Source organism: Sphingobacterium lumbrici (genome assembly GCF_006476045.1).
Taxonomy (GTDB): domain Bacteria; phylum Bacteroidota; class Bacteroidia; order Sphingobacteriales; family Sphingobacteriaceae; genus Sphingobacterium; species Sphingobacterium lumbrici.
The window spans coordinates 1-115343 of sequence record NZ_SRZY01000028.1; the positions used below are offsets into that span (position 1 = coordinate 1).

Genomic DNA, 115343 nt, shown 5'->3' on the forward strand with positions numbered 1-115343 from the left:
TGACCACTCTGGCGCCATTGGGCGACTAAGGACAACATTTTATCGCGCTTGCTTTCTATCAAATTCATGCAAGCAAAGGTAATCCCAATAAAAAACTATTTAAATATGTACTTGATAGGCCGGATACAAAACAGCTACGATTATTAATGTAGTTTTATAAATTAGGGACAATGAAAAAAAGCAAATTCAGCGAGTCACAGATCATCAGTATCCTCCCTACGAACTACATATTTGATTGCTGAATAATATTTATAGTTCTGCGGGAATAGGTTCTTTATATTTTTGATGATTGATTAACAGTAAATAAAAGCAATCGATTGCTTTTATTTTTTTGTTCTTTTATATTCTCAAAATATCTACTTTAGTCTAACAATCAAATCAACACTAATTTAAAACTTATAATTCATCAAAATGAAAAATTTAACCTTATCAGACTATATATCTATATCTTTTATAATAGTAAGTGTACTTATATTTTTTATGTCAGATAATAAACCCATATATTTATTATCTATAGCGTTTATAAATATACCTATTTTTATAAACAAGAAAGTAAATGAAAATTTATATAAAGTAATTCAAATAGTATGTTCAATTATTGCTGTTGTAATAATAGGATATGGGCTTTATATTACGAATAATTAAAAATTGGTGGTACATGAAAATTGTGCCACCTCTTATTAAACAGTTGTATGCTGGTATCCGCCCGATGAAGTACAGGTCTGTTATTTTCTCTGTGATTTATTGAAATTCTGTGGGTTGAAGATTTTTCAGATCTTTGTGGTTTATGGACGCTATCTTCTGTAACGTATGCTTGAGCCCATAGCTTACCATACAACCAAAAGATGGATTGTCGTGCCTGTTATGATTATTGTACAAGCCATAATGGGCAATGGGATACAAGGTGTAATGTAAATGGTTGGTTATAAATGTTGTTTATGAAAGGGTTCGAAATTACAATTAATGATACGTTAATTAACGTTGGGGTAGATAAAGGTATGATTTTAGTTATTCTACATAATGATCTAAAAGGAGGTATTTCGGTGTCAGGAATAGATGACAGCTCTGGTAGAAACTTAGATTGGGGGAGAATTCAGTTAAAAGTTGGAGATAAGATAAAGATTACAACTTGTGATATCGATTCGAGAGCTAAAATAGAAAAGGAAGAAATCAGATCGAAAAGCGCCTTACTGATGGAATATAATGGTATAAAAGAATATTTGGTTAAGGAGGGATTACTAGATGACAGCATTTGAAATAACTTTTCGAGACAAAACTATTTTTGTTGATTCGCCGTTTATGGCAACAATTTTCATATATCAAAGTTATGGACACTACTTTATCGAAGTGGGCGGATCTGAAACGAAATCAGATGAGCTTACATTATCACACAAATGGATAGATAGCAAAATGAAGATCGGAGAGAGTGTAGAAATAAGTATTATAGAAGAAAACACTTGTATACCATCCAAACCGATTGAAACTAAAAGAGCATTTTCAGAATCCGAACCAACTTTTAAAGAAGAAATTAGTGAATTTCATGCTCGTATGCTTGATAAATTTTATACCCTTCAAAATTTCCTTAAAAATGAAGGAATGATCACGTAAATTTATTTAAAAAATATTCTCGGCGTCTGAATATATTATGATATGAAAGGTTTTGAAATCACTGTCAATAGTAGTAAGAAAACAGCAGCTGCTGTTCATGGCGGCTTTGTTTTAATTACGTTATCCTGCCAATATGGTATTGATATTACGGGAGGAGATGATAAATTGGGAATTTCCTTACAATGGGAGAAGTCGACTCTCCATATCGGAGACAAGGTTAAAATAGCAACAGCCGATATGGAGGCAATTACTCCCGCCATAAATATAGAAGATATGGATAGACAAAAGCTCCTCGCTGAATATCAGAATTTAAAGGAATTTTTGATGAAAGAAGGGAGGTTAAAATGAAAGGGTTTGAAATAAGATGTAACGAAAGAACTTTTATCGTTCCTGCAGAGCCGGTTACACCTATTCTGATCTATCAAAGATATGGCTATTATTATGTTGATTTGGAGGGATGGGAATTAAAACCTGATGAGAATATTCTTCCCAAACAGCGTTTTAATCTGATCTTAGCATTGGATGGAGTTGTAAATCTGGAAATGAGGATAATAGAGGAGGCGATTGTTGCAAAACTAATTAACGATAAGGTAGAAGATGCTAATTCTTCTCCGTTAATAGAGGAAGATATTCAACAAATGATAGCTAAATTTAATACGTTAGAAAAATTGCTTAAACAGGAAGGCATCATTTAATAATTTGTTTTACGATGAAAATATGTTCTATATGTTAGTATTGGTTTGTATTGTGCGGATTCTAATTTGGCTTCTTTAAGTTATTTGATTAGTCCAGTTATAACATTCCAATTTTAGTAAGAGATCGTGCAAACAAGCTTACATACAATTTAATTTTTGTTGGGTGTGTAGTAATAGCATTAATACTCTTTGGAATCTCATGGGGTTTTATAAACATTGCCTAATTCTGCCATCGGCATTAACGATAAACGTCAATATTTATATCGTAGGCGAGTATCATAGTCTCCGGTGTAACTCGAGCGCAACACTCTTATTCCTCCCTCTTTTTATGGGGGTAAGGAAGATACTTTGGAGGTCTGTCTGCCGACAGGTAGAGATCTAAATCAGGCCATCCCCAGGGAAGCAAACCGCAGAAGTTTTTTTCTTTTTTCGGACGTGTAAGAATTGAGTAAGAATTGAGTTGTTTGAAAAGTTGTATTAATTGCATAATTTAGAGTTATAGTTTTTAACATAGAGAACAATCTAAGGATGCGAGCTTTTGATTGGACTAACGAACAATGCAAAAAGTGTGTAGAAGCAGGTAAAAATATTATTAATATGAAATTATAACCTATGAAAGCTAAACTTTATATTTATTCGGGACTCCTTTTTTTAGCTGGCCCTCTCGGCATGGTGTTTAGTAAAAATTTAACTATTAAATCTATTGGTTTTTTGATAGCAATAGTGGTGTGTATAATGATTTATTGTGATAAAGAATATCGTAATAAATATTTGCCTACATTACCGGGGTGGAGTATTATAGCAATAATTTTGATCATTTTATTTCTTTTTGTGTATATTCTTTGGTTGAGGTCTCAATATTAAACAAGTACTAAATCCATACGTAACTGATGTTTGTAAAAAATATTCAGGTATGATTAAAATCAATTTATCAAGAAATTAGCGATTAGTATCACTTATTTCTTGATAAATTATTATGAAATATCTCTAAAGAAAATTATACTATTGATGTTTGTTGTACTAGTATCGTCATGTCACTCATCAAAAAAGCACCCTAAACTAGAATTATCGATATATAGCATTATGAATCTGTTTAAACTTTTTCCATTTTTATTATTACTTTTTACGAAATCGTATTCTCAAGAGTTCGACAAGATAAGAATCGATATAGACCGGGCTTATGGAGGTAATTTTTCAGATTATCTCTATGATATCGAATATATACCTCTCGAAACTAAAAAAGAATATCTAAATGTCCGAAGGGAAATACTGAAGTAGATAGTTTACTTAAACAGCCCCAACAGAAAATCCGGAAAAATCCCTATACCGAGCACCAGTGCCGTTAACACAATGCCTATTGCGATAATAAGACGAATGGGCATATTGCTGTTTTGGTCAGATTGGCTATCCCGCAGAAAGGCGTAGAGGGGGATTTTAAAATAGTAGAATAAGGAGATCACAGAAGTCAAAGCCCCTGTAATGAGTAACAGTAAATATGGCAGATCGCCGCTGGATTGATATCCTTCGAATACCGATGTAAACACGAGCAATTTACCGACAAAGCCTGCCGTAGGGGGGAGACCAATTAAGGATATGCCGATGAAGGTGAAACAGGTAAAGACGATCGGCATTCTTTTTCCCAAACCGGAATAAGATTCCAGTGTCGTTGCACCTGTTTTCTGTTCTAAGCTATCGATAAAGGCAAAGGCAGCCAGATTCATGAGTACATATCCGCTCAGATAGAACAGCAGTATGCTCGGGTTTCCGCTTGGAGCTACTAATACCGCCATTAGTAAGAATCCGGTATGTCCTATGGAAGAGTAAGCCATCATACGCTTCACATTCTGTTGGCGCAAGGCGATAAGGTTACCGGCCAGCATAGTCACGATAGCGACTACGGTCAAAAATAGAATGGTCAACTCGCCGAAATAGAAAAGGGAGGATGCCCAAGCCTGCGTAATACGGGCCAATAATACGATCGCGCCAACTTTAGGAACAGTGGATAAGAATGCAGTGACCGGAGTCGGTGCACCTTCGTACACATCCGGTGCCCAGGCGTGAAAGGGTACAAAGCTTAATTTAAATCCGATGCCCGTAAATACGAATAACAGCGCAATGCTCGTCATCACCTGGGGTGCGGCAGTTAATCCCTGTAGGTGGGCTGCGCTAACAAAATCTAGATTTCCCGTGAAACCGTATAACAAGGATAGACCATAGAGCATTACTGCAGCACAGACAGAACCGAAGAGCACATATTTCATGGCGGCCTCGGATTGTTTTTTGTGCTCGGAGAAATAGCCTACCAAGATATATGAACTTATCGAAACGGTCTCGATAGCAATGAAAGCAAGCAACCAATTGGTCGTAATGGTCAATAGGTTAAGTCCTAGTCCGGCTGTGAGCAATACCGTATATACGTCACCAAGATTCTTTTGGAAGATCTTACCCTTAAAATGCTGCTGGATGAATATTGTGGAAATAAGCAGTGCGAATAGGATAATCCCTCTGGCAAATACAGAAAAGTCATCGATGAGCAGCATGCCGAAGAATGCCGATGCGGGCTGATGCAATTGGGGCAACAGACTGACAAAGGAAATGATATAACCGATGATAGCAATAAAGAAAGAAGACTGCTTCCATAGTCTATCGGTGAACAGGGTAGCACCTATGGACAATAGAAATGCCGCAATCAGTGCAAACTCGGGCTGAAATAGCGGGATAGATGCAAGGATATGATCTAAAGTGTCGGATAGGTGAAGGGCTACGTCTCTCATGTCCTGATCTTAAATATATTGTGCGACCAAAGCTACTAAATTCAATACCGAGCTATTTAAGTTGTCAAAAATCAGCGATGGCATGATACCGAGAAGCAAAGCTAAAGCAAGCGTCGGAAATAAAATAAGCTGTTCCCGTTTAGTCAGATCTACTAACGAAGAGGCCCATTCTTCACCTCCTTTTAGTCTGGTTTGACCAAAAAACATACGTTGCAGCGTCCACAGAAAATAGGCAGCACTTAATAATATGCCCAATGAACCCGCAATAGCCATCCAGCGCGGGATACCTGTGCCTACGGACTCCGCATTAAAAGTTCCGATGATGACAAAGGCTTCGCCTATGAATGCGGAAAATCCGGGTAATCCCAAGGAAGCAAAAAATGCGATAGCTACGTAGCCGGTATATTTCGGCATGAGCGAGGCTAGACCTCTGAAATTATAGATATAGCGGTCGTGAACACGATCATAGATGACCCCTACCAGGAAGAATAGGGCGGCGGATAGGAAACCGTGACTGATCATCTGGAACATAGCTCCGGAGATCCCCTCGGCTGTCAGCGAAGCAATACCCAGCAGCACAAAGCCCATGTGTGATACCGACGAATAGGCGATTAACCGTTTTAAATCCTTTTGTGCGAGTGCATTCAACGCACCATAAATAATAGAGACGATGCCGATAAGTCCCAGCCACCAATTGGCATCTACAGCCGCATCCGGAAAGATGCTTAAACAGATACGAATGATACCGTATCCACCTACTTTTAATAATATACCTGCAAGGATAATGGACACCGGTGTCGGAGCTTCTACGTGTGCATCGGGTAACCAGGTGTGCAGCGGAACGATAGGTACTTTGATCGCGAAGGCAAAGAAGAGCACGATGAAACCGATCATGCGCGCAGGAATGCCAAATACTTCATTATAGTTGTTGATGTATCCGAAGAACGAGTTTTCTACGTAGTTTGCCGGATTCATCATGTGCAGCATGTTAAAGGTATGTGCGCCGGTATCGGGATTGATAACCGAGAAATAAAGTCCGACGATAACGAGCAGCATGAATACAGAACCAAAAAGGGTATAGATAAAAAACTTGATGGCTGCATATTCCCGGCGTGCCCCGCCCCAAATTCCGATTAGGAAGTAAAGAGGAAGCAGCATCACTTCATAGAATACATAAAACAGGAAAAAATCCAGCGCACAGAATATGCCCATTACGGCTAGATTCAGCACCATTAACAGTGAAAAATATCCTTTGAGACTTTTTGTGATATTCCATGATGCGCCAATGGCCATCAGCATCACAAATGCACTCAATGCAAGGAGGGGCAGGGAGAATCCATCTACACCCAAGAAATAGTCAATTTCTAATGTGCCCAGCGTACCCAGATCCATCCGTATCCAGGATAGGTGTTCGACGAACTGATAACCGTCTGCCGTATTCACTCCGGTTGCAGCCGCATCAAACTGACTATATAGAAACCCGGCCAAAGCAAATTGCGCTACCGTAAAGCCAAGTGTTATATACTTGTAGCTATGACGTAATGAGGTCGGTAGCAACAGGATAATTGCTGTTGCTGCCAATGGTAAAAATATGAGTAGAGAGAGTAATCCCATCTTATCGTATGATCAAATAAATTATTCCTATTAAAACTACAGTAAACGCAAATCCTAAATAATTCTGGAGTCTGCCATTTTGTATCCAGCGTAGCAGGTGTCCGATATAATATGTCGTTCCGGCTACGGTATTAACGAAACCATCGACGATATATCGATCAATCCAGCTGCTGAAGGTTGATAATGAGCGAACGGCTGTTGCCGAGAAATTCACTAGTCCGTCTATAACATACCGGTCAAACCAATAACTGATCTGCGCTAATGCCAGCGTAGACTCGACGAAGGTTTTATGGTATAGTTCATTTAAATACCCTTGATTGAGCGATGCCTGAATCCACCTGCTGTGTGGATTAAGCGGATAGCTGCCTTTGCTGTACCATCGCCAGCCTATCCACCATGCGATTAGCGAACCACAGGTCAGGATGATGGGTATAATAACATGCAGTGCATGAATTTCAGCGAAAGGGTAAGCAACAGATAGCCCCTGTAAGATGCCGGCATCGGCATAGGATAGGGGATTCCAGGAGAAGATGAAGAATAGGGCACCTATACCTAATAATAGCATCGGGATCAGCATGGCATGGGGTGCCTCATGCAGATGTGTTACATTCAGGTCTTTAAGACGAAATTCGCCAAAGAAGGCTTTGAATATCAACCTGCCGATATAAAATGCGGTAAGAATACTGACCACAACTAAAAGAACGGGGATAATAAGATACAATCCACCATGGTGCAACGCCCATTCCCATGCGGTAATCACGATCGCGTCTTTTGATAGGTAGCCCGATGTCAGCGGAAATCCGGCAAGCGCTAAGGAGGCAATGGCCATTAAGGTAAAGGTCTTGGGCATATATCGGCGTAGTCCGCCCATATTCCGTAAGTCCTGCGGATCAAATTCCTGATTTTCGTGTGCCTTGAGATGTGCCATCTCATGGATAACAGCCCCGGCACAGAGAAACAGTAAACATTTGAAGAAGGCATGCGTAGTAAGGTGAAACATGGCGGCATCCCAGGCGCCTATGCCAACGCCTACCATCATATAACCCAGCTGGGAAATGGTGGAAAAGGCTAATATTTTCTTGATATCATATTGCCCCAGGGCGAAAAAAGCGGATGAAAGCGCCGTGATGGTTCCGATGATGGCGATGATGAGCAATACCGTTTCATTGAATAACGGAAATATGCTGGACAGCAAAAACACGCCTGCAGCAACCATCGTGGCCGCGTGGATCAAGGAGGAAACGGATGTGGGACCTTCCATGGCATCGGGAAGCCATACATGCAGCGGAAACTGTGCTGACTTTGCCATGGCACCTAGGAAGAATGCAATACCCGCGACGGTCATCCAAGTGGTGTTTTTATCAATTCCCTGCGCAAAGAAACCGTCTGTGCCAAATAAGTCGACCAGATCTAGGGTGCCGAAGGTGGAAAAGATAATGGCAATACCGATCAGAAAACCTAAATCCCCGATGCGGTTTACGAGGAATGCTTTTTTGTTTGCCTGTACGGCTGCTTCTTTGGTAAACCAAAATCCGATCAACAAATAAGATGCAAATCCCACCAGCTCCCAAAAGATATACATCATGAACAGGTTTTTGGAAATGGTAAGTCCAAGCATGGCAAAGCAGAAGAGGCTGAGGTACATCCAATAGCGATGTATGCCAGGATCTCCTTTCATATATGATCTGGAATAGATATGTACCGGAAGGGCAATAATACAGACAATAAACTGCATCAGTACACTGAGGTTATTCAATAAGATGCCTATGGTAAATGTTTTATCCCCGATGGTGAACCAATTGTATGTGGTAGATATAGTTGGGTTATCCCATACGGCCGTGAACACAAATCCACCACTGATGAGGGTGCTTGCCGCGATGGCGATCAACGATATCATGCCTGACGTTGATTTCTTTCCTAGAATGGCCTGTATCACAAATGCGAGAAGGGGCAATAACACCACAAGGATGCTCATTGAAACAGGTGATATCGTTAGCAAATCTCTCATTAATCGCGCAAGTCAGTAATGTTATCGGGATTGATGGTTTTATATTTTCGATATACGTTGAGGATAATCGCCAGACCAACGGCAACAGCCGCCGCAGCCAGGACGATGGCAAATAGCGCAAACACCTGGCCTCCATAATTCACTTTATCGTACCTGCCGAATGCGACGAGGTTGAGAACGGCTGCATTAATCATAAGCTCTATGCCCACTAATATCATGATAGCATTGCGTTTGGAGAGTACGGCATACAATCCGATACAAAATATGCAGGCACTCACGACCAGAAAATGTGTTAAGGTAATCATCTGTCTTCCTCCTTCCGTGACAAGTGGGCGGCACCAATAAGTGCCATCAGTAAGAATATAGATACCACCTCAAAGGGCAGGACGTACTGTGTCATGAACTTTACGCCCAATTGATTGATATTATTGTCTGTCGGTTGTATGATGTTGCCCCGACGAATATTTTCGGTAATCCAATAGGGTGTATTCTCCTGCCATTCCGCAATGCCGTACAGCATGACGCCCAGGAACCCCAGTACAAGCAGGAGGGATTGGGCATTAGGCAGCGACAAAAATCGAGCAGATGTATGTTGCAGGTCGGCCAGCAGCTCTTTGTTGGAAAGCATGAATGCAAATATCATAAGGATCAGCACACCGCCGACATAGATCAGGATTTGGGTGATAGCAACGAAATCGGCCAAGGCAAAAAGAAACAATCCGGCCATGGCAAATAAGACAATGAAGAATAAAAACAGGGCACGGGCTGTATTTTTTAAACCGACTACGAGAAGTGCCGATCCGATCGCTAAGGCTGCAAAAGCATAAAATATGACCTCTTCCATTTATTTCTTTTTGGCTGCCTCCTTGTCAGCTTGGAATCTCGTCCATTCTTCTTTACGTTGCGCAATTTCTTCGTCACTCATTTCCGCAAAGCCATAGATTAAATCGGTCAATTTTGTCGTGCTGCGGTCGTATTGATCGGTCATGGTAATACATTCGGTGGGACATACTACGGTGCAGAGACCACAGTACATACACTTCGCCATATCGATATCAAATTGAGCGGCATATAGTCTTTTTACGCTGCCGTCCGACGTCTTTCCAATAGCTTCGGGAGATTTTACCGCTTCGATGGCGATGCAATCTACCGGACAGGCTTTGGCACATAGATCACAGACGATGCAATCGTCTATTTCTACATCCAGTTGATAGCGTGCTACTTCGGGAATGGGCATGGACTCCTTCGGAAACTGTACGGTGGTTATACCTTGTTGTTTATCGAAGTACTGCGGATCTCGGATATCCAGCGAGGTACGTGCTTTACGCGCACGCAATAAGTGTCTTACAGTTAAAAGTAAACCTTTTACTGCCGTTGTAAATCCTTGTATAGTTGTTTTTATGACCACGTTATACCATGACTAAGATTCGCCAAATACCCGAAATAGCCATACATAGGAATGCGAGCGGGATCATTACTTTCCAGCAGAGATTCATTAATTGATCTGCACGGAAACGCGGTAATGTCCAACGTATCCACATTTGTATGCCTACAATAAAAAGGGATTTTGTTAAGGTCCAGAAGATCCCCCAATACAATCCTGTCGTCCACTCTGCTAGTTTCAATGCGCCTATGTTGGGAAGTGGGGTATTCCACCCGCCTAAGAATAGCACAACACCCAACATCGCGACTAAGAACATCATCGCGTACTCCGCAAGGAATACGAAAGCGAACCGTATCCCGCCATATTCGGTATGAAAGCCGCCAATCAGTTCCGATTCCGCTTCAGGAATATCAAAAGGCGCACGGTTGCATTCTGCCAGGGATGCGATGAAAAATATGATATATACAACGATAAGATGTGGAGCCTGTAAGATATTCCAGGCAAATAATCCACCTACTTCTGTTACATCCCATACACCGAAAAAATAAATATGCTCTGTGGCTAATATGCCTTGATTGAATACGATATCATTCAGGTTAAGCGTCTGCGTAATCATGACGGCTGCAATAAGGGAAAGGCCTATGGGAATTTCATAGGAAACCATTTGAGCAATGGCTCTTATTGCACCTAACAGGGAGTATTTGTTATTTGAACCCCATCCGGCCATCAGAATCCCTATAGCATCGATAGACACAACGGCCATAATAAAGAAAAGACCGGTATGGGTATCTGCAGGGATAAAATTTGGTGCCCATGGCATTACACTGAACCCGATGAATACCGCAGTGAAAATAACGACAGGTGCCAGGGCAAATAACACCTTATCGGCAGCACTCGGCGTAATGAATTCTTTTTGAAGTAGTTTGAGTATATCGGCAATGGTTTGTAGCATGCCATACTTTCCTGTTTCCATCGGGCCTAATCGATCTTGTACAAAACCCGCAATTTTACGCTCCGCATAGACTGCAAAAAGAGTGAACACTGCAATAAAACTAAATATTGCAAGCGGTATGATAATATGGATTACTAGATCAATCAAGACTTTCTTTAGAACAATTCTTAACTACGTGCAAACATACGGAAAACACAGCAAATGAAGTCCATTTTTTTATAAAATATAGTAAGTTAATAGATTTTTCTTTGGAAAGGAGAACGCAAAATGTAGCAAAAAGATTAAACCTTCCGTTAGGTTGATTGTATATATCATATAACAATAAATAAAATGGATAGAAAATTTTTAAGTGCAGCAATCATTCTTGTATTATTAATAATGGGTTGTGGAACACAGATGGTGCCAACTTTGGCTGATCAGTCTGCTGATATTCTGGATAAGAAATGGCAACTCATCGAATTAAATGGAAATCCGGTTGCGGAAGAAATAAACGGGAAGACACCTGGCCTTGAGCTTCTGGGTAAAGATAAACGATATATTGCCGTTACGGGGTGTAATGGAGTGGGAGGTGAATTTGAATTGGCCGGCAATAATGGGATACGGTTTTCTGCCGGGGTGTCAACGATGATGGCCTGCGAAGATATGTCTGTAGAATATGGGTTGAGAGATGTATTTGGTAAAGCGGATAATTTTACGATCAGTGAGGGTGTTCTAAGTCTCAACAAAGCTAAGATGGCTCCTTTGGCAAGGTTTAAATTGATGGAGAAATAAATATAGTCACGCAAAAAGAAAGGCGGTAATGTTAAAAATTACCGCCTTTCTTTTTGTGAAAACTTATCTTTTGTCAAAGTCTATGTAGTCACGTGTTGTTTCGCCAACATACACCTGTCTCGGACGACCGATAGGTTCTTTGTTGTCTCGCATTTCTTTCCATTGTGCTATCCAACCCGGAAGGCGACCCAGAGCAAATAATACCGTAAACATATCTGAATTAAAACCTAATGCGCGGTAGATAATACCGGAATAGAAATCAACGTTAGGATATAATTTTCTATCTACGAAGTATTGATCTTTTAATGCAGCTTCTTCCAAACGTTTTGCGATATCTAAAACAGGGTCGTTAACGCCTAATTTTTCTAAGATATCGTCGCACGCTTTTTTGATGATTTTTGCACGTGGATCAAAGTTCTTATATACGCGGTGACCAAAACCCATTAAGCGGAAAGGATCATTTTTGTCTTTGGCTTTAGCTAAGTATTTATCGGCATCGCCCCCATCGTTCTTGATATCTTCAAGCATCTCAATTACGGCTTGATTGGCGCCACCGTGAAGAGGCCCCCAAAGTGCATTGATACCAGCCGAGATAGATGCGTATAAATTTGCATTTGACGAACCTACGATACGTACAGTAGACGTGGAACAGTTTTGCTCATGATCCGCATGTAAGATCAATAATTTATGCATAGCATCAATTACCACAGGATCGAATGTTTTTTCGCTATTTACCTCCCCAAAGATCATGTTTAGGAAATTCTCAATATATCCCAAATTGTTTTTTGGATAGACAACGGGATGTCCCAGTGATTTCTTTTGAATCCAAGATACAATTGTTGGCATTTTAGCCAATAAATTAATAATTGTCTTGTCTTCCTCTTCTTCGGTTTGATTTGGGTTTAATGACTCAGGGTAGAACGCTGAAAGTGCACCAACTAAGCAGGACAATTGTCCCATTGGATGCGACTTGGACGGGAATCCGGAGAAGAAGTTTTTCATATCCTCATGGATCATCATTTGTGCCCTAATATCTGCTCTGAATTTTTCCAATACTTCTTTCGTTGGAAGTTTGCCATAGATTAATAAATACGCAACTTCTATAAAAGTCGATTTCTCGGCTAATTGTTCAATAGGATAACCGCGGTATCTTAATATTCCTTTTTCTCCATCCAAAAAAGTAATGGCACTTTTTGTTGATCCTGTGTTTTTGTATCCAGGGTCTAATGTAATAAATCCGGTTTGGTCTCTTAATTTTGAAATGTCAACTGCTTGTTCGTTTTCTGTGCCTGTAACTACAGGAAATTCAAAAGACGTGCCATTCAGTGTAATAGATGCTGTTTCCGACATAAGTATATATGTGTATTATAAACTTGTTGTGTAATAACTAATTCTGTTGTTAACAATTTGGAGAGGTAAGCCTGCCCAAATTTAATCTCGCTAACTTAATTAAAATCCATATAATTACCAATTTTTTTAATGCAATCGATGTCATCATGACTTTTATATGAAATATTTTAGTGACTCTTGATTCATGACTGGTGGTCTGGGATCGGATAACGAAAAATAGGTGATAGATCGCAGAAAATAGATGTCGCTATGTATGGCTTTAGATCCTTCGATGAATCTCAGGATGACAGTATTATTAAGTTAGCACCCTTAATAAGGCAATAACAAAAGATACGTGTACAGGGTAGCTGCCGCAGGCAGGCAATGACGTGTTTTTGAATTGATATGCTTAATAAAAGCTGTGCTTCAAAATCTACTATCTACCTAACTCCTAATCCCTAACTATCTTACTTCGTATTCAGATTCGTCATCGTTAGTTCAATGCCGATATTGATAAAGCTGTGGCACATCTTTACGGCGTGTTCGATTAAAGCGGGTAGATCTTTTTGTTCGTCTTTATCGAATGGGCCTAATACATAGTCGACCTGACGGCCTTTTGGGTAATTGTCTCCGATCCCGAAGCGAAGGCGTGGGTAGACTGGTCCGCCACATAGCGCCTCGATGGATTTCAATCCATTGTGTCCTGCAGCACTCCCTTTCGGTTTAATACGTAGGGAGCCAAAAGGAATCGCCAGATCATCTACAATAACCAATACATTTTGGATAGGTACTTTTAATTGTTGCATCCAATAGTTTACCGCTTTTCCGCTCAGATTCATATAGGTGGTGGGTTTAATCACATACACATTATGTCCGCGCTGTTTGAACTCGGTATAAAATGCCAGTTTAAGGGTAGACCAAGTCGAACCTGCCTGTTTCGCCAGTTCGTCTGCTACCATAAACCCGATATTGTGACGCGTATCTGCGTATTCTCTTCCAATATTGCCCAGTCCGACGATTAAAAAGTTCATGTGTGCAAAAGTAAAAAATAGATATTAGAAGTTAGAGAAAAGATCAACGAAAAAAGGCATCGGATATCCGATGCCTTTTGAGATAGCCGAAAAGCTAACTTATTTTTTACCGCCTTTGGCTGCTTTAGCTGCTTCTTGCTCTGCTTGACGTAAAGCACGAGACATGATTACAGATACGATAGTATCGTCACCATTGTTCAATACTTTAGCGTTTTCTACTGTTACTTGATCTACACGGAAAGATTTACCAACTTCTAATGATTCCAAAGGAACTTCAATTTCCTGAGGCAAGTTGTTAGGTAATGCTTTAACACGAAGTTTACGTAATTTTTGAACTAATTTACCCCCTAATTTAACACCTGGAGATGTACCTGTTAATTTTACAGGGATGTTGATAGAAACTTCTTTGTCATCCGACAACTCTAAAAAGTCAACGTGATTAACTAAGTCCGTTAATGGGTGGAATTGTGCGTCTTGAACGATAGCTCTTGTTTTAGTTCCGTTGATGTCTAATTCTATGAATACAACCTCTGGAGTGTAAAGAACTGCTTTCAAATCAGCTGCGGATACTGAAAAGTGAGTTTGTTCTTTCCCACCATAAAGAACTGCAGGCACCTGACCTTGGTAACGCAATTCCTTTGCATCTCTTTTCCCTACGTTCTGTCTTGCAGAACCGCTAATAGCAATTGATTTCATCTTTATGATTTTGTTTGTAAATTGTTGATGAGATTGCGTAAAACGTATTGATAACGTTCATTTTACAACCTATCTATTTTATTATAATAATTTGAGGTGCAAAGATAATGATAAAAATTAAATAATCAATGTATTATGATTAAATCACTTTTGCAGTTTATTCAAATGTCTCGATCAGCTTGTCGAAGTGCCTGTTTATCGTGTACAGTACAATTCCTTTCGTAAATCCATTTTCTCCAAGTGTGGAGACCTGCAACTTGCAATTATTCTTCAGCGCATTCATGGTATAGGTCTGGATTCCCTGTTGTATCGGTAAGGTGATGAGAGAACCGGCGGCAGCAAACTTGCCGCTCATAACAATTAGCTGCGGATTAAACAATTGTATCAGATAAGAGATCGCCTTCCCCAGATTCTTCCCTAAATTATAAATCAAATCGATCGCATACTGATCGCCTAGATGTGCTGCTTCAATAATGTCTTGCGGCAACAGCGTTTCAATGTCATAATTCGTGCTCAATAAAGTTGGTGTAAGCTGATCGATATCTTCACGAGCCCGGCTAACTAAAGCTACTCCCGAAGCAACGGTTTCTAAACAGCCACGCTTGCCGCAATAGCAAAGTTGTCCATCCTCCACGAATACCATGTGCCCTACTTCTCCGGAAAAACCTTCGGTGCCCATATAAACCTCACCATTGATGATAATGCCTAAGCCTATTCCCCAATCCATTTGGATAATTAAGACATTTTGTAATCCTTGTGCGGCTCCATAATTTAGTTCGCTGAGTGCGGCAGACTTGACGTCATTCAGAATAAATACAGGCTTGTTAAATACATGTTCAAGATGCGATTGCAGATTAAATTCAGGAGCTGTATAAAATGTACGGTTTTCTCCGGTAGATGAATTGATCAGCCCGGGCATTAATATTCCTATGCTTGTTATCTTATTCCAGCTTATGCTTTCTTCTTTAATGTAATCCTGGATGATATTGGTGAGCTGAATGATGTCAGCTGAATTTTTGGATAAAAGATTTGGATATGATCGAGAGGTATATACAATATTGTGGTTGTTGTCTAAAACAATCAGCCGGATGGTGAAGCGCTCGATTTCTACCGATAGGATATTAAAAACTTCATTGCTCAGCTGGTAGAGATTGGGTTTGCGTCCGCCGATGGATTCACCTTTTTCTTTTTGCTCGATTAATCCTTCTTGTGTAAGCTCTGAAATAATTCCATTTAAGGTAGGGAAGCTGAGGTTGATCTTCGTCGCGATATCACCGATAGTTATCGTGCGGTTTTCAAAAATTGTCTTTAAGATGCGTAATCGTAAAGCATTTGATTTTCGTTCTTTTGATGAATGGTGTTCGTGCTTTAAATAGATTTGATCAATTGGACTCATACATAATATTAATAAGTAGATCGCGTAAGCTATCATCGAAGTAGCAAAAATTGATCTTACCTTCGAAAGTAGTGAAAATTCTCTTAATGCAGGGAACTTTGTTAAATTTTTTAATAAAGTCTTTTGATTTATAAAAAATTACGTTATTTTAGAGGGAGCTTATGAAGTAGGCATCTGGATTTGTTCCTGGAAATTACTAACAACGTATAAATTATGATTAAAATCAGGTCGGGTCTAACTATGAAATATCCGTTTTTTTGGAAATACAGATCTCATTTGTGGATATTCCTGTCGATCGGTACATCTATATGTGCAAGATCATCGGTGAAGCACGCTTGTACTTAAATGTAGGGACACAGATGAATAATACCTTATGAAGATAAACACATGATCAGTAAAAATAATAATATAGATATGAAAGAAAAAAATACTTCAAGACGTGATTTTATCAAGAAATCGCTGATTGGAGCTGCAGCATTTACTATTGTGCCGCGCTTTGTATTAGGTAGAGGTTATTTGGCGCCCAGCGATCACTTGACTAAAGGAATCATCGGAGTAGGAGCAATGGGGAGAGGGCATTTTAATTATGCCGGAACGAAAACGGTTGCGATCTGTGATGTAGATACACGGCATTTAGCAATTGCCCAAAAGGCACTTGGAGGTGGAGTCAAAGAGTCTCGGGATTTTAGGGAATTAATTCAAAATCCGGAAGTTGACATTGTTCATATTGCTACTCCTCCGCATTGGCACGGACTGATGGCGGTAGAAGCAGCGCGTTCAGGAAAGGATATTTGGTGTGAAAAGCCAATGACCAGAACAATAGGTGAAGGTAAGAAGGTAAAAGAAGCTATAGCGCAGCACGGGAATATTTTCAGATTGAACACCTGGTTCAGATTTGACTCCAATTTTTATGGTATGAATGTTCCGGTCAAAAAAATCAAAAAAGTAGTAGATACGGGTATGCTGGGATGGCCATTGAAAGTAACGATTAGTAAGCACACGGGTTTTGATTGGAAATTTTATTGGGTTGGAAAAGAGAATCTTCCTGTTGAACAGGTGCCTAATGAGCTGGATTATGAAATGTGGTTAGGACCTGCGCCTTATAAGCCGTATAGCACACATCGTGTTCATACGACATTTAGGGGATATTGGGATTATGATGGAGGTGGATTAGGAGATATGGGGCAACATTATTTGGATCCGGTTCAGTATTTTTTAGGAAAGGATAACGAAAGTCCGGTTAAAATTGAGGTAGATGCGCCACAACAGCATTCCGACGCGGTAGGAACCTGGCGCAAGATTGTCTATACCTATGCTGATGGATGTCAGATTATATTGGATGGGGCAGGAACAGAAGAAGGTAAAGCATATATAGAGGGGCCTGATGGTAAGTTGTTTAGAGGTTTTGTTTCGGATATTCCAGACCTGGAGCGTAAGCTGTCTCAATATCCTGACCCCGCTCCACAAATGACAGACTTTGTAGAAGCGGTACGCACCCGCCAAAAATTTGCACTGAACGAAGAGAACGGCTATTATTCCTGTACGTTGGTTAATTTGGGACTGGCTGCTTTACGCTTAAACCGTACGTTGCATTTTGATTCACACAAGCAGGAGTTTGTGAATGATGAAGCTGCTAATCGATTGATTCATCAACCTATGCGTGGTCCTTGGACTATTTAATCTAACTATTTGATATGAAGAAAGTATTTAATACCCTATCCGTTTTATTATTATTTCAAGTAGCAGCTTATGCGCAGCAACCGGCAGGCCGAAGCTCCGATACAAAGATTGCCGATGTGTTAGCACAACAACCGGCAGAAGAACAGGCTAAATTCATGATGGCAATGAAGGAGCTGGAAAACTTTTCGGCCGAAGATATTGCCAACTTATTGACAGGACTTAAACCTCAGGGTGGAAATAATGCAGCGATAGAATATGCCTCCAATTCATACGCATTTTATGTTATGCAGGCCGGATTTGAAAACAAGAGAACCGTTTACGTAAATGGTCTGCTTTTGGCTTTAGACAGAATTGAAGATAAAGACAATAAGGGCTTTGTGCTGGAGCTGTTAAAACAATGTGCTAAAAACGAGGCAATCCAACAGGTGTCTGCCTACTTAACTGATGACTATTTGGCCGAAAAGGCGGCTCGCGTGTTGAATGGAATCCGTACACAGGAAGCTGCTTCTGCACTGAATACGGCTTTAAATGTAGCCAAATCCGAAAAAGCTACTGTAGCGATCATAGCGGCATTGGGAGATCTAAAAGATGAAAATTCCGAAGCGCGGATTCTTGAACTCACTAAGCAATTTGAATCTCCGAATTTTCAACGTAATGCGCTTACTGCATTAAGCAAAATTGGAGGAGTTGCGAGTTATGATACCTTTCTAAATAATGCCCGTGCGGTTAACTATGGATTTGATAAGTCCAATGTCTCGGGATTAACGCTAGATTATGCCCATACATTGGCTACGAAGGATCCGGTGCTGGCAGGGAAGTTGGCTTCAGTACTTTATCAAGAGGCAACGAAAGCACAGGTCGCAACGATAAGGGTTGGCGCATTGGCATTATTGACCAGCATTAACCCGACGAAGCAAAAGAAAGAATTATTGAAATTGGCATCTGCAGACGATGCTGTTGTCCGTAATGTTGCACTCGATTTGCTATCGCAAAATACGTCAGCATCGGATTTGGTGAAATTAGCCTCCTCTTTGAAGAAGCTGAATGCGGATGCACAAGAAAGCGTGTTGAATTTCTTAGGTACAAAAGAAGTTGGGCAGGCTATTCCGGTTATTGAGAAAAATCTAACTGTTTTAAAAGATTCGGAAGCTAAAATTGCAGCATACAATACTTTGTCGATTCTTTCCAAAGGTGAAAATGCGACGTTTTTAATAAAGCAGATTTCCGCTGCTAACGAAGCGGAATTGAAATCGTTAAAAACGCTGTTATTGACAGCGAAAGGTAGCCGTACTATGGATGATGTAAACGGTGCTTTGACATCAAGTGATACCAAGACACAATTGGCGCTATTGGATGTTTTGAAGCAACGCGCTAATTCCAATTCGTCAGGTGCTGTGTTTGCACTTACAAAAAGTGTCGATGAAGCTGTTCGGTTAGCCGCTTTCAACGCGTTGCCAAATGTTGTGAATGATGCAGATTTTGATGCCATCATCACTTTATTGGGCGAGGCTTCTGACAAGGAGGTCAATCCTGTTCAGCAGGCAGCCATACTTGCATTACGGAACAATACGGATAAAGAAGCTAAAATTAAACGTTTGTCAGCTAATATCTCCCGTTCGGCCGCACCTTCAGCCGCAAAATATTTCCCTGTTTTTGGTGGGGTGGGTGGCAATGAAGCCTTGGAATCTGTCAAAAACTACCTTAATGAAGGTAACGTTAATAAAGCTCAGGCCATTTCTGCACTGGCGAATTGGACTACTCCGGAATCTTTAGATGCACTTACGTCACTGCTGCGCACAGAAAAGGATCCGGCAAACTTTAATGAGGTGTTTAAGGGGTTTGTAAAACAATTAAATGCGAGTGCCCTTCCGGCAGATCAAAAAACGTTGTTGTTGAGAGATGCCTTTGAATTGGCACAGACTCCGGAGCAAAAGAAGAACGCATTATCTGCTCTTCAATCTACAGGGACATATCAAGCATTGATTTTTGCGGGTAGATATCTGTCTGACCCCATTTTAAAAGATGCTGCCACGAATGTGGTGATGAATATTGCGATGGATAATCGAGACTTTGTAGGAAATGATGTGCGTTCTTTGTTGACTACTGCAAAGGATAATTTGTCTGGCAGTGAGAGTTCTTATCTGCGGGAGGCGATTGTACGTCATTTAGCCGAAATGCCACAGCAGGAGGGATATGTGTCCATTTTTAATGGGAGAGATCTCTCCGGATGGAAAGGATTGGTCGAAAACCCGATCAAAAGAGCACAGATGTCTGCACAGGAGTTAGCTCAGAAACAGGCTGACGCAGATAAAAAAATGAGGGAAAGCTGGTCCGTTATCAATGGGGATTTGGTTTTTAATGGTCATGGTGATAATATTGCGACAGCAAAGCAATATGCTGATTTCGAGATGTTGGTGGACTGGAAATTGGATAAAAATGGTAAAGAGCCGGATGCGGGTATTTATTTGAGAGGTACACCTCAGGTTCAGATCTGGGACATTTCACGTACAAACGTAGGAGCAGAAGTGGGATCGGGCGGTCTGTACAATAATAAATCCAATTCAAAGCCACTTAAAGTTGCGGATAATCCATTGGGAGAATGGAATACATTTAAGATCCGGATGATTGGTGAGCAGGTGTGGGTATGGTTGAACGGAGAGCTGGTGGTTGATAACGTAGCGTTGGAAAATTATTGGGACCGTAATCAATCGATTTTTCCAAAAGAGCAGATTGAGTTGCAAGCACATGGTTCTCAGGTATGGTATAGGGATGTGTTTGTAAAGGAAATACCTCGTAAGGAAATCTATTCGCTAAGCGATCAGGAGCGTAACGAAGGATTTGATATGTTGTTTGACGGTGCTAACCTTAATAAATGAACGGTCTCAACTGCGTATGAAGTAACGGAAGAGGGATATATACGTTCTAATCCTGATGCCAAATCTGGAAAAAATATATATACAAAAGAGGAATATGCTGACTTCGTGTATCGCTTCGAATTTAAGTTAACTCATGGAGCTAATAATGGGGTAGGAATTCGTGCTCCATTGGAGGGAGATGCTGCATATCAGGGCATGGAAATTCAGATATTGGATGACGATGCCGATGTGTACAAAAAGCTGGCACCTTATCAATACCACGGCTCGGTATATGGCGTGATCGCTGCAAAACGGGGCGCGCTGAAACCGCTGGGTGAGTGGAATGAAGAAGAGATTAGTGTGAAAGGGGATAAGATCAAGATAACCTTGAATGGTGTGGTGATCGTGGATGGAGATTTAAGCGACGCTTCTAAAAATGGTACATTGGATAACAAGGATCACCCTGGACTGAAACGTACTTCAGGTCATATCGGCTTTCTAGGTCATGGTACGGAAGTATTCTTAAGAAATATCCGGGTAAAACGGATATAAAGTAGTATCATAGTAAAAGGGGCGATCTTTTTTTAAGATCGCCCCTTTTTGTTAGATGTTAGTCAACCCGAAATAAATCTGAGATAGAACTATGTTCATTTATATTTTTAATAGCGCTGGCAAATAAATCCGCAGTGGATAGTAATTTGATTTTGCTGCATTGTTTTGATTTTTCAGGATCCAATTGAATGGTATCCGTTACGATCATTTCTGTCAACACGGAGTTTTCGATCGTCTCGTATGCTTTTCCGGATAATACAGCATGTGTACATACTGCTCTTACCGAGTTGGCTCCGTTTTCTATGATTAAAGCAGCCGCTTTTGATAAAGTGCCTGCTGTGTCACAGATGTCATCGATTAATACAACGTCTTGCCCCGTTACATCACCGATGATTGACATAGACTCAATTTCATTGGCGCGTTTACGGCGTTTATCACAGATAATTACCTCTGCATTAAAGAATTTGGCAAAGGTACGTGCGCGGTATGAGCCACCCATATCCGGAGATGCAATTGTCAGATTCGGTAATTTAAGTGACTTAATATAAGGTACGAAAATAATTGAGCCGTCTAAGTGATCTACAGGAATATCGAAGAAGCCTTGAATTTGAGCAGCATGAAGATCCATCGTCATAATGCGGTGTGCACCGGCTGCAGTGATGAGGTTAGCCATTAATTTGGCGCCAATCGCTACGCGGGGCTTGTCTTTACGATCTTGGCGGGCGAAGCCAAAATAAGGGACTACAACAGTAATGTAATGTGCAGATGCCCTTTTTGCAGCATCGATCATCAAAAGTAGTTCGAAAAGATTGTCTGTAGGCTGATTTGTTGATTGAATCAAGAATACATCGCTACCACGAACTGATTCATTGTAATGCGGTTGAATTTCGCCGTCACTGAATTTGGAGAGCGTCTTATCGCCGAGCGGTTTTCCGTAGGATTTTGAAATTTTTTCTGCTAATTCCAAAGTGCCCGAACCAGCGAATAGTTTAACCGTGTTAAATTGCAAAGGCATGCTGTGTCTATTTTATGTATGAGATTTTATAAAAGAAATTATATTCACCATCAAGTCATTTAAATAGAATATCAGTATAGGTTTGACTATCTGGTATCTCTAAATGTTTTGCAAATTTATAGAAATGAAATTGAAATATAAAAAAAAGATGAATGGGGATGAAATTGTCTGAAAATAAAAAAGAGAACTACTTGCGTAATCCTCTTTTTTATGTTGCCCGACCTGGATTCGAACCAAGACAAACAGTACCAAAAACTGTCGTACTACCCTTATACTATCGGGCAAGCAACTGTCAACCCGTGTTTGATTGTTTTGACGATGCAAATATACACCCGTTTTTTATTTCTCCAAAACTTTTTTGGTTATTTTTTGGATAGGGGCTGATTCTCAATAAAATATTTTTATTTCTATCGTCAGGATGGATTTAAAAGGGATAGGAATGTGTGGCTTTTGTGTTAAAATATTTCAATATTGTTCTTTTCTTAGGATGTAATCCTTATTTTCGGGGCGGGATTATTTAAGAATAACCGAAATATTATATATGAACTACAACAAAATAAACAATCTACTTGGTTGGTTATGTGCCATTATCGCGACTTTAACGTATGTTATTACAGCAGAAAGAACTACCAGTTGGTGGGACTGTGGTGAATTTATCGCCTCGGCTTACAAGATGCAGATCGTACACCAGCCCGGTGCGCCTCTTTTCTTAATGGTCGAAAACTTGTTTTCAAATTTTGCTATGGGAGACCGGACGCGGATTGCGTTTTGGATGAATATAGGCTCTGCCGTTTCCAGCGGCTTAACGATTATGTTCCTTTTCTGGACGATTACAGCTCTTGCCCGAAAGGTTTTTGCAGGGAAGGCATCGCTCGCTGAAAGGCTTTCGGATACCGTCGTTGTCCAAATTATGGGAGCCGGACTGGTTGGTGCATTGGCGTATGCTTTTTCCGATACCTTTTGGTATTCTGCTGTGGAAGCTGAAGTATATGCGATGTCATCTTTATGTACGGCAGTCGTATTTTGGGCTATTTTAAAATGGGAAGTACGCGCCGATGAACCCGGAGCAGACAGGTGGCTGATCCTTATTGCTTACGTAATGGGCTTATCCATTGGTGTCCATCTGTTGAATTTGCTCGTAATACCTGCTATCGCCTTGGTGATCTATTTTAGAAGATCCAAAAACGTAACCATAAGCGGAGCGATAAAAGCGCTATTGATCGGAGTGGTGGTGTTGGCATTGATTCTTTGGGGAGTTATTCAATATCTGATCAAGTTTGCGGCATTTACCGATCTGTTCTTTGTGAATACACTTGGACTGGGATTTGGAACGGGAGTCACTTTCTTTGCACTCTTAGTAGCAGGAGGCTTGGTATATGGTATATGGTATTCGATCAAAAAGATCAAACCTGTACTTAATATTGCATTGATTTCATTGGGCTTCATTATTTTGGGGTACAGTTCATTTGCGATGATCCTTATTCGTGCAAAAGCAAATCCGACATTAAACAATAGTGACCCGGATAATGTTTTTACTTTTTTAAGCTACCTTAACCGTGAACAATATGGTGACGAACCTTTGTTTAAAGGACGGTTTTTCGATGCTAGACCAATAGATCTGGTGGAATCAGGTAAAGTGTATCGCAAGGATAAAGATAAATATGTCGTTGCCAAAAAGAAAACAGGATATAAATACGATAAAGAGACTGTTTTTCCGAGAATCTATAGTGAAAAGGGAGGACATCCTAGTTTTTACCGCGAATACTTGGGTTTGGGAGAAAATCAATCTCCAACTTTTTCCGACAATTTAAAATTCTTCTTTGGGTACCAAATCGGACACATGTATGGACGGTATTTTATGTGGAATTTCGTAGGTCGGCAAAATGATATTCAGGGACACGGTTCCTTGACGGAAGGTAACTGGATTAGCGGTATTAAGCCTATTGATAATATGCTAGTAGGCGGGCAAAGTGTTTTACCGACTTCTGAAAAGGAAAATCCGACTCGAAATACTTATTTCTTTTTGCCATTGCTCATTGGTTTATTCGGTGCTTTCTGGCATTTTGGGAAGAATCAGCGTGATGCAGGTGTAGTCGGGTTATTGTTTTTCTTTACCGGCTTAGCGATTGTACTGTATCTAAATCAAACACCACTGCAACCCCGTGAACGAGACTATGCCTATGCCGGATCATTCTATGCCTTCTCGATCTGGATCGGGTTAGGGGTATTGGCTATTGCAGACGCATTAAGTAAGAAAATAAATGCCAAGACAGCAGCATATACTGCGATAGGAATAGGAGTGCTTGCTGCTCCGGTATTAATGGCTTCACAGAATTGGGGTGACCATAATCGTTCGGAAAAGTTCCTTGCTCGCGATATGGCCCGCAACTACCTGGAGTCATGTGCACCTAATGCAATTTTGTTTAGCTATGGCGACAATGATACCTATCCATTATGGTACGTACAAGAAGTAGAAGGCTTCCGTACGGATGTGCGTGTAGTTAACCTAAGCTTACTGAGTTCGGACTGGTATATGCGTCAGATGATGCAAAAAGTAAATGATGCAGATGCGTTACCCATCCATATTGACCCTGAAAAGGTGAAAGACGGAGTACGTGATGTAATCTACTACCAGGATATGAAGATTCAGGGATATATTGATGTGCAGGATCTGTTGAATGTGATGCTTTCTGACAATCAGAAGAATAAAGCGCCGTTGCAAAGCGGTGAATATGTAAACTTACTGCCTACAAAAAATATGCAGCTTGTAGTAGATCGAAATGCGGTGATTTCCAATAAGGTTGTTCCTCAGGAATGGGAAGAATCGATTGTCGATACCTTGCAATGGAATTATTCTATGAATTATGTGAGTCGTGCCGAACTTTCTATCATGGCAATTTTGGTAAATAACAATTGGAAGAGACCAATCTATTTTACATCAACTACACCGGAGGAAAATTACATAGGGTTAGATCGATTTTTGGTGTCTGAGGGGTTTGCATTGCGTTTAATGCCGATTAATACTGGTTTGAAACAAGGTGATCCAAGCTCGATCGTAAACACGGATGTGGTATACGATCATATTGTTAATAAATACCAATGGGGCAATCTGGCAAATTCTGCCTTCCTGGATCCGGATTCTTATCGTTATATCAGTTTGTATGTAAGTTCGATATTTGGAGAAACAGCACAGAGTTTAATTGCACAGAATAGAACAGAAGAAGCACGTAACGTGGTCTTGAAGGCGTATGAAAGTATGCCGAAGAAAACTTACCAGATGTCTGAAGCGATGAGTTATACGCCATTGGTTGATGCGATGTATAAAGTGGGTGAATCTGCTAAAGCGAAGGAAATAGTCGCCCGCAATCTGAAATACATTGGTGAGAATTTGAAATATTATATGAACATCTCGGAAACCAAAAATAATTTTGAATACCGTAATATCCGTTTTGGATTGGCGGCTATACAACGTTACCAACAGGTTTTGGAAACTAGTGGGGATAAGGAAATGAAAGCGGAAGTTGATAAGCTTTTCAAGGAATATACCTATTTATTCCAACAATAGTAAAATTAAAAAAGGCAGCTTATTCTACTAAGCTGCCTTTTTTATGTCGAAAGATATCCTTTCCGTGATTCTATTTTTCGATAAAAAGTGTATTTTTGTTTAAATATTCCCAGATGAAATATCCATATAGCACAAGCTGTACAAATATGAATAATATGGTTAGGATATTCCTTATGGGCATTAAAAGTTAGGTTATTCCAATATGAAACAATCTATTTTATTAGACGGTCCTAAGTTTCAGATTACAATCAAACGACTATGTCAGCAATTGATTGAAAATCATGGTGATTTTAGTAATGCAGCTTTAATTGGTATACAACCGCGAGGTACATACTTAGCACGACGCTTGGCTAAAGAATTGAAAGAGATGACCGGGAAAGATGTTAGTACAGGCATTTTGGATATTACATTCTATAGGGATGATTTCCGAATGAAAGGTAGCTCTCCCTTGCTGGCTAATAGTACACAGATTGACTTTATTGTCGAAGGTAAGGATGTGATTTTTGTGGATGATGTATTATGGACAGGACGGACTATTCGCTCTGCGATGGATGCGGTGCAAGCGTTTGGTCGTTCCGGAAAAATTGAACTTCTCGTATTGGTTGATCGACGTTTTTCACGCCAGATTCCCATTCAGCCCGACTATATCGGTATTCAAGTCGATTCTATTGACTCTCAAAAAGTGATTGTCAGCTGGGAAGAGGTGGATCAAGAGGATAGCATAGTACTCATTACGGAGAAGAAATAAAGCTTTAAACAGATAAATTTTTCTGATACGATGTCAACAACAACAGAACAGTTAAGTACACGCCATTTATTGGGTATCAAAGACCTAACTGAAAAAGATATTCAGCTTATTTTGGATACAGCCGAAAATTTTAAAGATGTCTTAAATCGTCCGATTAAAAAAGTACCATCTTTAAGAGATATTACCATCGCGAATGTTTTTTTTGAAAATTCAACCCGTACGCGATTGTCCTTTGAATTAGCGGAAAAAAGACTTTCTGCAGATACCATAAATTTTGCAGCTTCATCCTCATCTGTGAGTAAAGGAGAAACGCTGATCGATACGGTTAATAACATTTTAGCGATGAAAGTCGATATGATTGTTATGCGTCATCCCTATGCCGGGGCAGGTGTATTTCTGAGCAGACATGTAGATGCACAAATTGTAAACGCCGGTGATGGTGCACACGAACACCCTACGCAGGCCTTGTTGGATTCTTTTTCAATTCGTGAACGTTATGGCGATGTTGCCGGACGAAAGGTGGCTATTATTGGTGATATTTTGCATTCCAGAGTAGCACTGTCGAATATACTCTGTCTTCAAAAGCAAGGAGCAGAGGTGATGGTCTGCGGGCCAACGACCTTGATCCCTAAATACATTACCTCTTTAGGAGTGAAAGTAGAGCATGATTTGATGAAAGCATTGAACTGGTGCGATGTGGCAAATATGCTCCGCATACAGTTAGAGCGTCAGGATATTGCCTATTTTCCATCGCTTCGTGAATATTCTATGCTTTATGGATTGAACAAGGAAATATTAGATTCGCTAAATAAGGAGATCACCATCATGCACCCGGGTCCTATTAATAGAGGTGTGGAGATTACATCGGATGTTGCCGATAGCAAACACGCTATTATCTTAGATCAGGTAGAAAATGGTGTAGCCGTACGTATGGCCGTTTTGTATCTTCTAGCCGGTAAGAGAGGGTAGAAGTACCTTCATGTCTGTCGGAAAGTATAGAAACAAAAAAGGTGTTCAATTTGCATTGAACACCTCTTCTGAATCGTTAGCATACACTATTGCATGCTAACTGCCCGAATTATCTTCGGCTTAGCTTGAAGGTAGTTTTGAAATCCTTTTTCGTATTCTCCAATTTCAATTTTCAATACTTCTAGATATTTTTTCTTTGCTTCCCGATCTCCTTCCATAATTATTTTCCAGTTGATCTCTGTCAGCTGATCTTCTTTTTCCTTGGTAAAGATGGCTATCTGCACCGACTTTATACCCTGAGGCAAGGAGCTGTCATTGATTTTGAATACCAGAAAGCGATGTTGTTCTTCCAATTGGGATAGTAGCTCTTCACGTTTTGTCCCGTCTTTGAAAGTGGTTTCGCGAAGAATAGGCATTACATTATCCTTATTCACTATAGATTGTGTATACTCATTAGATAATTTAGATACTAAGCTATGGTCTTTCAGTAAACTCCAGACTGAATCTCGAGCGATTGGTAATTCCACACTGTGGCTTATATCCCATCCCACAGAGGCAGCTGCTGCCATCTGTGCCTGACTTTTGTCTGGCATAAGCAAGACAAATAAACAGGTCATCATTAAAATACGCTTCATTCCTGTTATTTATTTAAAAGCTTCGCAATTTCTTTCTCCAGATTATCTCCTCTTAAATTCTTCGCTACAATAATGCCATTTTCGTCCAATAAATAATTCATCGGGATGGCTGTAATATTATAGTACTGTGCAGCCTCATTTTTCCACCCTTTCAAATCAGAAACCTGTCCCCAAGGCATTTTATCATCTTTTACTGCTTTGATCCATCTGTCTTTATTGTCGTCTAATGAGATGGCAAATACATCAAATCCTTTGCTCTTGTACTGATCATATACCTTTAAGATATGTGGATTTTCCGCACGGCAAGGGCCGCACCATGATGCCCAAAAATCTACCAAGACATATTTCTTACCTTTTAGGTAATCGTATAGATTAATGTTTTTGCCATTCGGATCTGCTTGTGTAATATTGATAAATTTAGCACCATCTTCGGTTTTCTTTGCAGCAGCTAGCGCTTTGTCAATATTTTCTTTTACTTCTTTCGCCTCTTTCAACCAAGGGTATTTGGCAATCAAAGGGTTGACATATTCTAAAATAAACTCCTGCTCTCTACGTGGGCTCACATAACCTAAAGCATAAACAACCTGCGGATCATTTTTGAATGTTTTTACATACCATTTAGCACGGGTAGCCATATTGTCGTACTGTTCCATCATCATATCTGTCAATGATTTAGTCATGGCTGTGTCCTTACTCTGCATCGCCATATATTGTCTTTTGCCGATAGCGATCGTGTTTTGATAGTTTTGGTATGTCTCCCAGTTCAGCATATTGATCAACTGGTTATCCTTACCCTCGGATTCAATAAAGATATACGGAGGATTCTTAATCTTTACCTTAGCAGTGTCCTCTCCACGGAAATCGATTTTCAAATCATCATTCCCTGCCCAAAATGTGATTCTATCCCATCCAAATACGTCCATAGAATACATACGGGGTGTTTTTGCAGGAACTTTGATCTCATAAGTACTATCTTCTTTTAATTGAATAGTTTGATAAACCTCCGCATCTTTCATCGCTTTATCTTTAAGGACAAAAGGATATTTCTCTTGAAATTCCTTGGCCGGAGGAAAACTAACTTTTCCTTTTACCGTGATATAATCACGTGTCTGTGCAAATACCCCGGTAACCATCATTAGTCCCGAAACTACACCTAAAATTACTCTCTTCATCTTATTATCTATATTAAAATTTAACCTTAAATATCTCTTCTAGTTTCTCTTCCATTGCTCCTCCTCCTTTTGGATCAAAACCAATCTCTTTCATAATGATCTTGCCATCAGGATCGATCAGATACGATGTAGGTACCGCACTGATATTAAAAAACTCGTAGGCGACTTTACAGTCATCATATAGCTGTGGCCAGGGGTTTGCTTCTTCGCCTACCGCCTTTAACCACGCCTGTTTATTCTGATCTATCGAAATATTGACGATCTCAAAGTCCTTTCCGTTTAATTTGCTGTACACCTCTCTGATACGCGGAAACGATGCACGGCAGGGTGAGCACCAGGATGCCCAAAAGTCCAATAATACATATTTTCCCTTGTATTGATCAAAAGACTGTGTTTTACCATGTTGATCGGGCAATTGGAAGTTCTTAACGGATGCTCCGATATAAGCATTTTTTAAGCCTTGGATTTTGGCGTACAGGGTTTTTCCTGCATCTGTGGCTTTCGCTTTATCGGATAGACGGTTGTAATACTCCTCCGCTCTTGCGGTAGGCAAGCTAGCCAACGTATTCAACACCAGCATCGGGGCAACTAACTTACTGCCGTCAAAGTATTTGTTCAGCACGGCATCATATCCCTTGCTTAATAGACCGTCTTGATAGGTAGAAGCGGCTTCAAATTGTGCATTCCCGCGCTTGAGTGCTTCTTCTCCAAATTTTGCAACTGCTTCTTTCCGTGCTTCTACGAAGGCTTTAGGTCTTTCCGCATTGTAGTTAAAATAGGTAACTGCCGAAGGCATACCCGCTACCGTAGCTGAAGATAACCCTTTAACCATATCAAAAGTAACATCTATTGTGCCCGATTGATCGTAAAACAACACTAAGGGGGAGTACATCCGTCTTTTTTTTTGATCATACTCAATAGAAATAGCACGTGAGCCCACGACAGCCTCATTGACATTGATTTCAAATTTCCCGTTGTTAATCTCTGCAGAATCTTTGGCTGTCTGACTATAGAAATAAACCTTATTGTACCCTTCGGTATCACCGGTTACCGTGCCGACCACTTTTACTTTTAGTTGGCCCATTACCATTTGGCTGCAGATCAATGCAAGCCCGGTGTATAGTACTTTTCTCATATTATCTTTTATTGTAATGACCAAGCTTTACGTACAGGAGATCTTTCCATCACCAGTCTGATGCGGTCTACCTGTCCCTGGGTCAAACTATTTCTCAACGATGCATAACGGATATCGTCCATCGCATTATTGGCTAAAAACTTTTCTCCGTCAATACCTACTTTTAAAAGACCTCCGATCACATTTGCCGTTTGAGTCGTACCTGTCAAGTATTTTCTTGTATCTGTGACATAGTCATTAACACTAGTTCCCGTAGAATTCGTTGAATATAAACCATAATATCTTGCAAAATAAGAAGCTATCTCGATCTTACGGCTCGGATCCGGGAAGAATACACTACGATGAATACCCAGACCGTAGTTTGTATAAAAATCGGTTGTAGGAACCTCCGTCTCTGAAGTAACAATCTTATCAATACCTGCTATGGCAGTTTGTCCTACCGGGACAATTTGATAAGCTGCCCGGTGCTCCCCTATGCTATTATTGGGCGAGCTAGGAATCACGTAAATATTCAAAAACCTACTTTTATCCCATTGATACGCTACTGTTGCATTTATTCTATTGGTAAAATGAGTCAGGTTATAGGGTAGCGTTGCCGCAGTTGCTGCCGAGGAGTTTTTCCAGGTCATGTCATAGATAATCTTGTTATATCCCGGAATCGCCAATGTTGCTCCTGATACATTTTTTGTAGCTAACCTAAATTCAATATTTGCAGAACCTCCATTCGGATCTTTCCCTACTTTGTTGCTGAAGATTGTATTGGCATAGCTGACCGCATCATTCAGTTGTTTCGGTGTCACTTCCTGATAAGTCAAGGGGTCATACAACTGATCTGTCGGACTTAGTTCCAACACATGAAACACCACGTCTACATAACGCTTAGCCCCTACGTCTTTCGGTTGACGGATAGCAACTTCCTTTACTTCCGATTTTATATTACCAATCTGCGCATAACAGGATATGCTTGTCTTTGACACATCAGTAGTACTATATTCCATACCTGAGATACGCTGTTCATCCACGTATATCTGCACAGCAGACTCAGGCAATGCCCGGTAATCCATAAACATACTGGTATCTTTGAGCTGTCCTGCAGCATCTTTGATCTGTATTGTTCGATATGTCTCCAATACAAATTGTAAAGAAGCCTTTCCATCAGCAATTAAAGTAGGACTACCCGTAGAGAAATAAAGGGAGCTTACATCTTCTGCCTGCGGCTGATAGATCGCATAATCAAATCCTTCTTTCTCACAGCCTTGCAGCCCAATTAACAAAGCAAGTATATATAATATTCTTTTCATCACTTTCTTTTTTAAAGTTAAAAAACAATTGTTGTCCATCCTTGATTAGGCACCATGTTAGGATTCTCCTGTAATTCTGCTAGTGGAATTGGCAATGCATAGTGGTAATCCCCTGGTTCTACCTTAATCGTATAACCGGTATTGAAGAATTGTAGATTTCGCTCGATGTTACCGATTCTATAGCGCTTTAAATCTAACCATCTTTTGTCTGTATCACAGAAAAACTCTTTGCGGCGCTCATTGATAATCTCTTCCAGCAAGGCTGTCCCTGTAAGTCCGGACTTTTCGACTGCCCCTCTAAACCCTTTGAATTTATTAAGTGTAGTCAATGCCAATCCCGGCTCATTATTACGATAATAGCTTTCTGCCAAGATTAGATAGGCCTCTTCTGGTGTAAACAAGTGTATACGCACATATTTCTGTCCATTAGCCATACCATCAGGCCAGCTGCTTGACATCACCGTGCCATTGAAATAGGCTGCTTTACGAAGATCATTGGCATCAAAAAGATTAAAGAAATCCGCGGATACTTCGAGATTATTTGGAGAATAACCTATATAATCTAAATTAGAGCCAAAAATCGGTGCCACCGTACCGAACGATATACTCTGCATATAAACGGCCGGATATTCCGTATTTAAGTTTCGCTGTACATTCTGAAACTCCAAATGGGTTTTTGGAATATAATTATCTGTGCCTTCTATTGCTGCTAAAGCATACTTTTGTGCTTCAACATAATCACTACTTTGCTTAGCGGATGACTCTGCTTTGAACCAATAGACCTGTGCCAGCAAATTCTGAATATAACGATTGTTAAAAAAGTGGTTAAACCCTTGATTTGGACCTACTTCATTGAAGAAGGCAAGTGCCTGTTTCAGATCAGCAGTCAGCACACTATAAATCTCGGAAGACTGCTTACGTTTCATTTCCATACCGACCTCTTCAGTTCCGGTATGTAAAAACAAAGGTATGCCCAGATCTTCCTGATCCATAGGTGCAAAGTATTGTTGCAGCTTAAAGATAAAGTAGGCTCTGTGCACGAGCATTTCTCCTTTTACTCTTTTTAACTCCTCTTCATCGGCACCTTTCAATTGATCACATTGATCGATTAAAGCATTAAAGAAACCGATTGCTGCATAATAGTTGTTCCAAATGTAATCCGTAGTCTCTACATCGTTAAACAACAATTTGTTGGCATAGAACTTCTCCTGTGCATGTATATTCATTGAATTGATATACTGTCCCATGTTCGCTTCAAAATCAAAATTATCAGCATAGGCTTCAAACATCATATTCTGCGCTTCTGTTACGATAGGGCTTGGACCAACGATTGGCCTGGTATTGGATCGTGCAAATGCATCCAAATATCCGGCTAAAGCCGATTTCACATCATTCAGCGAATTTACAGCACGCTGATTTTTTGGAGGGAGATCTAAGAAATCCGTACAACTGTTCATAAACAGTCCTCCAATTAATATATAGAATAAAAATAACTTCTTCATGTCAATTAAAATCCAATGTTTAAGGAAAATGTATAACTAGGTGTTGTTGGATAACCAAAAGCCATCTGTGTCTCAGGATCTATCCCCGAATATGGAGTTATCGTAAACAAATTGTTTGCAAATACCCCTACTTGCAATTGCTTAACAAGCTTCTTAAATAGAGCAGGATTTGCTCTCCAATTTAAACCAAGTTCTGTACACTTGATGTATGCACCAGACTCAATATCTCTGTCTGTAAGATAGAATGTGTAGTTTGAAGTGCTCTGTGCGTAAAAAGGTATGTCTGTAACATCTCCATGCTGCCTCCAATGGTACTGTTGGTTTTTCAATCGATTGGTGCGACTTGCCGTTATATCATCTGTCTGACCGCTCGGTCCTTCGCGGCGATCCTGAAACCCTTTGATCATATTACCGTCAGCAAAAACAAAATTGCTCGATAAGGTGAAGTTTTTATAACGGACACGGGTATTGAACCCACCATAAGTTTTGGGATCTTGCTGACCGAGGTAGTAGGTGCGATATTTTGTCTGTAGATCAGCAGAAGTAATTTTTGATAAGTCGATGACTTCATCACCTACAATATTACCTACAGGGTCTACTTTCTGCGCAAAGACCATTAGATGGCCATTTGTCGGGTCGATATGACTATATTTATAACCAAACCAAGAACGAACCGCATAGTTTTCTACATTCTGCGGACTTAGTGAAGAAATGTTCGGAGTCTTTTTATAATAGACTTTATCGAGATTGTTGTTTACAGTGGTCAGGTTAGCGCCAATCTCCCAGAGCCAATCGGTATTTTTCACTGCTTCTACACGTACCGAAAGCTCCCAGCCTTTGTTAGATAGGATACCCGCATTTACCACGGACGAGGTCCGTCCAATCGATGCCGGCAGGCTTACATTATCCAATAGATCCGAAACTTTATTATCGTAGTAATTGGCCTCAATATTTAGTCGGCTATTTAAAACAGATAATTGTGCACCATAGTTGATATCCCGCTTGTTTTCCCACTTCAGCACAGGATTACCGTAATTAAATGCAGATGCTTTTACGATGTCATCATACACCAATGCGCTTAGGGTGTACGTATGGAAAGGGTACACTGTTCTGTTTATACTGCCGGTATATCCGTAGCCATAAGAAAACACCAATCTGTTCAGCCAGGTCGCATTCTCTTTTACAAACTGCTCCTCATGTGCATTCCATTTTGCACCGGCGGACCATAGTGGCGTAAACTGATTTTTGGAACCAATGATATCTACCCCATCCGAGCGGAAATTGGCATTCAATACATAACGGTTATCATAAGAATATGCAAAGGAGCTGATAAAAGATACGGACCGATCTTTCTCATAGTAGGTGCCTCCCAATTGGGTAAAATCTAACCTTTTATAGGTAGATGCAGGAATATCATCCCATGATGGGTATCCGGCCATACGGTACTCTTGCAAATAAATGGGGTTATAGTGAAAGAATCTGTTATTAGTCCTTTCTGAAACCTCATTGGCCACGAATGCCTGTACAAAATGCTTCTGTACAAAAGTCTTATTATATTCTACGGTATTGCGAACGGTATAATCAATGGTTTTACCGGAGTTTTCTTCTAAAAAGCCATAGTTAAACTTTTCCAATGTTCCCGAACCCGCGGTTACAGCCTTATTCAACCAGTTGTTATTATATGAGCGGAATGTGCCTTGACGTGCTTCATCCATAGTCTGTACATTGGTGTAATTCAACACACCGGTACCCCGATATTGGAAACCATCCAAAAACTTCCATTCCACGCCAAACTGACTACGGATATTGCCATAGTCTGTGGTCAGGGTGTTTTCCCGCAATTCGCGAACCATATTAAAGGTCTGATAATTTAAAAATGACCTTTCACCGATATTGGTACTTAAACTTCTATAGGTTTCATCCCAGGCATACGATCCATCGGTATTATATGGTCTTTCGTATGGGTTTGCAAACATCGCGTAACGGAATGGGTCGAGTGCAGATTGCCCCTCTTTATTTTTTTTGATGGTAGACAATAAACTAAAGTCGATCAGTAATTTATCACTGAAGTTACGTGTCAACTTAATATTCATTCCCCCCTGCTTGAACTTATTTTCCATCAAGGTTCCGTTGGCATCCTGATAGTTAACAGATGCATTATATTGTAGTTTGGTGCTACCACCTGACATAGCCACATTATGTGTTTGTTGATAAGCGGGGTTATACAACACATCGATCCAGTCCGTATTGATATTGCTCAGATTTGCAATCTGGGCTTCGGCCTCTTGAGCTGTAAGAGCACCGTTGTCTACTTGCATCAGCAGTTGATTAATCCGACCACCATATACGGGGTGAAAATCTTGATACAGCTGTCTTTCAAATGCAATCTTTTCTTGAGAATCCATGAAATTAAACCCATTTTTTGGACGCATTGTCAAACCGTGTTTCGTGGTGTAATTGATATAATCTTTACCTGCCTCGCCACGCTTGGTCGTGATGACAATTACCCCATTGGCTGCACGTGCTCCAAAGATAGAAGCTGCTGTTGCATCACGAAGGATATCAATACTGGCAATATCTTCAGGAGGGATATTGCCGATACCATTCGTCAAGAGATTATTGATATTCGAACTGCTCTTGTTCGTTCCTGCGATCTCTCCATTTTGCAATGGCATACCATCCAAAATAATTAAGGGCTCTGCGCTTCCTGTCAGCGTATTACTTCCGCGGATAATAATAGACCCTGTTTCACCAGGTCTGCCAGAGTTCGAACGAACATACACACCGGTCAATTTTCCTCTTAAGGCTTTGTCTATAGTGGTTATTCCGGCACTTTCCAAATCTTCACCCTTGATGGAGGATACATTACCTACGAGTTTGTTACGCTCACGCTTTTGAAGTCCCGTAGAAATAATAACATCTTCGATTTCTTGCGCATTTATACGTAGTGCTACCATGACCATTTTTTGAGCACCGACTTGTACCTCTGCAGGGTGATAACCAATACTGTTTGCTATAAGGGCTTGTGTCGGTGCAATACGTTGCATTTTGAAATTTCCGTCCATATCTGTAGAAGTCCCGATTTTTGTCCCCTTTATCAAAAGAGTAGCTCCTACAATTGGTTGGCCTTGTTCATCGACAACCTTTCCCCGAATGGTATCTTTTTGAGCGGCCTGTAGGCTAGCTGCAGGTATAGAAGAGACGGTGGCACCGTCTGCTTTCAACTTTACCAAAATTTGCTGCCCCGAAATCTTAAACTCCAATTTCGTTTGCTTTTCCAAAAGTTGGATCACATGCTCAATAGAGCAGTCATTGCAGTCAATAGAAAGTGCAGGTGTATTGGCAATCGCCTTGTCGTACAAAAATACGTACTCGCTCTGCTTTTCAATCTGATTAAAAATAACGGTTAGAGATTTTTGCTTGGCTACAATATTGATTTGCGCCAAAGCTATCTTAAACTGAAAAAAAGAAAGAAGCAACAGGATCGTCTGTAGTGGATATGCTCTCATGCGCCTGTACTTCATGAAAAAATGTTTCATAATGATTTGAGGTTTAAAAAAATATAATTGACTGATTGTTAGTTTAATTTTGCTTTTCGACCTGTATTTCAATATCAAAGAAGCGCAGCATATCCGCTACTTCTTTCATCGAATCTGTCCGTTTGATTCGTCCTGATATTTTCTTTGTCGTATCTTGTTGCTTTATGCCGATTGAAACCGGATACCATCGTTCCAGTTCTCTGACAATGGTCTCGGCTCCTGCATCTTCGAAATAAAAATCGCCATCTTTCCAGGCAATAACAGCTTCGGGATTGCTCAATGTTTGGACAAGGGATTTGTTTTGATGCGCTATGTGTACAAATTGCTCAGCTGGTTTTAGTATCACGGGTTTATTATTTTGATCCTGCCCACTTACCTCAACGGATCCGGCTAATAATGTTACCGATTTTATGTCCTCTTCTTTATATCTCCGCATATTAAAATGAGTTCCAAGCACCTTTACTTGTTGTCCGTCAGCCTTTACGATAAATGGCGACTTTTGATCGTGTGCTACTTCAAAATAGACCTCACCATCTATTGATACTTCACGTTCGATACCCATAAAACGAGCGGGGAATATAATTTTAGACGAAGCATTAAGCCATACCGCTGTCCCATCCGACAGAATAATATGCAATTGCTTTCCTCTTCCTGTTTCGATAATCTGCTGCTCTTCCAGAAGATCTTTTTGTTCAAATTTTCTAAAATCAAGAGCCTGATTTTCATTGGATAGATACGCAATATTACTATCCAATCCATTCTTGTCGTCTAATAAAATAGTATCTCCGTTAGACAATACCAATTTAGAAACAGATCCCACATCAGCAAATACTTCTTGTAGATCCTTCTCGCCCAAAAACCGATGATCCGTCGCGTTTTGATACATCCATATAGATGCTAACAAAAATAACGTTATGACCGCAGCAACGGCTACCCATCTGTTTTTATAAATAGGTACTACCTTTGTCTCGACAATACTGTCAAGGCTATTGTCTCCATCCTGCCGGGCCTTGTTAACAATACCACGCCAGATTTCGTTCTTTTTTTCGCCTTTTCGTTTATTGGATAGCAATCGCATAATCATATTTTTGATTTCTACATATATAGTCTCCCTTTTTTTAAAAACATACTATATGAAAATGAAAAAATAAATTTTTGTTTCGGCTGAGATATTACCGAAGAACTTTTAGCTACGTTGAGCTTCACTTTGTTCTGGTTTGGCAATAGCCAAGAGATGTATTAATCTTAGTGTCACAAAGGAGTCAAGCGTCGAATTTATCTTCGATGAGCTCCATTTAGTGATAGTTTTGGTTCTTTTTGACTTTCAGACAGAGGGGGTGGTCAGGATCTGCGTAAGCTAAAACTATGGAATAGAACCTTTCTGTCGCGTTAACTTTAAAACTTAATGAAAAATAAAAACAGTAACCAGGTTGCTTTATCTCCAAATCGTGCCTTGAAGCGTTTTAACGCCGATGAAATCTGGTTACGTACCGTCTGTACGGAAATACCTAATTTGTCTGCAATCTGTTGGGCAGAAAGATTTTCAAATCGACTTAGCATAAATACTTCTCGCATTTTATCAGGCATAGCTTCAAGTTCTTTTTTTACCAATTGATTCTCCGCAGTGAAGTCATCTTGTTCACCTTCTTGAAAGCTATGATCCCAATATTCCTCTTGTTTATCAAGAGGAACAAAAATAGGAAGCCTATCTCTCTTCGCATAAAAATCATAGATCTTATGTCGTACCATGGATACAAGATAACCCTCTATATTATTTTTTACATGCCAGTATCCTCTATTCTTCCAAATAATATAAAACACATCTTGTGTAATATCCGAGGCATCCTCTTCCCGGGGCAATTTCTGAAGAGCTATGCGGTACACTTTTTTCCAATACGTATCGAATAGCTTCTTAAAAGCTATGGGATCAGCATCGTTGATCGCCTGTATCATCTCAAGATCTTCTTTTTTCACAATGCTATTCGTTGATTTCTAATCAGAAAAGATGGTTATTAAATTCAGACGTCAAGTATAAGAAAAAACAAGGGGAAAGGAAAAAAATGTTTAAGTTAAGATTGACGCTAAAATAAAAACTGTTGAAGAAATAAATCAACAGCGATTTTTCAAAGACTATATAATATATGGTAAATACCATGCACAGAATACAATTTCTGTTAAATCTTCGTTAAATAGTATGGTTATTAACAGATGTTAACAACTTTTAAGGAAAACTTGTTTTTGAACGATTATTTTCGTATTATGAAGCTAAGTCTATTGCTGAAGCTTATTTATGTTTTGATGAAGGAAGATTTAGTAGTAAGTTTTTTAAAGAATTTTATAATACATAATAGATTACACACCACTATGTACAACAAAATTTACGGTTTAGGTGTCGCCTTAAGTTTATTATCAACTCCTATTTTTGCGCAGCAAACGGCATGGCAAGATATTAACAAGGCATATAAATCCGGGATAGAATTATTTGAAAGAGGGAAGTATAGCTCAGCTGCTAAGCAGTTTAGCCAAGTTGATGCGTTACGTACCAAATCTACGCTCCAATTGGATGAAACAGAGGAATTGACATTAATCAAAGAAAATGTTCGTTTTTATCAAGCTATATGTGCATTGGAGTTGGATGAATCTGATGCTGAGGCACAGTTTTTAAAATATATCAGGGATTTCCCCGCTAGTGCTAATGCTAAAGCGGCTTATTTCCAAATAGGACGTTCGTATTATGCAAAGAAAGATTATCCAAAGGCAATCGAATGGTTTTTGAAAATAGACTCTAAAAATCTTGCAGGTGCAGAGAATACAGAGTATCGGTTTAAGTTGGCGTATGCACAATTTATGACAGATGAGTACACTGCAGCTAAACCGGCCTTTGAAAGGTTAAAAGATGAAAAAAGCCAGTATCAGGAAGCATCCATCTACTACTATGCTTACCTATCTTATTTGGATGCAGAATATAAGACGGCATTAAACGAGTTTGAACGGCTGAATGGATCTAAAACTTATGAAACAAGTTATCCGTACTATATCACTGCGCTTTACTTTTTGGACAAGCGTTACGATGATGTGCTGAGTTATGCGTTACCGATCTTGCAGACTACGAAGCAGGAAAACGAAACAGAAATGTTCCGTATTATCGGAGCAACTTATTTTATAAAAGGTGATTTGAAACAATCAAAAGCCTACTACGATAAGTTTCAAGCACAAGATCAGGGAAAAACGCAAAATAACCAGGATAGCTATCAGATCGGATATATTGCGTATAAATTAGGTGATTATGAAAAAACTATCACTGAATTAGAGAAAATGAATGAACCTGATGCGTACTATCAATCAGCAATGATTACATTGGGTGACGCATTTTTGAAAACGGATAATAAGCAGAGTGCACGTAATGCTTTTTTTAGAGCGTCGAAACTGGAATTTGATCCTCAGTTGAAAGAGGAAGGATTGTTTAATTATGCCAAGCTTTCTTATGAATTGGATTTTCATCAGGTTGCGCTAGATGCGACACAGGAATATTTGGAGACCTATCCCAGATCTGTACGTACCGAAGAGGCCAAAACGTTGCTGGCGGAGGTACTCTTGAGTACAAAAAGTTACCGTGCAGCGGTAGATGTATTGGAGTCTATCGACCGGACGACCAGAGAATCTAAGGCAGCCTATCAAAAGGTGACGTATTATCGTGGATTGGAGTATTACAATGAGCGTGCTTTTGAAAATGGAATTTCAATGTTCATGCGGTCAGAAGCAAATCGTTATGATGAGGAAATTTATGCTTTATCAACCTATTGGAAGGCAGAGGCGATGTATGAAGTCCGTAAGTATCGTGAAGCAGTAGCTAATTTCAATAAATTCCTGCAACTACCTGTTGCCAGGAACACGGACGTGTACAGCTACGCCAATTATGCACTTGCATACGCGGCTTTCCGGAATGATAATTATACAACTGCAGCCAATTATTTCGAACGTTTTCTGTCAACCGGTGGGAAAGATGGTATTGAGTTAAATACACGCAATGATGCCATTGCACGTTTGGCCGACTCTTATTTCGGAGCTAAAAATTATGGTAAAGCCATGACGTATTACGATCGTTTGATCAGTTCAAATGCACAAAGCCAGGATTATGCGTTGTTTCAACGGGGAATCATTCAGGGGCTACAGGGAAATAATCAAGAAAAAATTGCGACATTGAATTCGGTCATAGCGAAATATCCGAACTCCAATTATGCCGATGATGTGGCTTTTGAAGTTCCATATACCTATTTCTTGATGGGACAACATGACCAGGCTATTGCCGGGCTCCAATCCATGGTCGAGAAATATCCGCGCAGCTCTTACGTTCCACGTGCGCTGGTAACCATCGGCCTGGTACAGTATAATCAGGACAACAACGATGCTGCTTTGGCAACTTTCCAACGTGTCGTAAACCAATACGCGACCACGGATGAGGCAAAACAGGCTATCCGCTCTATTGAAAACATCTATTTGGACAATAATGATGCTACCGGTTATATCCGATATGCAACGAGTACCAATATCGGCGATTTAAGCAAGGCAGAGCAGGATGCACACACATTCGGTATAGCACGTAATTTATTTGATAGAGGAAGTTGGCAAGGCGCTGTTGAAGCTATAAATGCTTATTTTGACAAGTTTCCTAAACCTATCCAAGAAAAATATGCACGATTTATCCGCGCAGAAAGCTATGCAGCTCTAGGTAAGGACAAAGAGGCGCTCCACGATTATAATATTATTATGAACGACTGGACAAGTGCATATACGGAACGGACATTAGTCAGCGTATCTAAATTGCATTTGCGTAATAAGGCATATAATGAAGCGGTGCAGGTGTTGAAGAAACTGGAGTTAACATCGGAATACAAAGAGAATTATGGCTTTGCAATCCAAAATCTATTGGTGAGTTATTTCAATATTGGCGATTATATTGAGACGCTAAATTATGCTAATCTGGTTAGAAATTACGAAAAATCTTCTCAAGAAGATATTGGTTTAGCACATCTATATGCAGCAAAGGCCTATTTAGCGACCAATAAATCTGTAGAGGCGACTAAGGAGCTGAATCTGGCGGCATTGAAGAGTAAAACGGCTACAGGTGCTGAGGCGCGATATTTAGTCGCCGAGCAACAATTGAAAGCGAAGCAGTTTGACAAAGCTATTGAATCTGCTTTTGATATTTCGAACACATTCTCTTCTTACGATTATTGGGTTGGTAGAGGGTTTATCTTGATGTCGGATGCGTACAAAGGGAAAGGCGACAACTTTCAGGCAAAAGCAACTTTAGAGAGTGTCATTGAGAACTACGAAAATCAAGAAGATGGTGTAATCAGGGATGCAAAAGATCGCTTAGGAAAACTTAAATAACAAGAAATAGGAAATAATGATGAAACCGAGTCCGATACCGTCTGGTGAGTTTTCATCAGCCATAAAGAAAAATAGTTAGATGAAATTGCATAAAACAAGGTTTAAGAATTATGCTATAGTAGCGTTGTTAGTAGGTTTTGGTTCACAGGGATTAGCGCAAGAGAATCCGGACAAACCGGTTACTATAGATTCTTTTAATGTCGTTCGTGATTATAAGCCTATTCTTGCCGATGCGGTCAAGATCCGTCGTAGTCCGGATATGACCAATAAGCGCAGCTATATGCCAAAATTGTCATACGGCAATGTAGTGGATAAAAAATTGGATATCAATACGGGTCTGAAGCAATTGGATGTGCAGGAAATGCCATTCACGCGAATAGAAGATATCACGAGCAATTATGTGAAATTAGGGATCGGTAACTTAGGTACGATACTTGGCGAAGCTTACATCGCAGTCGAAGACTATGAAGATATTCGTTTTGGAGGCTTTGTAAAACACCTCAATCAAAAAGGAAGTTTGGAAGATCAAAAGTTTTCGAGGCAGGAAGTAGGTGTCTTCGGTAGAAGAGTACTTCCGGCGTTTACCGTGGATGGATTGATTGGTTACAATAGATATGGCACACGCTTTTACGGTATACCGGAAGCAGTGAGTGGGGAATCGTTAAACCGTGAACGTGAGGCACAGCGTTTCAATGACATCTATTTTACAGGCGAATTAACCAGTAATTTCGATCCGCTGAATGAAGATGCACTCTCGTATTCAGCCAAAGTAGATGCATATACGTACAAGGATAAGTTTGATGCGAATGAAAACTCCGTAGCGCTCTCTGCTTATCTGAATAAACGCGTGCGGGCCTTTAATATAGGTGCTAATGTAGCTGTAGATGTCAATTCTATTGGTGGAACGGCCAACATGGTAAACGATGGCAAGATTAATAATTCATTAGCAAATATTAATCCATACATCAGCTTCAAGGGGGATAACTATGCAATTACACTAGGCGCCAATTTAGTTTCTGAGTTTGGAGATAGTAGCAGATTTAACATTTTTCCTTCTGCTGAAGTTGATTTTTCTTTGGTACCTACTTATATTCATTTATTCGGTGGGATCAATGGAGGAGTACAACGTGCTTCTTATAAATCATTTACCCAACAAAATCCTTACCTAGCTCCTCAACAAGATTTTAGAAATGTCGTGGAACGCCTTAGTTTCTTTGGAGGGATCAAAGGAAATGCAGGTGCTACCTTTGGATATAAGGCTAAAGTAATGTACAAGACTTTGGAAGGGCTGCCTTTATTTGTGAATAACCTGAATAACCCTTTTCAGTTTGATTTGATTTATGATGGCAATGAAGACAATACTGTCAAATACATTGGCTTGGAAGGAGAAATTAATATTAGGCTTTCAGAATTGATTAACCTAGGCGGAAAGCTGAACATTGATCAATATACTACAGCTACTGAAGAGGAAGCATGGTTTACACCAAAGATGCGTCTGGCGGCTAATGCACGGTTTAACATATCAGAGAAATTGTATATTGATGCAGAGGCTTTATTCCATGGGATATCGTATGCAAAATCCTACGATTACGATGGTCCGGGTTTTGTGCCTGATCCAGGTTCATACCGTAAAGAAAGTATTCCTGCATTTTTTGACTTGAGTGCAGGTGCAGAGTATAAAGCAACGAAGAATTTAGGTGTGTTTGTAAAAGCAAATAATATCTTCAATAATGAATACCAGCGTTACTTATATTATCCTAAACTGGGATTTGGAATGATCGGTGGACTTAATTTTTCGTTTTAACGAAATAAGGTTATAAATTTGCAGGTCAAAAGCAATAGTAAATGAATTTAGGTAAACTTATACATACATTATTAAAGCGTCAGACAGAAGTATATGTCAAAGGCTTGGGGGTATTCAAAAGGATACATACCCCGGCGACCTATGATGCAAAAAAAAATGTATTCCTGCCACCTATTACATTTATTGAGTTTGACTCGAGATCTGTTGACGGTTATGACTTTGTGTCGTACTTACAGCAGATGAAACAAAATGACCGTCTGGATGCCGAACAAGAGGTAGAGGTGGCTGTACGTACCATTGTTGAGCAACTAAACCAAAAAGGCCAGGCTAAACTGGATGATTTAGGGTATTTAGTAAGTTACGGCGATAGTTACGTATTCAAGGCGATTGACTTGAGCGGATTCAATTATGAATCCATGGAGGATAAATTTTATTCACCGGCTGTAGAAGAGCCCGAACCAATTATTGAAGAGCTTTCGCATGATGAGATTGTAATTGCCAATCCACCTGTTGAGGATCCTATAGTTGTACAGGGGGGAAATGAAGTTAGCGAGGAGGAAATTCTTCCAATTGAAGCTACCCCGACCGAACCAGAGATAGAAGATGAAGTTCAACGTTCCAACAACGCGATGTGGTATGGTTTGGTGGCTATCGTGGCACTGGTACTAATAGGTGGACTTTATTATTACAATATATTGAATTGGGGAGAGGAAAAGAAAACTGTTACCGTTGTTATCCCGGACAGGTTCGACACCTTGAGTGCTACGACTTCGGTAGATACGAATACAATACTATTGAATCAGGATACGTCGACATCAGTAGACACAACGGTGACGGAGATCCCCGCTGAGGTGAATGAAGTACCAACGGTGAAACATCAGTATCAAATTGTGATTGGCTCGCATCGTACCTTAGCGCAAGCTTATGAGCAGGCAGAAGCTTTTCATAAAGATGGGCATAAAAGTGTGAAAGTAGTATCTCCTAATCTTGCCCATAACCGTAAGAAAGTAGTTTGGGATACTTACGCAACGAAAAAGGAAATGGATTCAGCATTGCACTATGTGCAAAAGCATATTATTGCAGATGCCTGGCCTGATAAAATTAAATAGAATAGAAAATAAAAACCATTACAATAAATATTATAGATTACTATGTCATTATTACAAGACAATCTAACACTGGACACTTTGAACCAAGTTCAACAACAGTCTGTACAATTAGCTACACAAGAAGAAAATCTGAACTTGATTCAATTATTGATGAAGGGCGGGTGGATCATGATCCCTATTTTGTTACTCTTCTTTCTCGGATTGGTAATCTTTATTGAGCGATATATTACGATTAGGAATGCTTCAAGATTGGATGGTGGATTGATGGCGCAGGTAAAAAGCAATGTGTTGTCGGGTAAACTGGATGCTGCTATCGCAGTGTGTCGCTCGAGTAATTCAGCGTTAGCACGTATGTTGCAAAAAGGTTTAACACGTGTCGGACGCCCCATCAAAGATATTGAAGGTGCTATTGAAAACGTTGGTAAATTAGAGGTATCCAAACTGGAGAAGAATATTAATATTTTGGGCATTATTGCCGGTATTGCACCGATGTTGGGTTTCGTAGGAACGATCTTTGGCGTTATCCAAATTTTCCGTGAGGTTGAAATTGCCGGAGGTATCGATATCGGTACGGTATCTGGTGGGTTATATGTGAAGATGATCGCTTCAGCCTCCGGGTTGACGATAGGTATCTTAGCATATATCGGGTACCATATTTTGAATATGATGGTAGAGCGTCTGATCTTACGTATGGAAACAGAGGCTGTGGAGTTTATTGATTTATTAGACGAGCCAGGATCATAATATGAATATACGAAATAGACGAAATAGACCTGTTGCTGAGGTACATACAGCAGCATTGAATGACATCATGTTTTTTTTGATGTTATTCTTTCTGTTGGCGTCGGCGGTTGCCAACCCACAGGTCGTAAAGTTATTATTACCACGATCAAGCGCGGGAGAGCAGTCTGTAGCGAAAAAAACGGTTACGGTTTCTGTAACAAGTGATCTGGTGTATCATGTGGATAAGCAGGTGGTACCCTATGAGGCATTGGAGCAAGTATTACAATCCCAGATGAATACAGGAGAAGAAGTAACTATCATGTTGTATGCGGATAGTACCGTGCCGATTCAAAATGTGATCTCGGTAATGGATGTTGCGAATAGATTGAAAATAAAACTGGTGCTGGCGACAGAGCCTAAAAGAGATTAATAAATAAGGTAGACCTGTATTAAACTTAATAAAGAATTACAGGTCATACTCAAAAATAGAAGTGTATGTATTATCATCTTAAAGAAGAAAATAATATGCCAAAGGCGTTGGGCTATTCGTCCCTCGTCATGGTTATATTAGTCGTTATTGGCTTCTTTATTGTGTTTGGTCAAAACAATTTGCCTGAATATGGTATGGGAGGTATTATTGTGAACTATGGTACTGCCGAAGAGGGAATGGGAGATGACTACATGTCGATCGAAGAGCCATCTATGGACGAGAATGCAAACAATGTGAAACCGGATAAAATAAATCCGGCAGAAACACCTATTCCTACACCTACGCAGCAAACAGCAGATAAAGTGGTGGCCACTCAAGATATGGATGATGCCCCGGCTGTTACAAAAGCTGAAAAACCAGTAAAAACAACCGCTGTCGAGACCACGGTCGAAAAGAAAAATAGTACCCCGGCCGTGAATACGAATGCGTTGTATAAAGGTAAAAAAAATAACGCTTCAGGATCCGGAGATGGTACAGGAACGACACCCGGAAATCAAGGTTCCGAATTAGGCGACCCGTTGGCTAGTAACTATGGTGAAGGTGGTTCCGGTTTTGGAAATGAGCCACTTTCATTAAATAGTAGACACTGGGCCGTACGACCGAATATAAAAGATGAAGGACAGTTTAGTGGTGTTGTTGTATCCGAGTTGACGATCGATAAGAACGGAAACGTTATCAGTGTACGATCAGGGTTAAAAGGGACGACGTATGCGTCTTCAACGGTCAATGAAATGTTGAACAGAGAGTTGCGGAAGGGAAAGTTTAATGCTATCCCGAATGCACCGGATCGACGAACCGTTCAGATCCGGATAGAATTCAAACTTAGATAGTTACTTATGAATACCTATACAGAAGCAATCGAGTACTTATATAGTCGATTGCCTGTGTTTACGCGTGATGGTGCTTCCGCTTATAAAAAAGATTTGGATCGTACACTGGAATTGTGTGCCGCTTTGGATAATCCGCAACATAAATTTAAAACCATTCACGTAGGAGGAACGAATGGAAAAGGCTCTTCTTCTCACATGCTAGCCGCTATTTTGTCATCTGCGGGATACAAAACGGGATTATATACTTCCCCCCATTTAGTTGATTTCCGGGAACGCGTGCGGATTAACGGCGAAATGATATCTGAACAATTTGTCGTTGATTACGTAAATACGCAGAGAGATCTGATAGAGGCTGTAAAGCCTTCTTTTTTTGAAGCGACAGTTGCTATGGCATTCGACTATTTTGCCCAAGAAAGAGTCGATATCGCTATTATTGAAGTGGGATTGGGAGGTAGATTGGATAGTACAAATATTATCTCTCCCGAAGTTGCCTTAATTACCAATATCGGAATGGATCACATGAACCTACTTGGTGATACCATTCAGGAGATTGCGCATGAGAAGGCTGGTATCATCAAAGCAAATACACCTATTGTTATTTCCGAATTTGATCCGTTGACAGCTCCGGTATTTGAAGCTAAAGCAGAGGAACTCGAGGCTCCACTAATATTTGCAGATCAGGTTTACAAGGCTGAAAGAACATCCAAAGAGTATAATTATCAGTCTATACACATCACTGGTCCTGCCATGAGCAATACAATAAAGCTAGACTTAACCGGCTCTTATCAATTGAAGAATATTGTTGGGGTATTGGCCATTGTAGACCAAATCCGTAAAATCGGATTCGATGTTGCTATAGATGCCATAGAAACAGGATTAGCGAATGTACAGCGGCTTACCGGATTTCAAGGCCGTTGGCAAACCATTTCGATAGATCCCTTAATAATCTGTGATACCGGGCATAATGAAGATGGTATCCGAGAGGTTGTTAAAAATTTGCAGGAAGTCTCTTACAGAAAATTACATGTCGTAATTGGTGCAATGAAAGACAAGGATTTGGATCATATGCTTCCTTTTTTACCCAAAGATGCTATCTATTATTTTTCGAATCCAGATATGCCCCGTGCAATGACAGCTGAGGAATTGCAGGAAAAGGCCGCGAATTACGGATTATTGGGTAAATCGTTAGGTTCTGTACATCATGCATTGGAAGTGGCGAAGGGCGCCTTTCAACGCGGTGATCTTATATTCGTAGGAGGGAGTAATTTTGTTGTTGCTGAGGTGTTGCAATCATTAACGTAATTTGGCTTTGTTGCGTATTCGCTGATTTGCGTATTCGCGCATCAGCAAATTAGTTAATCATTTACGGTTAATTCTCCTCTGATGTCTTTTTGCATCCAATAAGCTACTTCTTGTTGGTCGGCGAGTTCCCCCTGTAGGTACATTAGTTTGGTTACCGCGGCTTCAAAAGTCATATCGTAGCCATTCAGTACGCCTATTGCTTTAAGTCCTTGGGATGTCTCGTACCTACCTAATTCCACAGATCCTACTTTACATTGTGAGATGTCTACAATGTTTTTACCTTGTTTGATACATCCCTCTAATAAATCTAAAAACCAAGTGTCCGTCATCGTGTTTCCGGAGCCAAAAGTCTCCATCACGATCCCTCTTACATCTGAATTCAAAACGGCTTCAACAGTGATTTTACTGATTCCCGGGAATAGTTTAAGGACTGCTACACGATTGTCGAGCTGGGTATGTAAGATAAATTCTTTGTTACTGTTATTTAACAAGGCATCCTCGTTATATTTCAGGTGAATGCCGGCTTCTACAAGTACCGGATAGTTGGGTGACCGGAAAGCCTCAAATTTTGCCGAATTATACTTGAAGGAGCGATTACCCCGATACAATTTATTGTCAAATAAAATACATACTTCCTGGATAATGGATCGGCCGTCTCTTTTTGCGGAAGCAATTTCTAAAGCCGCCATCAAATTTTCCCGTGCATCTGTACGGATCTCACCAATAGGTAATTGTGAACCGGAAAATACCACAGGCTTTTGCAACCCTTCCAGCATAAAACTCAACATAGATGCTGAAAATGCCATAGTATCCGAGCCATGGAGTATGACAAATCCATCATAACTGTCGTAATTATCCTTGATTAATTGTGCCATTTCCAACCAAATGGATGGATTCATATTCGATGAATCGATGATAGGATTAAAGGGGTGTACAGTGAGTTTATAGTTAAGACGGCTTAGGTCAGGTAGGTTGTTGGCTATGAGCTCAAAATCAAAGGGAACAAAAGAGCCGGTTTTTGGATCTTGTACCATTCCGATAGTTCCTCCGGTGTATATTATAAAAATGTTGTTCATCTGTTAGATTCCAAAAATTTTTTTTGAATTGTTAGTCGTAATTTCTGCTAATTTTTCAATGCTTATTTGATGTAGATCAGCGACTTTTTCGGCTATATAATATAAATATGCGCTTTCATTTTCTTTTCCTCTGAACGGAACAGGAGCGAGATAGGGTGTGTCTGTTTCTAAGACAATATGCTTGAGATCGATTTCTTTTACAATATGGTCCAGCCCTGCTTTTTTATATGTAACCACGCCTCCGATACCTAATGTAAAACCCAGATCAATAGCACGATGAGCTTGTTCCAGATTTCCTGTGAAACAGTGAAAAATTCCGAACAGCTTATCGTCCTTTAGCTCATCCAGCAGTTCAAATATTTCATCAAAAGCCTCCCTGCAGTGAATATCAATCGGCAGCCCAAGTTCTTTAGCCCATTTTACCTGTGTACGAAAGGCATCCTTCTGTATATCTAGCGTGCTCTTATCCCAATAAAGATCTAACCCAATTTCACCAATAGCGTATATCTTATGATTACCGATTGCGTTCTCGATAACATTTAATTCGGCCTTATAGTTAGCCTTTACGCTACATGGGTGTAGGCCTAACATGGCAAAACAATTTTCGGGATAAGCTGATACCGTATCAAATACCGGTTGAATAGATTTACTGTCTACATTGGGAAGAAAAAGGCGGGTAATGTTTTTATCAAAGCAGTTCTTCAATTGTACATCCAAATGCGCCGAATTTGCATGATAGTAAATATGGGTATGGGTATCGGTAAGTTGGTATATAGGTGTCATTATATTTTGTTTGCGCCCTTCAAAAATAGTGTTTTGCATTATAACGACCTAATTCGGTACAAAAAAAGCGATTCCACTAACGGAATCATTTTTTTATTTGAATATTGTTAAATCAAATTGATTATCAGTATAAATCCATTAATGTAATTTAGCAACTCATGGCGGATATCCTTGACCGCGACCTGCTCAGTCTTTTAGACCAGCCCTTGCTTCTCAAACTCCAGGTAATAGCTAAATTAAGTATCGCTGAATCGACCCATCGTGCCTATGTGGACGAAGGAAAGCTGCAACCCATCTGGCTTGGTAAGATCGAATATTATTTTCCACGGGATCTGAACAAAATACCGTTGGCCTCAACGGGCAAACGTAGGAGCTAGTGCAACAAACGACATGTAGTACGTCCCGGACTACATGTCGTTTATGAAGAACTGCCCTTAGTTTTTTTCATACTGCCAGGAGTTTATTGCGTACTACCGTTAGTTTATTACTTACTACCGTTAGTTTATTACTTACTACTATGCGTATCCTGCATACTACAGGTAGTGTATTGGCTACTACATGTCGTTTATGAAATACTACCCTGAGTTTATTGCGTACTACCGTTAGTTTATTACCTACTACTATGCGTATCCTGCATACTGCAGGTAGTGTATTGGCTACTACATGTCGTTTATGAAATACTACCCTGAGTTTATTGCGTACTACCGTCAGTCTGTCACGAACTGTATGTCGTTTTTGGAGAATATGCCAGTAGCGATGTACAGCAGCTGCTGGATGATTTTGGTACAAAACATACTTTACCAACGAATTAAAGCCGAACCCCAGGTAAATCCAGCTCCAAAAGCCGCTAAACACACGAGATCACCTTTTTTGATGCGCCCCTGTTCCCATGCTTCGCACAAGGCAATAGGAACGGAGGCTGCGGTGGTGTTACCATACTTTTGGATATTGTTGAAGACTTTGTCGTCACTTAATTTTAATGTTTTTTGTACAAATTGAGAAATCCGCAAGTTCGCCTGATGCGGTATGAGCATATCAATATCTTCTGTACTTAAGTTGTTCTTGGCGAGGGCTTCGGCGATAACCTCAGGAAATTTGACCACAGCTTTCTTGAATACCGCTTGTCCGTCCATATAGGGAAAGGTGGTGCCATCGTCTAGCATTTCCTTGGTCATTAGCATTCCTCCTAATTCCTGATCCGGCCAATCGGGCTGGTTTTCTAACCATATACCACCAGATGCTCCGGGGTAATACATGGCTAATTTTTCCGCATCTGCACCATCGGAGTGGAGGTGTGTGCTCAATATTCCTCGACCTTCTTCAGTAGTCGGTTGAACCACGGCTGCACCTGCTCCGTCTCCAAATATCACAGATACATTGCGCCCGCGTGTGGAATAATCTAAAGCGAAGGAATGTTTTTCAGATCCTACTACAAGTACATTCTTATACATACCTGTTTTGACAAATTGATCGGCTATGGATAGTGCATAAATAAAGCCCGAACATTGATTACGAATGTCCAGCGCACCGACTTCTTTCATACCCATCTCGCGTTGCAATAATACGCCACAGCCTGGAAAATAGTAATCAGGAGAGAGTGTCGCGAATATAATGAAATCGATATCTTGGGCTGTAATATCGGCACGCTCAATAGCGATCTTTGCGGCTTCAATCCCCATTGTTGTCGTTGTTTCTCCGATACGGTCGGCATAACGTCGCTCCTGTATGCCTGTACGTTCTTGGATCCACTCGTCGCTTGTTTCCATAAAGCGGGTTAGATCGGTATTGGTATAGATGTTTTTGGGTACATAATACCCTACACCTGCTATTTGGGACTGAAACATAAGTTTATCTCGTAATTCGTAATCAATTGTAGGTAAAATTACGCTTTTTTTGAAAAATAAGTTATTTTTGCAGTATGAGTGTCGAAACCGTACAGGAAACCTTTACATTGGAAGAGATCTTAGCCTCTTTTAAAGAGTCCAATAGATTGATCTTATGGAATGATGAAACCAATACATTTGACCATGTTATTTATTGCCTTATGCACCATCTGCAATATACGGAAACAGAATCCGAACGTATTGCCTGGAAAGTACACAATGAAGGGAAATGTGCGATATTGGAGGGGTCGTTTACAGAGATGGAGATTTACCGAAAAATCCTCAAAGCAGAAGGCCTTACTGTTTCCGTAGAGTAGATATCGCTTTTTTTCTTACGCGTAATATTGCAGTTACGTTATCTGTTCCTATTACAAAAATGATCACATTTGTAATAGGAGGAGCTAGTATATAATATGCGAAATAGACTTTTATTTATTTTATTAATTGTTATTCCGACAATTTCATTTGCACAAAAGAGACAACTTAAAGCGGTAGTTATAAATGCTGAAACTAACGAACCTATTGTAGGTGCCAGTGTAGCTCTCTTGAGTCAATCCTCAAAAGCTTATATTCGAGGTCAACAGACTCGCGTCGGTGGTAAATTGAACTTTGATGATATAGGTTCTGGTATATATGCGTTACACATTACGTATGTTGGATTAAAAGACTATATGTATGAAAATATAGTAATCACAAATGCTTCAGCCTCCATTGATCTGGGAACATTGAATATGCTGGCTGAAGGAGAAAGGCTGGAAGAGGTGATCGTGCAGGGCAGGATACCAGAATTGCGGTTGGATATCGATAAAAAAGTATTTGATGCTACACAGAGTATGGTCAGTACCGGAGGCTCAGCGTCGGATTTACTGGCAAATGTACCCACATTACAAGTTGATATGGACGGCTCTGTCTCGTTAAGAGGATCGGGTTCAGTACGTATCTTAATCGATGGTAAAGAGTCTGCGATGGCGGGAAGTGATGTAGGCAAACTTTTGCAATCTCTGCCAGCTGATGCGGTTTCGAAAGTAGAGATTATTACAAATCCTTCGGCCAAGTACGATGCCGAGGGACAAGCGGGGATTATAAATATTGTCCTCAAAAAGAATATACGTGCCGGATTAAATGGTGCTGTTAACGCCTCTGTCGGTAATTATGAGAATTACAGTGCCGGCGTTATATTAAATTATAGAGATGATAAATTTAATTATTTTGGTAGCTATAATTTTAGACACGGTAAAAATGTGGGGGAAGGATTTGTTCGCAATGTGCAGTTAATCGATGGTACGCAATTGGGTACGAGTGAAGTGACAAATACCGAGATGGAGAGTTTTAGAAAAAGCATAAATAACTCCTTCCGCCTAGGAGCGGATTATTATCCTACTGAAAAAGCGACACTAAGTTTGGGCGCGAATATAAGTGTTCGTGATAATAGTAGGGGAGAAGATATGCAATATAGGTATATTAACCAACCTGATTGGGGAACGCGTAGTGACCGGACATCGCGGCAATACGAACAAGATTTTGGTTACGATATTACTTTTGATTTCAAACAGCGTCTGAAGCGCGAAGGAGAGGAGATCACAGCTAATGTGACTTCCGGAAATGACGAAGAAGAGGGTACGAATAGCTTTTTTCAAACCTTTGATAATGGGCGTACACCGAGAGAGCGGAAAAATATTGCCGGAGAAACAGGTCAAAATTGGAATTTTCGGTTGGATTATCTGTTGCCGTTAGGAGAAAATCATAAGTTTGAAGCAGGGTATCGGACGATTTTGCGTAATTCTAGCGAAAGCCAATATTCTGATACATTAATATCTGACAATGTTTTTGGTCCTGATTATAACGTTAGCAATGATTTTGAAATGAAGAGTGGGGTTCATTCTCTATACGCAAATTACCAACGCATGTTGACAAATCGCATAGGCATGCAAGTCGGGTTACGTGCCGAAGATGCGTATTTAAATACAACTATCGTTAGTATGAATGAGGATCTTTCTGAAAGTGATCGTATTGGAAGGGGTAAGCTGGATTATTTTAGGTTATATCCTAGTGCCTTTCTTACGTATGATGTAAACGGTGACGGGGATAAGGTACAGGTAAGTTATACAAGACGTGTACAGCGTCCGAGAGGGTGGCAAGTTAATCCCTTTGTAAATTTATCTGATGAAATGAATTACAGACAAGGGAATCCTAATCTGATGCCTGAAGATATTCATTCGTTCGAGTTAAGCTTTGCAAAGGTTTATGAGAAATGGAATTTTATTAGTTCTGCATATTTTCGCCGCATAAATGATATGACGCAACCTTTTCAGTTTGGGGAAGATGATCTTGTCGCTAAAGAATACCTGGCAACGAACAGAAATGCAACATTTAGTCGATGGGAAAATGTGGGCAGCCGTAATAGTAGTGGTGTAGAGTTAATTGCAAAAGTAAATTTATTAAAATGGTGGGATGCTACCGGAAATGTGAATATGTTTTACAGTAAGGTAACTCCTTATAGCGCTTTTAGTGTTTCATCCGTTGACGCACTTGGTTTGAATGGCAATTTGATGACAAATGTGAAGTTTGCGTCTGCAACATCTATGCAGATAAAAGGTGATTATCGTGCGCCAATGAATACATTGCAAGGGAAAATGAAATCGATGTCGAGTTTAGATCTGGCATTAAGTCAGGATGTGCTTAAAGGAAAAGGTACTGTTATGTTTAACGTAAGGGATGTTTTCGATACAAGAAGATTTGGAAGCGAAAGTTATTTGCCAACAAGAACTATAGATCAGATCATGCGTTGGTCAAAACGGACTTTTAATCTCTCATTTTCGTATCGATTTGGCATTCAGGATTTAAATAGAAATAAGAAAAATGATTATGAGATGCCGGGAGATGATATGGGAGGAGAATATTAACTTTAGTTTGTTAATGTAATATTAATCCAAATTTCATTTGAAATTTGGATTTTCTTTTTGCTATCTTTATTTTATATCTAAAAACATGATAAAACAACTCACGAAAGATCCATTGCCATTAAACTTAACAAAGCGATCTCATGGATGTCGCTAAATAAGAAAAAAAACAGATCAATAACACAAATTATACGAATGAAAAAAACTTCTATTTTAACCTGTGTATTAGTGGGGGCTCTTTCGATTGGAGCCTGTAAAGCACAAAAAAAAGCGGATGCCGTGGAAAATAAAATAAGCTACGAATTACTGGATCTTCCAAACGTAAATATTAAAGATTTTAAAAAAAATGCAGACGGTGCGTATGTGATATTCGATGGATCTTCGCTAGAGGGGTGGAGGGGATACGGCAAAGACCATATTCCCAATAAATGGAGCTTGGATAATGGTACATTAAAATTTTCAAAAGCACCTAGTATCAGTTCTCCTGAGGGAGGTGATTTGATTTTTGCACATGATTTCAAAGATTTCGAATTGGAATTTGAGTGGAAAATATCTGAAGGCGGTAATTCAGGTGTATTCTTTTTGGCAAAAGAAATAAAAGGCCAACCGATTTATATTTCGAGTCCTGAATTTCAGTTGCTGGATAATGAAAGACATCCTGACGCAAAGTTAGGTGTGGATAACAATCGAAAATCAGCATCGCTTTATGATATGATCCCTGCAAAACCGCAAAATGCAAATCCTGCCGGCGAATGGAATAGTTCGAAAATAGTTGTGAAGAAAGGTAAGGTTTCTCACTACCAAAATGGTGTAAATGTGGTAGAATACGAGCTTTGGACACCAGCTTGGACAGCATTGTTGCAAGCAAGTAAATTTAGTAAAGAAAAATGGCCATTAGCCTTTGAATTGTTAAATAACGTGGGTGGCAAATCGAAGTCTGGTGTAATTGGGTTTCAAGATCACGGAGATGATGTGTGGTTAAGAAATATCACCGTAAAGGTTTTCTGATTTTATCTTCCTCATTCATGGAAAGAATTGCAGACTTTTTAAAAAATTGTCTGCAATTCTTTAAGACTATGTACCATCAATGGGATGTCATCCGGTTTGTTAGCACGGACAGGGTTAAAGAAAATGGCATCCATTCCGTAATTAAGTGCTCCCCTTACATCGGCATCAAGACTGTCTCCAATCATAATAGCATCTTCTTTTCGTGTTTGGCCATTGCTGATGGCATATTCGAAAATGCGCGGATCTGGCTTATTGATTCCGAAGATTTCCGAAATAACTATAGTTTTAAAATAGGAGCTTAGTTTGCTGTGCACCAGCTTTTTCTCGCAGGCTTCTTTAAATCCATTGGATATAAGGTGTAAGTTGTATTTGCTTTGCAAATACGTTAAGGTTTCGTGTGCGTGGGGAAATAGGTTGGTTTTCGTCGGACATATTTCCAGGTATTCATTTTCAAAATCCTTAGGGAACAACTCGGGTGCTACTCCCAATTGGGAAAAAGTATCTGCGAAACGTGATTTGCGTAAAGTAGATTTATCAATTTTACCATGGTGATACAATGCCCATAGCCTGTGGTTATTCTCCGTATATATTTCAATAAAAAAATCCGGATTTTGCTGATTGAACAGATTTGGGAATTGGTATTTAAAATATAAATCGTGCAACGTTTCCTTCGCATTCTTGTCAAAATCCCAAATGGTATGATCTAAATCAAAGAAGATATCTTTTTTTGCTTTAAACATATACAAACTTAAGTAATTGCTTTAAATGTGAAGATGATTTTCTTATTAGTGTCATAAAATGCGAGCTATTTTAGAATGAGATGGTATTTAAGTATTTTTGTCTATGTTGATAATCAGGATGAAAAAGGCGTTGTTTTTATTTTATTTTCTTGTTTTTTACGCGTCTGCCCAGCTAATATGGTGGGGGTATATGTTGATTAATTTTGAGCCTGAACGCAAGGGGATGATTTTTGGAGAAGGGATGATCTTTATGTTTATTTTCATCTGGGGAGCTTTGCGCTTAAAAAGGCAGTTTAAAGAGGAATATAGAACGCATCAGCAGCAGCAAAATTTTTTATTAGCGGTGACACATGAATTGAAATCACCTCTGGCATCTGTTAAATTGTATTTGCAGACGATACAGAAGCGGGATTTAGATCGAGAACAGCAACGGATGTTTCTTTCCAATTCGCTCAAAGATATTGAACGACTGGATTATCTGGTAGAGAATGTATTGTTGGCTACGAAATTGGAAAGCAGGAGCTTTTCTTTTCCCAAAGAAGATTTTAATATGTCCGAACTCGTGGCAGATGTGGTGGACAGGTTACAGAAGAATGCGTGTAAAACAGAGATTATCAAGCCGCATGTCGAACAAGATGTCATCTTGTATGCCGATAAGTTTGCGATAACAAATGTGGTTACTAACCTAATCGAAAATGCCATCAAATATTCGCCACCATGTGCCCATATTGAAGTTAACTTATTTCCGACAGAAAATTCGTTGATCTTTTCTGTATCGGATCACGGAATAGGTGTCTCTGATGAAGAGAAAAAGCTTATATTTAATAAATTTTATCGTGTTGGTAATGAATCGACACGTAAAACTAAAGGTACTGGTTTAGGGTTATACATAGTGAAAACAGTATTGCAAAAACATAATGCGTCCATTAAGGTCAAAGATAATCATCCTTCAGGAAGCATTTTTGAAGTAACATTTTACAATTATGCAAAGTAAGCAAAGAATATTATTAGTCGAAGATGAAGAGCACTTGCTGGAGGCTATCAAGTTAAATCTCGAATTGGAAGGTTATCGTGTTACGACTGCTACCGATGGAAAGAAGGCACTTAAGGTCTTTAAGGAAGAACGTTTCAACCTCGTTATTCTAGATGTGATGATTCCTGAAATTGATGGATTTCAAGTTGCGGAAACTATTCGTCTTCAGAATACGGAAGTTCCTATTATGTTTTTAACGGCGAAGAACAGTAGTGAGGATCGTATTACCGGTTTGAAAAAAGGGGCTGATGATTATCTTGTAAAACCGTTTAATCTGGAAGAACTCATCTTACGTGTAGGGAACTTGGTGCGCAGAGGTATGAAAGGTGATGATCTCAAAGAATTGAATTCCTATGCAATTGGAGATAAAACGATCTATTTTAACTCGTATGAATTGCATCAGGCAGATGGTGGTATTACTTCGTTGACGAAGAAAGAGACCATGTTGCTGAAGTTGTTAATTGAGCGACGTAATGAAGCGGTATCCCGGGAACAAATTTTAGAAACTGTATGGAACTATGATGTGTATCCGTCGACACGTACGATAGATAACTTTATTCTTACTTTTCGTAAATATTTTGAGCCCGATCAAAAGCATCCCATATATTTTCATTCTATTCGCGGTGTAGGTTATAAATTTACGGATAATCCAGAAGGACAGTCTCAGCAATAAGATGAATACAAGGTTTCGTTTTATACTGATTGCGATAGCCGTAATCTTACTGGCGTATGTTGTGGTGTCCGGGCATTATTACCTTTGTATATATCTATGCGGTTTTATTGGCTTTGTCATCTGGACACAATATCGAGACGGTACTGTTTTCTTGGCTACGCAAGCTTTCCACAGACAAGATTATGAAAAGACCAAGCGACTGTTGGAGGAAATAAAAAATCCGGATCATTTACGTAAAGGCCGCCGAAATTTTTACGAATTTATGTTGGGTAATATTGCGATGCACGAGGGGCGTATTGATGATGCAGAATATCATTTTCAACTCGCATCCCGATTGCCCTGGCGTAAGGATAACGAGAAAGGAATGGTATTAATCAACCTGGCTAATATCAATTTACATAAAAAAGAATATGAACGGGTGAATACATATTTGGACTTAACGGATAAATTGACATTGACCACCCGTCAGAAAGGTATAGTGGATAAAATTAGAAACGAAATAAATAAACATAGTTAGTGAGTACAACTTTACAAAACGATTTGTTAATTAGGGCTGCTTTATCGCAGCAAACAGAGCGACCTCCTGTATGGATGATGCGTCAGGCGGGAAGATTCATGCCGGAATATTGGGAAATTAAGAACAAGTATTCGTTCTTAGAAATGTGTAAGACACCCGAAATTGCGGCAGATGTAACGATGTTGCCTGTTGATCTTTTGGGTATTGATGCTGCCATTCTTTTTTCAGACATCTTAGTAACCGCTGAAGCAATGGGTGGAGACCTATCTTTCGAACAAGGTATAGGCCCGCGTTTTTCTAATCCTGTTCGATCTGCTGCAGACGTTGAAAGATTGTCTACGGATTGTTTGGATAAGTTACAATATGTTGCAGATGCCATCAAAGTGATTCAGCAACGTCTCAATGGGACTATTCCGCTGATCGGTTTTGCAGGTGCACCGTTTACGATCTTGAGCTATCTGGTAGAAGGTGGTTCGTCCAAAGATTTTAAGCTGACGAAACTGTTACTAAACAATGAACCTCAGTTAGCACATAAAATTCTGCAAAAAATTGCTGATGTGACTGTCGACTATCTGAATATGCAAATAACGGCCGGTGTAAACGCCGTTCAATTATTTGACAGTTGGGCGCTTGCTCTTTCATGGAATGATTATCAGGAATTTTCACATCAGTATAACAAATACATCCTTTCTAAAATTAACAGAACCGTTCCTGTCATATCATTTTGTAAAGGTTCTTCTGTCTTTGCACCTATCATGGCGGAAGCTAATCCGGATGTGATTTCGGTAGATTGGAATGCCGACTTGAAAAACATCAAAAAGGCACTCCCTGAAGGAATAGCTGTACAGGGTAATTTGGATCCGTTTGTATTGTATGCAGAAAAAAAGGTGATTAAGGATAAAATATTGCAACTTTTTGAACGCATGCGTGGCGAAAATGGGTTTATATTCAATTTGGGGCATGGTATCATGCCGGATATTCCATTTGATAACGTAAAATATGCGATAGAGGTGGTTAAAGAGTTCAGATACTAACATATAATATAACAAGGAAGGATTTAAGGAACAAGGATGAATTTTCTTGTTCCTTTTTAGTTTTTAATTTTTACTTTTAGCAATGCTTTATCTCTATGCCAAGGCCATACATATTATTTTCGTCATCTGTTGGATGGCAGGATTGTTTTATATGCCCAGGCTATTCGTCTATCATACAGAAGCAAAAGACCGACCGGGTAGTGAATATCAGGTCCTGCATAAGCAATTTAGCATAATGGAAAATAGACTGTGGTGGGTGATTACTACGCCGTCTATGTATATTACAGTGGTGTCGGCTTTATTGATGCTGTACATTAATCCGGGGCTATTGTCGATGGGTTGGATGCAAATGAAATTGTTGTTTGTCGGTGGGATGGTGTTTTATCATTTTAAAACCCAGCACATCATGTTTCAATTGCGGGACGAACGCTCGATCTGGACTTCGGCTAAGTTGAGAATGTGGAATGAAGTTTCTACCATACTTCTCTTTGCGATTGTTTTCGTTGTCGTCTTAAAATCGGCGTTGAATTGGATTTTTGGTGTACTGGGGCTATTAGGGTTGACGATCGTATTGATGCTGTTGGTGAAAGCCTATAAAATATATCGGAAAAACAAAGGGGAGAAAGTAGACTAAATTTTTCGCCTAATTATTTAGTGTTGGGTGGTTAGTTCTCCAAAACATAAATACTTTATCTCTAAATACTCATCTAGCCCATACTTAGCCCCTTCGCGACCTATTCCAGACTGCTTAATTCCTCCAAATGGTGCACTAGCGTTGGAAATGAGACCTACATTAATTCCAATCATGCCGGCTTCAATCTGTTCTGCTACACGGTGACAGCGGTGAATATTATCACTGTAGAAATAAGCTGCTAATCCAAAAGGGGTGTCATTTGCTAATCTGACGGCTTCCTCTTCTGTCTTGAATCTGAAAAGTGCGCATATAGGGCCGAATGTTTCTTCATCGGCTATTAAGCTATGATGTGCTACTTCAGAAAGTACTGTGGGTTCGAAGAAATTGCCCCCGATCTGTTTGCCTCCGGTTAATACTTTGGCACCCTTTTGTAGAGCGTCTTCTACGTGTTCTTTCACTTTATCCAATCCTTTTCTATTGATTAAAGGACCAACCTGCACCTCCTTGTCCAGCCCATTGCCCACCTTGAGGTTTGATACTGCAGATGCTAGTTTATTAGCGAAGGTTTCGTAAACTGTATCCTGAACATAGAATCGATTAACGGAGACACAGGTCTGTCCGGCATTTCTAAATTTACCGGCGATAGCGCCTTTTACTGCGTGGTCAATATCGGCATCATCAAATACGATAAAAGGAGCATTGCCGCCCAGCTCAAAAGAAACCCTTTTAATAGTGCTTGCTGCTTGTTCCATCAATGTCTGACCGACTTTGGTAGATCCTGTAAATGTTATTTTTCTTACCAGTGGATTCGTAGCCAATTCTTTTCCTATGTCACTACTGTTTTTTGATGTAATAATGTTGAAAACACCATCTGGTACGCCAGCATCGGCTGCTAGTTTTGCAAGTGCAATAGCGGTAAAGGGTGTCTGTGATGCCGGCTTTAGTACGATAGTGCATCCAGCCACGAGCGCCGGTGCAACTTTTCTGGTAATCATCGCTAATGGGAAGTTCCACGGTGTTATCGCTGCGACCACGCCAACCCCCTGTTTGATGGTACTCAAGCGTAATCCGTTTTTCAATGAAGGTATGGTTTCCCCATACGATCTTTTTCCTTCTTCAGCAAACCACTCGACAAAGGAGTTGCCGTAATCTACTTCGCCTAGAGATTCATTTAGTGGTTTTCCGCTTTCTAGTGTCATAATCTCTGCAAGCTCATTTTTATTTGCTCGTATCGCTTCATATAGCTTTCTTACGATTGCCGTCCGATCGCCAATTGACGTTTTTCTCCAGCTTTTCCATGCCTGATCTGCGGCATGTATGGCTGTTCGGCAATCAGCAGCGGACAAATTTGGAAGTTGGCCAACTAATTTATTGGTCGATGGATTAATAACATCAAACTTATGTGTAGCAGTGATAAATTTCCCATTTATATATGCTTTTTCAATAAGTAATGTGTTTTTCATAACTTTTTATTTTTGAAAACAGGAAAATCAAACGAGTATTTTCATAAAGTAAAAAGAGGATATGATTCATCCTCTTTTTACTTCTATATATTTTTTAATATGGTGTGACCCATACGGTCTCTTTTGGTTTTTAGATAAGTTTCGTTGAAAGAATTAGGCTCAATTTCAATTGGAACGCTTTCTACAATTTCCAATCCGTAGCCGATTAATCCGGCACGTTTTGTAGGATTGTTAGACATGAGGCGCATTTTGCTGACCTTCATGTAACGGAGTATCTGCGCGCCAATTCCGTAATCCCTAAGGTCGGCTTTGAAGCCTAATTGGAGGTTGGCATCTACTGTATCTACTCCTTCTTCTTGCAGTTTATAGGCATGTAGTTTGTTGATAAGCCCGATGCCACGTCCTTCCTGGTTCATGTAGACAATCACACCTTTGCCTTCTTGCTGAATCATCTCCATCGATTTGTGCAGCTGTGGTCCACAGTCGCAACGACAAGATCCAAATATATCACCAGTTAAACAAGAACTATGTACACGTACCAATATAGGTTCATCTTCTTTCCATTCGCCTTTATACAACGCGATGTGTTGCTCTCCCGTATTTTTTTGGGTAAAAGCTTTTAAGTGAAACTCTCCCCATTCTGTAGGCATTTTGACATTCACTTCTTCGTGGATTAAAGAATCATGCTTTAAACGATATTCGATGAGGTCTTCGATGCTTATTATTTTGAGATTAAAACGTTTTGCAACTTCCATTAAATCGGGAAGGCGAGCCATTTCACCATCATCTTTTAATATTTCAACCAATACTCCTGCCGGTTCAAAACCAGCCAGACGGGCTAAATCTACAGAAGCCTCGGTATGCCCCGTACGTCTTAATACACCGCCGTCTTTTGCAATTAGAGGGAAAATATGTCCCGGGCGGCCTAATTCCACGGGATCAATATTGGGGTCAATCAATGCTTTAATCGTTTTGGAACGATCAGAGGCAGATATACCCGTGGTACATCCATATCCCTGTAAATCTACAGATACGGTAAAATTGGTTTCATAAACAGCTGTGTTTTGTCCTACCATAGGGGACAAATTAAGGTCCCTACAGCGTTGTTCTGTTAATGGGGCACATACTAACCCTCTACCATGAGTTGCCATAAAATTGACGACTTCCGGTGTCGCATTTCGCGCTGCGGTAACAAAATCACCTTCATTTTCGCGGTCTTCATCGTCAACTACAATAATCACTTTACCGGCTTTGATATCTTCTATCGCTTCCTCAATCGTATTCAATCTAATATCCATTGATATCTGTATTTTATTCTTTTACAAAAGTAAATTAGTTTTTAATTTTTTCTATAATTAAGAAGTCATAAAAGGTCAAAAGCGCTGTTTTAAGGATAAAAATCGCTCTTTTATCCAATTTAAAAAAGATAGGGCCTTTATTTTATATTGATCTACATCAAACAAAGCGGAGTCTGTCGTAGATTTGTAGGTCAAGAAAGCAGCTAAGGGGCTCAATACAACTATGGCCATCCACATACCCCAAAACGGGTCTATTCCTCCGTCTCTCGCCGATTTTTCAGCTACTGTAGCAATGATATGGTATATCAAAAAGAAAATTATAGCCATAACTACTGGAGCACCTAATCCGCCTTTACGAATAATAGCACCAAGCGGGGCACCAATTGCAAATAATAGTAAACAGGAAACAGCGAGTGTAAACTTACGGTGATATTCAATTTTGTACCGGACATCTTTATCTTTTAATATTTTGAAGTCGGATAATTTGTTCATATTGATATCTGTGATCTGTTGCACTTGACCTATGGCGTTGTTAATGATATTTCGCTTTGTTTCTTCTGAGGTGTACGTCAAAATATTGCCGTTAAAATCCACTTGTGCTACTTCGATATCAGCTGGTCTATAATAGGGGGTATTATAATAAATGTAGTGAATGTATTCGCTGACCAGCGAGTTATGCATACTATCTATCTCCATTTTGTTTGAATCCGTTTTAAGTTTTAATTGACGGAGATTCATCATTTGATGATGGGATTTGAAAAGACTTTCATCGGTACGTTTAAAATTAAAGGCTTCCATGTCAAATTTTTGTTCGGTTTCCTTAAAATAAAAACGAGTAAATTGTTGACGTGGGTCATATCGTTTGGCATTTTTTGCCCTAGCATCTTCATAGCGTACCCCGTCTATCAATTTGATAATCATGTATTTTTGGTCACGCGAATTGTATATAAATCCTTCTTTGGCTATCATGACGTTGCTGGATGCATTTCCACTTTGATGGTTGTAAATAGTAAGATCGTATAATGTTTTTCCATCTTCACTCTTACTTTTAGCACGTATGGCATACCCTGGGATAGTATTGTTAAATACCCCGGGTTTAATTAGAAAGTCTGCTTGCTTCTGACGCACGTCATATAACAGAGAACCCATTTTTAAATTGACGATGGGAAGGATATAGTCGGAAAAAAGGAACGAAGAGATACTAAATAATCCTACTAAGACAAAGAGGGGGGTCATTGCTTTACGTAATGATACACCTGCTGCTTTTATAGCCACCAATTCGTAGCTTTCTCCGAGATTTCCAAACGTCATAATAGACGATAAAAGCATAGACAGAGGTAATGCCATCGACAACTGGACAGCGCATTGATAACCTATAAGTTCTAAAATTACATACCATTCAAATCCCTTGCCGATTAAATCGTCAATGTATTTAAATAGAAAAAGCATTAAAAGCACAAACATCACAATACAGAATGTGACTAAAAAGGGCTTTATAAATGCTTGTAAAATTAATAAGTGAACCTTCTTCATATCAGCGAGAATCCATTCCTATAACGTCAAAAACGAGAGGTATGATAATACGCAACAAAGATAAGATTTTTTAGGCACCAATTACGCTTTGTAAATAGCTTATCGAATTATCCCATATTTTTTTACGGTCTTCGACATTTTCATCTTTTGCGTAATCCGTGATAGCTAAAGCTACATCATTAGTTAGTTCATCTTGGATAATCTCCATTTCGAAAAAGTTTGGTTCATCGTCAATCCATTTAAATTTAACTGATTTATTTTCTTTAGAAGTAGCGACACGTGCTTTAAATGATTCACCATCCCAAATAAACTCGTAAACACCGTCATGGTAATTCACGTCGTCAGCAAACCACTGCGCCAGTTCGTTGGGCTCTACCAAATATGGATACAGAATGCGGGGTGATGAGTTTATAATGTATTCTAAGGATATTTTCGTTTTTTCTGCCATATCTAAGTATGTATTTATAATCGATAAAAGTTTATAATTAACTGATGTTGTACTTTTGTAATAATACATATTTATTGTGTTATTGTAAAGCCTCTATATATTTTTTTATTCACAATAGTGATGTTTTTCACATCTATGGCCTTCATTTTTAGTAATTTGTAGCCTAGGGTTCATTTGAAGGCTATTTTTAGAATAAATTCTAAAAAAAATTACTTTGAAAATGATTCCTTATTACTATATTTGCATACCGAAAACGGCGGGGTAGCTCAGATGGTTAGAGCGCAGGATTCATAACCCTGAGGTCGGCAGTTCGATCCTGCTCCCCGCTACCAAAGTTGCGAAAGAGGCAAAATCCAGTTCTAATTCTGGTATGCCTCTTTTTTCATTACTTATAACTTGTTGAAAATAAGCTATATATGCAAAGAACTTATTTATTCTTGGGGTTCGACATTTATCTGTTTTCTTGCTGTATGTAATGCCCTCGGGGAAGAGTAAAAACTGTATCCGTTTCTTGGTGTTATAGTCTGCGGAAACCCACTTTAAAGGTAATTAAAAGGCGATTTTGATAGCAAAACCCACACTCTCATCAAGGTTCGACACCTGTTTGGAGAGTTTCATGAGATTCTTCTCGATTTCAGCCTTTTCTTCATTGTACTTGTCACGGTACTTGTTGTACAATTCTCCACCTATTTCTTCTTCAACGTAGCGTTCTTCCAGCCTGTCGATTTTCTTTATTATCTCTGCATGTTGATCCTGTAGGTTCCTGTATTCGTCCTGATCTCCAGCTGTCAATTGGTTGAATGTAGCAACAGCCTGCTTGGTGATCGCTTTAACCATATCTTTGGCTTTATCGACCTTAAATGTGTGAAGCAGTTTTTCGAATAGGCTATTTAAGGCGTTTGCACTCTTGTTGTTGTTGCATGCTTTTGTATTGCATTTGTAATAGTATAGATTTTTTTTCTTTACAATATAGCCCCGCATCGGCTTTCCACAATGATCGCAGGCCATGAAGCGTTTCAATGGGATTTCTGAGTTTTCCTCAATGATCCGGTATCCCTGTGCATTTTCTTTTAGCAGTCCGTTTACCTTAAGGAAGACTTCTTTGGAAATCATCTGCTCTTGGTTGCCCTCTACAACTTTTCCCTCCAGCATGTTGTGTGCCATCATACCACAATAAAAAGGATTGCGGAATATCGAGGATAGATGCTGATGGCATACTTTTAAACCTTTTTCATTTAGTCTTTTTTTTATCTCTTCAATTGACAAGTTGTCAAAAGCTTTCCAATGGAACGCCTGTCGCAATAACCTGCCTTTAGAATTGATTACAATTTTTCGCTTGCCATTTTGACGGACAGCATTGAAACCCATCGGTGGCTGTGTTGGCCAGTCTCCTCGCAAAAGCATTTCCTTGATACCGGCCATACATTTCTGTCTGCGTAGCTGATTGTCAAATTCGCCAAAAAGAAAAAGCATTTTCTGTTGCATTTGTCCAGAGGCATTAGATGTATCGATTGGCTGCGTTACTGATATGATTTCAATTCCAAGTTTCCTAAGCTCATTGGTAAGCCAAATGGAGTTGTCGTTACGCGAAAAACGTTCAAGACTGTATACAAGGATATATGAAATTTTGCCTTTGAACCTTTTCACAAAAGAGATCATAGCAGTGAATTGCTTCCGCTCGTTGGTTTCGGCGCTTTCGTAGGTTCCTCCAAAAGTGGCGGCGATGTTGTATTGCATCCTTTCGGCATAGAGCGTACAGGCTTTTAATTGGGTGGCAAGGCTTAAATTGTCAGCCTGCTGTTGACTGCTCACCCGTGTATAGATCACGCAGTCCTTGACCGAATTGTCCACCACTCAGTAAGGGTCGAATTGTTTGGAGAATCACTAAGGAGAAAAAAAACTAATCCAGAAAATGTATTTTTGTAGAAATAATAGTTGTTAAACCGGACAAAAAATATCCGTCTAAGGAACCGATCTGCACAACAACTTTTTGTTCTTTTCAAACCTCAACTCTGAGGGGACACTTTGAAGTGGTGAAGGGGGGACAGTTTAAATGGTATATCCAGACAAGGTCCTTTGCGGATAATATCGCTTCATAACCCTCTGCGGGGTTAGGCTTTCCGCAAATGGGCCTACTTAAGGAGTCATTTTTTTAAAGTTTGAATTCTCCATAGAAATTCGGTATCTTGATGTTTCTCAGGTTTGTCGTAATTTTCTGTTGTAAGATACAGAAAATCTAATATAGCGACAGCTCGGGAATCTTCAACATAGTTGTCATTTTGTGCCAACTCTAGAATTGCTTGCTCGGCCAAAGCATTTTATTAATAATTATGTTGTATAGCTTTCTCTGAAATTGTACATTTGAAGTATTCAATGAAAAGAACAGCAAAAATATCATCCCAAGTTACTCCGCCTTGATTCTAGGCTAAACTGTTATCTTTCCCAATTTCTATTTATTGGTCACTTTGTTGTACCCAAGTGTTTTTGAGCTGGGGAAACAACTTAATTTGTACAATTAAAACTCCACATTTATATGCAGAAAATTTTGAACCTATTTGATTTCAAACAGAAAATCAATTACAAAAATGAAGTTTTAGCAGGTTTAACCGTTGCTATGACGATGATTCCTGAATCTCTATCCTTCGCTATTTTAGCAGGATTGTCCCCTTTAACGGGTCTTTACGCAGCATTCTTAATGGGCCTTGTTACAGCTATTCTGGGCGGAAGACCGGGAATGGTCTCTGGAGGTGCCGGTGCTACGGTTGTCGTTCTTATTGCATTGGCCTCCTCCCATGGTGTCGAATATCTTTTTGCAGCGGTAGTTTTAGCAGGAATTTTACAGTTATTGGTTGGTCTTTTTAAACTTGGAAAATTCGTTCGATTGATCCCTCAACCGGTCATGTTTGGCTTTCTGAACGGACTTGCTGTGATTATTTTTATGGCGCAGGTTGCACAATTCAAAGTTGTAGAGTACGGCACTGATGCTTGGATGCATGGATCCGCACTGTACCTAATGGTTGCACTTACCATCTTAACCATTGGGATTGTTGTTCTCTTACCAAAGATTACAAAGGCTGTTCCCGCGTCATTGGTAGCTATATTGATCGTATTTGGTATTGTATATTTTTTCAACATAGACACAAAAAAAGTAATCGATATTGCTTCTGTAAGTGGGACGTTTCCTTCATTTCATATACCTGAAATACCATTTAATCTGGATACATTAAAAATCATTTTTCCTTATGCGCTCGTTATGGCAGGTGTAGGATTAATTGAAAGTCTGTTGACATTAAACATGGTCGACGAAATTACCAATACCAAAGGGCAGTCCAATCGCGAAGCGGCTGCGCAAGGTATCGCTAATATCACTAATGGTTTCTTTGGAGGAATGGGCGGATGCGCTATGGTGGCGCAAACTCTGGTTAACATCGGTGCAGGTGCTCGAACGAGACTTTCAGCGATTGTAGGAGCTGTTACAATCTTGGTAATAATTTTGGTTGGAGGCCCCATTATCGAACAAATACCAATGGCAGCTTTAGTTGGTGTGATGATGATGGTTGCTATCGGAACTTTTGAGTGGGTGAGTTTCAGGATTATTAATAAAATGCCCCGACACGATATTTTTATCGGAATGCTTGTAGCGATTATAACGGTGTTGCTGCACAATCTAGCTTTGGCGGTCTTGGTAGGAGTCATTATTTCTGCTTTAGTTTTTGCATGGGAAAGTGCAAAACGAATCCGAGCAAGGAAATTCATAGATGAGCAAGGAATAAAACATTATGAAATATACGGTCCGCTCTTCTTTGGATCGACTACAGCGTTTATCGAAAAATTTGATGTCGCCAATGACCCAAATGAAGTAATCATAGATTTCCAGGAAAGTAAAGTGGTAGATATGTCCGCGATTGAAGCATTGAACAAGATTACAGGTAAGTATCACAAAGAAGGCAAGAAAATCCATTTACGCTATTTAAGTCAAGATTGTAGGCTATTGCTGAAAAATGCGGAGGCAGTAATCGATGTAAATATCATTGATGACCCGACTTATAAAGTTATGACAAATAAATAGTCATGAGTATATCCCTAAATTAACATCGGGACGACTTAAATGTTGGAACTTAGGGGCCTTGATGTAATATACGCTCCTTGAAGATGCCTGCATGACTTCCTCGGGGGTTTAAGAAATCCAAGCAATATTTCGTCACTTGGATTTTTATAACAGGGTAAATAATCTTAACAAAACAGACGCTATATATGGGTACAACTCAATATTAAGACAATCCATTTATAGTTTAATCCGAAAGATCTTTCGAATCTAATATAGCTTGGTAATCATCCAAAAGGTTCGACTTTCCGCAACTCGACCTACTTAAGGAGACACCATATATGGGTTGTCTCCTTTTTTATGCCAATAAAAATCTGTAACCCAAACTGTTAGTGTCCGGTCATTTATAGTTCGATATTTGCGGCCAAGATTTTTAGCTCGTTGTGTAGTATCGTCTGAAAAACCTACTCCTTGATATTGTTATGGCCTTTTTTACAAAGTTCGATTTCTCCTTAGGGATTCGGCTTCTTGATCCTCGTTCGGTTTGTTGTAGTTCTTTGCGACAAGATAGAGAAAATCCAGTATAATATCAGCTTCCTCCTCGTTCACTTGGATACCATTTTTTGCTAATATTGCGATTGCTCGTTTATCCGAAACCTTTTTATCAGTAGTATCCATGTCTGAAAAAAGGAGCTTTACCAGCCAGCAAAGACAGCTATAGGTTCGTATCCTAACTATGGTCTTTTATTTTTTGGTAATTCAGCAATCGTTTTACCCTTTAGGCTTTCTTCTACCAAGTAACCGATAAATTTTGTGAAAGGCTCGATGTTTTGTTCAACACTGGCCTGTTCGAGTGCTTGCATATATTCATCTCGTCTTTCCACCGGAATGACCGACCATCTATATCCGCCCGATGCAAGCATGACATTCATTAAAAAACGACCCATCCTTCCGTTGCCGTCCATGTAAGGGTGAATGAATACAAATATGAAATGCCCTAAAACAGCTCTAACAGATGCTTCTGTTTCTTCTTCCAACAATTCAAACAATACAGGCATCGCATCACGCATGGCGTCAACATTTAAGGGTACGTGCTTGGAGTTGCTGATATAAACCTGATTGTTGCGATATCCAGCCAGATCAGCGGCTTTCAACAAACCTGCTGTCACGCTCGGATCGAAAAGTTGCCGATACCATTTCGAATGGTCTTTGTCTACCTGCGTTCCCGCATTTGCTCCGCCCAATATGGCGTTTATACTTTCCTTGACGGACTGGAATGCCTGATAATAGCCTCTCGCTGCCATTGCATCGCACTGTTTGCGATCCTCTTCACTCTCTTTGGTATCCCATTTTCCAGAACTTACCTTCTCAATCATTTCGGGCGTTACACGATAGCGCTCTATGGAGAGAGAATGGTAGGCATCAGTGACGTAGATATCGTCGATCTCTTTTAGGAAAGCTTCCTTATTTTCTGGTAGTCCCGGCGAAGTAGGGAAGTTCTGTATGATCACTTCTCGCATCTGCTCCCACATCAACCGGATACGGGTGGCATATGGGGATCGTTCGCGGGCAGGTAATTTCAGATCGATTTTATTTTCGAATGGATCTTCTTCGCGGATATCATAATCCGCCTGCTTAAAGGTATTTATGATCTGGTCGGCAATTCTTCCCCTGTTGATATTTCGGAAGGCTCCTGCCAGTCGCCCTGCCAGTGTAGTATGACCGTTTTCGAGTAGTATGGGCAGGAGTTCGGATGCGTCCCTTATTAATGACAACGCAGTACGGGCATCTATAGCATTTCTCGTGTAGATGGTTGCGGCGCTGTAAATGAGAGCGGACTGTAGATTGTACATTCGTATCCCATTATCGGTCACGACGAGCTGATCCGCTGGCGGTAGTTCTCCCCGTAGATTGAAAAGAGATGTGTTGTGCGGCAATGCAGTTGGATGGTTATTTCCGTGGGGAGAACGAATAAGTAACTGCTGCGGTACAGATTGATTGCCCGCATGGAGCAATAAGGACTGGTCGGCTGAGAGGCACCAGTCGTCCCCATATCTGTGATTTAGGAATACCGCAATAAAATCCCAATACGAACTATACCAGGCTGTGGTTTCGCCATCCTTCGCTTCCGGATTGGTAGCGATATACCAACCCTTGGCGACTTCCCTGATAAATCCATTCTTGGTCAGGATTTCACGGTATTTACGATTAGGAATGTCATCCGTATGGATGCCTATTGTCCCTTTTTCTTGCAATTGCTGTAGAAACTTTAGGGCTTCTACAAATCTTTCTCGCGGTGTTGCCATATCGTTATTCGTTTATCAAACACTGATGTGCTTTTGTTATCAAACGTTGATGTGGTAAATTTAGTAAATATTGTTGTTGTATTTTTATTAAATTATGATGTGTTAGTTTTATTAAACCGTGTTCAATATTGCAATCGCAGGTATTATGTTGGAATAGACTTTGCGAAAAAATATATCAATTGATTCCTTGTTCAAGATCTATTTCTCTATTATAAGTTATTTAGTCGAAGAGATCTTTTGCGTCCAAAATAGCCTCATAGTCTTCCATAAAGTTCGACTTTCCGCAACTCGACCCTACTAAAAAGCTTCTCTGAAAACGAGGAGCTTTTTTTGTTTGTTGTGTTGATAAGTAAGATTTTACGAGCTATATGCTCCGTTGCTTAACTAAATCAATTATTTAAAACATACTCTTACGAATGGACAGAATTTGTTAGCGAGACAAATTTTGATTTATGTATACAGATCCAGTGATTGTTACAATTTAATGACTAAAATGTAATCTGATTTTTTTGCTTGTAAAGTCGAAAAGTTTAGATTTGCATCAGTTTAATTTAAAACAATAAAAATATGAAAAAATTATTACTTACTTTAACTGCTGTAGCAGGATTGACATTTGCGTCTAATGCGCAAGAATTTGGTTTCCAAAAATCTGACTTTATTGTCGAAGGGTTTATTCGTTCTTCTAATACGAATGATAAGGGAGCTGAAGCAAAATTCTCAGGTTTCAACTTTAACCCTAAGTTTGGTTATTTTGTATCTGACAAAATCGCTGTAGGTTTGGAATTGGGTGCTGGTACTGAAAAGGTAACTGATTACTCTGGAGATAACGATGCGTATACTAAAAACAATAATTTTGGTATAGGTGCTTTTGGTCGTTATTATTTTCTAGAAGTTGGTTCACGTTTTAAAACTTATGCTGAGTTAGGTGCTGGTTACAACCAAATAGGTGGTGAGGAAAATAATGGTACAGATACTGATAAATTTGACAACACTAAAGGTTTTGGTGTCAATGCGGGTGTAGGTGCTAACTTTTTCTTAACAAATAATATTGCAGTTAGTTTTGCTTTTGGAAATGTAGTAGCTTTCAATTCTTCTAAAGTAGATGTTGATGGTGCTAAATCAGAAACAGAATTCAATACAAATATCAACGTATTTGATAACTTCTTTAATACTGCTAAATTTGGATTGACGTTCAAATTCTAAGGGTATTTCCTTAAAAAAGTAAGGGGAGCAAAATTTTGCTCCCCTTACTTTTTTTGATTGAAATCCTATCACACTTTGATTTCAACTTCAACACCAGATGGTAATTCAAGTTTCATCAATGCGTCAACAGTTTTAGAGTTAGATGAATAAATATCTAACAATCTTTTGTACGCGCACAATTGGAATTGCTCACGTGCTTTTTTGTTAACGTGTGGTGAACGTAAAACCGTGTAGATTTTTTTCTCTGTAGGCAATGGAATAGGACCACTCACTACTGCACCTGTAGGTTTTACTGTTTTTACGATTTTCTCAGCTGACTTGTCAACTAAATTGTAATCGTACGATTTCAATTTGATTCGGATTCTTTGGCTCATTTTTATTTGTTTAAGATGACCGTTGATTAGAGCTATTCGCAACCGACGGTCGGTTTACTTTTATGATTAAGGATAAGGATTAAAGAACAAAGATAAAAGACTCTATGTCCTTCATCTTTGCTCCTTGATCTTTAATCAATATTATTCTACTGATCCTTTAACTCTGCCTTTTGATTTTGCAATCACTTCTTCAGCAACGTTACGAGGTGCTTCAGCAAAGTGATCGAATTCCATGGTAGAGGTAGCACGTCCTGAAGTAATTGTACGTAATTGTGTTACGTAACCAAACATCTCAGAAAGAGGTACTAATGCTTTGATAACTTGAGCACCATTACGTGAGTCCAAACCTTGCATTTGACCACGACGACGGTTTAAGTCACCCATTACATCACCCATATTTTCTTCCGGTGTTAAAACCTCTATTTTCATAATTGGTTCCATTAACACAGGAGAACATTTTGGTAATGCTTCACGGTATGCTGAGCGAGCCGCTAATTCGAAAGATAGTGAATCTGAATCGACTGCGTGGAATGAACCATCAATCAAACGAACTTTCATGCCTGATAACGGATATCCAGCTAATACACCGTTTTTCATTGATGTTTCAAATCCTTTCTGAACGGAAGGGATAAATTCTTTTGGAATTTTACCACCAACGATTTCGTTTACGAATTGAAGAGGTGATTTAGTCAAATCGTAATCTTCATCGGCTGGAGAAATAACAACTTTAATGTCCGCGAATTTACCACGACCACCTGATTGTTTTTTGAACACCTCACGGTGCTCTGAAGTACCGTTAATAGACTCTTTGTATGATACTTGAGGAGCACCTTGGTTAACCTCAACTTTGAATTCACGTTTCAAACGATCGATCAAGATCTCTAAGTGAAGCTCACCCATGCCCGAGATAACTGTTTGACCAGTTTCTTCGTCAGTTTTTACGACGAATGTAGGATCTTCTTCGGCTAATTTGCCAAGACCAATACCTAATTTATCAATGTCAGCTTGAGTTTTTGGCTCAATAGCCAAACCAATTACCGGCTCAGGAAAGTTCATTGTTTCTAAGACGATAGGGTGTTTTTCATCACACAATGTATCACCAGTCTTAATATCCTTGAAACCAACAACCGCGCCGATATCACCAGCTTCGATGAAAGGGATAGGGTTTTGTTTGTTTGCGTGCATTTGGAAGATACGCGAAATACGCTCTTTATTTCCTGAACGTGTGTTCAATACATAAGAACCCGCATCTAACTTACCTGAATAGGCACGAATGAAACACAAACGGCCTACAAAAGGGTCGGTTGCAATTTTGAAACCTAATGCTGCGAAAGGCTCGTTAACATCTGGCTTGCGTAATAATTCTGCACCTGTATCGGGATGAGTACCTTTAACACCTTCTGAATCCATTGGTGACGGCAATAATTCCATTACTAGATCCAACATGGTCTGTACACCTTTATTCTTGAAAGATGAACCACACACCATAGGAACGATAGAGTTATCCAATACTGCCGCACGTAAAGCGTTTAAGATTTCACGTTCAGTCAACGAATTCGGATCCTCGAAGAATTTCTCCATCAAAGTCTCATCATAACCAGCTACTGCTTCTAATAATTTTTCACGGTATTCTGCAACTTCTTGAAGCATATCTTCTGGGATAGGCACTTCTGTAAAGGTCATACCTTTATCATGCTCATTCCATACGATACCACGGTTGTTAATTAAATCAACTACACCTGTAAAAGAATCTTCAGCACCGATAGGCAATTGCAACGCTACGGCATCAGAACCCAACATTGATTTTACTTGACCAACTACTTTTAAAAAGTCGGCTCCTGAGCGGTCCATTTTATTAACGAAACCGATACGAGGAACTTTGTAATTGTCGGCTAAACGCCAGTTCGTCTCAGACTGAGGTTCTACACCATCAACTGCTGAGAATAGGAATACTAATCCGTCTAATACACGTAATGAACGATTTACCTCAACGGTGAAATCCACGTGTCCAGGAGTATCGATTACGTTGACTTGGTATTTGTTACCACGGTATTGCCAGAATACAGTTGTTGCAGCAGAGGTAATCGTGATACCGCGTTCCGCTTCCTGCTCCATCCAGTCCATTGTAGAAGCACCTTCGTGAACTTCACCAATTTTATGGTTTACACCTGAATAGTAAAGAATACGTTCAGTTGTAGTAGTTTTACCAGCATCAATGTGCGCAGCGATACCGATATTTCTAGTGAATTTTAAATCTCTTGCCATAATATTTTTATGCACTTAGCCTTTTAAAGCTTTCTTTAATTGCAATGTTTGTAAAAATAAGTACACCGATTCCGATAATCGAAAGAGTTCTATTATCTGGAATCGGTGTAATCATATTTGATTCTTTGTTTTCAAAATTAGAATCTGAAGTGTGAGAACGCCTTGTTAGCTTCCGCCATTTTGTGCGTATCTTCTTTCTTCTTAACAGCAGCACCTTCACCTTTAGAAGCTGAAATGATTTCTCCTGCTAATTTTTCGAACATTGTTTTTTCACCACGTTTACGTGAGTAAGAAATTAACCATTTCATACCCAAAGCGATTTTACGATCAGGACGTACTTCCATAGGAACTTGGAAGTTAGCACCACCAACACGACGAGATTTAACCTCTACTGCAGGCATAACATTGTTTAAAGCTTTTTTCCAAGTCTCTAAACCGTTCTCTTGTGTTTTTTGTTCTACTAATTCTACTGCGTTGTAAAAAATTGAATATGCGATAGATTTTTTACCATCGTACATCATGTTGTTTACAAAACGTGTTACCTGAGTGTCGTTAAACTTTGGATCAGGTAAAATGATTCTCTTTTTTGGTTTTGATTTTCTCATTTTCTTTCCCTCCGTTTAATTATTTCTTTTTACCTTTTGCTGGAGCTGCAGCTGCTTGTCCTGGTTTAGGACGCTTAGTTCCATATTTTGAACGACGTTGGTTACGACCTGCTACACCTGATGTATCCAATGCACCACGGATGATGTGGTAACGTACACCTGGTAAATCTTTTACACGACCACCACGGATTAATACGATAGAGTGTTCTTGTAAATTGTGACCTTCTCCAGGGATGTAAGCGTTGACCTCTTTACCGTTTGTTAAACGTACACGAGCTACTTTACGCATTGCTGAGTTTGGTTTTTTAGGGGTAGTAGTATATACACGTGTACATACACCTCTTCGCTGTGGACAGCTGTCCAACGCTGGAGACTTACTCTTGTCTACCAGAGCTACTCTACCTTTTCTAACTAATTGTTGAATAGTAGGCATTTACCTGTTCTGTTTTTAATTTATGTAAATTAATTTTTAAAAGTCTGCAAAGATATGTATAATGTTTTTAAATATAAAGACTTATGTGTAAAATGTTTTTCAAACCTAGCTGATTAATATAAAGTCAATTTGTCTTTTTTCCAGGTCTACTTTCTTTACTTTGATTTGAACTTCGTCGCCTAATTGATATACCTTCTTTTTCCGTTGACCGATAATAGCGTAGTTCTTTTCGTCTAAGGTGTAAAAGTCGTCTGTAATATCACGAAGACGTACCATTCCTTCACATTTATTCTCCGCTATTTCTACATACATACCCCATTCGGTTACACCGGACACTAAGCCCTTATATTCCACACCGATCTGATCTTGTAAAAATTCAGCTTGCTTGTATTTTATCGATGCGCGCTCGGCCTCAGCTGCCTTTTTCTCCATCTGCGAGGAGTGCTCTGCCATTTTCTCGTAATGTTCGGCATTAACTTTACCGCCGCCATCTAAGTAGAATTGTAACAGGCGATGGACCATGACATCAGGATATCTCCGGATAGGAGAGGTGAAGTGGGTGTAATAATCGAACGCAAGACCGTAGTGGGATGTGTTTTTGGTTGTATAGATGGCTTTCGCCATAGATCGTACGGCAAGGGAAGTTAAAAGGTTCTGCTCTTTTGAACCTTCGATTTTTGTCATCAGTGCGTTAAGGGACTTAGCTGTCTCCTTGTCGGATTTGATATTCAGCTTATGTCCGAAGCGGAGGGCAAACTGGGAGAAGTTCGTTAAAGTGTCCGGTTTAGGTACATCGTGAAAACGATAAACAAAGGTAAGCTTGTTTTTCCCGCGACCCTGTTTTCCAATATACTCGGCCACCTTGCGGTTGGCTAACAGCATGAAATCTTCGATCAGTTTGTGAGCGTCTTTTCTGACCTTTGTATATACGCCCAGTGGTTTGCCGTTTTCATCCAGATGGAATTTTACTTCTTCGCTTTCGAAACTAATAGCTCCGTTTTTGAATTTGCGTTCTCGGAGGATATAAGCGAGTTCGTTTAGCTTCAGGAGTTCGGATGAAAATTGCCCTTCTTTGTTCTCTATGATTTCTTGTGCCTCTTCGTAGCTGAATCGGCGGTCAGAATGTATGATCGTGCGCCCAAACCATTGGTCGAGGATATTTGCTTTTTCATCTATTTCAAATACTGCAGAAAAACATAACTTGTCTTCATGTGGGCGTAACGAGCATAGATCATTCGATAACCGCTCGGGTAACATCGGGATCACGCGGTCGACCAAGTATACCGACGTGGCGCGCTCGAAAGCTTCCTTATCCAGTGCGCTATCCGGCGTGACATAATGCGAGACATCCGCGATATGGACGCCGATTTCGTAATTTCCGTTTTCTAATGTCTGGAAAGAAATCGCATCATCAAAGTCTTTCGCATCGGCAGGGTCTATGGTAAAGGTAAGGGTGTTCCTGAAATCGCGTCGTTTGGCGATTTCTTCTTTTGTGATTTCACCGGAGATGTTGTTCGCTGCTTCGTCTACTTCTTTCGGGAAGTTTAGTGGAAAGCCAAAGTCTGCCAAAATCGCGTTCATCTCGGTGTTGTTCTCTCCTTTCTTGCCTAGGATATCTTTTACTTTTCCGATCGGATTTTTTGCATTCTTTGGCCATTCGATGATCGATACCACGACCTTCTCACCATCTTGTGCTCCATTGAGGTTGTCTAACGGAATAAAAATGTCATGATTCATTTTTCGGTCATCGGCTAGGAAGAAGGCATAGCTTTGGGAGACGTCGATCGTACCGGTGAAATCACTTTTGGCGCGTTGGATAATTTCGACTACTTCGCCTTCTCTTTTCTTGCCTTTGCCGCGTTCGTAAACATGCACTTTTACGATGTCATTATGTAATGCTTGGCGGAGTTTTCTGGGGGCTACAAAGATGTCGTTTTCGAGTTCGTCATTCGGTACAATGTAGGCCGATCCGTCGGCAGTCATGTCGACCTTCCCGGTTACATAGACATTGAGCTGTTTCAGCTTAAATTTTCCTCTTTCGGGCTGAGTAAATAACCCGGATTTGGAAGCGTCGTTGAGGATGTCTGCAATAGCAACTTTTGAATCCGAATCGGATATGTTGAGTTTTGCGGCGACTTGTTTATAGTTGAGTTTTTGATTGTCGGACTTTTCGAAAACATCCACGATCATCCGTGTCAAAACTTCTTTATAAGGATTCTCTTTTTTTGATTTCATTCGTTTATTTTTTTATCTCACTTTGTTTTTCTTGAAGTAGGGGAGAACAGACTACTTGTATCAACATAACATACGGGTGGTATGCTTGTTTTGTACAATATACAAAAAAATAGTTTCTGAATCGGTTTTTTTTGGAATGGATTCACTGCTTATTGTATTTGTGTTTATTTATATTTACTTTTTGTTTCTTTTAGTTGTTTTAATGTTTTGTTTATTAGTTTATTATGTTTGTTTTTGCTAAATTTATGGTGACATCGGGTGCTTTTGGGTCAATTGGACTAGGGGCATGCCTTTGCTGTGTTTGTTTTTGGTATTTTGCTAAATATTTTATTTAAACTATTTGTTTTATTTTTTTATTTAAATACCACTTATTAAGTAGTTTGTGTTTGTTTTGATAAAATTTTAGCTTTTATTGTTTTGTTGTAATTTAGCACACCATTTACATCACGAATTGCTTTTGTAACCTCTTTAAGGGACGTTGTAAATAGAACTAAAAGGGATTGTGTTTTTAGGCCTTTGACTGGCAACTTTCACAAAGCCCTACCGCATTTATTGCAATAGAATGTAAGGAAAATTTGGGTGGAAGATTAATTTTAGGTATAGAAATTTCATTGAGACAATACACGCTATTGCACACTGAGCATATAAAATGTACATGCTGATCATGGTGATGGTGTTCGCTGCATTTTGTAGAACAGATGGCGTAAGTTGCTGTACCGTTTAGGTCAAAAATTTTGTGTAAAATTCCTTTTTCTTCAAAGCTGGCGAGAATGCGGTAAAGTGTAACACGGTCAATATCCGCACCTAGTAATTTCTCTAACTCAGGTTGTGAAATTGCTGCGGTTTTCGTTGAAATAGTGTCTAAAACTCGAATACGAGGTTGCGTTACTTTAAGGTTGTTTGATCTTAAAAGACGTGTGAAATCTTCGGCAGTTTTCTGAATGTTTTCTTCGCTATCCATACGTGTAAAATTACATAAAATTTAGGGTATAAAAAAACCTCTCTGCATTGATACAGAGAGGTTCGGTATTAAAAAAAATGGTTTTTATTTACCTGCAGCTTTTGCGTGGTCTGCTAAAAATTGAGCTAGGCCACTATCTGTTAACGGGTGTTTTAATAAAGAGGTAAACACCGATAATGGACCGGTCATTACGTCTGCACCGATCTTAGCACAGCCTAATAAATGTGCACTGTGACGTACGGATGCCGCTAAGATTTGGGTAGCAAAACCATAGTTGTCATAGATCAACCGAATCTCTTCGATCAGCCCTAATCCATCTACTGAGATGTCGTCAAGACGGCCAATAAAAGGAGAAACATACGTTGCACCGGCCTTTGCCGCTAATAAAGCCTGTCCAGCAGAGAATACCAATGTGCAGTTAGTTTTGATACCCTTGTTGCTAAAATATTTGATCGCTTTGACACCGTCCTTGATCATAGGGACCTTAACCACGATCTTGTTATCTAAAGCAGCTAAAGCTTCACCTTCTTTGATCATATCATCGTAGTTGGTAGAGATAACTTCTGCACTCACATCTCCATCAACAATCGCACAGATCGCTTTATAGTGATTAATCACGTTCTCCTCACCGCTGATACCCTCTTTTGCCATTAGGCTTGGATTTGTAGTAACTCCATCAAGGACACCTAGATCTTGCGCTTCTTTGATTTGAGCCAAATTGGCTGTATCAATAAAAAATTTCATACGTATATATTTTGTTTTTTTTTAAGGTTATATGGAATATCCAAATTGCATTCATCGGTGTTTTGTAAGGCCTGTGCTACATGGATATTTCATGTGTAAAATAAATTGTTTTTAATATTCTTAAAGAAGTATGAGCTCGTAAATTGCTGAAAAACAGTTTTATGAAAGTTTTGAAAACTTTATATTTTTATAAGCTGTTACAAAGGTAGTTATATTCTTTACAACTATAAAGATTTTAACACGAAATCAGCTTACTTTAAATTAAGGAAGCTTTTTTCGTGTCTATTTATCATCTCTTATACGTCGTTATTGCCTACCGTAGCAAAAGATTTGAGTTAATCTTAAAAAGTAGGGTAATAAAAGCCTTCCTTTACGATTAAGTATCCCTCTCCTGAAAATTTGCTTCACTCGGAACTAAAAGTGCTGTTATATTTTATGGGATCAATAGGCGGCTTATTCAAGGTGAGAAGCTCGGGATCGCAACTTCAACGTGCATTTTTTATAGTCAATTACCGCACCGTATTGCAATAGGATATCGCCACCTAGCACACCGATGACGGGAGTAAAATTCATTTGCCGATAGGCGTAGTTGATAGATGAGAGATCCAGTACAGCGACCTGAATTTTTTTTGTTGACCAGTCATTGATTTTAAGGAGAGGAAGATCTAAGATAAAACTCTCCATGTTGGTAATACCCAAGCCAGTTGACAGTATATTTGTATTTTGAAGTTTATGTTCTTCGATTCCGGCATTTAAAAGCGTTGTCTTGTCTAAAACTGTTTTTGAAGCTCCTGTATCTACAACCATTTTAAATGGTTTATCAAAAATCTCTGCGTCTACAATAATGTGAACGCCGTCTCCTTCCAGACTAAGAATTTCTAAGGGTATGATATACATTAAAAAAGTAAAAGCTGTTCGTGTTTGGTGTATATTCGATGTGTTTATGTTATATTAGATTACTTTCTTTTAGCACATTATTCATGTTTCGGACAGCATCAGTACTGGCTTTGAAAAGTTCTTTTTCAGAATCACTTAGTTGAATAGGAACGATTCTTTCCCAGCCATTCTTATTAAGGATAACGGGGACACCGATATTGATATCTTCCTCCCCAAACTCACCCTCCAGATATACAGAAGCCGTAAATAATCGATTTTGGTTTAATACAATGCTCTCTACCATAGCGGCTGCAGCTGCTCCGGGAGCATACCAGGCGGATGTACCGATCAGTGCGGTAAGGGTTGCTCCGCCTACCATCGTTTTCTTAACTATTTCCTCTTGTTCTACTGGATCCAGAAAATGAGTGACGGGAATGCTGTTCCACGTGGCATGATTAATTAAAGGGATCATTGTTGTATCACCATGACCACCGATTACAAGGGCATTTAAATCATTAGGAGAAGCGTTGAGTTTAGTGGCTAACTGGTATTTAAAACGTGCGGAATCCAGTGCGCCTCCCATTCCAATTATTCTGTTTTTTGGTAATCCACTCGATTTAAGTGCTAAATAGGTCATCGTATCCATAGGGTTTGATACGATCAGAATGATGATGTCCGGAGAATATTTCACTAAATTTTCAACAACAGACTTGACGATATTTGCATTGGTGCCTATTAGCTCTTCACGGGTCATGCCTGGTTTCCGCGGAAGACCGGAAGTGACAACAGCAACAGAAGATCCTGCTGTCTGCAGATAGTCATTTGTTACACCCTTTATTTTGGAATCAAATCCCAATAAAGCGGCAGTTTGCATCATATCTTGTGCTTTCCCTTCGGCTACGCCTTCTTTAATATCCAAAAGAATAATTTCTTCGGCAATGTTTCTTCTGACCAGATTATCTGCTGTTGTAGCTCCTACAGCACCAGCACCAATAACGGTTAACTTCATAGCATCTATTTTGAGTTGTTGTCTTTTTAAACTTACGAAATATTGCTTGAAAAACCGAATCTTTTTAAAGACAAATCTGAAGAAATTTCTTCGGATTTGTCTTTAAAAAGGGTAACCTATCGCCAAATTGAAAATCAGATTATTTTCCCGCCATTTTCCACTGCCGAAATCGATATCCTGGAATACCCATCGATCTGACTTGGTATTGTGGGGAATTCGAAACGGAATGGCAAAATCTGTTCTTAAAATCAAAAAATCAAAATCGAATCGCAGACCGGCACCACCGCCTACAGCTAGCTCAGATAGAAACTCTTTTGAAAATCTGCCGCCGGGTTTATTATCATCCCTATTTTGCAACCAGATGTTTCCGGCATCTACAAATGCTGCCCAATGTAAGAATCCTGCTATTTTAGCACGGTACTCCGTATTGAGTTCGAGCTTGTAATCGCCAGTCTGATCGGCAAAAAAATTGTCCCGACCTAGATTTTCCGGGAGAGAAGATCCGGGGCCTACAGACCGCGCTTGAAATGCACGAAGTCCATTTGGGCCACCTGTAAAATATTGTTTCAAATAAGGAAGGGAACGCGAATTTCCATAAGAATAACTCGTTCCGATCATAATCCGGGAAGCTAGTTGTGAATTGGGCGATAATTTCATGTAATATCTGAAATCACCCTCTACCTTGATAAATTGACTATATACTGTATTGAAAAGGGTTTTGGTGTTCCCCTTTTGTATATTAGCAGCTTGGATAAGACCTAAAACGTTTCCGGAAAGATTGATTCCTCCCTTAAAATAAAACGTGTGCTTTTTTTCCTGTTGCATAGTATTGGTATACGTAAAGTTGTAATTCGGACCAAACGAAAACTGAGGCTCGATAATGTGTCTCAATGTAGGTACAGTATCCATTTGTGCTTCGTATTCGGGGGTCACATTACGGGGCTGCACGTATATAATTTCGGCAAGTGCCAAGTCATGTTGTTTTCTGTCATCTTCTTTCCAATTGTATCCATAATTAAGACTGGTAGAATTTAGTGTATAAGCTGTACGTCTGTTTAAAAATTCATAGCCCAGTTTTAAATAGGTTCGCGGAATATACCTCCTTGACGGAGCCCATTTGTACGGTGATAATAAGCGAGGCCAGGTAATGGCAACTTCTGCACCGTATCTGTAATAGGATGAGTTTAGATTAACATTACCACCGGTCTGTGTTTCATATCCTCCAAAAGCATTCAAAGTCAATGTCTCAAAACCCCGGAATGCATTCCGTAATGTCCAAGTAACATTTGCTTCAGACCCGTTGTAGACCGTAGCGGTCTTGCCTAATACTTCAAATCGTAAGGATTTTTTAGGTAGTGGTGTTAAATAATAATATACATCTAATGTATTTGTCGAGTCCGGATTATCTTCGAAATTGTTTTTGACAAATTTAAATGTATTTAGATTAACCAAGTGGTTAATGGTCTGGTTATGATTCCAGCGATTATACAACTCTCCTCGTCTAAAAAAGATATGATTGGTGAGTACTTTTCTGCGGTAGGTCTTATTACGATCGACAATGTAATAATTATTGTCGAACAATTCCAGATTTCGTGGACGGCTCTGCCGCTGATATCCTTGGGTGTTCAGTGTATAGTCGGGATAAATAAATATGTTGCCAATTTTTTGCGGCTGTATGGATTTTTCTGAAGTTTCAGGTTTCAAATTAACATACATATTCACCTTATGATCTCCAATGGTACTATCCACTTCAACCAAGAGGTTGTCCGGACTGAAATAGTAATAACCTTGATTTTTAAGATCATCGTCTATCCGCTCCCGTTCATTAATGATAACATCCAGATTGTAGTTTTTGCCATTTCGCAATAAGGATTTGTCTCGGGTTTCTGAGATGTCTTTTCCGATTTGACGGGTACTGTCGATGTCAAATTTGACAACATTGATTCGATAGATGCGCCTCGGAATACCGTAGTATGTGACTGTTGCCAGCTTTCCGTTGATAGAGGTATCCGAGGAAAAAGACGCGTTAAAAAAGCCGCGATTTTCTAAACGATTCCGAAGTAAGTTTTCATTATACTCGCGGTTCACATCACTTAATAATACAGGTTTTTCTCCTTGACGTCTAAGCCATCTTCGAATAAAGTTTGTCGTTGTATCGGGGCCACCCCCCATATTCCAAAGAGATAGTTTCCATCGCCATCCCAAAATTTTAGCATTCGGTTCCGGGCGTAGCATAGATCCCAGACTTTCTTCGAAAGCTACTTTGCGATCGTTGGCTACACCGGTATCCACCTTTAATTCCACTTTACCCCCATCATACAGCCTCTCATTTTCCGCTAGATATTTGGTAGAGTTGCATGAGCTGATGAAGAGGCTAAAAACAGCTAACAATGTTACTATCTTTTGGTTAATCATTTTCATTCCTTTCCTCATCTTCATTCCTTATTACAGTATTTGACGTGTCTTTTATTGCTTTTGTTGAATTGGTGTCGGTACTGTTGTTCGTTGAATCCGGTTGTCGATTCAATTCCTCCTGATCTCTTTCCTGTACTCGTTTTCGAAATTCCGGACTATGTTTCATCAAACTGTCGCGCAAGACCAGCCGCACGCTGTCACGATATACAGAGTCGGAATCCATTCGTTCCACATCAAATCTTCTTCTGAAACTTCGAGTATCCGTATTATAATATTCTTCCAGAGCCTTTGAATTCATAAACAATTCTTTAAACTTATTATAATCCATCGTGGTGATAAAGCCAATTCCCGTTTCAACAAACTGCCCCTGCAATGTAGCTTGATACTGATTTTTGCGGTACACCCGCGCAAAATACCTGCCATCCTTGGATAATTGGTAGTCCAGTGAAATATCACCGGCAATATTGCTGGGCTTTTCTCCGGGGCGTGTATTACCCTCGACTTCAAAATTGGAACCAATTGTAACTTTAAGCCTGTCGTCAAAAAGCATTTTTGAAACACCTACATTTAAGTCAGTCCTGTTTTGTCCCGACCCGGTTAGGTAATCCTGTTCTGATTGCAAATTGAAATCTAGTTCTACACCTTTGATCAAATCGGAGGCGAGATTGTTTAATTGCGCTGTGAGTAGTGAACTGACGGAATTCCGAGCCATACCCTCAACTCCACCGCCCCCCGATAGACTTTCGAACGGATTGGCAGACATAAATCTCCCAAGGATAATTAAAGAAAATACCTGTTTGTTCAATTCTGCCGGATCATCACGAAGTGTGGATAGGCCTATATTGACTTTGCTCACAACATCTTGGGAGACAATAGCATTATTCTCATCTAGATCAATATTGAAATTGATATTAGGCTTAAATAATTCACCCGTTAAGATTAATTTGACATCAAATGGAATACGTTGTTTATAGAGATTCTGATTTTCGGCACCGATTTGGTTACTCACCAATTCCAGCGTGGGAAATTTTCCTTTGTATAGTGCCGTGATATCCATCCGGGCATCTAATGGATCACCATTCCATGTGATAGTACTCCCTTTTTGGAAATTAAATTGTCTGCTTACCGGACCAAAGTTGAAGGAATAGTTTCCGTCTTCGACAGTATATGTACCCGACATCGTAATGTTACTGTTGGCATCTATAGTGGTATTTAGTTCGGCTACCCCCTGTATATTAAGTGCATCTTGCGACCCCTCATCGATAATGACTTTGAATTTTGCTTCTCTGTCTGTGGATAGATTGAGTGCCAGATCAAACCCCGATAATGAGGATGCTGTTGTCAGGGAATCTAGCTTGGCAAAGACATTTGTACGTGCGGTATCACTTTTGTTGACAAATTTTACTACGCCATCACGCTCGGCTACTCCGGGGTTGTCATTAGGTACGATCAGTACAAAGTCAGTGTTTTCATTTGCTTTGATATTTCCATCTATTTTTGGCTTATTGAGGTCTCCTGTAATACGAATGTTCGACGTAACGAACAGTTTTCCAAAGAAGAGATCATTATCCTCACGAGTTGAATTTACGACTGCAAAATCATCGGTGGTTAAATTTAGATTGAAAACAAAATCGCGGTACGTAGTGCTCCGTATAGTTCCATTGAGTCTTGCTCTATTGCCTTTCAGATCTTTTATTTCAAATTGTCTAAATTGTATACCTTGATTATTAAATGTGACTTTTTGATTGTCCATTAAAAAATCGGCATTTAGCACCGTTACATTTAATTTACCTTGCTGAAAGATTAAATCACCATTGATCTTAGGTACTTGAGGCGTACCTGAGATTTTGAGTGAACCGGTGAGGTCCCCGGCTGTACCTTGCAAATAACCCAAACTAAACGCTTCTACCGTTTTCAATTTCATTGGCTTTAGGTCTAGTGTAGCATTGAAGCTTGATTCGCCGATAGGAGGAGTGTAATATTCACCTATTAACTGAACATTATTTCCATTTTCGGTAATGCGAACATCGGCCGCAAATGTATTTTCGGTTTCATTATTCACTTTTACGAGTACATTACCTATGGTATCTTTTCCAAAATAGAATTTTTGTATTTCTAGATCAGAAACGAAGACAGGACTGCTTTCTAATCTGGATATTGTAGCAGATCCATTGATGCCGCCACCAAGGTTTAACGTTTCGGATTCGAGCATTTTACTGAAGGTCTCAATCCTGAAATTATTGAATGTTATATCTATTGGAGCATTTAATGCAGAGTCTTGTGACTGGATCAACAGTTCCTGCCCGTTGTTGGAGAGTCTAAAGTCATGAGCACGAATGCCATCTGTACCGAAGGTAATTTGATTGGCAGGCGAAATATTCCACTTACCGTAGTTCAGCATAAGACCGTCTTCAAATAGGCTTAACATATAATTATTTTCGTTAACGGCCATTTTTGCTCCTAGATGATAACGGTCTTTCTCTTGTTTATCCTTAATCCACAGGCCAAAATCAAGATTATTTTCAATGACTTTTCCGCTCAATACGGTGTTGATTAATTCGATATTGCTGATTTTAATCCGGTTGATGAGTGCCGAATAATAGAGTGTGCTATCTAGTGTATTAATGTCTATACCGACATCTTCAACTTCCATGCCGTCATATATCACCTTTGGCGCAATTAGTTTAGCCATAATACTTTTGTTCTTGCTGTTAAAAGTACCATCCAGTGTTACATCCTGCATCTCTTCAAGCTGTGGAAAGAAGTCACGGATAAATCTGGAATTGTTTATGGAAGCTGAAAATTCAAAGTTTTGATCCTCGTATCGGGTAGTATCTGGAGACACATTTTTAGGATTGTAGTATACTTGGGCTATATCTTGTATAGCACTTCCGAGTTCAGTAAGTTTATATTTTCCAACCAAATGCGCATGTAAAAATTCTGAATTTAACACCAGTGTGTGTCTACTGGTGTCTGCGATCGCTATCAGTGATATGGTGTCCAACGTAAATCGATTCTCGTTATAGGCGATAGAAGACTGCTTAACGTCAATTCTTCCATTCAGATAATTTAAATCTGCAGTTTCAAAATCTGCAGTTATTTTCCCATGATAACGGATATGATCGGTCGTTAGATTCAGATTCTTTAGATTAACACTATCGATCATCAGTTCCATATTCACTTTAGGATATTGCGGCCTCATATCCGCGGCGAGATCAAGATTGAATTTAATATTTGGATCGGGACTAACAATTTTTCCGGCAATATCTCCATCATTCGCAGTGAGATCAAGTACAATTCCTTGATAACTGTAGCCCATTGCATCTAGTCTGTTAACTGTTCCATTGACTTCGGCTATCATGGTCTGTGGATTTAGCCCGCGCCCTTTTATGTTGGCTTCCATAGCAATGATTCCCAATACAGAATCCTGATTTAAGATATGACCTATATTAAAGTCATCGATCGATACGTATGCATCGTAAGTGGTATCTCTTTGCCCCATACTCAATGAACCATTTACTGTAGCATTTCCTTTATCGGTTATCAAACTCATATTGACATCTCCGCCGGACATCCCTCCTTTTAACGTGCCAGATAATGAAATGGAGGTAGGTAGTTGTATACTGTCGGGCAGTAGGGATGTATCGACCAGTTGTTCGATATCACGTCTGCTGGTTGTTAGCTTTTTAAGGTCAATATTGACATTCATACGATCTATATCCGGCAACCCTTTAATAGCTGCGCTGGCAATGATATGCGTATTGTCAAGGGTCTTAAATTCCAGTTTTGGAATATGGAGGTCATTTAATCGGCCTTGTACGCGGCCGTCTACGTAAAACCGTTTGGTCATTAATGATTTCATGGCATCCATATTTTCCAGGTCAGGTACAAAATACCGTATATCTGACATATCAATTTGGCTTTTACTGATGCGGGCATCGATAGTCATGGCACTTGGATTACTGCTGATGGCTTCCAGGGAAGGATATGTTACTTTGATATAATCACGAATAATGGTTTTATTAGTTTCCGCTAGTAAATTTTCAATCGTTGCTCCAGTACGTGAATACACAAAATCAGCTTTTAGCTGTTTGAGATAAAAGCCGGAATGATCTTTTACAGAAAGATTAGAGAGGGAACCCGAAATGGAATCTGCAGAGTAGTAGAGGTCGTCCAATCCCCCGGCAAGATCGGTTATCTTAATATTCGAATAGTCGAATCCTTTTGTACGGGCTTGATTATCGTCTTTAAACCAAAAATTAGTTTTCTCTATCGAAAGCTTGTCTGCTGAGACAATCCAATTCATTGATGAACTGGTATCTGTCGGTGTGCTGTCTGCCTTAACGTTATTCTGCTTTCCAAAAAATACATACGAATCTGAACCTTTCAACACGATTTCGTTTAGTCTAACGACTTCCTTATTAAGGTCGATTTCTGCCACATTTGCCGATAGGTTTTTAATGTCGAATTTGGTATTCATCGCCGAAGAACTATCAGTGTACCGCACTAAAATATCTTTGAGAATGACTGACTTGGTGGCCAAATTGGGTAATAGTGAAGAGTTTTCTACAGATTGGTCTGTAATGCCAAAATCTTCCGCAGTAGGACTAGGAGCCGTCGTGGACGGAGACCATTGCTTGATATCTGCATTCAACCCCATGATATGAATGACCGGCATGTCAAAAGACATATTGTTGGTTAAGTCAAAATTCTTTACACGGGTATCAAAATGCGTTAAACGAATATCTGCAGAAGTGCCGATCATGTCGTCTTTGTAAGAAAAACGGATGTGATCGAAATTGACCTTATCAATGTCAAATACCAATGCCGAAGTAGTATCGGCTTTATCGGTACTTTCTTTTTCTGTGGTAAAAGCTCTTAATATATAATCAAAATTGAATACCCCATCTGGTGTTGTACGTGTTATTTTGGCAGTAATACCTGCGAGATCAAGTTCTTGAATTTCGACTGTATTTTTAAATAACTTGAACATATTGATGTCTACGGACAACTTTTCTCCCGCTAAGAGCGTGTCTTGACTCTGATCCTCAAAATAGATGTTTTCCAAAACCAGCTTCTTAGGGAAAGTGATATTGATATAGCCAATAGTTACCGGTGTGCCAATTTTGGTTTCTAAATAATTAGTTACTTTTCCGACTACGTAGTTTTGGACGGAGGGTAATCTTATTAAGAAAATAGCTAATAGAAGCAAGGCTATTACAGAGCCTACGACCCACAGAATGGTTTTTAGAAAAATACGGCTGAGTCTGTTCAATTTATGTGAGTATATTAAGTTATCCTGTTTTATGACTTACTTGTTAATAACGTAAAAGTAATTTAATTGTTTATGTTTTGAATGTTTTTTGGTGCTGATTTACAACAAAAACACGAAAAATAGTTTGCATGAACCTAAAACTTTTAATGCTTGTTAGTTCAATTCCTAAATTTTTCCTATTTCTGTAATTAAGATTGTATTTTTAAACAGAAAAACTTATCGACCACTTATCAATAATTGCACCGAACTCGCCTAAAACGAGAGAGGACACAAAGTAACGATACACGAATGAAAATATTAATCATAGAAGACGAAGTAGAATTGTTGCATAGTGTACAGGAATTTTTAGAACAGGAAAACTACCTGATAGAATCTGCGACGGATTATGACGCAGCTGTGGAGAAAGTTCTTTCCTATCCATACGATTGTGTATTATTGGATATTATGCTGCCCGGAGGAAATGGCTTGGATATTCTTCGCGTGCTTAAGAAGGAAAAAAAAGACCAGCCCGTACTGATATTATCTGCTAAGGATTCGGTTGAAGATAAAGTGTTGGGTTTAGAAATTGGAGCAGATGATTATTTGGCAAAACCATTTCATCTTTCAGAATTGTTAGCGCGGATTAAATCCATTATTCGTCGTCACATGCACCATGGAGATCCAGTTATTTCTTACAAAGATGTTAAATTGAACCCAGATTTAAGACAAGTACAGATAGGTAATAGAGATATCACATTAAACAGGAAAGAATATGATATTTTGTACTATTTGATGCTGCGTCCGAATAAACTGATGGAGAAAACGACTATTGCGGAGACAGTATGGGGAGATAATATCGATCAAGCTGACAATCTGGACTTTATCTATTCACAAATAAAGAACTTAAAACGCAAATTGAAAGACGCGAATGCGCAAATAGATATTCAGGCGGTTTATGGAGTGGGATATAAGTTGATTTAGTTATGAACGTTTCTGTCAAGAATTATACAAATAGATACATTATCATTACCATATTGGTCGTGATGGCTGTATGGGCCTTGTTATTTTATGCGGTATTGATGGATGAAGTGTACGACAATGTAGATGATGGGCTGAAGAATCAAAAAATCGAAATTATCCGAGAAGCATATACCAATTCGGATGTACTAAACAACACGAGGGAATTCGGAATTAATCAGTTTCGGATATTGCCCGGTAATGTCGAGGATTTTACAGACCGAAACCATTTTACGAATGAATTGATTTATATGCCTTATGATGAGGAAGATGAACCTTATCGGGTATTGAGAACTGGATTTTATAGCAAGGAGGGGAATCCTTACCTACTGGAGATACGGACTTCCACGGTAGAACAAGATGACTTTTTAATCAATTTAGCGATTTCTCTAACTGTACTTTACATGGTTATTATCCTGAGTATTCTCGTGGTAAACCAGTTGATATTAACCAGAGCGTGGCTTCCATTTACGAGAATCCTTTCTAATCTCAGCAACTATCGTTTCGGAAACGTATCGTCTTTTCAACCTGTAGAAACGAAAGTTAAGGAATTCAATGAATTGAACAGGCAGATCAATCTCATGATCCAACGTAACGAATCTGTATTTACTGAACAAAAGCGGTTCTTGGAGAATGCTTCTCATGAATTGCAGACACCATTGGCAATTACAATCAATAAGTTGGATCTCTTGTTGCAAGACGATGAACTTTCGGAACGACAGCTTACTAAAATAGCTGAAGCCAAACAATCGCTCCATCGGATGGTGGGGCTTAATAAGTCACTCTTGATGTTGTCTAGGATAGATAATCACCAATATAAAGAAGTTGAAAATGTAAATTTTAACGAACTAATAAAAGAGCTTTTACGGGATGTCGAAGATTTTGTTAGTTTTCGGGAGATAAAATTTAATTTAACCGAAGAAACCATATTTAGCACCTCGTGTAATTCAGATTTAGCAAGGATATTGATTTCTAATTTGCTTCGTAATGCGATTAAATACAATACCAATCCCGGTGTAATAGACATTCAGATTTCTTTCAATAGACTGGATATCTGTAACTCAAGTACATCAGGAGCATTGAATCCACAATATATTTTTGAACGATTCCATAAGGGATATCAAGATAGCCAATCCAATGGCTTAGGGCTTTCGATTGTCAAGTCGATCGTTGAGACGTGTCCGAATCTGGAGATAGCGTACCGATTTGAAAATAATTTCCATGTTTTTTCGTTAATTCGCTCTTAATTCCTAAATCTTTCCTAATTCGTGTCTGAAATTTGTTTGAACAAGTGTAGCAAATCCATGAACGCTTTTCTACACGATTACTTAAATAAATATTAGATATGAACACAAGTATTAAAAGCATGCTAACAGCTGTTTTCCTTATGGCTGTTATGACAGTTCAAGCACAAGAAAAGATTATTCAGCTTGAGCAATTACCTCAATCTGCACAGTCATTTATCAAGACCTATTATCCAAAAGCTACGGTATCCTATATTACTATGGAGAATGAATTTCTTGCGGAGAAGGAGTATAAAGTCGTGCTAACAGATGGTGTGAAAATAGAATTTGATGGTAAGGGGAACTGGACTGAGGTCGACGCGAAACTGCATGCTGTACCGACTAACATTGTACCTGCATCTATACATGCACACATTAAAAAGAGTTTTCCGAATAACAATATTGTTCAGATCTCGAAATCGTCCCGCAAATACGAAGTCGAATTGACAAATGGTTTGGATTTAGAGTATAACAAAAAAGGTAAATTCGTACGCATTGACGATTAAAAAACATATAAATAGAATGAAGATTAAAAAATTACTTTTAGGATTATCGTTATTATTGACGATCACTCTCGTAAGTGTTTCATGTGAAAAAGAGAAAATTGTTGGAATAGATGATCTGCCAGCAACAGGCGCGACATTTTTGAAGGAACATTTTAATAACGTTGTTGTCTTAAGTGTTACAAAAGAAAAGGAAGGGCTTGCGGGTACAGAATACAAAGTGCTACTAGACAATCGTACGGAAGTTACATTTGATAAGAATGGAAACTGGAAAGAGGTGGATGCCGCAGATAATATCGCTATTCCAACCACTTTTATACTCCCAGCAATTGTGAATTATGTAAATACAAATTATCCAAATGCTGATTTTAATAGCATTGAGAGGGAGAATGGCAACTTCGATGTCGAATTGTCGAATGGGTTGGATCTGGTATTTAATAATCAGGGTAATTTTGTCCGAATTGATCCTTAAGACGAAGTATGCTCTATAGTAAGAAGAGAGAGCACCCACGTTCTCTCTTCTTTTATTTTTTTAGTGAATACCACTGTAATTTTCCGGCTTAAGAATTAGCGGAGAATCGTTCGAAAAGTTAAATTGATGCGTGGATGTGATACGGTTTTGGTTGGGGGAAGACGATGCTGCCAATGTGATTGGGTACTGTCTTTCATCACCAAAAGACTTCCATGTTCGAGATAGATATCTATCTTTTCTTTCTTGATTCTGTGTTTGAACGAAAATTTCCGCTGTGCGCCAAATGTCATAGAAGCTATAGCTCCATTGGGTTTCAGATCCTTTTCGGCATCACTATGCCAGGCCATTCCTTCGCTTCCATTATGGTATAGATTAAGCAGGCATGAATTAAAAGTTTCTCCGCTTATAGTTTCTGCCAATTCTTTTAATACGAGCAGATCGGATGTCCACGGTAACGCAATCTTCTGAATACCTGAATAACTGTACTCGAAAGCAAGATCTCCATACCAAGCAATTTTTCTTTTCGTATAAATATGCTTTCCAAATATAATAGCTTCATCGTTTTTCCAAGCAATATGATGCATCAAACGTTCATAATAGTGATCCGCTGAACTACAGATAACTCCATAGTAATTAGCCGTGCCATCATAGGGAAGCAGATTTTTTATGGAATCCGATGTATTAAATAGTTTCATCTTGTTCCGGATCTAATTGTGCATTTTCCCACCCTATTATAGCCGCCTTACGGGTTGGGTTCCACATATAGCCTCCGAATACCCCTGTTGATTGAATTACCCGATGACAGGGAATAAGGTAGGCGATTGGATTGCTTCCGATAGCAGTTCCTACTGCTCTGGAGGCTTTTTCGTGATTTATTTGTTTTGCGATAGTGCCATAAGTAGAAAGACTTCCCATCGGGATCTTTAGCAGTGCTTCCCATACCTTTAATTGAAAAGGAGTACCTTTTAGATGGAGTTTAAGTTGCGGTAAGTTTGTATTCTCGCGGTTAAAGATACCATTCACTTCACGGTGGATATCTAGCTCTTTCTTGATATAGGTGGCGTTGGGAAATTTCTTTTTAAGATCGTAAAACCCCTGGGTAGTATCTTCCACAAAGGCCATATAGCAAAGTCCTTTTTCGGTAGAGGCAATCAAACTCTCCCCGAAGGGGGTAAAACTAAAACTATAGTATATGGTAAGATCTTGACCACCATTCTTATATTCTGCAGGAGTCATGCCTTCAATTTGGACAAATAGGTCGTGAAGCCTACTGCTACTGGTTAAACCGGTTTCGTAGACCGTTTCAAAAACAGTATGTTTTTGGTTTTCTAAAAGGCTTTTTGCATACGATACGCTGATATATTGCAGAAATTTTTTTGGACTTGTACCTGCCCATTCTGTAAATAACCGCTGAAAATGAAAAGGGCTGATGTGTACATGGGCAGCAAGTTCTTCTAAACTGGGCTGATGACGGAAATTATGCTGTATATATGCTATTGCTTTGGCAATACGCTCGTAATTAATCTGCTGTTGTGTTATTGTCATACCCAAAGTTCGAAATTGAAAAGTACAGATAAAATCCGAATCTTGCTTAATTTAATATCGGCTCTTTCTGACTTTTCAATCGCATGCTATTTAGCTAAATATCCGCCGTCAACAGGATAGTAAGAGCCGGTAACAAACGAAGACTTGTCAGACGCTAACCACAGCGCAAGTTCAGCCACTTCTTGAGGCTTTCCTAACCGCTGTAAAGCATGCTGAGTAGCCAGGTAGTCGGTCGTTGCTTGATCGAGGTTAGTGTCGATGAGCGGGGTGGTAATAAAACCAGGGCCAATGGCATTGATGCGTACGCCTTTTGTTCCATATTCCCATCCGGCTGATTTTGTTAGGCCAACCACACCATGTTTGGCGGCGACATAGGCCGAAGATTGTGCAAATCCGACCTGGCCTAATATGGAAGCCATATTAATAATACTTCCGCCTACTTTTTCTATTTCCGGTAATTGATAGTGCATACCATAAAAAACACCATTTAAATTAATATCAATCACTTTTTTCCAAGAATCCAGGGGATAATCGCCTACGATCGCCGCGTCTCCACCTATACCGGCATTGTTGACAGCGATATGCAGTGCACCAAAGTTTTCGATCGCAGCTTCCACTATTTTTTTGTTATCTTCTGCAGAAGAAGAATCGGCCTTTATGAATAATGTACTTCCATCACCAAGTTCATTGACGAGTTGGTGTCCTAACTGTTCGTTGAGGTCAGATATGACCACTTTTGCGCCCTCTTTTACAAACAGTTCTACAATGGCTTTGCCAATACCGGATGCACCTCCCGTCACGATAGCGACTTTATCTTGTAATTGTCCCATGATCTTTGATTTTATGAATACAAGTTACAGAAATACTTACGCAATTAATATGATGGAAATTACTTAACTACCTGATTTTGATGTTGAAATTACAGTGGAGAACACAATTGACGGCGCTTTGATATTTGGAGGTTATTCTGTCGTACGCTTTATTCCGTAAATTCCTTTTCTGAGACATACGATCGGCCAAATTCGTTGGCATAGACACGGATAAGCAGACCAACGGAAGAGAGTATTAAAGGACCGAAGATAAGGCCTAACATGCCAAACATATTTAATCCCAACAATACGCCGAATACAGTAATCAAAGGAGGTACATTTCCCAGTTGTTTTAGAATGGTGAACCGTAAGATGTTATCTATGCCGCCTACGAGTAAAAAACAGTATATTGAAAGACCAATAGCATTTGCAGTTTGCCCTGAAGCTAATGTAACCAAACAGATTGGAACGTATACGGTCATTGTGCCAAGTACAGGTATAATCGACGATACACCGGTCAGTATCCCCCAAAGGATATAATTCTCTATACCGAAAAACCAATAGCCTGCCATGGCAACCAGACCTTGACAAAGACCTAAGATAGGGATTCCAATTGCATTGGATCTGACCATTAATTTTACTTCTGCCCAAATTTCTTTCTTGCTGTTTCGTGATAATGGAATTGCCGAATAAATATAGGTTTCCATTCTTTTAGCGTGTACTTGCATAAAATAGAGCACGAATAGGGCTACAAGAATATTTATACCAACTTCTGCTACTGAATTGAGTACACTCGGGATATAGCGGGTAAGGCTTTGTAAGGAGGCTAATAGTGCTGCATTTGAGAGGTCAATATCTTTTAAAATGGGCTTATCGCTCATATATATTTTTAGCGTATTAAATTTGGCAATGATATCCTGTTGGTTGCCGAGAAAGCTCGTGAGTTTTGGAACCAGATAATCAATAATTGCCCATAAGGGTAGTACAATAAATACAATAGATAATACAATAAAAAATAAGCTGGCCATAGACCTATTCCATTTTCGTCGTGTCGTGAGGTTGAAATAAACATTGCGGAATAGAATGTACAAGGTAGTAGCACCAAGAAAGCCTGGTAGATAATACAACAGATTCTTGAAAATTAAAATACAGATCAATATAATAATCAGAATCAACATGATTTGATTAATGGAATTGTTGTTTATCTGCTTATATTTCATCTATTTATTTTCAATGGTTGATGATTGCTCGATGTAAAATCATTGCCTTGTGTGTCAATATTATTTACATGTCGGGTTTGTCGTTATTTACTTCTATGCCAAAATACAAAAAAGTTTACGGGATATAAAACAAAAACAGCCTGTTCAGTTAATGAACAGGCTGTTTTATTCGAGTGGTACTGAGACTCAACACGTAGTACTCACTACTTAATACTAATTACGCTCCTAATTGTACGCGTTTGAAAGCATTAACTGTTAACCCTTTAGATACTGAATCTAAGAATTGAGAAATATTTTTAGAGCTATCTTTTACAAATTCTTGATTTAACAATGTTGTTTCTTTGTAGAATTTGTTCAATTTACCAGCTGCAATTTTTTCTGCCATTTCAGCAGGTTTTCCTTCGGCAATGATTTGTTCTTTAGCGATAGCAATCTCACGGTCAATAGTGTGTTGGTCTACACCGTCTTTATCGATAGCGATAGGATTCATCGCTGCGATTTGCATAGCCACATCTTTACCAGCTTCTTCAACACCTTCAGCATCAGCAGATAGACCTACCAATACACCTAAACGGTAATTAGCGTGGATATAAGCAACCACTTTCTCGGCAGATACAGTTTCATATTTCGAAACTTCGATTTTCTCACCGATTTTACCAGTTTGGTCGATCAAAAGATCTGCAATTTTAGCGCCACCGATTTCCAATGCTTTTAAGTCGTCTAAAGAAGCAGGTTTATTAGCCAAAGCAACGTCAGCTACTGATTCAGCAAAAGCAATGAAGTCCGCATTTTTCGCTACGAAGTCAGTTTCACAGTTTACCTCCACTACGATACCTGATTTGCCATCAGCTGCAGCTTTAGCGATAATTACACCTTCATTAGAATCACGGTCTTGACGGCTTGCTGCTACTTTAGCTCCTTTTTTACGCAAGTAATCAACAGCAGCTTCGAAATCACCATTAGCTTCTACTAATGCTTTTTTACAATCCATCATACCTGCGCCTGTTTGTTGACGCAATTTGTTTACATCTGATGCAGAAATTTGTACTGACATGATATTTTTCTTTTTTATAAAATTACAATTGATACATTAACAACGGCCGTATAGTATATGAAGCCTTTGTTAATTTTTAATAAAACACTTCGAGAGTGGCTAACACCAATAGTTATGAAACTCTCATGAAGGTTCTTGATAGCCATTGATTACAGGCACTTTCAGAAAAAAACCGGAAAGACACGATAGGCTAAGGAAGCAATTCTTCCAGAAACCAACACTTGTCATTCCGGCTTAATATAGAATATTATTCTACGTCTTTTGCTTTACGAGTGCGTTTTCCAGCGTTAGCTTCAGTAGTAGCTTCATCACCGTTGTCTACAGCTGCTTTTGCTGCTGCTGCTTCTTTTTCCGCATCTTCTTCTTTGTCGCGTTTACGTTCGTCTAAACCTTCTTGTATCGCTTGTCCGATGATTCCTGCGATTAAGCTGATAGATTTTGTTGCATCATCATTAGCAGGGATAGGGAAATCGATATTAGTAGGGTCAGAGTTTGTATCTACCATCGCAAATGTAGGGATGTTCAATTTAATAGCTTCAGCGACAGCGATGTGTTCTTTTTTCACATCGATGATGAATAAAGCTGCAGGCAGACGGTTTAAGTCAGCGATACCACCCAAAAGTGTTTCTAACTTAATACGCTCGCGTTGAATCATCAATTTTTCTTTTTTAGATAATACATCGTATGTACCATCTTTTTGCATTTTGTCGATGTTAGACATTTTTTTGATGGACTTACGCACTGTTGCGAAGTTTGTAAGCATACCACCTAACCAACGCTCAGTTACATACGGCATATTTACCGTTCTAGCTTGTTGAGCGATGATTTCTTTAGCTTGTTTTTTCGTAGCTACGAATAAAACTTTACGACCTGATTTTACGATTTGTTTGATAGCTGAAGAAGCTTCTTCTAATTTCGTAAGCGTTTTGTTCAAGTCAATAATGTGGATACCGTTGCGTTCCATGAAAATGTACTTAGCCATTTTCGGATCCCATTTACGTGTAAGGTGACCAAAGTGCACACCTGCATCCAATAAATCTTGATAAGTTGTTCTTGCCATTTTTTGATCCTCCTTTGATTAACGTTTACTGAATTGGAATCTTCTACGTGCTTTACGACGTCCTGGTTTCTTACGTTCAACCATGCGGCTGTCACGTGTCATTAAACCTTTCGCACGTAATGCTGGTTTTGCTTCTGGGTCAAGCTCTACTAACGCTTTAGCAATTGCTAAACGTACAGCTTCTGCCTGACCTTTAACGCCACCACCATGAACGTTAACTTTCACATCAAAACTTGCTAATGACTCCGATACAGCTAATGATTGTGTAACGATGTATTGCAAAGGCAATGTTGGGAAATATTCTTTGTAATCTTTACCATTTACGGTAATGTTTCCGCTACCAGCACCTAAGTAGATACGGGCAACAGCGGTTTTTCTTCTTCCTGAAGTATTAGTTGTTGACATGGTTGATCTCCTTAAAATTTAACTGGTTTTGGATTTTGTGCCTCATGCTTGTGCTCTGAACCGGCATAAACAAAAAGGTTTCTAAATAACTGACGTCCTAAACGATTTTTAGGAAGCATCCCGCGAACCGCTTTCTCAATGATGCGCTCAGGGTGTTTAGCCAATAATTCTTTTGGAGAAACAAAACGCTGACCACCTGGGTAGCCCGTGTAGCGAACATATACTTTGTCGCCTAATTTGTTTCCTGTCAACTTAATTTTGTCTGCATTAATAACGATCACGTTATCACCGCAGTCTACGTGTGGGGTAAATGTCGGCTTGTGTTTGCCACGAATTACTTTTGCAATTTCGCTGGCCAAGCGCCCCAAGATCTCGCCCTCAGCGTCAACAACAATCCACTCTTTGTTAACGGTGTTCTTGTTGGCAGAGACAGTTTTGTAACTTAACGTATTCACTTGCTTTTATTTAATTAATTAATACTATTTATCGTCCGCTTGTAATCACTACAATTGGACTGCAAAGGTACATTTTTATTTGAAAATAATCAAGCGTATTTTGCTTTTTTGTGTTTAACAATATTTAGGATTTTTTATTTTAAACTTTTGTGGCTTATAGCTGTCGTTTATTTGAAGGCAATAATGTACCTTAGTAGAAACGAATATTTGATATTTAATGCATAAAATAGCTAAAAGTTATATATTACGCTTCCTGCTAACCTGTTTGTGTTGTGGGGTGTTTTTAACGGTTACGGTAGGTCAAGAGCAAGTTAAGCCGTATAGAAATCAACTTAATGAGGTTGAGAATAAGTTAAGGGTTGGTGATTTTGGTGGTGCTATTCAAGATTTAGATCAAATCACTTCGCAGTACCCTGAGGCTGCCGAAGTCTATTATGCTAAAGCATTATTATATGGTCAAACCCGGAATTTTGATTTAGCCATTGACAATGCAAAACTGGCTTATGCCAATGAGCCTAATTTAGTGTATGCTAATTTTTTACTGGAGCTGTACAAAACAAACGATGATATGTCGGCGGCAATCCAACTGCTGAGAGATTTGCGTGCCGAAAATCCCAACGATTCAGCTATTTCCAGGGAGCTTATCATGACTTTGCATAATGCAGGACAATCACAGGACGCATTGGCTGTATATGACGAGCTGACTGCAAATGTGCCGTCATCGGATACATTGGATGTGATAAAAGCTGAAATACTGGTTGATCTAAAAAGAAACGAAGAAGCGAAGCGGCTTTTAAATCTATGGAGCGGTAAATCCAAAATAAGACAGGTGTATAGCACATTGGGGTTTATCTATCTCCAAGAGAACAATCCGAAACAAGCGATAGCTATTATTCAGCAGGGAATTGATGAGTCGAATGATCCTATCTTATTTCTGGATCTGGCAGACGCTCAAAAGGCATCAAAAAAGGATAAATTGGCCTTTGATGCCCTGATGCTAGCGTTTAAATCAGATAAGGTGGATTTTTTGGATAAACACCGGGTATTACTTACGTTGATATCGCCAAAGAACCCTGAATTTTCAGTGGATCAAATACAGCTTCTGGCAAATGAGTTGGTATTGCGGCATCCCCGTATAGCCGATAGTCATGTGTTAAAGGGGGAAATCCTGTGGCGTAGAGGAAATGCACAGGAAGCACGTTCGTTGTTTTTGACCGCAGTAGGTATTAATCCCAAACATCTCGATGCCTGGCGTATGCTTATTAATACTGATTTAGGATTGAATGAGGCTGATCTCGCAGTACAGCATGGTATGGAAGCCTTAAATGTCAATCCGGGAAATGCGATGCTGATGTATTTTACCGGGTTAGCTTATATGGTAAAGGAGGATTTTGATAGTTCACGTAAGATGTTAGAATTTGCTTTAGATAATAGTCTGAACGATAACACTTACCTGCAATCTATTATCTACGCATCATTAGGCGACCTATACCATCAACTGAAAATGGAAGCAGCGTCTGATGTAGCGTATGAAGAAGCTATTCGATTGGATAGTACAAATGTCTCAGCGATGAATAATTTTGCATATTATCTGTCTTTGAGGAAGAAGAATTTGGACAAAGCAGCTAAATATTCGAAGCTGTCAAATGAGATCGAACCCAGCTCTTCAACTTTTCAGGATACCTATGCTTGGGTATTGTTTCAACAGGGGAATTATAAAGATGCTTTGCTTTGGATCGAAAAAGCAATGAAGTCTCAAAACCCTTCGGCCGTTCTTTATGAACATTACGGTGATATACTAAGTAAGGTCGGAAATATAAAAGAGGCTGTCAAACAGTGGGAAAAGGCATTAACATTGGCTGCGGATACGGGAATGGACAGTGATAAAGTAAAGCTAAAAATAAGAGAAAAGAGATATGTGGAATAAATGGATGATCGGATTTTTGTGTCTTACGATTTTGTTCGCTTGTGGCACCAAGAAAAAGATAACCAAAGTTGATAAGAGTAGGGCTGAGACCAAAATAGTTTCAAATACCAATTATACGCTGAATAATTTAGATTTTCATACGTTTGCAGGCAAAGCAAAGACTAAAGTGGTATTCGGAGATTCCAATCAGGATGTTACCTTGAACATTCGTGTTCAGCGGGATAGAACCATCTGGATCTCTGTAACGGCTTTATTGGGAATTGAGGTTGCCCGTGTATTGATCACCCCGGATAGTGTGAAGATATTGAATAAGTTGCAAGGGGAATATATTGTCAAACCTTTTAACTATATATATAGGTATGTTACAGAAGGTGTCACTTTTTCTACACTTCAAGATCTACTGCTGGCAAATGTTTCGATGCCTTTACTAAAAACAGAAAGTTTAACTGTAGCGAGTAGTGAAGATGAGGTGCAGCTCATCGGTGTAAAAGACAATCTTGCTTTTCATTATAGCCTGAACCAAAATGACAGACCCAAAGTCTTTCGGTTGAATATGATCGGATCCCATGGGAATCTCGAAGCTGTCTATGGGCGATTTGTGTCTATTGAGGGATATGAGTTCCCGCAAACTCAGCAGCTGAAATTAAATGCTCAAACAGTAAAATTGGATGCGTTATTAGAATATGATAAAGTAGAATTTAATCAATCTATTGAGACTCCTTTTACCGCTCCTGCTCGATATAAAGTAATAAATTAATAGAAAAGCTGTTAAATCGGTAGTTTTATTAGGCAGGAAAGGTAGATATGATTATTTTTGGAAGTTTGGAGAACTCGAATAAAGAAATTGCCCCTTCATGGATTTTAAAAAAATACTGTTTAGTATAGTCATTATATTTATTTGCGGAAATGTAGCCTTAGCTCAAAGTTCCGCAGAACTGAAAAAGCAGCGTGAAAAAATTGATGCGGAGATCGCGCAATTGAATCAGATTTTGCGTGAGAAAACGCAAGAAAAGATCCTTTCACAACGTGAGGTAAATGCCCTAAGTAAACAGTTAGATCTTCGGGAAGATAAGATTAGCACGATCAACAGTGAGTTACGTCTTATCAATAACCAGATTTCTGCTAATACTAAGGCGGTAAACGGATTAAAAGCGGAGCTGGAGAAGATGCGGCGGGATTACGAAAAGATGGTCATGTTTGCTTTTCGTAATAAGAACGCTTATAATAAAATGATGTTCATCTTTGCTGCTAAAGATTTTAATCAGGCTTTTAAACGCATAAAGTATCTGCAACAATTTAGCGATGCACGAAAAATCAAAGCCACGGAAATTGAAGAGACACAGAAGCAAATCGAATTGAAGATTGCACAATTGGAGCGAGATAGGAAAACTCAAAATACACTGCTTGCCGAACAACGGGTGGAGCGTGACAAGATTGCAAAAGACCGCTCGGCTCATGCTCGTGAGTTAAATCAATTGGCTAAAGAGGAGCGTTCATACAAAGGTGAGTTGTCAAAAAAACAACAGGAAAAGAAACGTATTGATGCGGCAATCAAATCGGCCATCGCACGCGAAATAGCGGAAGAAAGACAAAAAGCAGAGGCTGCACGTAAGAAAGCAGCTGAGGAGGAAGCGAAGCGTACCGGAAAGACTATAGCCGAAATTGAGAAAGCTACGCCTAAAAAATCGGATAGCGAAATATTGAGATCTACACCAGAGGCTGCGAAATTATCTGCTGATTTTCAGTCGAACAGAGGCCGTCTTCCTTGGCCGGTGGCTCAAGGTAATATCGTTAGAGCATACGGAAAGCGTACTGTAGAAGGGGTGCCTATTTTCGAACCCGATATTGCGATCCGTACGTCTACAAATGCCGCTGTTAAAGCAGTTTTTGACGGGGAGGTCGTTCAGGCATTCTCAGGAGTAGTCGTCATTAAACATGGAGAATATTTTAGCTTTTACTCTAATTTAGCTTCCGTTTCCGTAAAAAGAGGTCAAAAAGTAAGTCGCGGTCAACAAATAGGTACTGCTGATTCTGATGTGGATTTAGGTTATTCGTTAGTGAATTTCGGTTTGTCACGAGGACAACAGGAATTCGATCCTTCTTCATGGCTTGCTCGTTAAAATTATAATTTATAGAAATTAGTCGTTATATTTGTGAAAGTACTCACGTTAAGTGAGCTAGAAAATTAAGATATGTACACAGCAGGATTATTATTATTTGGATTGGGAGCACAAGAGATCATTATTATTCTTATCATCGTACTTCTATTATTTGGAGGTAAAAAAATACCGGAATTGATGCGTGGATTGGGGCGTGGCGTTAAAGAGTTCAAGGACGGACAAAAGGATGACGATACCACTAATACAGATACGCGAGATACTAATGAAAAAACTAACAATCAATAAAATATCGTATTGATCGTTTGAGAGTTTCATTAAGCTAAAGACTTAATGAAACTCTTTTATTTTTTATGACTTTGTGTGTGTCCAATGGTCAGAAAGAATCTTCAATAGGCTTTCTTCGTTTGTTGGTATTACTTACATCATGAAGGCTTTTACTTAATACCGAAAGTATGATAAAATGCAGTGTGCTGTTTTTCTTAAGTTTGGGGATTTCCTGTTCGCAGGTTGTAGCTCAAGAGATCTCACTTGAGGATCATAAGGCCGGAATCCAAAATTCCATGATTGAATTTATTGAAATACATCAGCAACAGATTTTTTCTAAATTGGATTCTATACGGGAATTTATCGATCCGAATACAGGGAATGGATCAGAGGATGTAGGGATTCTCAAACGTCTAAACGTAACTGCCAACATCATTCCTTTGGATTATAATTCACAGGTGAGATCCCTTATCGATAAATATACATCAAAAAATTACCGTCCATACATGAATAAATTATTGGGATTAAGTAAACACTTTTTCCCAATTTATGAACAGGTATTTGATGAAATGGGACTGCCTGAAGAGATAAAATATCTTTCAGTGATGGAATCTTCGTTGGATCCACATTTGGTGTCCAGATCTGGTGCAGTCGGTCCTTGGCAATTTATGTATGCTACGGCTAAGTCTTACAACCTGGATATGAATAATTATGTGGATGAACGTAAAGATTTGTATGTATCTAGCTATGCGGTGACACAATATCTCAAAGAAGCGCATGATCAGTTTGGAGATTGGTTATTAGCACTGGCCTCCTACAATTGTGGGAGAGGATGTGTATCGCGTGCAATTCAACGCTCCGGTATGATCGCACCAAGTTTTTGGGAGCTTTCGCCATATCTTCCGCAAGAAACCCAAAATTATATACCTAAGTATATCGCCATGACATACGTACTCAGTAATGCTGATTATTATGGATTGGTACCAACGGAAACTGATTTGGATCTGGAAAGTAAAGTATTGATGGTAGATAAGCAGGTAGACTTGACTCATATAGCATCAGCTGTAAATGTACCATTGGAGCAGATTAAGAAATTTAATCCTTCCTATAAAAGAGGGATTGTAAATGGGACGGTTGAAAAGCCTAAAAGACTTCTTTTACCCATTACTGAAAATACCAATGACAGCTTGTTGTATTTGGCATTGAATGTGCCATCCTCCTTGTCGGCTCCTGTTAATAATGGTGTCAGTAATTTCAATCTTGCCAATGTTGATGAAAAAAGGTATAAAGTAAAGCGTGGCGAATCGCTAGCTGTTGTTTCGAAAAAAATTGGTGTTTCTATTCAGAATTTACGGGCATGGAATGGGCTATCTGCACAGAGTTCTATCTCAGGCAGAACATTGATTGTTCAGAAACCGGTTAATTCTACATTGGCTAAAAACGTAAAATCAGCTACTACTACAATTGTTTATACTGTAAAGAAGGGAGATTCATTAGATAGAATAGCCAGTCAATATAAAGGGGTAACGGTTTCCAAACTCAAAGCCGATAATAATCTAAAGAGCTCACTTATTAAGCCTGGGATGAAATTGAAAATAAAGAGGGGATAAAAAAGAAGCAGATGCGATTAGGAAAGCCATACTGCATCTGCTTCTTTATCAAACTCTTCTAATACTACTTCTACATGTTCTTTTAATATAGTGGATAGCTTAGTGCCATAGTAATCGCTGAATATAGGGAATATATGGTGACTTCTGTCAATTAAAACTGCCGTACGCATCTTTTTTAGGGGTACATTGATGAATACTCCGAGTGCGTAAGCCAATGTCCGACCACTATTCAATACATCATCTACAATAATCACTACGCTATTTTTAGCAATATCTATAGGAGTATCTGTAGCTGCTTCTAAATTACGTTTGTTTTTTTCAATAGTAACTTTAATAAGTTGAATCTCTTTTGTAGGAGCTATCTCCATAAGAATGTGTTGTAGTCTTTGAGCAAAGACATATCCTCTGTCTGCAATCCCTACTAAAACAAGAGCTTTTTCTTCAAAGTTGTCTTCCAGAATTTGATAGGCAATGCGTCTTGATTTTTGCTTAATCTGTTCCTTATTTAGTATTAATGTTTTTTTAGTCGACATATCCATTTCTTATCCATGTAAATTTAGATAAAATGCTTTGTATTGACAAACGTAAGGATCAAGCAATCTGAATTAACCAAATAAAAAAAGTCCGAATGCGTATAGCATTCGGACTTTTTGCAATCTAAATTAACGTATAAGACTAGTTTAGATTGTTTTCGTTATTTGTATTGATATCAGCCGTCATGATGCGGTCTTCATCAGCTGTCTTAGGGCGTCCGCCATTGTAATAATAACGGCTCCAATAAGGTTCGTTCAGGTTACTTACCATTACACCTTTGCTTGAAGAAGCGTGTGCAAATTTATCATCGCCTAAATAAACTCCGACATGTGTAATACTTTTACTTCTAATCTTAAAGAAAACTAAATCACCGGCTTGCAAATCATTTTTACGTATAGGAGTTACATTTGCATATTGGTTACGGCTGTTGTAGCCTATTGTTGTATTGAATACATTCTCATAAAGGGCAAGGGAGAACTTTGAACAATCGATACCTCTTTTTGAGTCACCCCCTAATCGGTACGGAGTGCCTAGCCATTCGTAGACAAATTGATAAAGTTTGGTATTCGTAGTTGCTGAAACCGCGACTCCCATAATTTGAGAAAAGTATTCTTTAGCTAAGTTATCTGGATCAGATGTGCTTTTGTTTTTGTTCGTTGTTTGTGCTTGCGACACTAGACATAAGCCTATGAAGAGCATTCCTGCTACTAGTTTCTTTGTTTTCATTTAATCGCTATAATTTTTACAACTCAAAGTGTTGGTGTATTGTATTTCGTGCATCAACAGTAGCGAAGATACCACATCTCTTTATACTACGCAACTAATTTGATCTTTTTTTAACATACTTTTAACACTTGTGGCATTTTATTAGATTGATTAGCAATGCAAAATCTTAATTGTTATCATCACTTTTTTATTTTAGTATGGTAAATAAATTTTTAATCCCTATGGATTGTATAATTGGTAAAGTCGCATTTTTTTAAAAAATATTTGTGTTTTTGAAAACAAAATACTTATCTTTATGAAAGATTTATAAATACGTATGCGATTTAACACGATTATTTCAACAATTATTATTACCACCGGCTATAATTTTCGGAGGAGGTAAATCTGTTGTTCTAAAAAGTGTACAGTAAATATCAGAAAGACCTTCCTCCATTCGGGAAGGTCTTTTTTTTTATATAAAAAAAACAAACTAAACATAATATATTAAATAATGAAAGTCTTAAAATTTGGAGGAACATCAGTCGGTTCGGTAGAGAGCATAAAGGCGGTTTTGGATATCGTCAAGGGGTCATACGATGCCGGAGAAAAGCCTTTAGTCGTTTTGTCTGCTATGTCTGGTGTTACTAATCTGCTAACAGCTATGGCGGAGCATGCTGCAGAAAAAAAGGAGTTTGAATCCGATTTAAAATTATTGGAAGAGCGCCACTTCGATGTTGTCAGGAAACTAATTGCTGTAAAATTTCAGAATCCTGTTTTTACCAAGTTAAAACTACTTATCAATGAACTTGACGAGATTCTACAGGGTGTTGCTGCACTTAAAGAACTAAGTCATCAAAGTAGGGATTTAATAGTTTCCTTTGGAGAGCGTTTTTCCAATTATATGGTTTCCAAAATAATGGAACAATATATTGCCGAATCAACCTTTATAGATGCTTCTCATTATATTAAGACCGATTCAAATTTTGGACATGCACAGGTGAATGAAGGATTGACAAATCAATTGGTGCAAGCGTTGGCGCATACACATGTTGATAAATTGTTATTTGTAACGGGGTTTATAGGTTCAAACGAAAAGGGTAGGGTAACTACTTTGGGACGAGGTGGATCTGATTATACGGCAGCTATATTTGGTTCGATCCTGAATGCAAGTACGATAGAAATATGGACAGATGTGAATGGGATGTTGACTGCTGATCCAAAAATTGTAAAAAAGGCATTTTCTCTTCCTGTTTTGTCGTATACAGAGGCGATGGAACTTTCTTATTTTGGGGCTAAAGTCATTTATCCACCCACAATGATTCCCGCATTTTTAAAGAAAATTCCAATTGTAATCCGTAATACTTTTGAACCGGAGTTCGGGGGTACTGTAATACAATTTGATTCCGGGAAATCGGATTATCCTATCAAAGGTATTTCCTCCATTTCGGATATTTCGGTGATTAATTTATCTGGCAGTGGCATGATCGGGAAGTCAGGCTTTAGCGGAAGATTATTTACTTTATTAGCCCGAGAACAGATCAATGTTGTTTTAATTACCCAATCATCATCCGAACACAGTATCACGTTTGCAGTACATCCCAATGATGCGCAGAAGGCGGTAGTGTTAATAAGGGATGAATTCGAACTGGAATTAGAAGCGAATAAGTTGGATTTACCTGAAATTGAAGAGAACCTTTCTGTTCTTGCTGTTGTAGGAGAGAATATGAAGCGTACACCTGGCATGTCGGGGAGATTGTTTTATGCTTTGGGACGTAATGGAATCAATGTTCGGGCGATAGCACAAGGGTCTTCTGAATTTAATATCTCAGTTATTATTAAGAAGGACAATCTGGCCAAAGCGTTGAATGCTGTGCATGATGCTTTCTTTGCAGAACTGAAAAAAACATTATATGTTTTTAATCTTGGGACGGGCAATATCGGTGCTACATTATTCAAACAGCTGCATGAGCAGCACGATTTTCTTTTAGAGAGCAATGATCTTGAAATTAAAGTCGCTGGCGTATCCAATTCCCGGAAAATGTTATTTGATGTGGATGGAATTGATTTGGCAACCTGGAAGGATACATTGGAATCAGAGGGCGAAATCTCAGATTTATCTACATTTATTGAGCGTATGAAGGAAATGGATTTACCAAATTGTGTGTTCATCGACAATACAGCAAGTAAACTGCCTTCGACATATTATGAGGAGATTTTTAAAGCCAATATATCCATTGTCACTTGTAATAAGATTGCTAATTCCGGCGATTATGCGCAATATAAGCTGTTGCATGATACAGCCCGAAGACACGGAGTAGATTTTTTCTACGAAACGAATGTCGGAGCAGGGTTGCCAATTGTACGTGTACTAAAAGACTTGATGTTGAGTGGCGATAGACTGTTAAAAATTGAGGCCATTCTTTCGGGGACGATATCGTATATTTTTAATAATTTCACGGGTGATGCTTCGTTCTATGATGTGGTTAAAAAGGCACAGGAGCTTGGCTATACCGAACCTGATCCGCGAGATGATTTAGGTGGCGTTGATTTTATGCGCAAGATGCTGATCCTTGCCAGGGATGCTGGAAATGTCATTGAACCAAGTGATGTTGATCTAGGGAATATTTTGCCCGAGGCTTGTCTTAAAGCGACTTCGGTAGATGATTTCTATGCTGAACTGTTGAAGGCAGAGCAGTATTTTAATGATTTGAAAAATCAGGCACTTCAAGAAAATAAAGTTATTCGCTATATTGGAAAACTGGAAAACGGGAAGGTGAGTATTTCGATGCAGATGGTGGGTGAGACACATCCATTCTACGCTTTGTCGGGATCTGATAATATCATCTCGTTTACGACCGAACGTTATAAAGAAAGACCATTGGTGGTAAAAGGCCCCGGTGCAGGTGCAGAAGTCACTGCAGCGGGAGTGTTTGCTGATTTAGTAAATGTAGGGGCTTAAATTAGTATAGAGTAGCTCGTATTAAGTATTGAGATGTGCAGGCAAAAAATATTCTGCCTGAGAAAAATTAAGTAATTATGGAATATATGAGTCTGTATAATCGTAAAAATGATGGGCGAAAATAAAGTAGAAAAAAAAATAGATTTTACTAAAATTCTTGACGAGGTTCGGGTCTTTGCTCCCGCTACAGTAGCCAATATGATCTGTGGCTTTGATATTTTAGGGTTTGCAGTGGATAAACCCGGAGACGAAGTCAAAATGTATCGTGTAGACCAACCGGGGGTACGTATCCGCTCTATAAAAGGGGATGACGGAAGACTGCCCCTTGATGCCGATAAAAATACAGTAAGTGCCTGTGTTAAGATGTTATTGGTTGATTTAGGTATTGATAAAGAGATCGGTGTTGAAATTGATTTGATTAAGTGTATGCCGATAGGTAGTGGTTTGGGGTCAAGCTCGGCAAGTACGGTAGCCGGATTGTTTGCTATCAACGCCTTGTTGGGGAATCCATTGACCAAAGAAGAGTTGATACCCTATTGTGTCGAAGGTGAACGTCTGGCATGCGGGCATGGGCATGCAGACAATGTCGCTCCTGCATTAATAGGTGGGATTACATTGATTCGTGGATACGATCCGCTTGATGTGATTAAGCTTCCTGTTCCCACAGATTTGTATGCAGGAATTGTGTTTCCGCAGGTGGATGTACCGACCCGGGATGCACGTCAGCTTATTAAGGAAAAAGTGCTCTTGAAAGATGCCGTGATTCAATGGGGCAATATTGCAGGGCTTATTTCCGGTTTGTATCAGTCTGATTATGACTTGATAAGTCGAAGTATGCACGATGTGCTTATTGAGCCAACTCGTGCCATTTTAATTCCCGAATTCTATGAAATGAAGCGTATTGCGCTGGAAGAAGGGGCATTGAGTTTTGGTATTTCAGGTTCAGGCCCTTCTGTAGTAGCTATTACTAAAGGACAGGATGTGGCAGAACGAATAACCGAAAAAATTCAGCAACATTTGACACAAAGTGAAATCGGTAGTCTTAAATACGTTTCTTCTGTTAACGTAGAGGGGCCTAAGATTCTGAACAACTAAACCAAAATGGCCCCGAAATGATAAAAATAATCATTAAACATACAAGGTAATGATGTTTTTGTCATCAAAGACTCCATCTGACTAAAATAACCGAGTTTGCGAGTTCATTGATACAATTGAAAACATAAGCTCATCAATAAAAAACAAATGAAATTATACAGTACCAATAATAAAGATTTGCGTGTTCCTTTTCAAGAGGCTGTTTTCAATTCATTGCCTGCAGACAAAGGACTTTATATGCCGGAGGTGATACCACAGCTAGATCCCCTGTTTATCCGGGATATACAGCAGTATTCCTTGCAGGAGATTGCGTTTAAGATTGCTAATGCTTTGATCGGAGATGATATTCCGGAGAGCGATTTGAAAGCTATTGTCGAAGATGCAATTAATTTTGATGCTCCGGTAAAATTTCTGAGTGCAGAAACTGCAGTTCTGGAATTATTTCATGGGCCTTCTTATGCGTTTAAAGATTTTGGTGCACGTTTTATGAGTCGTGTGATGGGCTACTTTTCGGAAAAAGGTGAAAAATTATTAGACGTCTTGGTCGCTACTTCGGGTGATACAGGGGGTGCGGTAGCGTTAGGTTTTCTGGGGGTCGAAGGCACACGTGTTACTATTTTATATCCTAAAGGGAAAGTGTCCAAGGTACAGGAAGAACAACTTACCACCAATGGACAAAACATAAGGGCATTAGAAGTAAAGGGAACATTCGATGATTGTCAGGCATTGGTTAAGCAAGCTTTCAATGACACGACATTAAATGAAGAAATACGTTTAACCTCGGCTAATTCCATCAATATAGCTCGTCTGATTCCGCAGACATTTTATTACTTCTGGGCATACGCACAGTTGAAGGCACAAGGCGTGAAGGATGTAGTCTTTTCTGTTCCAAGTGGTAATTTTGGAAATATCGGGGCAGGTCTGTTGGCCTATAAAATGGGACTTCCGGTTAAGCATTTCGTGGCAGGAACCAATGCAAATGATACTGTCCCACGTTTTTTACAATCAGGTGCTTATGAGCCTAGACCCTCTGTTCAGACCCTTGCAAATGCTATGGATGTCGGGAATCCAAGTAACTGGGTAAGAATACAGGATCTATTCCGTAATAATTTAGAAGAACTTAGGGAAATAATTTCTTCATATACTTACGATAATGAAGAGACTAAAGCAGCGATGGATGAATTGTATGCGAAGTACAAGTATATTGCTTGTCCACATACTGCTATTGCTTATTTAGCGTCCAATACTTATAAAGCTGAAAAGCCTGGAGAGTACGCATTAGTCTTTTTGTCTACTGCGCATCCATGTAAATTTCCAGATGCCATATCCGAGACTGTGTTTTCAGAAATTCAACTTCCTGATGGAGCAAAATCATTAGAAGGTAAACAGAAGCTAACAGAGGAGCTGGATGTAGATTACGACAGCTTTAAAAGGTTTTTGATCGAGAATAAATAGCATTAAAGAAGGGAGGGAAACTTTCCTTCCCTTCTTTAATGCTATTTGGTTGCAACGAAAACATATCCTACTTTTGTGTCAAAGAAGCTATCGTGATTTTTTAAACCATACAGTAGATGAATAAGCAGAGCTTGCGAACTCTTGAGGATCTATTCAGCAAATACGGGTAAAAAATCTGATACCTGCCTACGGTAGGCAGGGCTTCATTACCATTGAAAACAAAGGTGTACGGATGAAAAAAGTTATCCTGAATAAAGGAAAAGATAAGGCAGCCTGGCAGTTGCACCCTTGGGTGTTCTCTGGAGCTGTTAATAAAGTGATCGGACAACCTCAAAATGGAGATGTCGTATCGGTGTATAATAACGAAGACGAATTTATAGCATTTGGGATATATAACAATACCTCAAGGGTAGCTGTACGTTTATTGGAATGGCATCCAAACCGTGAAGTCAACGAAGAATGGTGGCGTAACCGTGTACGTAATGCTGTACATAGCCGTTTGCATTTGTTATCAGAAAAGAACGATACTGTGCGTTTGATTTTTGCAGAAGCTGATTTTCTGCCCGGATTAATCGCAGATAAATATGCTGATTATATATCTGTACAAGTTCATGCTGCGGGAGTAGAACAAGTAAAGGCGATCATTATCGATGAGCTTGTGCAGTTGCTGGAACCCAAAGGTATCTATGAACGAAGTGATCTCAAATCCAGGGAGCACGAAGGATTGCCCGATAGTAACGGTCTGTTGTATGGAACAGTACCTCCGGAATTTGTGGCGATTATTGAAAACGATATTCAGTATAAGGTCAATATTGTTGAAGGACAAAAATCCGGATTTTATTGTGATCAGCGTGACAATAGACTGCTAACCGCGCAGTATGTAAAAGGTAAAAAGGTTTTAGATTGCTTTTCGTATTCAGGTGGTTTTACCTTGAATGCATTGCGTGGAGGAGCCTCCCATGTTACGGCGGTAGACAGCTCGGCCTTAGCAATCGATACCTTACGACAAAATATAGCATTGAACGGATTTGATACCGAACAATATACTGCTGTCCAATCAGATGTCAATAAATACCTGCGCGAATTGGGTGAGCAGCAAACCAAATTCGATCTGATTGTCCTTGATCCGCCTAAATATGCACCTTCACGATCTACGTTAGACAAGGCCTCCCGGGCTTATAAAGACTTAAACAGGAGAGGTCTGATGCTGCTCGAAAGTGGCGGACTATTGGCTACGTTTTCGTGTTCTGGCGCGATGGATATTGACACCTTTAAACAGGTGCTTGCGTGGGCAGCTTTAGATGCGGGTAAGGAGATACAGTTTATCAGGCAATTTCATCAACCCGAAGATCATCCGGTGCGCGCGTCATTTTCAGAAGGTGAATACCTTAAAGGTTTATTAGTTAGGGTTGTTTAAATTTTTTGGGTTTGCGCGTATATTTATCCACATGTCTGCTAAATTAAATAACAATTGTGGAAAAAAGAGGGTTTTATTCTCCGTCTTGAGCCGATACATTTGTAATGATGAGTATAAATAGGATTCAACAAATGAAGTTCATAGCAGCAGGCGCTGTATTGTGCATGTTTGTGGCCTCTTGTGGCGCGAAGAAAAAAGCGTATTCCTATGGAAAACCTCCGGACAGTCGAAGCACTGCAGCGTCCGTATCCAAGGATACGAAGCGTTCGGGAAATACGATGTCGTACTATGCAGGTGTGTTGGGCGTGAGTCTCAAGGATATGAATAATTCCTTGTATTCATTTATCGATAGTTGGATGGGCATACCGTATCGGTTAGGAGGGGTAAGCAAAGATGGTGTGGATTGTTCCGCTTTTGTGGGTATGATCTATCAGGAAGTCTATAGGAAGAATCTACCCCGAACCTCCAGAGATATGGCAGAGATCGTAAAGCGTAAATACGACGATCAATTACGGGAGGGGGATCTGGTATTTTTCTCTTTTGGAGGAAAAAATATTGATCATGTGGGTATATACCTACATAATGGTAAGTTTGTACATGTTTCTACGCAAAAAGGTGTCATGATTTCTAATCTAAAGGATGCCTGGTATTATAAGTATTTTACTCGTTGTGGTACCCCAAATATTTAAAGACTGCACTTATCTTTATGGAGTCTGATGTCTGACATCTCAAATCTAATATCTCACATCTAAATACTTTATCGTACTTTTGTACGCAATCTATTTTTAGTTATGTCGGATAAAACCAAAAGAATTTTTTTAGCTATTTGTATAATAGTACCCTTTGTCGTCTACTGTGTCGTCTATTATTCTTCAATGATCAAAAATGCACCTTATCGCTTTTCTGACTTTGAATCGATCGAACTGACCTATGGAACACCAGATTCTTTGTTGAATACCTTCAATTCCAAAACTGGCGATTATCAATATTTGACAAATGATAATAAGCTCGTGAAGGATACACTGAAGATGAGAAACGATGATCTATTATATCTGCACCGTAAAGCACAAGAACTAGGGTTTTGGAATGTAGATAATGATATGACGAC

At 39.4% G+C, this 115343-nt stretch carries 97 protein-coding genes, 2 tRNA genes and 1 pseudogene (1 of these 100 running past the window's edge); 45 read left to right on the forward strand and 55 right to left on the reverse strand.

Annotation, left to right across the window (positions count from 1 at the left end; genetic code table 11):
• Positions 1-938 precede the first annotated feature (938 nt).
• Genes E4F24_RS09655 through E4F24_RS09670 form a run of 4 tightly spaced genes read left to right on the forward strand, consistent with a single transcriptional unit; the run spans position 939 to position 2303 of the window.
• Positions 939-1256: a hypothetical protein gene (locus E4F24_RS09655; RefSeq protein ID WP_140938498.1), complete on the forward strand. Its 318-nt coding sequence runs from the start codon at positions 939-941 to the stop codon at positions 1254-1256.
• Positions 1243-1608, forward strand: a complete 366-nt coding sequence (locus E4F24_RS09660) for a hypothetical protein (protein WP_140938499.1) — start codon at positions 1243-1245, stop codon at positions 1606-1608. The genes E4F24_RS09655 and E4F24_RS09660 overlap by 14 nt, the downstream gene beginning before the upstream one ends.
• A gap of 42 nt (positions 1609-1650) precedes the next feature.
• A complete protein-coding gene (locus tag E4F24_RS09665) occupies positions 1651-1956 on the forward strand; it encodes a hypothetical protein (RefSeq protein WP_140938500.1) in 306 nt (101 codons plus the stop codon).
• Positions 1953-2303 (forward strand): hypothetical protein, encoded by a 351-nt coding sequence (locus tag E4F24_RS09670; protein WP_140938501.1) that lies wholly within the window; start codon positions 1953-1955, stop codon positions 2301-2303. The genes E4F24_RS09665 and E4F24_RS09670 overlap by 4 nt, the downstream gene beginning before the upstream one ends.
• 310 nt (positions 2304-2613) lie before the next feature.
• On the opposite strand, the gene E4F24_RS13800 is transcribed toward E4F24_RS09670, so the two are convergent.
• The 8 genes from E4F24_RS13800 to nuoH form a co-directional block, all read right to left on the reverse strand.
• Positions 2614-2790 (reverse strand): hypothetical protein, encoded by a 177-nt coding sequence (locus tag E4F24_RS13800; protein ID WP_181182427.1) that lies wholly within the window; start codon positions 2788-2790, stop codon positions 2614-2616.
• Between the two features lie 796 nt (positions 2791-3586).
• Entirely contained in the window at positions 3587-5077 is a 1491-nt protein-coding gene (locus E4F24_RS09675; RefSeq protein ID WP_140938502.1) for an NADH-quinone oxidoreductase subunit N, read from the reverse strand.
• Between the two features lie 9 nt (positions 5078-5086).
• On the reverse strand, positions 5087-6691 hold the full coding sequence (locus E4F24_RS09680) for a complex I subunit 4 family protein (RefSeq protein ID WP_140938503.1): 1605 nt from the start codon (positions 6689-6691) through the stop codon (positions 5087-5089).
• Position 6692: 1 nt separating this feature from the next.
• Entirely contained in the window at positions 6693-8699 is a 2007-nt protein-coding gene (gene nuoL / locus E4F24_RS09685) for an NADH-quinone oxidoreductase subunit L (RefSeq protein WP_140938504.1), read from the reverse strand.
• Entirely contained in the window at positions 8699-9004 is a 306-nt protein-coding gene (gene nuoK, locus E4F24_RS09690) for an NADH-quinone oxidoreductase subunit NuoK (RefSeq protein WP_140938505.1), read from the reverse strand. The genes nuoL and nuoK overlap by 1 nt, the downstream gene beginning before the upstream one ends.
• Positions 9001-9543, reverse strand: a complete 543-nt coding sequence (locus tag E4F24_RS09695; protein ID WP_140938506.1) for an NADH-quinone oxidoreductase subunit J family protein — start codon at positions 9541-9543, stop codon at positions 9001-9003. The genes nuoK and E4F24_RS09695 overlap by 4 nt, the downstream gene beginning before the upstream one ends.
• Entirely contained in the window at positions 9544-10107 is a 564-nt protein-coding gene (locus E4F24_RS09700; RefSeq protein ID WP_140938507.1) for a 4Fe-4S binding protein, read from the reverse strand.
• Between the two features lies 1 nt (position 10108).
• Positions 10109-11182: an NADH-quinone oxidoreductase subunit NuoH gene (gene nuoH / locus E4F24_RS09705; protein WP_140938508.1), complete on the reverse strand. Its 1074-nt coding sequence runs from the start codon at positions 11180-11182 to the stop codon at positions 10109-10111.
• A 183-nt stretch (positions 11183-11365) separates the two neighbouring features.
• Between nuoH and E4F24_RS09710 the strand changes: the two genes are divergently transcribed.
• Positions 11366-11806, forward strand: coding sequence for an META domain-containing protein (locus E4F24_RS09710; RefSeq protein WP_140938509.1), 441 nt, complete (start codon positions 11366-11368; stop codon positions 11804-11806).
• A 63-nt stretch (positions 11807-11869) separates the two neighbouring features.
• On the opposite strand, the gene E4F24_RS09715 is transcribed toward E4F24_RS09710, so the two are convergent.
• The 4 genes from E4F24_RS09715 to E4F24_RS09730 all read right to left on the reverse strand — a co-directional run bounded on the left by E4F24_RS09715 (position 11870) and on the right by E4F24_RS09730 (position 16258).
• Positions 11870-13156 carry a citrate synthase gene (locus tag E4F24_RS09715; RefSeq protein WP_140938510.1) on the reverse strand — a complete coding sequence of 429 codons (1287 nt, stop codon included), beginning with the start codon at positions 13154-13156 and terminating at the stop codon, positions 11870-11872.
• Between the two features lie 446 nt (positions 13157-13602).
• Complete coding sequence (gene pth, locus E4F24_RS09720) at positions 13603-14166, reverse strand: aminoacyl-tRNA hydrolase (RefSeq protein WP_140938511.1); 564 nt, start codon at positions 14164-14166, stop codon at positions 13603-13605.
• A 99-nt stretch (positions 14167-14265) separates the two neighbouring features.
• Positions 14266-14862 (reverse strand): 50S ribosomal protein L25/general stress protein Ctc, encoded by a 597-nt coding sequence (locus E4F24_RS09725; RefSeq protein ID WP_140938512.1) that lies wholly within the window; start codon positions 14860-14862, stop codon positions 14266-14268.
• Between the two features lie 157 nt (positions 14863-15019).
• Positions 15020-16258, reverse strand: a complete 1239-nt coding sequence (locus E4F24_RS09730) for an ROK family transcriptional regulator (RefSeq protein ID WP_181182428.1) — start codon at positions 16256-16258, stop codon at positions 15020-15022.
• Positions 16259-16672: 414 nt separating this feature from the next.
• Here E4F24_RS09730 and E4F24_RS09735 point away from each other — a divergent pair, with 414 nt between their 5' ends.
• The 3 genes and pseudogenes from E4F24_RS09735 to E4F24_RS14020 form a co-directional block, all read left to right on the forward strand.
• The gene (locus E4F24_RS09735; protein ID WP_140938514.1) at positions 16673-17938 is read left to right on the forward strand and encodes a Gfo/Idh/MocA family oxidoreductase; all 1266 of its coding nucleotides are present in this window, start codon (positions 16673-16675) and stop codon (positions 17936-17938) included.
• Between the two features lie 14 nt (positions 17939-17952).
• Positions 17953-20814 (forward strand): DUF1080 domain-containing protein, encoded by a 2862-nt coding sequence (locus tag E4F24_RS09740; protein WP_235891195.1) that lies wholly within the window; start codon positions 17953-17955, stop codon positions 20812-20814.
• A 33-nt stretch (positions 20815-20847) separates the two neighbouring features.
• Positions 20848-21345: pseudogene (locus E4F24_RS14020) on the forward strand (3-keto-disaccharide hydrolase); the annotation flags it as partial.
• 58 nt (positions 21346-21403) lie between these two features.
• Here E4F24_RS14020 and E4F24_RS09745 read toward each other — a convergent pair.
• Positions 21404-22360 (reverse strand): ribose-phosphate pyrophosphokinase, encoded by a 957-nt coding sequence (locus E4F24_RS09745; protein WP_140938515.1) that lies wholly within the window; start codon positions 22358-22360, stop codon positions 21404-21406.
• Between the two features lie 213 nt (positions 22361-22573).
• Positions 22574-22644 (reverse strand) — tRNA-Gln (locus E4F24_RS09750).
• A 257-nt stretch (positions 22645-22901) separates the two neighbouring features.
• On the opposite strand from E4F24_RS09750, the gene E4F24_RS09755 reads away from it, so the two are divergent.
• The 3 genes from E4F24_RS09755 (at position 22902) to E4F24_RS09765 (ending at position 27642) form a co-directional block, all read left to right on the forward strand.
• Positions 22902-25925, forward strand: coding sequence for a glycosyltransferase family 117 protein (locus E4F24_RS09755; RefSeq protein ID WP_140938516.1), 3024 nt, complete (start codon positions 22902-22904; stop codon positions 25923-25925).
• A 202-nt stretch (positions 25926-26127) separates the two neighbouring features.
• Entirely contained in the window at positions 26128-26673 is a 546-nt protein-coding gene (gene pyrR / locus E4F24_RS09760; RefSeq protein ID WP_140938517.1) for a bifunctional pyr operon transcriptional regulator/uracil phosphoribosyltransferase PyrR, read from the forward strand.
• 30 nt (positions 26674-26703) lie between these two features.
• Positions 26704-27642: an aspartate carbamoyltransferase catalytic subunit gene (locus tag E4F24_RS09765; protein ID WP_140938518.1), complete on the forward strand. Its 939-nt coding sequence runs from the start codon at positions 26704-26706 to the stop codon at positions 27640-27642.
• An 86-nt stretch (positions 27643-27728) separates the two neighbouring features.
• On the opposite strand, the gene E4F24_RS09770 is transcribed toward E4F24_RS09765, so the two are convergent.
• The 8 genes from E4F24_RS09770 to E4F24_RS09805 all read right to left on the reverse strand — a co-directional run bounded on the left by E4F24_RS09770 (position 27729) and on the right by E4F24_RS09805 (position 38900).
• Positions 27729-28277: an SRPBCC family protein gene (locus E4F24_RS09770; protein ID WP_140938519.1), complete on the reverse strand. Its 549-nt coding sequence runs from the start codon at positions 28275-28277 to the stop codon at positions 27729-27731.
• 5 nt (positions 28278-28282) lie between these two features.
• Positions 28283-29449 (reverse strand): TlpA family protein disulfide reductase, encoded by a 1167-nt coding sequence (locus E4F24_RS09775; protein ID WP_140938520.1) that lies wholly within the window; start codon positions 29447-29449, stop codon positions 28283-28285.
• Positions 29450-29462: 13 nt separating this feature from the next.
• Positions 29463-30584, reverse strand: coding sequence for a TlpA family protein disulfide reductase (locus tag E4F24_RS09780; protein WP_140938521.1), 1122 nt, complete (start codon positions 30582-30584; stop codon positions 29463-29465).
• Positions 30585-30592: 8 nt separating this feature from the next.
• The gene (locus E4F24_RS09785; protein WP_140938522.1) at positions 30593-31885 is read right to left on the reverse strand and encodes a hypothetical protein; all 1293 of its coding nucleotides are present in this window, start codon (positions 31883-31885) and stop codon (positions 30593-30595) included.
• 17 nt (positions 31886-31902) lie between these two features.
• Entirely contained in the window at positions 31903-33387 is a 1485-nt protein-coding gene (locus tag E4F24_RS09790) for a RagB/SusD family nutrient uptake outer membrane protein (RefSeq protein ID WP_140938523.1), read from the reverse strand.
• A gap of 5 nt (positions 33388-33392) precedes the next feature.
• A complete protein-coding gene (locus E4F24_RS09795) occupies positions 33393-36926 on the reverse strand; it encodes a SusC/RagA family TonB-linked outer membrane protein (protein WP_140938524.1) in 3534 nt (1177 codons plus the stop codon).
• 43 nt (positions 36927-36969) lie between these two features.
• Positions 36970-38004 carry a FecR family protein gene (locus tag E4F24_RS09800; protein WP_181182429.1) on the reverse strand — a complete coding sequence of 345 codons (1035 nt, stop codon included), beginning with the start codon at positions 38002-38004 and terminating at the stop codon, positions 36970-36972.
• Positions 38005-38321: 317 nt separating this feature from the next.
• A complete protein-coding gene (locus E4F24_RS09805; protein ID WP_140938526.1) occupies positions 38322-38900 on the reverse strand; it encodes an RNA polymerase sigma factor in 579 nt (192 codons plus the stop codon).
• Between the two features lie 390 nt (positions 38901-39290).
• On the opposite strand from E4F24_RS09805, the gene E4F24_RS09810 reads away from it, so the two are divergent.
• From E4F24_RS09810 to E4F24_RS09840, 7 genes are all read left to right on the forward strand, one after another.
• Positions 39291-42320, forward strand: coding sequence for a tetratricopeptide repeat protein (locus tag E4F24_RS09810; RefSeq protein WP_235891196.1), 3030 nt, complete (start codon positions 39291-39293; stop codon positions 42318-42320).
• 79 nt (positions 42321-42399) lie between these two features.
• Positions 42400-44124 (forward strand): TonB-dependent receptor, encoded by a 1725-nt coding sequence (locus tag E4F24_RS09815; RefSeq protein ID WP_140938527.1) that lies wholly within the window; start codon positions 42400-42402, stop codon positions 44122-44124.
• A 41-nt stretch (positions 44125-44165) separates the two neighbouring features.
• A complete protein-coding gene (locus tag E4F24_RS09820; protein ID WP_140938528.1) occupies positions 44166-45233 on the forward strand; it encodes an HU domain-containing protein in 1068 nt (355 codons plus the stop codon).
• A gap of 42 nt (positions 45234-45275) precedes the next feature.
• Positions 45276-45977: a MotA/TolQ/ExbB proton channel family protein gene (locus E4F24_RS09825; protein ID WP_140938529.1), complete on the forward strand. Its 702-nt coding sequence runs from the start codon at positions 45276-45278 to the stop codon at positions 45975-45977.
• A gap of 1 nt (position 45978) precedes the next feature.
• Positions 45979-46386, forward strand: coding sequence for an ExbD/TolR family protein (locus E4F24_RS09830; protein WP_136901624.1), 408 nt, complete (start codon positions 45979-45981; stop codon positions 46384-46386).
• A gap of 65 nt (positions 46387-46451) precedes the next feature.
• Complete coding sequence (locus tag E4F24_RS09835; protein WP_140938530.1) at positions 46452-47276, forward strand: energy transducer TonB; 825 nt, start codon at positions 46452-46454, stop codon at positions 47274-47276.
• A 6-nt stretch (positions 47277-47282) separates the two neighbouring features.
• On the forward strand, positions 47283-48578 hold the full coding sequence (locus tag E4F24_RS09840) for a bifunctional folylpolyglutamate synthase/dihydrofolate synthase (RefSeq protein ID WP_140938531.1): 1296 nt from the start codon (positions 47283-47285) through the stop codon (positions 48576-48578).
• 53 nt (positions 48579-48631) lie between these two features.
• Here E4F24_RS09840 and E4F24_RS09845 read toward each other — a convergent pair whose 3' ends face one another.
• The 4 genes from E4F24_RS09845 to E4F24_RS09860 form a co-directional block, all read right to left on the reverse strand.
• A complete protein-coding gene (locus E4F24_RS09845; RefSeq protein WP_140938532.1) occupies positions 48632-49654 on the reverse strand; it encodes an asparaginase in 1023 nt (340 codons plus the stop codon).
• Between the two features lie 3 nt (positions 49655-49657).
• On the reverse strand, positions 49658-50437 hold the full coding sequence (locus E4F24_RS09850; RefSeq protein WP_140938533.1) for a TatD family hydrolase: 780 nt from the start codon (positions 50435-50437) through the stop codon (positions 49658-49660).
• A gap of 444 nt (positions 50438-50881) precedes the next feature.
• Positions 50882-51226, reverse strand: coding sequence for a hypothetical protein (locus E4F24_RS09855; protein ID WP_181182431.1), 345 nt, complete (start codon positions 51224-51226; stop codon positions 50882-50884).
• An 8-nt stretch (positions 51227-51234) separates the two neighbouring features.
• Positions 51235-52281, reverse strand: coding sequence for a 3-oxoacyl-ACP synthase III family protein (locus tag E4F24_RS09860; protein ID WP_140938535.1), 1047 nt, complete (start codon positions 52279-52281; stop codon positions 51235-51237).
• 74 nt (positions 52282-52355) lie between these two features.
• Between E4F24_RS09860 and E4F24_RS09865 the strand changes: the two genes are divergently transcribed.
• The 3 genes from E4F24_RS09865 (at position 52356) to E4F24_RS09875 (ending at position 56228) form a co-directional block, all read left to right on the forward strand.
• A complete protein-coding gene (locus tag E4F24_RS09865) occupies positions 52356-52637 on the forward strand; it encodes an ATP-dependent Clp protease adaptor ClpS (RefSeq protein ID WP_140938536.1) in 282 nt (93 codons plus the stop codon).
• A gap of 96 nt (positions 52638-52733) precedes the next feature.
• The gene (locus E4F24_RS09870; RefSeq protein WP_140938537.1) at positions 52734-55223 is read left to right on the forward strand and encodes a TonB-dependent receptor; all 2490 of its coding nucleotides are present in this window, start codon (positions 52734-52736) and stop codon (positions 55221-55223) included.
• 192 nt (positions 55224-55415) lie between these two features.
• A complete protein-coding gene (locus tag E4F24_RS09875) occupies positions 55416-56228 on the forward strand; it encodes a 3-keto-disaccharide hydrolase (protein ID WP_140938538.1) in 813 nt (270 codons plus the stop codon).
• A gap of 38 nt (positions 56229-56266) precedes the next feature.
• On the opposite strand, the gene E4F24_RS09880 is transcribed toward E4F24_RS09875, so the two are convergent.
• Complete coding sequence (locus E4F24_RS09880; RefSeq protein ID WP_140938539.1) at positions 56267-56968, reverse strand: YjjG family noncanonical pyrimidine nucleotidase; 702 nt, start codon at positions 56966-56968, stop codon at positions 56267-56269.
• A 118-nt stretch (positions 56969-57086) separates the two neighbouring features.
• Between E4F24_RS09880 and E4F24_RS09885 the strand changes: the two genes are divergently transcribed.
• The 5 genes from E4F24_RS09885 (at position 57087) to E4F24_RS09905 (ending at position 60859) form a co-directional block, all read left to right on the forward strand.
• Positions 57087-57962, forward strand: coding sequence for a sensor histidine kinase (locus E4F24_RS09885; protein WP_140938726.1), 876 nt, complete (start codon positions 57087-57089; stop codon positions 57960-57962).
• On the forward strand, positions 57952-58674 hold the full coding sequence (locus E4F24_RS09890) for a response regulator transcription factor (protein ID WP_140938540.1): 723 nt from the start codon (positions 57952-57954) through the stop codon (positions 58672-58674). The genes E4F24_RS09885 and E4F24_RS09890 overlap by 11 nt, the downstream gene beginning before the upstream one ends.
• Before the next feature lies 1 nt (position 58675).
• Positions 58676-59191, forward strand: a complete 516-nt coding sequence (locus tag E4F24_RS09895) for a hypothetical protein (RefSeq protein ID WP_140938541.1) — start codon at positions 58676-58678, stop codon at positions 59189-59191.
• A complete protein-coding gene (gene hemE / locus E4F24_RS09900) occupies positions 59191-60225 on the forward strand; it encodes a uroporphyrinogen decarboxylase (protein ID WP_140938542.1) in 1035 nt (344 codons plus the stop codon). The genes E4F24_RS09895 and hemE overlap by 1 nt, the downstream gene beginning before the upstream one ends.
• A gap of 82 nt (positions 60226-60307) precedes the next feature.
• Positions 60308-60859, forward strand: a complete 552-nt coding sequence (locus E4F24_RS09905; RefSeq protein WP_140938543.1) for a CopD family protein — start codon at positions 60308-60310, stop codon at positions 60857-60859.
• Positions 60860-60876: 17 nt separating this feature from the next.
• Here E4F24_RS09905 and E4F24_RS09910 read toward each other — a convergent pair whose 3' ends face one another.
• The 4 genes from E4F24_RS09910 to E4F24_RS09925 form a co-directional block, all read right to left on the reverse strand.
• A complete protein-coding gene (locus E4F24_RS09910; protein ID WP_140938544.1) occupies positions 60877-62322 on the reverse strand; it encodes an NAD-dependent succinate-semialdehyde dehydrogenase in 1446 nt (481 codons plus the stop codon).
• An 83-nt stretch (positions 62323-62405) separates the two neighbouring features.
• Complete coding sequence (locus E4F24_RS09915; protein ID WP_140938545.1) at positions 62406-63620, reverse strand: bifunctional 3,4-dihydroxy-2-butanone-4-phosphate synthase/GTP cyclohydrolase II; 1215 nt, start codon at positions 63618-63620, stop codon at positions 62406-62408.
• Positions 63621-63695: 75 nt separating this feature from the next.
• Entirely contained in the window at positions 63696-65153 is a 1458-nt protein-coding gene (locus E4F24_RS09920; protein ID WP_140938546.1) for an LptF/LptG family permease, read from the reverse strand.
• Positions 65154-65223: 70 nt separating this feature from the next.
• Positions 65224-65601 (reverse strand): START-like domain-containing protein, encoded by a 378-nt coding sequence (locus E4F24_RS09925; protein ID WP_140938547.1) that lies wholly within the window; start codon positions 65599-65601, stop codon positions 65224-65226.
• Between the two features lie 255 nt (positions 65602-65856).
• On the opposite strand from E4F24_RS09925, the gene E4F24_RS09930 reads away from it, so the two are divergent.
• Positions 65857-65933, forward strand: a tRNA-Met gene (locus E4F24_RS09930).
• Positions 65934-66150: 217 nt separating this feature from the next.
• Here the strand turns inward: E4F24_RS09930 and E4F24_RS09935 are convergent.
• Positions 66151-67455 (reverse strand): recombinase family protein, encoded by a 1305-nt coding sequence (locus tag E4F24_RS09935; RefSeq protein WP_140938548.1) that lies wholly within the window; start codon positions 67453-67455, stop codon positions 66151-66153.
• Here E4F24_RS09935 and E4F24_RS14145 point away from each other — a divergent pair.
• The gene (locus E4F24_RS14145; RefSeq protein WP_394344460.1) at positions 67402-67527 is read left to right on the forward strand and encodes an ATP-binding protein; all 126 of its coding nucleotides are present in this window, start codon (positions 67402-67404) and stop codon (positions 67525-67527) included. The genes E4F24_RS09935 and E4F24_RS14145 overlap by 54 nt on opposite strands.
• Before the next feature lie 607 nt (positions 67528-68134).
• Positions 68135-69670: a SulP family inorganic anion transporter gene (locus E4F24_RS09945; protein WP_140938549.1), complete on the forward strand. Its 1536-nt coding sequence runs from the start codon at positions 68135-68137 to the stop codon at positions 69668-69670.
• Positions 69671-70138: 468 nt separating this feature from the next.
• On the opposite strand, the gene E4F24_RS09950 is transcribed toward E4F24_RS09945, so the two are convergent.
• Together E4F24_RS09950 and E4F24_RS09955 are read right to left on the reverse strand one after the other, a co-directional pair.
• Positions 70139-70324, reverse strand: coding sequence for a PTS sugar transporter subunit IIBC (locus E4F24_RS09950; RefSeq protein WP_140938550.1), 186 nt, complete (start codon positions 70322-70324; stop codon positions 70139-70141).
• Between the two features lie 56 nt (positions 70325-70380).
• Complete coding sequence (locus E4F24_RS09955; RefSeq protein ID WP_140938551.1) at positions 70381-71952, reverse strand: Fic family protein; 1572 nt, start codon at positions 71950-71952, stop codon at positions 70381-70383.
• Between the two features lie 567 nt (positions 71953-72519).
• Here E4F24_RS09955 and E4F24_RS09960 point away from each other — a divergent pair.
• Positions 72520-73155, forward strand: a complete 636-nt coding sequence (locus E4F24_RS09960) for an outer membrane beta-barrel protein (RefSeq protein WP_140938552.1) — start codon at positions 72520-72522, stop codon at positions 73153-73155.
• A 68-nt stretch (positions 73156-73223) separates the two neighbouring features.
• On the opposite strand, the gene rpsJ is transcribed toward E4F24_RS09960, so the two are convergent.
• The 11 genes from rpsJ to E4F24_RS10015 form a co-directional block, all read right to left on the reverse strand.
• Positions 73224-73529, reverse strand: coding sequence for a 30S ribosomal protein S10 (gene rpsJ / locus E4F24_RS09965; protein WP_002993539.1), 306 nt, complete (start codon positions 73527-73529; stop codon positions 73224-73226).
• Positions 73530-73670: 141 nt separating this feature from the next.
• Positions 73671-75794 carry an elongation factor G gene (gene fusA / locus E4F24_RS09970; RefSeq protein WP_140938553.1) on the reverse strand — a complete coding sequence of 708 codons (2124 nt, stop codon included), beginning with the start codon at positions 75792-75794 and terminating at the stop codon, positions 73671-73673.
• A 137-nt stretch (positions 75795-75931) separates the two neighbouring features.
• Entirely contained in the window at positions 75932-76399 is a 468-nt protein-coding gene (gene rpsG / locus E4F24_RS09975) for a 30S ribosomal protein S7 (protein ID WP_140938554.1), read from the reverse strand.
• A gap of 19 nt (positions 76400-76418) precedes the next feature.
• The gene (gene rpsL, locus E4F24_RS09980; RefSeq protein ID WP_002993550.1) at positions 76419-76832 is read right to left on the reverse strand and encodes a 30S ribosomal protein S12; all 414 of its coding nucleotides are present in this window, start codon (positions 76830-76832) and stop codon (positions 76419-76421) included.
• Between the two features lie 105 nt (positions 76833-76937).
• A complete protein-coding gene (gene rnr, locus E4F24_RS09985) occupies positions 76938-79067 on the reverse strand; it encodes a ribonuclease R (RefSeq protein WP_140938555.1) in 2130 nt (709 codons plus the stop codon).
• A 508-nt stretch (positions 79068-79575) separates the two neighbouring features.
• Entirely contained in the window at positions 79576-80028 is a 453-nt protein-coding gene (locus E4F24_RS09990) for a Fur family transcriptional regulator (protein WP_140938556.1), read from the reverse strand.
• A gap of 84 nt (positions 80029-80112) precedes the next feature.
• The gene (gene fsa / locus E4F24_RS09995) at positions 80113-80772 is read right to left on the reverse strand and encodes a fructose-6-phosphate aldolase (RefSeq protein WP_140938557.1); all 660 of its coding nucleotides are present in this window, start codon (positions 80770-80772) and stop codon (positions 80113-80115) included.
• A gap of 453 nt (positions 80773-81225) precedes the next feature.
• Complete coding sequence (locus E4F24_RS10000; RefSeq protein WP_140938558.1) at positions 81226-81669, reverse strand: aspartyl protease family protein; 444 nt, start codon at positions 81667-81669, stop codon at positions 81226-81228.
• Positions 81670-81718: 49 nt separating this feature from the next.
• Entirely contained in the window at positions 81719-82657 is a 939-nt protein-coding gene (locus E4F24_RS10005; protein WP_140938559.1) for a malate dehydrogenase, read from the reverse strand.
• 102 nt (positions 82658-82759) lie between these two features.
• Positions 82760-85096, reverse strand: a complete 2337-nt coding sequence (gene tamL / locus E4F24_RS10010) for a translocation and assembly module lipoprotein TamL (protein ID WP_140938560.1) — start codon at positions 85094-85096, stop codon at positions 82760-82762.
• Positions 85065-90347 (reverse strand): translocation/assembly module TamB domain-containing protein, encoded by a 5283-nt coding sequence (locus E4F24_RS10015; RefSeq protein ID WP_140938561.1) that lies wholly within the window; start codon positions 90345-90347, stop codon positions 85065-85067. Before E4F24_RS10015 ends, tamL begins: the two co-directional genes overlap by 32 nt.
• 288 nt (positions 90348-90635) lie before the next feature.
• Here E4F24_RS10015 and E4F24_RS10020 point away from each other — a divergent pair, with 288 nt between their 5' ends.
• From E4F24_RS10020 to E4F24_RS10035, 4 genes are all read left to right on the forward strand, one after another.
• A complete protein-coding gene (locus E4F24_RS10020; protein ID WP_140938562.1) occupies positions 90636-91307 on the forward strand; it encodes a response regulator transcription factor in 672 nt (223 codons plus the stop codon).
• Between the two features lie 2 nt (positions 91308-91309).
• On the forward strand, positions 91310-92590 hold the full coding sequence (locus E4F24_RS10025) for a sensor histidine kinase (RefSeq protein ID WP_140938563.1): 1281 nt from the start codon (positions 91310-91312) through the stop codon (positions 92588-92590).
• A gap of 98 nt (positions 92591-92688) precedes the next feature.
• Positions 92689-93132 (forward strand): PepSY-like domain-containing protein, encoded by a 444-nt coding sequence (locus E4F24_RS10030; protein WP_140938564.1) that lies wholly within the window; start codon positions 92689-92691, stop codon positions 93130-93132.
• 16 nt (positions 93133-93148) lie between these two features.
• Positions 93149-93601, forward strand: a complete 453-nt coding sequence (locus E4F24_RS10035; protein ID WP_140938565.1) for a PepSY-like domain-containing protein — start codon at positions 93149-93151, stop codon at positions 93599-93601.
• Positions 93602-93696: 95 nt separating this feature from the next.
• Here the strand turns inward: E4F24_RS10035 and E4F24_RS10040 are convergent, their stop codons facing one another.
• The 8 genes from E4F24_RS10040 to rplM all read right to left on the reverse strand — a co-directional run bounded on the left by E4F24_RS10040 (position 93697) and on the right by rplM (position 100149).
• Positions 93697-94296, reverse strand: a complete 600-nt coding sequence (locus E4F24_RS10040) for an alpha-ketoglutarate-dependent dioxygenase AlkB family protein (protein ID WP_140938566.1) — start codon at positions 94294-94296, stop codon at positions 93697-93699.
• Complete coding sequence (locus tag E4F24_RS10045) at positions 94283-95146, reverse strand: methylated-DNA--[protein]-cysteine S-methyltransferase (protein ID WP_140938567.1); 864 nt, start codon at positions 95144-95146, stop codon at positions 94283-94285. Before E4F24_RS10045 ends, E4F24_RS10040 begins: the two co-directional genes overlap by 14 nt.
• 86 nt (positions 95147-95232) lie before the next feature.
• Positions 95233-95976, reverse strand: coding sequence for an SDR family NAD(P)-dependent oxidoreductase (locus E4F24_RS10050; protein ID WP_140938568.1), 744 nt, complete (start codon positions 95974-95976; stop codon positions 95233-95235).
• Between the two features lie 149 nt (positions 95977-96125).
• Entirely contained in the window at positions 96126-97175 is a 1050-nt protein-coding gene (locus E4F24_RS10055) for an AI-2E family transporter (protein ID WP_140938569.1), read from the reverse strand.
• A 217-nt stretch (positions 97176-97392) separates the two neighbouring features.
• A complete protein-coding gene (gene tsf, locus E4F24_RS10060; protein WP_140938570.1) occupies positions 97393-98229 on the reverse strand; it encodes a translation elongation factor Ts in 837 nt (278 codons plus the stop codon).
• Positions 98230-98476: 247 nt separating this feature from the next.
• On the reverse strand, positions 98477-99289 hold the full coding sequence (gene rpsB / locus E4F24_RS10065) for a 30S ribosomal protein S2 (protein WP_140938571.1): 813 nt from the start codon (positions 99287-99289) through the stop codon (positions 98477-98479).
• An 18-nt stretch (positions 99290-99307) separates the two neighbouring features.
• Positions 99308-99694 (reverse strand): 30S ribosomal protein S9, encoded by a 387-nt coding sequence (gene rpsI, locus E4F24_RS10070; RefSeq protein ID WP_140938572.1) that lies wholly within the window; start codon positions 99692-99694, stop codon positions 99308-99310.
• An 11-nt stretch (positions 99695-99705) separates the two neighbouring features.
• On the reverse strand, positions 99706-100149 hold the full coding sequence (gene rplM, locus E4F24_RS10075) for a 50S ribosomal protein L13 (RefSeq protein WP_136901040.1): 444 nt from the start codon (positions 100147-100149) through the stop codon (positions 99706-99708).
• Between the two features lie 217 nt (positions 100150-100366).
• On the opposite strand from rplM, the gene E4F24_RS10080 reads away from it, so the two are divergent.
• From E4F24_RS10080 to E4F24_RS10100, 5 genes are all read left to right on the forward strand, one after another.
• On the forward strand, positions 100367-102076 hold the full coding sequence (locus E4F24_RS10080; RefSeq protein ID WP_140938573.1) for a tetratricopeptide repeat protein: 1710 nt from the start codon (positions 100367-100369) through the stop codon (positions 102074-102076).
• Positions 102066-102833: a lipoprotein insertase outer membrane protein LolB1 gene (locus E4F24_RS10085; RefSeq protein WP_140938574.1), complete on the forward strand. Its 768-nt coding sequence runs from the start codon at positions 102066-102068 to the stop codon at positions 102831-102833. Before E4F24_RS10080 ends, E4F24_RS10085 begins: the two co-directional genes overlap by 11 nt.
• A 97-nt stretch (positions 102834-102930) precedes the next feature.
• The gene (locus E4F24_RS10090) at positions 102931-104196 is read left to right on the forward strand and encodes a murein hydrolase activator EnvC family protein (RefSeq protein WP_140938575.1); all 1266 of its coding nucleotides are present in this window, start codon (positions 102931-102933) and stop codon (positions 104194-104196) included.
• Positions 104197-104268: 72 nt separating this feature from the next.
• Positions 104269-104481, forward strand: coding sequence for a twin-arginine translocase TatA/TatE family subunit (gene tatA / locus E4F24_RS10095; RefSeq protein WP_140938576.1), 213 nt, complete (start codon positions 104269-104271; stop codon positions 104479-104481).
• 167 nt (positions 104482-104648) lie between these two features.
• On the forward strand, positions 104649-106070 hold the full coding sequence (locus E4F24_RS10100) for a lytic transglycosylase domain-containing protein (protein WP_140938577.1): 1422 nt from the start codon (positions 104649-104651) through the stop codon (positions 106068-106070).
• Between the two features lie 17 nt (positions 106071-106087).
• On the opposite strand, the gene E4F24_RS10105 is transcribed toward E4F24_RS10100, so the two are convergent.
• Together E4F24_RS10105 and E4F24_RS10110 are read right to left on the reverse strand one after the other, a co-directional pair.
• Positions 106088-106603: a phosphoribosyltransferase family protein gene (locus E4F24_RS10105; RefSeq protein WP_140938578.1), complete on the reverse strand. Its 516-nt coding sequence runs from the start codon at positions 106601-106603 to the stop codon at positions 106088-106090.
• Between the two features lie 142 nt (positions 106604-106745).
• Positions 106746-107330, reverse strand: coding sequence for a C40 family peptidase (locus E4F24_RS10110; protein ID WP_140938579.1), 585 nt, complete (start codon positions 107328-107330; stop codon positions 106746-106748).
• Between the two features lie 490 nt (positions 107331-107820).
• On the opposite strand from E4F24_RS10110, the gene thrA reads away from it, so the two are divergent.
• The 6 genes from thrA to E4F24_RS10140 all read left to right on the forward strand — a co-directional run.
• A complete protein-coding gene (gene thrA / locus E4F24_RS10115; protein ID WP_140938580.1) occupies positions 107821-110268 on the forward strand; it encodes a bifunctional aspartate kinase/homoserine dehydrogenase I in 2448 nt (815 codons plus the stop codon).
• Between the two features lie 108 nt (positions 110269-110376).
• Positions 110377-111363: a homoserine kinase gene (locus E4F24_RS10120; RefSeq protein ID WP_394344462.1), complete on the forward strand. Its 987-nt coding sequence runs from the start codon at positions 110377-110379 to the stop codon at positions 111361-111363.
• Positions 111364-111510: 147 nt separating this feature from the next.
• On the forward strand, positions 111511-112818 hold the full coding sequence (gene thrC / locus E4F24_RS10125) for a threonine synthase (protein ID WP_140938581.1): 1308 nt from the start codon (positions 111511-111513) through the stop codon (positions 112816-112818).
• 232 nt (positions 112819-113050) lie between these two features.
• Positions 113051-114235 carry a class I SAM-dependent rRNA methyltransferase gene (locus E4F24_RS10130; protein WP_140938582.1) on the forward strand — a complete coding sequence of 395 codons (1185 nt, stop codon included), beginning with the start codon at positions 113051-113053 and terminating at the stop codon, positions 114233-114235.
• A gap of 131 nt (positions 114236-114366) precedes the next feature.
• Entirely contained in the window at positions 114367-114924 is a 558-nt protein-coding gene (locus E4F24_RS10135; protein ID WP_235891197.1) for a C40 family peptidase, read from the forward strand.
• Positions 114925-115110: 186 nt separating this feature from the next.
• Positions 115111-115343, forward strand: partial view of a hypothetical protein gene (locus E4F24_RS10140; protein ID WP_140938584.1) — the 5' portion only. It continues 184 nt past the right edge of the window; 233 of the gene's 417 nt are visible here — the first part of the coding sequence; its start codon is at positions 115111-115113; its stop codon lies off the right edge, out of view.

What these genes read in the sequence shown, in the direction of transcription:
- E4F24_RS09655 (WP_140938498.1), top strand. Translation starts at nt 939, where the DNA reads ATGAAAGGGTTCGAAATTACAATTAATGATACGTTAATTAACGTTGGG.
- E4F24_RS09660 (WP_140938499.1), top strand. Translation starts at nt 1,243, where the DNA reads ATGACAGCATTTGAAATAACTTTTCGAGACAAAACTATTTTTGTTGAT.
- E4F24_RS09665 (WP_140938500.1), top strand. Translation starts at nt 1,651, where the DNA reads ATGAAAGGTTTTGAAATCACTGTCAATAGTAGTAAGAAAACAGCAGCT.
- E4F24_RS09670 (WP_140938501.1), top strand. Translation starts at nt 1,953, where the DNA reads ATGAAAGGGTTTGAAATAAGATGTAACGAAAGAACTTTTATCGTTCCT.
- E4F24_RS13800 (WP_181182427.1), bottom strand. Translation starts at nt 2,790, where the DNA reads ATGCAATTAATACAACTTTTCAAACAACTCAATTCTTACTCAATTCTT.
- E4F24_RS09675 (WP_140938502.1), bottom strand. Translation starts at nt 5,077, where the DNA reads ATGAGAGACGTAGCCCTTCACCTATCCGACACTTTAGATCATATCCTT.
- E4F24_RS09680 (WP_140938503.1), bottom strand. Translation starts at nt 6,691, where the DNA reads ATGGGATTACTCTCTCTACTCATATTTTTACCATTGGCAGCAACAGCA.
- nuoL (WP_140938504.1), bottom strand. Translation starts at nt 8,699, where the DNA reads ATGAGAGATTTGCTAACGATATCACCTGTTTCAATGAGCATCCTTGTG.
- nuoK (WP_140938505.1), bottom strand. Translation starts at nt 9,004, where the DNA reads ATGATTACCTTAACACATTTTCTGGTCGTGAGTGCCTGCATATTTTGT.
- E4F24_RS09695 (WP_140938506.1), bottom strand. Translation starts at nt 9,543, where the DNA reads ATGGAAGAGGTCATATTTTATGCTTTTGCAGCCTTAGCGATCGGATCG.
- E4F24_RS09710 (WP_140938509.1), top strand. Translation starts at nt 11,366, where the DNA reads ATGGATAGAAAATTTTTAAGTGCAGCAATCATTCTTGTATTATTAATA.
- E4F24_RS09715 (WP_140938510.1), bottom strand. Translation starts at nt 13,156, where the DNA reads ATGTCGGAAACAGCATCTATTACACTGAATGGCACGTCTTTTGAATTT.
- pth (WP_140938511.1), bottom strand. Translation starts at nt 14,166, where the DNA reads ATGAACTTTTTAATCGTCGGACTGGGCAATATTGGAAGAGAATACGCA.
- E4F24_RS09725 (WP_140938512.1), bottom strand. Translation starts at nt 14,862, where the DNA reads ATGAAATCAATTGCTATTAGCGGTTCTGCAAGACAGAACGTAGGGAAA.
- E4F24_RS09730 (WP_181182428.1), bottom strand. Translation starts at nt 16,258, where the DNA reads ATGAGTCCAATTGATCAAATCTATTTAAAGCACGAACACCATTCATCA.
- E4F24_RS09735 (WP_140938514.1), top strand. Translation starts at nt 16,673, where the DNA reads ATGAAAGAAAAAAATACTTCAAGACGTGATTTTATCAAGAAATCGCTG.
- E4F24_RS09740 (WP_235891195.1), top strand. Translation starts at nt 17,953, where the DNA reads ATGAAGAAAGTATTTAATACCCTATCCGTTTTATTATTATTTCAAGTA.
- E4F24_RS09745 (WP_140938515.1), bottom strand. Translation starts at nt 22,360, where the DNA reads ATGCCTTTGCAATTTAACACGGTTAAACTATTCGCTGGTTCGGGCACT.
- E4F24_RS09755 (WP_140938516.1), top strand. Translation starts at nt 22,902, where the DNA reads ATGAACTACAACAAAATAAACAATCTACTTGGTTGGTTATGTGCCATT.
- pyrR (WP_140938517.1), top strand. Translation starts at nt 26,128, where the DNA reads ATGAAACAATCTATTTTATTAGACGGTCCTAAGTTTCAGATTACAATC.
- E4F24_RS09765 (WP_140938518.1), top strand. Translation starts at nt 26,704, where the DNA reads ATGTCAACAACAACAGAACAGTTAAGTACACGCCATTTATTGGGTATC.
- E4F24_RS09770 (WP_140938519.1), bottom strand. Translation starts at nt 28,277, where the DNA reads ATGAAGCGTATTTTAATGATGACCTGTTTATTTGTCTTGCTTATGCCA.
- E4F24_RS09775 (WP_140938520.1), bottom strand. Translation starts at nt 29,449, where the DNA reads ATGAAGAGAGTAATTTTAGGTGTAGTTTCGGGACTAATGATGGTTACC.
- E4F24_RS09780 (WP_140938521.1), bottom strand. Translation starts at nt 30,584, where the DNA reads ATGAGAAAAGTACTATACACCGGGCTTGCATTGATCTGCAGCCAAATG.
- E4F24_RS09785 (WP_140938522.1), bottom strand. Translation starts at nt 31,885, where the DNA reads ATGAAAAGAATATTATATATACTTGCTTTGTTAATTGGGCTGCAAGGC.
- E4F24_RS09790 (WP_140938523.1), bottom strand. Translation starts at nt 33,387, where the DNA reads ATGAAGAAGTTATTTTTATTCTATATATTAATTGGAGGACTGTTTATG.
- E4F24_RS09795 (WP_140938524.1), bottom strand. Translation starts at nt 36,926, where the DNA reads ATGAAACATTTTTTCATGAAGTACAGGCGCATGAGAGCATATCCACTA.
- E4F24_RS09800 (WP_181182429.1), bottom strand. Translation starts at nt 38,004, where the DNA reads ATGCGATTGCTATCCAATAAACGAAAAGGCGAAAAAAAGAACGAAATC.
- E4F24_RS09810 (WP_235891196.1), top strand. Translation starts at nt 39,291, where the DNA reads ATGTACAACAAAATTTACGGTTTAGGTGTCGCCTTAAGTTTATTATCA.
- E4F24_RS09815 (WP_140938527.1), top strand. Translation starts at nt 42,400, where the DNA reads ATGAAATTGCATAAAACAAGGTTTAAGAATTATGCTATAGTAGCGTTG.
- E4F24_RS09820 (WP_140938528.1), top strand. Translation starts at nt 44,166, where the DNA reads ATGAATTTAGGTAAACTTATACATACATTATTAAAGCGTCAGACAGAA.
- E4F24_RS09825 (WP_140938529.1), top strand. Translation starts at nt 45,276, where the DNA reads ATGTCATTATTACAAGACAATCTAACACTGGACACTTTGAACCAAGTT.
- E4F24_RS09830 (WP_136901624.1), top strand. Translation starts at nt 45,979, where the DNA reads ATGAATATACGAAATAGACGAAATAGACCTGTTGCTGAGGTACATACA.
- E4F24_RS09835 (WP_140938530.1), top strand. Translation starts at nt 46,452, where the DNA reads ATGTATTATCATCTTAAAGAAGAAAATAATATGCCAAAGGCGTTGGGC.
- E4F24_RS09840 (WP_140938531.1), top strand. Translation starts at nt 47,283, where the DNA reads ATGAATACCTATACAGAAGCAATCGAGTACTTATATAGTCGATTGCCT.
- E4F24_RS09845 (WP_140938532.1), bottom strand. Translation starts at nt 49,654, where the DNA reads ATGAACAACATTTTTATAATATACACCGGAGGAACTATCGGAATGGTA.
- E4F24_RS09850 (WP_140938533.1), bottom strand. Translation starts at nt 50,437, where the DNA reads ATGACACCTATATACCAACTTACCGATACCCATACCCATATTTACTAT.
- E4F24_RS09860 (WP_140938535.1), bottom strand. Translation starts at nt 52,281, where the DNA reads ATGTTTCAGTCCCAAATAGCAGGTGTAGGGTATTATGTACCCAAAAAC.
- E4F24_RS09865 (WP_140938536.1), top strand. Translation starts at nt 52,356, where the DNA reads ATGAGTGTCGAAACCGTACAGGAAACCTTTACATTGGAAGAGATCTTA.
- E4F24_RS09870 (WP_140938537.1), top strand. Translation starts at nt 52,734, where the DNA reads ATGCGAAATAGACTTTTATTTATTTTATTAATTGTTATTCCGACAATT.
- E4F24_RS09875 (WP_140938538.1), top strand. Translation starts at nt 55,416, where the DNA reads ATGAAAAAAACTTCTATTTTAACCTGTGTATTAGTGGGGGCTCTTTCG.
- E4F24_RS09880 (WP_140938539.1), bottom strand. Translation starts at nt 56,968, where the DNA reads ATGTTTAAAGCAAAAAAAGATATCTTCTTTGATTTAGATCATACCATT.
- E4F24_RS09885 (WP_140938726.1), top strand. Translation starts at nt 57,087, where the DNA reads ATGAAAAAGGCGTTGTTTTTATTTTATTTTCTTGTTTTTTACGCGTCT.
- E4F24_RS09890 (WP_140938540.1), top strand. Translation starts at nt 57,952, where the DNA reads ATGCAAAGTAAGCAAAGAATATTATTAGTCGAAGATGAAGAGCACTTG.
- E4F24_RS09895 (WP_140938541.1), top strand. Translation starts at nt 58,676, where the DNA reads ATGAATACAAGGTTTCGTTTTATACTGATTGCGATAGCCGTAATCTTA.
- E4F24_RS09905 (WP_140938543.1), top strand. Translation starts at nt 60,308, where the DNA reads ATGCTTTATCTCTATGCCAAGGCCATACATATTATTTTCGTCATCTGT.
- E4F24_RS09910 (WP_140938544.1), bottom strand. Translation starts at nt 62,322, where the DNA reads ATGAAAAACACATTACTTATTGAAAAAGCATATATAAATGGGAAATTT.
- E4F24_RS09915 (WP_140938545.1), bottom strand. Translation starts at nt 63,620, where the DNA reads ATGGATATTAGATTGAATACGATTGAGGAAGCGATAGAAGATATCAAA.
- E4F24_RS09920 (WP_140938546.1), bottom strand. Translation starts at nt 65,153, where the DNA reads ATGAAGAAGGTTCACTTATTAATTTTACAAGCATTTATAAAGCCCTTT.
- E4F24_RS09925 (WP_140938547.1), bottom strand. Translation starts at nt 65,601, where the DNA reads ATGGCAGAAAAAACGAAAATATCCTTAGAATACATTATAAACTCATCA.
- E4F24_RS09945 (WP_140938549.1), top strand. Translation starts at nt 68,135, where the DNA reads ATGCAGAAAATTTTGAACCTATTTGATTTCAAACAGAAAATCAATTAC.
- E4F24_RS09950 (WP_140938550.1), bottom strand. Translation starts at nt 70,324, where the DNA reads ATGGATACTACTGATAAAAAGGTTTCGGATAAACGAGCAATCGCAATA.
- E4F24_RS09955 (WP_140938551.1), bottom strand. Translation starts at nt 71,952, where the DNA reads ATGGCAACACCGCGAGAAAGATTTGTAGAAGCCCTAAAGTTTCTACAG.
- E4F24_RS09960 (WP_140938552.1), top strand. Translation starts at nt 72,520, where the DNA reads ATGAAAAAATTATTACTTACTTTAACTGCTGTAGCAGGATTGACATTT.
- rpsJ (WP_002993539.1), bottom strand. Translation starts at nt 73,529, where the DNA reads ATGAGCCAAAGAATCCGAATCAAATTGAAATCGTACGATTACAATTTA.
- fusA (WP_140938553.1), bottom strand. Translation starts at nt 75,794, where the DNA reads ATGGCAAGAGATTTAAAATTCACTAGAAATATCGGTATCGCTGCGCAC.
- rpsG (WP_140938554.1), bottom strand. Translation starts at nt 76,399, where the DNA reads ATGAGAAAATCAAAACCAAAAAAGAGAATCATTTTACCTGATCCAAAG.
- rpsL (WP_002993550.1), bottom strand. Translation starts at nt 76,832, where the DNA reads ATGCCTACTATTCAACAATTAGTTAGAAAAGGTAGAGTAGCTCTGGTA.
- rnr (WP_140938555.1), bottom strand. Translation starts at nt 79,067, where the DNA reads ATGAAATCAAAAAAAGAGAATCCTTATAAAGAAGTTTTGACACGGATG.
- E4F24_RS09990 (WP_140938556.1), bottom strand. Translation starts at nt 80,028, where the DNA reads ATGGATAGCGAAGAAAACATTCAGAAAACTGCCGAAGATTTCACACGT.
- fsa (WP_140938557.1), bottom strand. Translation starts at nt 80,772, where the DNA reads ATGAAATTTTTTATTGATACAGCCAATTTGGCTCAAATCAAAGAAGCG.
- E4F24_RS10000 (WP_140938558.1), bottom strand. Translation starts at nt 81,669, where the DNA reads ATGTATATCATACCCTTAGAAATTCTTAGTCTGGAAGGAGACGGCGTT.
- E4F24_RS10005 (WP_140938559.1), bottom strand. Translation starts at nt 82,657, where the DNA reads ATGAAGTTAACCGTTATTGGTGCTGGTGCTGTAGGAGCTACAACAGCA.
- tamL (WP_140938560.1), bottom strand. Translation starts at nt 85,096, where the DNA reads ATGAAGATGAGGAAAGGAATGAAAATGATTAACCAAAAGATAGTAACA.
- E4F24_RS10020 (WP_140938562.1), top strand. Translation starts at nt 90,636, where the DNA reads ATGAAAATATTAATCATAGAAGACGAAGTAGAATTGTTGCATAGTGTA.
- E4F24_RS10025 (WP_140938563.1), top strand. Translation starts at nt 91,310, where the DNA reads ATGAACGTTTCTGTCAAGAATTATACAAATAGATACATTATCATTACC.
- E4F24_RS10030 (WP_140938564.1), top strand. Translation starts at nt 92,689, where the DNA reads ATGAACACAAGTATTAAAAGCATGCTAACAGCTGTTTTCCTTATGGCT.
- E4F24_RS10035 (WP_140938565.1), top strand. Translation starts at nt 93,149, where the DNA reads ATGAAGATTAAAAAATTACTTTTAGGATTATCGTTATTATTGACGATC.
- E4F24_RS10040 (WP_140938566.1), bottom strand. Translation starts at nt 94,296, where the DNA reads ATGAAACTATTTAATACATCGGATTCCATAAAAAATCTGCTTCCCTAT.
- E4F24_RS10045 (WP_140938567.1), bottom strand. Translation starts at nt 95,146, where the DNA reads ATGACAATAACACAACAGCAGATTAATTACGAGCGTATTGCCAAAGCA.
- E4F24_RS10050 (WP_140938568.1), bottom strand. Translation starts at nt 95,976, where the DNA reads ATGGGACAATTACAAGATAAAGTCGCTATCGTGACGGGAGGTGCATCC.
- E4F24_RS10055 (WP_140938569.1), bottom strand. Translation starts at nt 97,175, where the DNA reads ATGAAATATAAGCAGATAAACAACAATTCCATTAATCAAATCATGTTG.
- tsf (WP_140938570.1), bottom strand. Translation starts at nt 98,229, where the DNA reads ATGTCAGTACAAATTTCTGCATCAGATGTAAACAAATTGCGTCAACAA.
- rpsB (WP_140938571.1), bottom strand. Translation starts at nt 99,289, where the DNA reads ATGGCAAGAACAACTTATCAAGATTTATTGGATGCAGGTGTGCACTTT.
- rpsI (WP_140938572.1), bottom strand. Translation starts at nt 99,694, where the DNA reads ATGTCAACAACTAATACTTCAGGAAGAAGAAAAACCGCTGTTGCCCGT.
- E4F24_RS10080 (WP_140938573.1), top strand. Translation starts at nt 100,367, where the DNA reads ATGCATAAAATAGCTAAAAGTTATATATTACGCTTCCTGCTAACCTGT.
- E4F24_RS10085 (WP_140938574.1), top strand. Translation starts at nt 102,066, where the DNA reads ATGTGGAATAAATGGATGATCGGATTTTTGTGTCTTACGATTTTGTTC.
- E4F24_RS10090 (WP_140938575.1), top strand. Translation starts at nt 102,931, where the DNA reads ATGGATTTTAAAAAAATACTGTTTAGTATAGTCATTATATTTATTTGC.
- tatA (WP_140938576.1), top strand. Translation starts at nt 104,269, where the DNA reads ATGTACACAGCAGGATTATTATTATTTGGATTGGGAGCACAAGAGATC.
- E4F24_RS10100 (WP_140938577.1), top strand. Translation starts at nt 104,649, where the DNA reads ATGATAAAATGCAGTGTGCTGTTTTTCTTAAGTTTGGGGATTTCCTGT.
- E4F24_RS10105 (WP_140938578.1), bottom strand. Translation starts at nt 106,603, where the DNA reads ATGTCGACTAAAAAAACATTAATACTAAATAAGGAACAGATTAAGCAA.
- E4F24_RS10110 (WP_140938579.1), bottom strand. Translation starts at nt 107,330, where the DNA reads ATGAAAACAAAGAAACTAGTAGCAGGAATGCTCTTCATAGGCTTATGT.
- thrA (WP_140938580.1), top strand. Translation starts at nt 107,821, where the DNA reads ATGAAAGTCTTAAAATTTGGAGGAACATCAGTCGGTTCGGTAGAGAGC.
- E4F24_RS10120 (WP_394344462.1), top strand. Translation starts at nt 110,377, where the DNA reads ATGATGGGCGAAAATAAAGTAGAAAAAAAAATAGATTTTACTAAAATT.
- thrC (WP_140938581.1), top strand. Translation starts at nt 111,511, where the DNA reads ATGAAATTATACAGTACCAATAATAAAGATTTGCGTGTTCCTTTTCAA.
- E4F24_RS10130 (WP_140938582.1), top strand. Translation starts at nt 113,051, where the DNA reads ATGAAAAAAGTTATCCTGAATAAAGGAAAAGATAAGGCAGCCTGGCAG.
- E4F24_RS10135 (WP_235891197.1), top strand. Translation starts at nt 114,367, where the DNA reads ATGAAGTTCATAGCAGCAGGCGCTGTATTGTGCATGTTTGTGGCCTCT.